At 71.3% G+C, this 115343-nt stretch carries 85 protein-coding genes (2 of these 85 running past the window's edge); 47 read left to right on the plus strand and 38 right to left on the minus strand.

Features of this window, described 5'->3' with window-relative positions; genetic code table 11:
- A protein-coding gene (locus AB0M36_RS06065; RefSeq protein WP_364153145.1) for a PQQ-binding-like beta-propeller repeat protein crosses the window boundary here: on the plus strand, positions 1–556 show its 3' end. The gene continues 1973 nt to the left of window position 1, outside the view; only the last 556 of its 2529 coding nucleotides appear in the window; its start codon lies beyond the left edge, outside the window; its stop codon occupies positions 554–556.
- On the opposite strand, the gene AB0M36_RS06070 is transcribed toward AB0M36_RS06065, so the two are convergent.
- Entirely contained in the window at positions 542–1423 is an 882-nt protein-coding gene (locus AB0M36_RS06070) for a glycosyl hydrolase (RefSeq protein ID WP_364153147.1), read from the minus strand. The genes AB0M36_RS06065 and AB0M36_RS06070 overlap by 15 nt on opposite strands.
- Before the next feature lie 118 nt (positions 1424–1541).
- Between AB0M36_RS06070 and AB0M36_RS06075 the strand changes: the two genes are divergently transcribed.
- Positions 1542–3575 carry an Hsp70 family protein gene (locus AB0M36_RS06075; protein WP_364153150.1) on the plus strand — a complete coding sequence of 678 codons (2034 nt, stop codon included), beginning with the start codon at positions 1542–1544 and terminating at the stop codon, positions 3573–3575.
- Positions 3576–3584: 9 nt separating this feature from the next.
- On the opposite strand, the gene AB0M36_RS06080 is transcribed toward AB0M36_RS06075, so the two are convergent.
- The 3 genes from AB0M36_RS06080 to AB0M36_RS06090 are packed head-to-tail and all read right to left on the minus strand — an operon-like array spanning position 3585 to position 6656.
- The gene (locus AB0M36_RS06080) at positions 3585–4157 is read right to left on the minus strand and encodes a DUF4255 domain-containing protein (RefSeq protein ID WP_364153152.1); all 573 of its coding nucleotides are present in this window, start codon (positions 4155–4157) and stop codon (positions 3585–3587) included.
- Positions 4138–6090, minus strand: coding sequence for an ATP-binding protein (locus tag AB0M36_RS06085; protein WP_364153155.1), 1953 nt, complete (start codon positions 6088–6090; stop codon positions 4138–4140). The genes AB0M36_RS06080 and AB0M36_RS06085 overlap by 20 nt, the downstream gene beginning before the upstream one ends.
- Positions 6091–6098: 8 nt before the next feature.
- Positions 6099–6656, minus strand: a complete 558-nt coding sequence (locus tag AB0M36_RS06090; protein WP_364153158.1) for a response regulator transcription factor — start codon at positions 6654–6656, stop codon at positions 6099–6101.
- 245 nt (positions 6657–6901) lie between these two features.
- Between AB0M36_RS06090 and AB0M36_RS06095 the strand changes: the two genes are divergently transcribed.
- Together AB0M36_RS06095 and AB0M36_RS06100 are read left to right on the plus strand one after the other, a co-directional pair.
- Positions 6902–8377, plus strand: a complete 1476-nt coding sequence (locus AB0M36_RS06095; protein WP_364153160.1) for an NlpC/P60 family protein — start codon at positions 6902–6904, stop codon at positions 8375–8377.
- A 19-nt stretch (positions 8378–8396) separates the two neighbouring features.
- Positions 8397–9476 carry a hypothetical protein gene (locus tag AB0M36_RS06100; RefSeq protein ID WP_364153162.1) on the plus strand — a complete coding sequence of 360 codons (1080 nt, stop codon included), beginning with the start codon at positions 8397–8399 and terminating at the stop codon, positions 9474–9476.
- Between the two features lie 20 nt (positions 9477–9496).
- Here AB0M36_RS06100 and AB0M36_RS06105 read toward each other — a convergent pair whose 3' ends face one another.
- From AB0M36_RS06105 to AB0M36_RS06115, 3 genes are read right to left on the minus strand one after another with little or no spacing between them, the layout of a single operon-like run.
- Complete coding sequence (locus AB0M36_RS06105) at positions 9497–10948, minus strand: dynamin family protein (RefSeq protein ID WP_364153164.1); 1452 nt, start codon at positions 10946–10948, stop codon at positions 9497–9499.
- Positions 10945–12735, minus strand: coding sequence for a dynamin family protein (locus tag AB0M36_RS06110; RefSeq protein WP_364153167.1), 1791 nt, complete (start codon positions 12733–12735; stop codon positions 10945–10947). The genes AB0M36_RS06105 and AB0M36_RS06110 overlap by 4 nt, the downstream gene beginning before the upstream one ends.
- A gap of 38 nt (positions 12736–12773) precedes the next feature.
- Positions 12774–16550, minus strand: coding sequence for a DUF4157 domain-containing protein (locus AB0M36_RS06115; RefSeq protein WP_364153169.1), 3777 nt, complete (start codon positions 16548–16550; stop codon positions 12774–12776).
- Between the two features lie 165 nt (positions 16551–16715).
- Between AB0M36_RS06115 and AB0M36_RS06120 the strand changes: the two genes are divergently transcribed.
- The 14 genes from AB0M36_RS06120 (at position 16716) to AB0M36_RS06185 (ending at position 28433) form a co-directional block, all read left to right on the plus strand.
- The gene (locus AB0M36_RS06120; RefSeq protein ID WP_364153172.1) at positions 16716–17048 is read left to right on the plus strand and encodes a hypothetical protein; all 333 of its coding nucleotides are present in this window, start codon (positions 16716–16718) and stop codon (positions 17046–17048) included.
- Positions 17049–17066: 18 nt separating this feature from the next.
- On the plus strand, positions 17067–18707 hold the full coding sequence (locus tag AB0M36_RS06125; RefSeq protein WP_364153174.1) for a phage tail sheath C-terminal domain-containing protein: 1641 nt from the start codon (positions 17067–17069) through the stop codon (positions 18705–18707).
- 48 nt (positions 18708–18755) lie between these two features.
- On the plus strand, positions 18756–19187 hold the full coding sequence (locus AB0M36_RS06130) for a phage tail protein (protein ID WP_364153177.1): 432 nt from the start codon (positions 18756–18758) through the stop codon (positions 19185–19187).
- On the plus strand, positions 19184–19540 hold the full coding sequence (locus AB0M36_RS06135) for a hypothetical protein (protein ID WP_364153180.1): 357 nt from the start codon (positions 19184–19186) through the stop codon (positions 19538–19540). The genes AB0M36_RS06130 and AB0M36_RS06135 overlap by 4 nt, the downstream gene beginning before the upstream one ends.
- The gene (locus tag AB0M36_RS06140) at positions 19522–19707 is read left to right on the plus strand and encodes a DUF6760 family protein (protein WP_364154272.1); all 186 of its coding nucleotides are present in this window, start codon (positions 19522–19524) and stop codon (positions 19705–19707) included. Before AB0M36_RS06135 ends, AB0M36_RS06140 begins: the two co-directional genes overlap by 19 nt.
- Positions 19700–20158, plus strand: a complete 459-nt coding sequence (locus tag AB0M36_RS06145; RefSeq protein WP_364153183.1) for a phage tail protein — start codon at positions 19700–19702, stop codon at positions 20156–20158. Before AB0M36_RS06140 ends, AB0M36_RS06145 begins: the two co-directional genes overlap by 8 nt.
- Before the next feature lie 904 nt (positions 20159–21062).
- Complete coding sequence (locus AB0M36_RS06150; protein ID WP_364153185.1) at positions 21063–22325, plus strand: DUF4157 domain-containing protein; 1263 nt, start codon at positions 21063–21065, stop codon at positions 22323–22325.
- Positions 22325–23002 (plus strand): peptidoglycan-binding protein, encoded by a 678-nt coding sequence (locus AB0M36_RS06155; RefSeq protein ID WP_364153187.1) that lies wholly within the window; start codon positions 22325–22327, stop codon positions 23000–23002. Before AB0M36_RS06150 ends, AB0M36_RS06155 begins: the two co-directional genes overlap by 1 nt.
- The gene (locus tag AB0M36_RS06160) at positions 22995–24644 is read left to right on the plus strand and encodes a VgrG-related protein (RefSeq protein WP_364153189.1); all 1650 of its coding nucleotides are present in this window, start codon (positions 22995–22997) and stop codon (positions 24642–24644) included. Before AB0M36_RS06155 ends, AB0M36_RS06160 begins: the two co-directional genes overlap by 8 nt.
- Positions 24645–24655: 11 nt before the next feature.
- Positions 24656–25054, plus strand: coding sequence for a PAAR domain-containing protein (locus AB0M36_RS06165; RefSeq protein ID WP_364153191.1), 399 nt, complete (start codon positions 24656–24658; stop codon positions 25052–25054).
- Positions 25051–25464 carry a GPW/gp25 family protein gene (locus AB0M36_RS06170; RefSeq protein WP_364153194.1) on the plus strand — a complete coding sequence of 138 codons (414 nt, stop codon included), beginning with the start codon at positions 25051–25053 and terminating at the stop codon, positions 25462–25464. The genes AB0M36_RS06165 and AB0M36_RS06170 overlap by 4 nt, the downstream gene beginning before the upstream one ends.
- A complete protein-coding gene (locus AB0M36_RS06175; protein WP_364153197.1) occupies positions 25461–27419 on the plus strand; it encodes a putative baseplate assembly protein in 1959 nt (652 codons plus the stop codon). Before AB0M36_RS06170 ends, AB0M36_RS06175 begins: the two co-directional genes overlap by 4 nt.
- Entirely contained in the window at positions 27416–27970 is a 555-nt protein-coding gene (locus tag AB0M36_RS06180; protein ID WP_364153200.1) for a phage tail protein, read from the plus strand. Before AB0M36_RS06175 ends, AB0M36_RS06180 begins: the two co-directional genes overlap by 4 nt.
- Entirely contained in the window at positions 27963–28433 is a 471-nt protein-coding gene (locus AB0M36_RS06185; protein WP_364153202.1) for a hypothetical protein, read from the plus strand. Before AB0M36_RS06180 ends, AB0M36_RS06185 begins: the two co-directional genes overlap by 8 nt.
- Before the next feature lie 33 nt (positions 28434–28466).
- Here AB0M36_RS06185 and AB0M36_RS06190 read toward each other — a convergent pair whose 3' ends face one another.
- The 5 genes from AB0M36_RS06190 to AB0M36_RS06210 all read right to left on the minus strand — a co-directional run bounded on the left by AB0M36_RS06190 (position 28467) and on the right by AB0M36_RS06210 (position 37599).
- The gene (locus AB0M36_RS06190; protein ID WP_364153205.1) at positions 28467–29885 is read right to left on the minus strand and encodes a hypothetical protein; all 1419 of its coding nucleotides are present in this window, start codon (positions 29883–29885) and stop codon (positions 28467–28469) included.
- Positions 29886–30014: 129 nt separating this feature from the next.
- On the minus strand, positions 30015–35222 hold the full coding sequence (locus AB0M36_RS06195; protein WP_364153208.1) for a diguanylate cyclase: 5208 nt from the start codon (positions 35220–35222) through the stop codon (positions 30015–30017).
- A gap of 208 nt (positions 35223–35430) precedes the next feature.
- On the minus strand, positions 35431–36036 hold the full coding sequence (locus AB0M36_RS06200; RefSeq protein ID WP_364153211.1) for a pyridoxamine 5'-phosphate oxidase family protein: 606 nt from the start codon (positions 36034–36036) through the stop codon (positions 35431–35433).
- Positions 36037–36127: 91 nt separating this feature from the next.
- The gene (locus AB0M36_RS06205; protein ID WP_364153214.1) at positions 36128–37303 is read right to left on the minus strand and encodes a hypothetical protein; all 1176 of its coding nucleotides are present in this window, start codon (positions 37301–37303) and stop codon (positions 36128–36130) included.
- A complete protein-coding gene (locus AB0M36_RS06210; protein WP_364153216.1) occupies positions 37300–37599 on the minus strand; it encodes a hypothetical protein in 300 nt (99 codons plus the stop codon). The genes AB0M36_RS06205 and AB0M36_RS06210 overlap by 4 nt, the downstream gene beginning before the upstream one ends.
- A 189-nt stretch (positions 37600–37788) precedes the next feature.
- On the opposite strand from AB0M36_RS06210, the gene AB0M36_RS06215 reads away from it, so the two are divergent.
- Positions 37789–38979 carry an acetyl-CoA C-acetyltransferase gene (locus tag AB0M36_RS06215; RefSeq protein WP_364153219.1) on the plus strand — a complete coding sequence of 397 codons (1191 nt, stop codon included), beginning with the start codon at positions 37789–37791 and terminating at the stop codon, positions 38977–38979.
- A gap of 70 nt (positions 38980–39049) precedes the next feature.
- Here AB0M36_RS06215 and AB0M36_RS06220 read toward each other — a convergent pair whose 3' ends face one another.
- Complete coding sequence (locus tag AB0M36_RS06220; RefSeq protein WP_364153222.1) at positions 39050–40489, minus strand: MFS transporter; 1440 nt, start codon at positions 40487–40489, stop codon at positions 39050–39052.
- Between the two features lie 550 nt (positions 40490–41039).
- On the opposite strand from AB0M36_RS06220, the gene AB0M36_RS06225 reads away from it, so the two are divergent.
- The 6 genes from AB0M36_RS06225 to AB0M36_RS06250 all read left to right on the plus strand — a co-directional run bounded on the left by AB0M36_RS06225 (position 41040) and on the right by AB0M36_RS06250 (position 58163).
- On the plus strand, positions 41040–53213 hold the full coding sequence (locus tag AB0M36_RS06225) for an amino acid adenylation domain-containing protein (RefSeq protein ID WP_364153224.1): 12174 nt from the start codon (positions 41040–41042) through the stop codon (positions 53211–53213).
- Between the two features lie 3 nt (positions 53214–53216).
- Positions 53217–54548, plus strand: a complete 1332-nt coding sequence (locus tag AB0M36_RS06230) for a hypothetical protein (RefSeq protein WP_364153227.1) — start codon at positions 53217–53219, stop codon at positions 54546–54548.
- Between the two features lie 16 nt (positions 54549–54564).
- On the plus strand, positions 54565–55356 hold the full coding sequence (locus AB0M36_RS06235; RefSeq protein WP_364153230.1) for an alpha/beta hydrolase: 792 nt from the start codon (positions 54565–54567) through the stop codon (positions 55354–55356).
- Positions 55357–55367: 11 nt separating this feature from the next.
- Positions 55368–56186, plus strand: a complete 819-nt coding sequence (locus AB0M36_RS06240) for an alpha/beta hydrolase (RefSeq protein WP_364153232.1) — start codon at positions 55368–55370, stop codon at positions 56184–56186.
- Positions 56183–57448, plus strand: a complete 1266-nt coding sequence (locus AB0M36_RS06245; RefSeq protein ID WP_364153235.1) for a cation:proton antiporter — start codon at positions 56183–56185, stop codon at positions 57446–57448. Before AB0M36_RS06240 ends, AB0M36_RS06245 begins: the two co-directional genes overlap by 4 nt.
- A 388-nt stretch (positions 57449–57836) precedes the next feature.
- Complete coding sequence (locus AB0M36_RS06250; RefSeq protein WP_364153238.1) at positions 57837–58163, plus strand: TraR/DksA C4-type zinc finger protein; 327 nt, start codon at positions 57837–57839, stop codon at positions 58161–58163.
- 290 nt (positions 58164–58453) lie between these two features.
- Here the strand turns inward: AB0M36_RS06250 and AB0M36_RS06255 are convergent, their stop codons facing one another.
- On the minus strand, positions 58454–59191 hold the full coding sequence (locus AB0M36_RS06255; RefSeq protein ID WP_364153241.1) for an ATP-binding protein: 738 nt from the start codon (positions 59189–59191) through the stop codon (positions 58454–58456).
- Positions 59192–59264: 73 nt separating this feature from the next.
- Positions 59265–59723 (minus strand): MarR family transcriptional regulator, encoded by a 459-nt coding sequence (locus tag AB0M36_RS06260; RefSeq protein ID WP_364153244.1) that lies wholly within the window; start codon positions 59721–59723, stop codon positions 59265–59267.
- 195 nt (positions 59724–59918) lie between these two features.
- On the opposite strand from AB0M36_RS06260, the gene AB0M36_RS06265 reads away from it, so the two are divergent.
- Together AB0M36_RS06265 and AB0M36_RS06270 are read left to right on the plus strand one after the other, a co-directional pair.
- Positions 59919–61364, plus strand: coding sequence for an MFS transporter (locus tag AB0M36_RS06265; protein ID WP_364153246.1), 1446 nt, complete (start codon positions 59919–59921; stop codon positions 61362–61364).
- Between the two features lie 59 nt (positions 61365–61423).
- Entirely contained in the window at positions 61424–62347 is a 924-nt protein-coding gene (locus AB0M36_RS06270) for an NADP-dependent oxidoreductase (RefSeq protein ID WP_364153249.1), read from the plus strand.
- Between the two features lie 68 nt (positions 62348–62415).
- On the opposite strand, the gene AB0M36_RS06275 is transcribed toward AB0M36_RS06270, so the two are convergent.
- The 8 genes from AB0M36_RS06275 to AB0M36_RS06310 all read right to left on the minus strand — a co-directional run bounded on the left by AB0M36_RS06275 (position 62416) and on the right by AB0M36_RS06310 (position 71993).
- Entirely contained in the window at positions 62416–63255 is an 840-nt protein-coding gene (locus tag AB0M36_RS06275) for a formate/nitrite transporter family protein (RefSeq protein ID WP_364153251.1), read from the minus strand.
- A gap of 68 nt (positions 63256–63323) precedes the next feature.
- A complete protein-coding gene (locus AB0M36_RS06280) occupies positions 63324–64553 on the minus strand; it encodes a cytochrome P450 (RefSeq protein ID WP_364153253.1) in 1230 nt (409 codons plus the stop codon).
- The gene (locus tag AB0M36_RS06285; protein ID WP_364153255.1) at positions 64544–65332 is read right to left on the minus strand and encodes an alpha/beta fold hydrolase; all 789 of its coding nucleotides are present in this window, start codon (positions 65330–65332) and stop codon (positions 64544–64546) included. The genes AB0M36_RS06280 and AB0M36_RS06285 overlap by 10 nt, the downstream gene beginning before the upstream one ends.
- A complete protein-coding gene (locus AB0M36_RS06290; protein WP_364153258.1) occupies positions 65329–67053 on the minus strand; it encodes a non-ribosomal peptide synthetase in 1725 nt (574 codons plus the stop codon). The genes AB0M36_RS06285 and AB0M36_RS06290 overlap by 4 nt, the downstream gene beginning before the upstream one ends.
- Complete coding sequence (locus tag AB0M36_RS06295) at positions 67050–67616, minus strand: flavin reductase family protein (protein ID WP_364153261.1); 567 nt, start codon at positions 67614–67616, stop codon at positions 67050–67052. Before AB0M36_RS06295 ends, AB0M36_RS06290 begins: the two co-directional genes overlap by 4 nt.
- Positions 67613–69202, minus strand: coding sequence for a tryptophan halogenase family protein (locus AB0M36_RS06300; RefSeq protein ID WP_364153264.1), 1590 nt, complete (start codon positions 69200–69202; stop codon positions 67613–67615). Before AB0M36_RS06300 ends, AB0M36_RS06295 begins: the two co-directional genes overlap by 4 nt.
- A 26-nt stretch (positions 69203–69228) precedes the next feature.
- A complete protein-coding gene (locus tag AB0M36_RS06305; protein WP_364153267.1) occupies positions 69229–70713 on the minus strand; it encodes an aldehyde dehydrogenase family protein in 1485 nt (494 codons plus the stop codon).
- Positions 70710–71993 carry a cytochrome P450 gene (locus AB0M36_RS06310; protein ID WP_364153269.1) on the minus strand — a complete coding sequence of 428 codons (1284 nt, stop codon included), beginning with the start codon at positions 71991–71993 and terminating at the stop codon, positions 70710–70712. The genes AB0M36_RS06305 and AB0M36_RS06310 overlap by 4 nt, the downstream gene beginning before the upstream one ends.
- A 232-nt stretch (positions 71994–72225) precedes the next feature.
- On the opposite strand from AB0M36_RS06310, the gene AB0M36_RS06315 reads away from it, so the two are divergent.
- The 11 genes from AB0M36_RS06315 (at position 72226) to AB0M36_RS06365 (ending at position 90676) form a co-directional block, all read left to right on the plus strand.
- Positions 72226–73542: an MFS transporter gene (locus tag AB0M36_RS06315; protein WP_364153272.1), complete on the plus strand. Its 1317-nt coding sequence runs from the start codon at positions 72226–72228 to the stop codon at positions 73540–73542.
- A 28-nt stretch (positions 73543–73570) separates the two neighbouring features.
- A complete protein-coding gene (locus AB0M36_RS06320; RefSeq protein ID WP_364153275.1) occupies positions 73571–74665 on the plus strand; it encodes an LLM class flavin-dependent oxidoreductase in 1095 nt (364 codons plus the stop codon).
- The gene (asnB, locus tag AB0M36_RS06325) at positions 74653–76494 is read left to right on the plus strand and encodes an asparagine synthase (glutamine-hydrolyzing) (RefSeq protein WP_364153278.1); all 1842 of its coding nucleotides are present in this window, start codon (positions 74653–74655) and stop codon (positions 76492–76494) included. The genes AB0M36_RS06320 and asnB overlap by 13 nt, the downstream gene beginning before the upstream one ends.
- Positions 76495–76734: 240 nt before the next feature.
- Positions 76735–77766, plus strand: coding sequence for an LLM class flavin-dependent oxidoreductase (locus AB0M36_RS06330; RefSeq protein ID WP_364153281.1), 1032 nt, complete (start codon positions 76735–76737; stop codon positions 77764–77766).
- 12 nt (positions 77767–77778) lie between these two features.
- Positions 77779–77970, plus strand: a complete 192-nt coding sequence (locus AB0M36_RS06335) for a tautomerase family protein (protein WP_364153284.1) — start codon at positions 77779–77781, stop codon at positions 77968–77970.
- A gap of 4 nt (positions 77971–77974) precedes the next feature.
- A complete protein-coding gene (locus AB0M36_RS06340) occupies positions 77975–84343 on the plus strand; it encodes an amino acid adenylation domain-containing protein (protein ID WP_364153286.1) in 6369 nt (2122 codons plus the stop codon).
- Positions 84340–86928 carry an AMP-binding protein gene (locus tag AB0M36_RS06345; protein WP_364153288.1) on the plus strand — a complete coding sequence of 863 codons (2589 nt, stop codon included), beginning with the start codon at positions 84340–84342 and terminating at the stop codon, positions 86926–86928. Before AB0M36_RS06340 ends, AB0M36_RS06345 begins: the two co-directional genes overlap by 4 nt.
- Positions 86925–87743, plus strand: coding sequence for an alpha/beta hydrolase (locus AB0M36_RS06350; protein ID WP_364153291.1), 819 nt, complete (start codon positions 86925–86927; stop codon positions 87741–87743). Before AB0M36_RS06345 ends, AB0M36_RS06350 begins: the two co-directional genes overlap by 4 nt.
- Before the next feature lie 11 nt (positions 87744–87754).
- On the plus strand, positions 87755–88150 hold the full coding sequence (locus AB0M36_RS06355) for a Rid family hydrolase (protein ID WP_364153293.1): 396 nt from the start codon (positions 87755–87757) through the stop codon (positions 88148–88150).
- A 19-nt stretch (positions 88151–88169) separates the two neighbouring features.
- Positions 88170–89609, plus strand: a complete 1440-nt coding sequence (locus tag AB0M36_RS06360; protein WP_364153296.1) for a SagB family peptide dehydrogenase — start codon at positions 88170–88172, stop codon at positions 89607–89609.
- A gap of 17 nt (positions 89610–89626) precedes the next feature.
- Entirely contained in the window at positions 89627–90676 is a 1050-nt protein-coding gene (locus tag AB0M36_RS06365; RefSeq protein ID WP_364153299.1) for a zinc-binding dehydrogenase, read from the plus strand.
- Positions 90677–90750: 74 nt separating this feature from the next.
- Here the strand turns inward: AB0M36_RS06365 and AB0M36_RS06370 are convergent, their stop codons facing one another.
- Genes AB0M36_RS06370 through AB0M36_RS06380 form a run of 3 tightly spaced genes read right to left on the minus strand, consistent with a single transcriptional unit; the run spans position 90751 to position 92377 of the window.
- Complete coding sequence (locus tag AB0M36_RS06370; protein ID WP_364153301.1) at positions 90751–91557, minus strand: class I SAM-dependent methyltransferase; 807 nt, start codon at positions 91555–91557, stop codon at positions 90751–90753.
- Entirely contained in the window at positions 91554–92186 is a 633-nt protein-coding gene (locus tag AB0M36_RS06375; protein ID WP_364153303.1) for a DUF2461 domain-containing protein, read from the minus strand. The genes AB0M36_RS06370 and AB0M36_RS06375 overlap by 4 nt, the downstream gene beginning before the upstream one ends.
- Before the next feature lie 8 nt (positions 92187–92194).
- Positions 92195–92377: an MbtH family NRPS accessory protein gene (locus AB0M36_RS06380; RefSeq protein ID WP_364153305.1), complete on the minus strand. Its 183-nt coding sequence runs from the start codon at positions 92375–92377 to the stop codon at positions 92195–92197.
- Positions 92378–92619: 242 nt separating this feature from the next.
- Between AB0M36_RS06380 and AB0M36_RS06385 the strand changes: the two genes are divergently transcribed.
- Positions 92620–94206 carry a DHA2 family efflux MFS transporter permease subunit gene (locus AB0M36_RS06385; RefSeq protein WP_364154274.1) on the plus strand — a complete coding sequence of 529 codons (1587 nt, stop codon included), beginning with the start codon at positions 92620–92622 and terminating at the stop codon, positions 94204–94206.
- Between the two features lie 328 nt (positions 94207–94534).
- Entirely contained in the window at positions 94535–95221 is a 687-nt protein-coding gene (locus tag AB0M36_RS06390) for an LmbU family transcriptional regulator (RefSeq protein WP_364153308.1), read from the plus strand.
- A gap of 6 nt (positions 95222–95227) precedes the next feature.
- Here the strand turns inward: AB0M36_RS06390 and AB0M36_RS06395 are convergent, their stop codons facing one another.
- The gene (locus tag AB0M36_RS06395) at positions 95228–96736 is read right to left on the minus strand and encodes a cation:proton antiporter (protein ID WP_364153310.1); all 1509 of its coding nucleotides are present in this window, start codon (positions 96734–96736) and stop codon (positions 95228–95230) included.
- A 204-nt stretch (positions 96737–96940) separates the two neighbouring features.
- On the opposite strand from AB0M36_RS06395, the gene AB0M36_RS06400 reads away from it, so the two are divergent.
- The 4 genes from AB0M36_RS06400 to AB0M36_RS06415 all read left to right on the plus strand — a co-directional run bounded on the left by AB0M36_RS06400 (position 96941) and on the right by AB0M36_RS06415 (position 100018).
- Positions 96941–97144, plus strand: a complete 204-nt coding sequence (locus tag AB0M36_RS06400) for a ferredoxin (RefSeq protein ID WP_364153312.1) — start codon at positions 96941–96943, stop codon at positions 97142–97144.
- 498 nt (positions 97145–97642) lie between these two features.
- A complete protein-coding gene (locus tag AB0M36_RS06405; RefSeq protein ID WP_364153315.1) occupies positions 97643–98584 on the plus strand; it encodes an NAD(P)-dependent oxidoreductase in 942 nt (313 codons plus the stop codon).
- 26 nt (positions 98585–98610) lie between these two features.
- Positions 98611–99222 carry a DUF1963 domain-containing protein gene (locus AB0M36_RS06410; protein WP_364153318.1) on the plus strand — a complete coding sequence of 204 codons (612 nt, stop codon included), beginning with the start codon at positions 98611–98613 and terminating at the stop codon, positions 99220–99222.
- Positions 99223–99262: 40 nt separating this feature from the next.
- The gene (locus AB0M36_RS06415; protein WP_364153320.1) at positions 99263–100018 is read left to right on the plus strand and encodes a DUF4232 domain-containing protein; all 756 of its coding nucleotides are present in this window, start codon (positions 99263–99265) and stop codon (positions 100016–100018) included.
- A gap of 16 nt (positions 100019–100034) precedes the next feature.
- Here AB0M36_RS06415 and AB0M36_RS06420 read toward each other — a convergent pair whose 3' ends face one another.
- Entirely contained in the window at positions 100035–100532 is a 498-nt protein-coding gene (locus tag AB0M36_RS06420; protein WP_364153322.1) for a DinB family protein, read from the minus strand.
- Positions 100533–100705: 173 nt separating this feature from the next.
- Between AB0M36_RS06420 and AB0M36_RS06425 the strand changes: the two genes are divergently transcribed.
- Positions 100706–101728: a LuxR C-terminal-related transcriptional regulator gene (locus AB0M36_RS06425; protein ID WP_364153325.1), complete on the plus strand. Its 1023-nt coding sequence runs from the start codon at positions 100706–100708 to the stop codon at positions 101726–101728.
- Between the two features lie 3 nt (positions 101729–101731).
- Here the strand turns inward: AB0M36_RS06425 and AB0M36_RS06430 are convergent, their stop codons facing one another.
- Both AB0M36_RS06430 and AB0M36_RS06435 read right to left on the minus strand, forming a co-directional pair.
- A complete protein-coding gene (locus AB0M36_RS06430) occupies positions 101732–102538 on the minus strand; it encodes a DUF4262 domain-containing protein (protein ID WP_364153328.1) in 807 nt (268 codons plus the stop codon).
- Positions 102539–102628: 90 nt separating this feature from the next.
- Positions 102629–105709: an ExeM/NucH family extracellular endonuclease gene (locus AB0M36_RS06435; protein ID WP_364153330.1), complete on the minus strand. Its 3081-nt coding sequence runs from the start codon at positions 105707–105709 to the stop codon at positions 102629–102631.
- A gap of 453 nt (positions 105710–106162) precedes the next feature.
- Here AB0M36_RS06435 and AB0M36_RS06440 point away from each other — a divergent pair, with 453 nt between their 5' ends.
- Positions 106163–106474 (plus strand): hypothetical protein, encoded by a 312-nt coding sequence (locus AB0M36_RS06440; protein WP_364153333.1) that lies wholly within the window; start codon positions 106163–106165, stop codon positions 106472–106474.
- Here the strand turns inward: AB0M36_RS06440 and AB0M36_RS06445 are convergent.
- The 4 genes from AB0M36_RS06445 to AB0M36_RS06460 are packed head-to-tail and all read right to left on the minus strand — an operon-like array spanning position 106471 to position 112218.
- Positions 106471–106680: a hypothetical protein gene (locus tag AB0M36_RS06445; RefSeq protein WP_364153336.1), complete on the minus strand. Its 210-nt coding sequence runs from the start codon at positions 106678–106680 to the stop codon at positions 106471–106473. The genes AB0M36_RS06440 and AB0M36_RS06445 overlap by 4 nt on opposite strands.
- Before the next feature lie 20 nt (positions 106681–106700).
- Positions 106701–107348 (minus strand): hypothetical protein, encoded by a 648-nt coding sequence (locus AB0M36_RS06450; protein ID WP_364153338.1) that lies wholly within the window; start codon positions 107346–107348, stop codon positions 106701–106703.
- Entirely contained in the window at positions 107348–110212 is a 2865-nt protein-coding gene (locus AB0M36_RS06455; RefSeq protein WP_364153340.1) for an ATP-binding protein, read from the minus strand. The genes AB0M36_RS06450 and AB0M36_RS06455 overlap by 1 nt, the downstream gene beginning before the upstream one ends.
- Positions 110209–112218 carry a hypothetical protein gene (locus AB0M36_RS06460; protein WP_364153343.1) on the minus strand — a complete coding sequence of 670 codons (2010 nt, stop codon included), beginning with the start codon at positions 112216–112218 and terminating at the stop codon, positions 110209–110211. The genes AB0M36_RS06455 and AB0M36_RS06460 overlap by 4 nt, the downstream gene beginning before the upstream one ends.
- A 185-nt stretch (positions 112219–112403) precedes the next feature.
- On the opposite strand from AB0M36_RS06460, the gene AB0M36_RS06465 reads away from it, so the two are divergent.
- Positions 112404–112706 (plus strand): hypothetical protein, encoded by a 303-nt coding sequence (locus tag AB0M36_RS06465; RefSeq protein ID WP_364153346.1) that lies wholly within the window; start codon positions 112404–112406, stop codon positions 112704–112706.
- Between the two features lie 4 nt (positions 112707–112710).
- Here AB0M36_RS06465 and AB0M36_RS06470 read toward each other — a convergent pair whose 3' ends face one another.
- From AB0M36_RS06470 to trpB, 4 genes are all read right to left on the minus strand, one after another.
- Positions 112711–113127, minus strand: coding sequence for a DUF6174 domain-containing protein (locus AB0M36_RS06470; protein WP_364153348.1), 417 nt, complete (start codon positions 113125–113127; stop codon positions 112711–112713).
- Positions 113128–113203: 76 nt separating this feature from the next.
- The gene (locus AB0M36_RS06475; RefSeq protein WP_364153350.1) at positions 113204–113962 is read right to left on the minus strand and encodes a GntR family transcriptional regulator; all 759 of its coding nucleotides are present in this window, start codon (positions 113960–113962) and stop codon (positions 113204–113206) included.
- On the minus strand, positions 113913–114782 hold the full coding sequence (gene trpA, locus AB0M36_RS06480) for a tryptophan synthase subunit alpha (protein WP_364153352.1): 870 nt from the start codon (positions 114780–114782) through the stop codon (positions 113913–113915). Before trpA ends, AB0M36_RS06475 begins: the two co-directional genes overlap by 50 nt.
- Positions 114779–115343: the 3' end of a tryptophan synthase subunit beta gene (gene trpB / locus AB0M36_RS06485; protein WP_364154277.1), read on the minus strand. It continues 596 nt past the right edge of the window; the window shows 565 of its 1161 coding nt (coding positions 597–1161); its start codon lies beyond the right edge, outside the window — the gene reads right to left on this strand; its stop codon occupies positions 114779–114781. The genes trpA and trpB overlap by 4 nt, the downstream gene beginning before the upstream one ends.

The following is a 115343-nucleotide window of genomic DNA, read 5'->3' on the forward strand; positions in this document are numbered from 1 at the left end:
CTACGTCGGCAGCGCCGACGGCAACATGTACGCGTTGGACACGAAGACGGGTGCGAAACGGTGGGCCACGCGGGTCGGCGATGTCCGCTCGTCACCGACCGTCGTGGACGGCACCGTCATCTTCGGCAGCGGCGACAAACACGTCTACGCCCTCGACGCCGGCAAGGGCACCGTGCGGTGGACCTTCGCGACCAACGGCTACGTCTCGTCCTCGCCCCTGGTGGCGGACGGGACGGTCTACGCCGCCGACTTCCAGGGCACGGTCTTCGCGATCGACATGCGGACCCACGGCGAGCGCTGGCGCTACACCGTACCCGGGGATCCTAAGCCGATCTTCTCGTCGCCGACGCTGGCCAACGGCATTTTGTATTTCGGCAGTCACGACAACCGCCTGTACGCGCTCGACGCCACCAGTGGCGCCCGCCTCTGGACCGCCGCCACCGGCGGTATCGTCGGCGCGTCGCCGCTGGTGTCCGATGGTTTCGTCTTCGTCGGCAGCGACGACGGCGTGATGCACTGCCTGGAGCTGTCCGGCCTGGGATCAGGGACGAAGTGAGCGGGCCACCGCCCGCGCGGCCGACGGCGGCGAGGCGAGCCGCCAGTCCTGCTCCTTGTCGACGTCGAACCAGACCACCGCGGCGCAGCGCGGGAACCGTCCGGGCGTGAGCAGGTCGGCCACCCACCTGGCCTTGTCGCCGCCCACCGGGCTGCAACCGACCTCGGCGAACCACATCGGCTGCGGACCCAACGCGGTCAGGCGGGCGTAGGCGTCGGCGAACAGGGTGCCGACGTCGCGCCAGCCGCCGTACTCCGGCACGTCCGCGCCCCAGTTGTAGCCGTCGAGTGCCAGGACGTCGACCGCGTCCGTACCCGGGTAGCTGAGCTCGAAGCGGTTGGTCGTCGGCACGTCGTCGCAGAGCGGCGACCACACCCACCGCACCCGGTCGGCGCCGGCGGCGGCGAAGATCTCTCGCAGGTGGTGCCAGGCCGCCACCACGTCGGCCGGTCGCGCACCGGGTGCGCCGGCCGCCCACGGGTACCAGTTGCCGTTCATCTCGTGCAGCGGTCGAAGATAGATCTCGAAGTCGAGGCCGGCCAGTGCCCGGGCCCAGGCCCGGATGTGCGGGTCATGATCGCCCGCGGCGATCCGGGCCGCCGTGTACGCGGCCTGGTGAATCCCACCGTCCAGGTGCCACGGCTCCCAGGTCAGCAGGATGGTGTGTCCGCTGTCGTGAGCGGGGCGCAGCCACTCCTCGTGGAAGTCGCTGACCGGGCTCGGCGCCCACGGCTGGAACAGGTGCACGATGTCGAGCGGGCCGGCGTCCCTCTCCAGTCGCCGCAACGCGCCCAGCCCCTCGTACGGCGACGGCGGCACGTGCGCGCCGAACAACAGTCGGCGGCCGGGAACGGGTGGCTGGGTCAAGGTCTTCCTCTCGAGGGGTATGGAAATCGTGCACCTTTGTTCGCCCGTTCAGCCGTGTCGTCAGGTTATCAACTCCTCTTCAATCCAGGATGGGCGATCCGGTGCTCGAGGAGGTTTGGTGGATTACGCGCTCGGCGTGGATCTCGGCACGACTTACACGGCCGCCGCCGTGCACGTGGACGGTCGCGCTCAGATCGTCCGGCTCGGCAGCCGCCGCGCGGAGATCCCCTCGCTCGTCTTCGTGCGAGAGGACGGCGTCGTGCTCGTCGGGGACGCGGCCGAGCGGCGCGGCGCGGAGGAGCCGGTGCGGTTGGCGCGGGAGTTCAAGCGGCGCCTCGGTGACCCGGTGCCGGTGCTGGTCGGCGGGGCACCGTACTCGGCGCACGCCCTCATGGCCCGGGTCCTGGAGCACGTCTATCAGACTGTCGTGCGGCAGCAGGAGGGGCCGCCGTCGGTCGTCTGCGTCACGCATCCGGCCAACTGGGGTCCGTACAAGCGGGAACTGCTGATGCAGGCCGTGCAGATCGCCGAGGTGCCGAACGTCGGGCTGCGGCCGGAGCCGGAGGCCGCCGCGGTGCGGTACGCGGCGCAGGAGCGGGTCCGGCCCGGTGAGATCGTCGCGGTGTACGACCTGGGCGGCGGCACGTTCGATACGGCGGTGCTGCGCAAGACCGAGACGGATTTCGAGGTTCTGGGCCAGCCGGTCGGCGTCGAGCAGCTCGGCGGCGTGGACTTCGACGAGGCCGTCGTCGCTCATGTCATGGCGGTGCTCGGGCCGCACGCCGACGCGCTCGACCCGCAGGAGCGGGCGGTGCGGGAGGCGCTCGTCAAGGTGCGGCGTGACTGTGTGGAGGCGAAGGAGGCGCTGTCGGAGGACACCGAGGCGGTGATCCCGGTGGCCCTGCCGAAACTGCACACGCGGATCCGGATCACCCGGGCCGAGTTCGAGGAGATGATCCGGCCCGCGCTGGCCGACACGGTTGGGGCCATGCGACGCGCGTTGCGGTCCGCCGAGGTTCGGCCGGAGCAGCTGCGGGCGATCCTGCTGTCGGGCGGTTCGTCGCGGATTCCGTTGGTGTCCCAGCTGCTGTCCACCACATTCGAGCGGCCGGTCGTGCTGGATCCGCATCCGGAGCACGGCATCGCGCTGGGTGCCGCCGAGATCTGCCGCGGCCGCGCGCCGGCGGCTCGGGTGGTGCCGGCTCAGCGGGTCGCGGCACAGCCCGTCAACCGGGTACCCGGACCCGACACGTCCGCTCCGCGGTCGTCCCCGCCGGCCCAAATCTCATCACCGCCAGCGGTGGCGGCGACCGGGCGTGTCAAGGCGTCCGCCGTCGCCTCACCACCGCCACTACCGCCACCGCCACCGACACCGCCGTCGGGGAAGCGCCGGAGCTGGCGCGTTCCCGCCGTGTTGGCGGCTGTCGCGGTCCTGGTGATCGCCGCCGGGGCGGCCTTTCTCATTCAGCGCCGCGATCCCGGCGCCGAACCGACGGCCGGGCCGCCGCCGCCGGCCACCACGACCGCCTCGGCCGCGTCGACCGCGCCGGTGTGCGGCTTCATCGACGACTTCGGTCGCCCTTCGGTGAACGCACTGTGGGAGCGGACCCGTCCCGACGCCAAGCTCAAGGTCGCCGACGGCACCGTGACCCTGGACGCTCCGGAAGGCTCGGACCTCTACGATGGCCACTACCAGGCGCCGATGCTGCTCCGGCGGTGGACCGGCGACTTCGTGCTGGAGACGGAGCTCACCGCCGAGCCCGATCGGTTCTACCAGGGCGCGGGCCTGGTCCTGTGGAATGGCCCACGTGGCTACGTACGCGTGGAACGCGCCTTCGGCGACGTCGGAGCCGTGATCTTCGAGTACCGGGACGGCGGCAAGCACATCGAGGTGCGCTCGCCGTGGCGGGCGGATGCCGACACCGTGCGGACGGACGTCAAGCGTGTGGTGCTCCAACTCGAACGCAAGGGCACCACTGTCAGCGCCCGTTGGCGGCCCTCCGACCGGACCGACTTCGAGGAACTCGGCGCCATCGACGTCGGGCTGCCCGAGACCGTGAAGGCCGGGGTGGCGGTGCTGAACCGTGCCCAGCGCGGGGCCGACCCCGCGCCGTTCAGCGCGGGCTTCGAACGGGTCTCTCTTACCTGCTGACCGCGGGCGTCACTCGCCGAGCCTGTTGGCGCGGACGGCGATCCCCTCGGTCGGCGGGCCCGCCGCGATCCGCGCCGCGGCGTCCAGGGTGACCGTCACGACGAGGTCCAGTCCCGGCTTGAGCTGGCCACCGAGCGCGGACCAGAAGTCGGAATTCTCGGTGCCGTCGCCGCTGCGCAGCCGCAGGCTCGGCAAGGGTCGGACCGACGCGAACACGCCCTGCAGGTGCTGCGCCTCGATCACCCGGTGCAGCAGCAGCGCCGAGAGCACGTCGCCGAGCAGCGAGTGCTCGTCGCGGACCTCGCTCGTCCACGCGGTCACCAGGTAGCGGCAGTCCACCCGGGGCAGCGGGTCGCGGCGGAAGCGCTTGCCGTCCGAGTCCTCGAGGATCACCTCGCCGTAGTCGCGCTCGGACAGGTTGGGCCGGACGTCCCACAGGAACAGATCGACGGTCGGGCGGGAGGACAACGCGGCCGCCCACTCGCCGTCCGGGGCCTCGAACGCCACGTCCACGTCGCGGGCCGGCAGCGGCACCACCGTGCGCAGGAACGCCTCCAGCGTCTCATCGAGCAGGTGCAGCATCGGGTCCCCTGTTCACCAGGTCGAAGTATCGCTCGAACTCCTTCTCGGTGCGCAGCCGCCCGAGTTTCTGGAACTCCCGCTTCACGCTCAGCACCGCGTGCCGCATGGTGATGGGGCTTTCCTCGGCCGCCGCCAGAAACGCCGCGCCGAGGGCCGCGTTGCTGATGACACCGCCGGTGATCTTGAACTGGCGGGCCAGGAAGTCGAGGTCCAGGTCGGCCACCGGCGCGGTCGTCGGGAAGGCCCTTTCCCAGATCGCGCGGCGTTCCGGCTCCTCGGGCGCGACGAAGTCGACGGCCACCGAGATGCGGCGCAGGAACGCCGGATCGATGTTGCGCTGCAGGTTCGTGGCGAGCACCACGAGGCCGTCGTACGTCTCCAGCCGCTGCAGGAGATAGGCGACCTCGATGTTGGCGTACCGGTCGTGGGCGTCGCTGACCTCGGAGCGCTTGCCGAACAGCGCGTCCGCCTCGTCGAAGAACAGCACCAGATCGCCCGCCGCCGCGGCGCCGAAGATCCGTTCCAGGTTCTTCTCGGTCTCGCCGATGTACTTGCTGACGACGGCGGAGAGATCCACCTTGTAGAGGTCCAGGCCGAGGTCGCCGGCGACCACTTCGGCGGCGAGCGTCTTGCCGGTGCCGGAGGGCCCGGCGAACAGGGCGACCACGCCGATCGAGGGCAGCGGGCTGAACTGCCATCGGCCGTACACCGTGTCGCGGCCGCGGTGCCGGGCGGAGAGCTCCCGCAGTTGGTCTGCCTCGTCGCGGGGGAGGATGAGGTCGTCCCAGGTGCGACGGGGACGGATCCGGACGGCGACGCCGTCGAGATGACCACCCGCGAGCCGGCGTACGGCGGGGGCCACCCGACCCGCGTCCGCGGCGGCCGCACCGGCCACCAGGCGCAACTGCTCGCGGCTCAGCCGGTACGCCGGATCCGGATCCTGTCCGAGCGCCCGCTGCCAGTCTTCGGCGTCCGCCTCTCCGTCGGCGACCCGCACCTCCCGCCAGGGCCGCTGCGGCACCGCTTCCAGCGGCTGCTCACCCGGCGAGGACAGCACCCAGTCGAGGTGGGTCGCCCGCGTCACGGCGTCGCGGCCCGCGGCAGGCAACGGCTCGGCGAGGTCGAGGACCACCACGAGGTTCCCGATGGTCGCTTCGCGCACCACGGCCTCCCACGCTTCCGCGGTGGCCGGTGGCACGCAGGTCAGCAGTCCGGCGCCGGGCCGGTGCCGGCGGATCGCGCGCAGGCGGCTCTCCCGGTCACCGCCGTTCACCAGCAGGAGCCCGCCAGGTCGCCGGGGGGAGCGGGCGGCGACGACCACCGTGCCGGGCGGCAGGTCCGGATCGGGCGACGCGTCGCCGCGCAGGTGCCAGATCAGCCGTGCGGCGGTCTCACCCACCAGCGTCGCCCACGGCCCGTCGCCGCCGAGACGGACGAGGCCGGCGCGGCGCAGTCCCGACCCGGCGGCGAGTGCGCGTTCCCCGAGATGGCCCGGCTCGATGAAGATCCGCGCCAGGGTGGCCAGGGTCAGCCGGGGGAGTTGCACCGAGTCCTGCACGTACGCGACGAGCCGCTGCCGTGCCGGCGACAGTTCGACCGCGACGAGCAGGGCGAGCACCTCGGCCTCGGCCACCGACAGGTGAGCCGTCCGGACCACCTCGGCGAACGGCGACCGTCCCTTCAGGGCGGCCGCGAACGCCTTGCGGGCGGCGGTGACCGACTCGGCCAGCCCGGTGCGGACGGCCGCCGCACGTTCGGCGTCCGGACCGTCCAGACCAGGCAATGAGTGCAGAACCCGTTGGACTTCCTCGTCGGCGACGTAGAGGCCGGCGAAGTCGCGCGGTGGGCGGCCCTCGGCCAGGCGACAGATCAGCGCCTCGCGTTGCAGCAGAGTGTCCGCCACAGTGGCCCAGGGCTCCGCGGGCGGGGTCATCCGCGGGCTCAAATCACGCCTTCGCGGGTCGCCACGGCAACCGCCTGCGCCCGCGTACGGCAGTTGAGTTTCGTCAGCACGTCGTGCACCACGTTCTTCACCGTGCGCTCGGAGAAGCAGAGGTCCTCGGCGATGCCACGGGTGTCCATGCCGTCCGCGAGCAGTCGCAGCACCGAGCGCTCGCGGGTGTTGAGACCGGCCGGGCCCAGGTGCGACGTCTGGGTGACGTGCAGCAGCAATCGGGCCAGCATGTCACCGGGCAGCGCGACCGTGCCGGCCACCACCGCGCGCAGGCTGGCGATCAGGGTGTCGGGGGTGAGGGTGGCGTGCGGCAGCACCGCACCGACGCCGGCGTCGACGAGCTCACGGACGGCCTGCTCGTTGACGTCTCGCACGGTGGCGACGAGCCGGGTCGGGCGTCCCTCGGCGAGTCGGACGGCGCGGCGCAGGTTCGGACCGGCGTACTCGAAGACCAGGATGTCCAGGCCCGTCACGACCGGCACGGGGGCCAGGGTCGCGCTCTCGCCCCGCACCACGAAGTCGGCCTGTTGCAGACATGCGGCCATGCCGCGCCGGACAATGGGACTGCTGTCATCGATCCAGACAGACGGCGGCCGTTGGATGAGCATGTGTTCCCCCAGGCTGACAGCTTTCCGGCACGACCACCAGGACATGATGCCCGGCGAAGTCGATCAATACAACAGCTCTTCGGACTATGTCGTTGATCTAACTCTGACGTCATTTTTCACAGCGATTTGTTCATCACAATTGATGCTATGCAGAGTGGTTCGAGGGTTCTACGCTCGGGTCCATGCCCAGGTACACCGCCGAACAGATCTACGGTTTCGCCCGTCGCGCCGGGTTCTCCCCGGACGAGGCGGCGACCATGACCGCGATCTCGTTGGCGGAGTCCGGGGGCAACAGCCGGGCGCACAACCCGCACGGAGAGGACTCGCGGGGACTGTGGCAGATCAACGGCCGCGCCCACCCCGATCTGCTGCGTAAGTACGACCTCTACGACCCGCTGGACAACGCGAAGGCGGCCTACGCGGTCTCCCGCCACGGTGCGGACATCTCACCGTGGACGGTGACCCACGGCGGTAACGGCGCTCGCTATCTCCGGTATCGCGGCGAGGCCCAGGCGGCGGCGGTCGCCTACGGCGACGGCGGCGGGCGAGGCGTCTGGACCGGCACGCCGGGCTACGGTCATCGGGTCGCGGCGTCCGGATCGGACGACGCCGGCGGTGGCCGGGCGGACCCGTCACCCGATGGTGGCGACAACGCGGCTCTCGAAACGTTTCTGAGAGTGGCCAAGGCGCAGATCGGCGACCCCTACGTATTCGGCGCGGAGGTCAGGCTCAAGGACACCGATCCGGACGTGTTCGACTGCTCGGAATTCACCCAGTGGGCGGCTCACCAGGCCGGCGTCAAGATTCCGGACGGCGCCACCGCGCAATATCTCGAGCTGAAGCAACGGGGTCTGCTGATCCCGGTCGACAAGGCCAAGGAAACACCCGGCGCCCTGCTGTTCTCCTTCGACCGTGAACCCCGACCCGGCGACGGCCGCACCCCCGGCGCGCACGTGGCGATCAGCCTCGGCGACGGCCGGACCGTGGAGGCGGCCAACCCGACCGACGGGGTGCTGGAGTCCACCGCCGGTCGCCGCTTCGAGTACGCGGCCGTGCTTCCCGGCATCTCCGACGGCACGGCCACCCCGATCGACCCGCCGACGCTCACCGCGCTGCCGCCGGTGGCTCCGGTGCCGGTGGCACCCCCGCCACCGCCCGAGCTGGGCGGCCCCGACGTCGACCTGGACGGCCTGAGCGACGCACTCGAGCGCCGCCTCGGCCTCGACCCGCGGCGCGCCGACACCGACGGCGACAACCTGAACGACGCGCAGGAGCTCGTCACCTACGGCACCGACGCGCGCAAGGCCGACACCGACGGCGACCAGCTCAACGACGCGTTCGAGCTGGCACAGGGCCTCAATCCGCTCTCGCCCGACAGCGACGCGGACGGACACATGGACGGCAGTCTGACACCGGTGCGGACCGACACCGACCGCGACGGCCTCGACGACGCGCTGGAGCGGGTGCTCGGCATGAAAGCGGAGGTCGGCGACTCGGACGCGGACGGGTTCAGCGACGCCCTGGAATACCGCTCGGGTTCGAACGCGCTCGACGCCCATGACACCCCGCTGACGCGCCTCGGCTCCGCCGATCAACCGATGGGGACGAGTCAACCGCCTGGTGGCGGAAGGCTCGACGACCCCACTCACCTGCCCTGATCGAGACGGTGCCGCCATCGTGAACGTGGAACTGACCCTGCCCACGGCGCCCGTGGCCCTGGCTCCCGGCTCCGCCACGCGGGTGCCCGTCGAGCTGCGCAATACCGGCGGCGCGTCCCGCACCGTGCGGGTGTCGATGGCCCGCGGCCGGGCCTCCGCCTGGGCGTCGGTCGAACCGCCGACCGCGACGATCGAGGCGGGCGCGACGACCACCGTCGACCTGCTGTTGCGGGTGCCCACCGACCAGCCGCCGAGCTCGTCGCTCGCGCCCTTCACCGTCCACGCCGAGGACGACGTGACCGGGGAGCCGGCCGGGTTCGCCACCGGGCTGCTCACCGTCGCCCTGCCCGTGCCGGTGACCGGGACGTTGACCCCGCGGGTCGGTGCGGCCGACGCCTTCGACCTGCGCCTGACGAACAACAGCGACGGTCCGGCGGCCGTGCGCATCGCCGCCACGCTGGATCCGCCCCTCGGCAGCGTCGACGCCCAGCCCGCCGCCGCGCGACTCGGCCCGGGCGAGACCCTGACGGCGTCCGTCCGTTCCCGACCCAAGCGACCCCTGATGGGTACGCCCAAGCCGTACGCCGTCGTGGTGTCGGTCCAGGACGCGCTCGACCCCGACCGGCCGGCTCTGGTCAAGGCCCTCGGCACCGGCAGCCGTAAGCCTCGGGTGACGTCATGGATGGCTGGCGCGGCGGCGATCGTGCTGGCTGTCGCGGCCACCGTGGCGGTAGCACTGTCCGACGTGCGCATACCGCTGCCCGGCCAGCGGGCCGCGACGCCGCCCCCCTCCGCGCTAACACCTTCCGCGCCGGCGCCCCTCGCACCGGTGTCCGTCAGTCTTCCGTACGCGTTGGTCGAGGTCTTTCCGCACCGCGGCGCCGACGGCGGCAAGGGGGTCGCCGAGGCCGCGCGGGCCCGGTTGGCCGGCGCCGGGATGCCGATCCGGCTCGTCGACAGCCTCACCTCCGACGTGCTGGCCGACGAGGGCTCCGGCTTCTGGGTGCTGCTGCAGGACGGGTTCGCCTCCGTCGACGCGGCGCAGTCCTACTGCACCCAATGGCGGCAGGTTGCCCCCCGGTGTGCCGTGACGGCCTGAGCGTCGGGCCCGCCCCGCGGTTACTTCCCGGCGGGCGTGGCCGCCCCCGCGGCCAGAATTCCCTCACAGCTGCGGGCCGCCGCGCGGGCCGCCGTCCTCAGCTCGCGGGCCGAGAACGGATGCTCCGCCAGGGTCTGCCAGCGGGCCAGGGCCGCCCGGGCCGCCGCGGCGATCCGGGACGGCGGCGCGTCGGCCGGCAGTCCGAGCCGGCTGTGCGCGGCCCCGCCCCCGCCGCCGAGCAGCAGGTCCATCTCGGCCAGTTGCTCCTGAGTGCCGGGCAACCGGCCGGAGCGCAGCAGATGCAGGAGGCGCAGTTCCACGAACTCGTGGGCGCTGGCCCGGATCTGTTCGGCGTCCGCGGCGAGGGCCGAGTTCGGGTCCAGGCATTCGTCCAGCACCGCCAGTGCCGATCGCGCCTTCAGCACCTCACTGCGGCCGACGAACTGGGCGGCGAAGACCTCGCGCAGGCGGTCGATGCCGCTGTGTTCGGTCAGTGCCCGGGCCAGGTCGGCGGAGTCGCCCACCGCGCCCTCGCGGATCAGCCGCACCGACAGCCGCACCCCGAACAGGCCGAGGCGGTCCAGGACCCGGCCCCGCCCCGCGCCCGAGGCGGCGAACCTGTCCGCGGTGAGCAGCACCTCGACCAGGTCGGTCATTGGTTCGCCGGCGACGTCGGCGAGCACCCGGAACTCGTCCTCGCGCAGCGTCGCACCGGCCGCGCCGAGCAGCCCCGCCACCGGTACGACCACCGGGCAGAGGTGGCGCAGCCGCTCGTCGCTGGCGTAGCGGTCGGCGACCCGGGACGCCGCCGTCATCGCGTCGAGCCGACAGCCGCCGATCTCGTCGGCGCGGGACAGCACTCCCACGGCGTTGACCGGAGTGCCGTTGGCGAGGCCGTCGCCGTGGAACGACTCGAGGAAGCGGACGTCGCTGCCGTGCATGTGGCGCAGCAGATAGATGACCGCGTCGGTCTGCGCGGCCCGCTCACCCTCGGCTTCGAGGAACGCCATCGTCCGCAGGGACACGTCGGTGGAGAGCGAGGCGATGCCCGGTGTGTCGATGAGCGTGTGCCGACGCAAGCGGGAGCTGGGTAGGCGTACCTCGAGGTGGTCGAACTGATCGGCGGGCCGGCCCAGGGAAATGTCGATGGCGCCGGACTTACGGTGGAACGGTCGCGGCTCGGTGGTGCCGTCGGTGAGGTGCGCGGTGACCGCATAGGTCGGGCCGTCGGCGTACCAGGTGACGATGCGGGTGCACTCGCCCGCGTCGGTGGGCGCCAGTTCCTCCCCGACCAGCGCGTTCAACAGCGTGGACTTGCCGGCCTTCACCTTTCCGGCGATGGCCACCCGCAGCGGCTCGTCCACCCGTCGGCGGGCCGCCGCGAGCATGGACCGGAACCTGGGGTCGCGGGTCTCGACGAGCGCGCGGTCGAGCAGCTTGCGCACCCGGTCGAGCAGGTCTCCGGAGCTCATGCGACCTCCAGCCGGTCGAGCTCGCGACGCTGCGCGGCCAGCTCGCGGGCCCGGGCGGCGCGGGCCTCGTCGGGCAGCGCGGCCGTGTTCCGGACCGCCGCGGCCGTCGCCGCCGCCGAGCGCTGCACCGCCTGCGCCCGTGCCGCGAAGTCGTCGCGCAGGAATCGCTGCGTCCGCCGCACCGCTTCGCGTGAGTCCCGGCCCACGTGGAACGAGACGTCGTCCACGTACCGGCGGAGCTCCGCCTTCGCCTGCAGCCGCCGCTGCTGCGCCTGGCGCTCGCGCTCCTGTTTGACCAGCCGCCGTCCGAGCGTCATGCCGGCCAGCAAGCCGAGCGGCGCGGCCAGCGCCACGTTGAAGAGGGCCCCGACCGCCCCCAACATGTAGAACCCTCCGTAGGTCACGCGCGCCGCGGTGAACGCGCCGAGGAACTGTTGCAGGCCGGACTTCTCGAAGCTGATGTCGAGGTCGGTGACCTTCCGCAGCGCCAACTCCGGCGACGGCAGGTCGACGTCGAGGCTGTCGTACTCGAAGTCGAAACGCTCGGCGACGTCTCGGGCGAGCTTCTCGGTGCGGGCGACCAGCAGCATCAGGTTGTCGACCGCGGCAGCGGTGGCCTCTCGCTCGGCCCAGGTCTGGAAGTCGCGCCAGATGTCGCGCGGGTCGCTCTCGTCGAGCAGCTCCTCCCCGTGGCGCACCATCAGCCGTAGTCGTTCATACAGGTCGTGGTCGACGTCGGCGGTGAGGTCCTGGATGCCGTCGCTGAGCACGGTCTGCCAGGAGCCGTCGCCCAGCATGGCGCCGCGCCGGCTCTTCTCCGTGTAACGCCGCACGAGCGCCGGGGCCGCCGCGGGCGCGGCCGCGGCCGCGTGTTCGGCATCGACGCGTTCGCGCAGCTGGGCGACGACGAAGGCGAGCTCGGCGCGGGCCGCGGTGAGGGCGAGGGCCTCCGCCGCACCGAGTACGTCCCGGCGCAGGAGATCGATCAGCCGCGGGAAGCCCGACTCGTCATTGAGCGACGTGCTGTCCCGTGCCTGCGCGCGCATCCGCAGGAACGAGGACACCGCGATGATCGGCACGTCGAGGCCGGCACGGGCCAGATGGCCCTGATTGATCTCGACGATGCGTCGCCACTCGCGGTACAGGTCGATCTTGGTCAGTACGCAGAAGACCCGGGGGCAGCGTTCCAGGACGCGGCCGAGAAACTCCACCTCGGGCGCGGTCAGCTCCTGAGCCGCGTCGGTGACGAACAGTGCCGCGCCGGCCGACGTCAGCGTCGCCAGCGTCATGTTCCCCTGGGCGGAGTCGAGGCCGCCGACGCCGGGGGTGTCGATGAAGGACAGCCCCGCGCCGAGCAGCCGGCGGTCCAGGTGCACCTCGACGCTGCGCGGCGCGGGCTGGTCGTCACCGACCGGGGCGCCCTCGGTGACGTGGCGCCGCAGCTGCTCGAACGGCATCGACACCGCCCGCAGCGCGCCGTCCGCGTCCGGCACCTGGAGGAAAACGGCCGGCGGGCGCCCGTAGCGCAGAACGGTCGGCAGCGCCGTGACCACGTCGGAGTCGACCGGGCAGATGTCGGTGCGCAGCAGCGCGTTGACGAGCGTGCTCTTGCCCTGCTTGAACTCGCCGACCACGGCCACGGCCACATCGTCGGCCCGCAGGCGGGCCGCGGCGTGCCCCAGCCGCTCGGCCAGGTCGGGTCGGTCCGCGCCCACGGCGAGCCGGCGCGCTTCGTCGAACTCGGCGAGCAGCCCCGCGACAGCACCGCCGCGCCGCGCCGTTGTCACCGCACCCAACCGCTTCCCCGATTCACCTTGCACCTACGTCAGACCTCGGCCGGGTCGGGAGCGGCGTCCGGGCTGCCACGGAACCGGCGCGCGACCGTCCAGATGGTGACCCTGAGTGACTCGTTGTTGCACGACCTGCACATTCCCTTGAGGTTGGACTCGTTGTTGTACCACTCCACCCGCTCGTCCTGGATCTGCTTCAATCCGTGCAGCTGGAAGTGCTGGACCACCGGGATGCTGTGATCCAGTGTCCAGAGGTTGACCGGGAAGCCAGGGACGCGACCACGGGACGAGAAGTAGTCGCCGCATTCGGTGCACCGGTAGAGGTCGAACTCGGCCGGAATCGTGGCGTTCGGGTTCAGCGAGCGCCAGTGCTCGAGTCCCTCGGCGAAGTCCGCCTTCTGGATCTTCTCCCGGACCCCGCTCGCCCAGCCGCCGTAGAACGTGTCCCGCCACAGCGGGTAGCCGCGGTAGGCGGGCGCGATCGAGTCGCCTTCGACGTACTGGGACCGGTGGCCCAGGTTCTCCAGATCCTTGAGGTGGTGCGCGGCACCGACCGCCTCCAGGAAGGTCTTCCATTCGGAGATCTTGTCGGTGATCTTCTGCCGGTACGCGGCCCGCGTCAGGTACTGGTTGTTGAAGAACTGCGACGCGAGTTCCGGGGTTCCGCTCTGGTACAACTTCTCCTGCTCGGTGATCTCGGCCTCGAGCGCACCCATTGACGTCGAGATCGCGCCCATCTGCTCCTTGCCCTCGGCGGGGAAGTTCGGGTCCTTCAAGGCGTTGTCGACGCGTCCCTTGAGCCAGCCGGGTGAGGACGCCATGAAGAGCTGGCGCTTGCCATTCACCATCTCGAACCACATGGTGTGCGACGCGCCGTCCATCGCGAAGGGTGTCCTGCCGGTGGGCACGACGGCTTCGCCGTCGGCCGCCGGGGCCGGAGCCGGCTCGGCGCCGCCACCGAGGCCGAGGGCGTTCAACGCCGCCCTGCCCAGTCGCATCGCCTGCTCGAAGAGCCAGTCCAGGGCCCTGTCCACCAGCTCCCGCAGCTGCCCGATCAGCTCCACCAGCTTCTCCGGCACGTTCCCGAGCCCGGCCTGGTTCGCCAGGAACCCGATCGCCACCGGGATCGCGTTCGCCAGGCCCCGTTCCACCTTCGCCGCGCCCGCCGAGATGTTGCCCGCGGCGATCGCGGCCAGCGTGCCGACGTAGTCGTCGACGATCGCCAGGATCTCGCGGACGTACTCGATGACCGACTGCACCGCGTTGAAGAACGCGATGCCGCTGTTGACCACGGCCATGATGCCGGTCGGGTCCAGCATCGACAGCAGCTTCGCGGTGGCCCTCTCGATGATCGTGGTGACGATCCAGTCCTTGGCCATGCCCAGCAGCGTGTCCCACAGGTTGCCGAGCTGGTTCTCGATGTGCTTCCAGACCGCGGCGACGCCGTTCTCCTGCACGTCCTTGACGAAGTCGAACGCTTCGCCGGCCATCGCGATCCCGGAACGGATCTTCTGCACCACGTCCGCGCCGATGTGCCTGCCCAGCTTTTCCCAGAGCTTGTCGGCGGTGACGTCGAGGACCTGCAGGACCAGCTCCAGGATCGACTTGAACGACAGGTCCGGCGGCTTCTGGATGCCCAGCGCGCCGAGCCCGCGGAACAGCCAGTCGGCCAGGCCGCTCAGCAGGTAGTCGAGCACCTTGTCGAGGAAGTTCATGAAGCCGCTCTTCAGCGCGGCGATCATGTTGAGCAGGAAGCCGACGGGGTCGCGCTTGATGTCCTCGATCGCGGCCATCGCGTTGCTGATGATGCTGCCGAGCAGTTCGCTCGGGAAGTTCATCAGCTTGAGGATCAGCGTGACGACGACCTTGATGACCTCGCCGACGAAGGCCACGATCCGGCCCAGCGGCTCGCCGAACTTGTCCAGCACCCGCATGAACGCGCCGATCGGGTTCAGCAGGTCCTCGAGGGTGAGGGAGTCCCACACCGCCTTGAAGGTGCCGACGATCATGTCGAGCGAGATGCCGAGCCGGCCGATGGCCGCCTCGATCTGTGCCCCGGCCTCGGCGATCACGCCGGCCTCGGCGAGTTTCTGGTACGTCTGTTCGCCACCCGGCAGCAGCGCGATGAAGCCGCCGATCAGGTTCTCCGCGGTCCGTGGCACCGCCCTGCCGGTGACCGGGTCCTGTCCCAGGATCACCGTCATCAGGCGGTAGCCGCGCATCCCCGCCGCCTCGCGGGACAGCCAGTCGAGCAGCGCGTCCTTGATGAGCTTGAGGACGGTGACGATGATGTCGCTCGCGAACGCGCCGACCCGCTGCACCAGACCGATCGCGTCGCGGGCCAGCTTGCTCAGGTTGTCCGCCAGGTTGGCGATGTTGGCCGGCTGGATCGCGTTCCACCCGGCCTCGAAGAGCGCGAACAACTCGCCGATCAGTCCGAGGAAGCGGGGGATCTGCAGGTCCAGCCAGTCGGCGGTCTTCTGCAGGGTTCCGCGCTCGGTCATCTGCGCGACCGTCTGCTCCTTGCCGATCAGCCGGAGGAAGTCGGCGAGGATCTCGACGGTCGGCGCGCTGACCGGGGTGCCGCGCAGCGGGTCGTGGTGCAGCACCTTCTTGGTCAGGTCCCAGACCGGGGTACCGACCAGGTAGGTCTCCGCCAGGCCCACCGCGACGTCGCGGATCAGCTGGATGATCTGGTCGATGATGCCGCGGACGAACGCGAGCGCGTCGTTGTAGAGGCTCTCGACGTGCCGGGCGATCACCGCGACGTTGCCGTCGATGCCCTTGTCGATGGAGATCTCGTCCCACGCCTGGTCGATCTCGCGCTGGATCCGCTCGAGGGTCAGGTTGTTCGCGGTGAGCCCGGCGTCGATCATCCGGAACGCGTCCTGCAGAATGCCCAGCTCGAGCAGCTTCGCGGCGACGATGTTGCCGAACGGCACCAGGCCCATGACCCCCCGGACCAGGTTCTCCGGGCTGCGGTCGACGGTGCGGTTGGCGATCGGGTCGTATCCCGCGACCACCGTCAGCATGTCGTAGCCCGGCACCGACCTCGCGAGGTCCTGGATCCCCTCCACGATGAAATCGGGAAGGTAGCTGTCGCTGTCGCGCTGCAACCGGTAGACCGACACGGACTGCTGCTGCACCACGTGCGTCGCCTCGTGCGCCATCAGTGCCAGGTCGCTCGCCGACTCGCCGGCGCCGAGGAAGATGTGCCTGCCCGAGGTGAACGCCCGCGCCCCGAGTTGTGCCGACGCGGCCTGCGCCTTGTCGCTGGAGTGCACCTGCACGTCGCTGAGGTCGAAGCCGAGGTGTGGCTCGATCCGCGAGCGGATGTCCGGCGGGATCGCGCTGCCCGGGCCGGGATCGGCGAGCAGCGCCTCCAGGCCCGGGGGACCGGAGGGGTCACCGGGCGCGGCCGACGGCGTCGCCAGCCGTGCGATCGCGGGCGCGGGCCCGGCGGGAGCCTCGCCCAGACCGACCCGCGCGGCGACGGCCTCGGCCTGCACCTCGAACCGGTCGCCCGGCTGACTCACCGTCAGCTTCGGCTGCACCGGCGCCGTCCGGGTGTGCAGCCGGTGCAGTGCCCCGCTGCCGCCCGCGGAGAGCAGGCCGAGGTTGGCCGGATGCGGCGCGGGCCCGGTCGCCAGACGTTGGATCGCGGCGTTGCCGCCGCCGACCGCCGGCATCGTGTGGGCGGGCGCGGAGGACCCCGGCGCACGCGGAGAGCGCGCGACGGCATGCGCCGGCTCGGATGCGTGCCCTTCCGCCTGCCCGTCGGTCCGCGGTTCCTGTCGCGTGCTCAACTTCACCCGGCCCGCTCCCTTCCCGGCTCCTAAGGATCGACTGGTTCCGGGGAAACCGGCAACCCCTCCCGGCGGCCTTGCACCTTCGGCTGCACTGCCGCACCTTCTGCCTCCGCGTGTGTGCGAGGCACGCTCGGCACCGGTGGAACGGCGTTCGTGGGAGGTGAGGCGATGACCCGGGTCCTGATGGGGGACTTCAGCGCCCTGCATCGCCTCGGCCTGGAGAACATCCTGCGGGTGGACGGCATCGAGCTGATGGATGTGAAAGGGCCGGACGTCCTCGCCCGGCTGGTCGAGGCACTGCCCGACGTCATCGTGCTGGATCTGGACAAGAGCGCGACCGACGACCTGGTGTGGGTGATCGTCCACCGGTTCCCCGCCGTCAAGGTGGTGGCCTGTTCGGCCAACCACCCGATGATGCGGGTCTTCCCGCCGCTGCACTACGGCGAGTTCTACGAAACCGATCTTGATCCCGCGCTGCTGGCCAGCGCGGTGCAGGCCTGAAGACGAAGGGTGTCACCCATGGCCGCGTCGTACGGAGCCCCGGGCGTCTACATCGAGGAGCAGCCGAGCGGCTCCATGCCCATCGAGGGGGTGGGGACCGCCGTGGCCGCGTTCGTGGGCTTCACCGAACGCTACGACCGCGAGGTGGGCGATCCGACCGACCCCGCCGGCGTGAAACCGCAGCTGGTCACGAGCTGGCCGCAGTACGAGCGGGTGTACGGCGGCTTCGTGCGGGGCGCGATGCTGCCACACGCCGTACGCGGCTTCTTCGAGAACGGCGGCAGCGCGGCCTACATCTGCCGCATCCCGACCACGGCCGACGGTGACGGCGCCGGAGACCTGCCGACGCTCACCCTGCCGGCGGCGGACGACCCGCAGACCCCGAGCATGCAGCTGTCCGCCGTGGACCGTGAGGCGCATCTGGAGGTCGAGGTCGTCCCGCCGCCCCCGCCGCCGCCGGTCGAGGGCGACGGAGCGGACAGCACCGCCCGCGCCAACGGTGCCGGCGACTACACCCTGCGGGTGTACGAGGGTGGTCAGCTCCGCGAGGAACTCGGCGGCATCCAGTTCAGCGGCCGCAGCGCCCGTGCCGTGGAGAGGACCGTCAACGAGCGGTCGAAGTTCGTCCGGATCGAGGTCAACCCGCTGCAGGGCGCGTCGCTGGCCGAGCGGATCCCGGCGGCCGGCCGTTACACGCTCGAGGCGCCGCCCGTGTCCGCCGTCTCGGTCACGCCGGCCGACCTCGTCGGCAACGAGGCCGAGCGCACCGGCTACCAGGGCCTCGCCATCGCCGAGAACGTCACCATGGTCGCCATTCCGGATCTGGTCACGGTCGCCACCAGGGACGACGGTACGGTCGACGAGGAGATGTTCCTCGGCGCGCAGAAGCAGCTCATCGACTTCTGCGAGGCGAGCCACAACAAGATGGCGATCCTCGACACGCCGCCCGGCCTCAACGCCACCCGCGCGCTCGAGTGGCGCTCCCGGTTGGCCCGCGACTCCGCCTTCGCCGCGCTGTACTACCCGAACGTGGTGGTCAGCAACCCGCTCGCCCGTCCCGGCGCCACCAACGGCGAGCTGTACCTGAGCGTGCCCACCGCCGGCCACGTCGCGGGTGTCTGGGCCCGTACCGACGGCGCCCGCGGGGTGTGGAAGGCGCCGGCCAACGAGGCGGTGCGGGGCATCGTCCGGCTCGAGAACGACGTGACGAACGGCGAGCAGGACCTGCTGAACCCCGAGGGCGTGAACTGCATCCGGTCGTTCGGCAGCTACGGCACCAAGATCTGGGGTGCCCGTACGCTCGCCAAGACCGATCCGAGCTGGCGCTACATCAACGTGCGGCGGCTGTTCAACTTCATCGAGGAGTCGATCCAGCGCGGGACGCAGTGGGCGGTGTTCGAGCCCAACGACTTCGACCTGTGGCAGCGCGTCAAGCGCAACATCGTCTCGTTCCTGCGCGGTCTCTGGATGCAGGGTGCCCTGGTCGGGGCGACCCCCGAGCAGGCGTTCTACGTGTTGTGCGACGAGAGCAACAACCCGGCGTCCTCGGTGGACGAGGGCAAGCTCATCGTCGAGATCGGCATCGCTCCGGTGAAGCCCGCCGAGTACGTGATCTTCCGGATCAGCCAATGGCAGGGCGGCGGCTCCACCTCCGAGTGAGCGTGACCCCAGCCACCGTAAGAGTCCGTAGACAGCAAGGAGGCGGCGATGCCCGACCTGATGACCACCTTCAACTTCGTCCTGGAGATCGGCGGAGTGGAGATGGCGAGCTTCCGCAAGTGCTCCGGGGTCGAGTCGGAGACCGAGACCATCGAGTACAAGGAGGCGACCAAGGACGGAAAGATGATCATCCGGAAGGTTCCGGGTGCGATGAAGTGGAGTGACATCACCCTGGAACGCCGGATCGACGAGTCCAAGGCGCTGTGGGAATGGCGCAAGCAGGTCGAGGACGGCGACGTCGACCAGGCCCGCCGCAACGGCTCGATCGTCATCAAGGACTCGATGAAGGCCGAGGTGGCCCGCTGGAACTTCGAGCGCGGATGGGTCTCCAAGTGGACCGGCGCGGAGCTCGACGCCGGCAGCAACGAGGTGGCGACCGAGAAGGTGGTCATCACCCACGAAGGGCTGCACCGCGCATGAGCCTTCAGACCGAGTTCCCCTTCACTCTGCCGAAGGGGTACGTGGACGAGCACGGCACGCTGCACCGCACCGGCATCATGCGCCTGGCGTGTGCCCGCGACGAGATCGAGCCGCTGCGCGACGGGCGCGTCAAGGAGAACGAGGCGTACGCGACGGTGATCGTGCTGGCCCGGGTCGTCACCGAACTCGGAACGGTCCAGCAGGTCACCACGAAGACGATCGAGTCACTGTTCATCAGCGACTTCGGTTACCTGCAGGATCTGTACCGCATCGTCAACTTCCAGGACCCGAGCATCCTCGAGGCGCTGGAGCCCGGCGCCCCTTTCCCGCGGACATCCGTGGAGGTGGGCTAGGGCATTACGCCCATGACGAACTGTGGCAGGAGATCGCCTTCCTGGCGTACCACCTGCACTGGGACCTCGACCGGCTGCTCGACCTGGAGCACGGGGACCGCATTCGGCTGCTCCAGGAGGTCGGCGGCCTGAACGAACGCGCATGGCAAGGAGTGCAGGGTGGCTGAGGCGTACACCGTCGACCCGCCATTCGTCGGCAAATTCAAGTTCGAGATCGACGATACGGTCATCGGTGCGTTCACCGAGGTGTCGGGACTGTCGGTGCAGCTCGACGTGGAAGAGCTCGCCGAGGGCGGTCAGAACGCCTACACGCACAAGCTGCTGGGCCGGATGAAGTGGCCGAACCTGGTCTTCAAGCGCGGACTCACCGACACCGACGCGCTGTTCGAGTGGGTCATGGAATGCTCCGGCGAGGGTTTCAGCAAGGCGGGCAACAAGGTCAAGCCCCGCAACGGCCGGATCAGCGTGCTCTCCGCCGCCGGAACGTCGATGCGCACCTGGTCCATCCTCGAGGCCAAGCCCGTGAAGTGGACCGGTCCGCGCCTGGCCGCGTCGTCGCGCGACCTCGCCATCGAGGAGCTGGAGGTGTGCCACAGTGGCTTCCGCTCCGGCAAGTGACGGCCGGCCCCGCACCCTGCGCCGCGTCGTCCGCCGTCTCGCCGCCCGGCTGCTGCCGATCCGCGGCCGGGCCATCGGGCTGCGCCGCCCCCCGGTCACCGGCCCGCCCGCCGTAGGGTTGCCCGTGTCGGCCGGGATAGCCAGCGCGCTGCCGGTTCGCGCGTCGTTGATGCTCATGCGCTGGTGGTGGCGCCTGCGCCAGGGCCGGCCACAGCCGCCTGTCGCGGGCAAGGCCGCGCCCGGGTCGACGCCGGCGCTCCGGCGCATCGGAGCGCCACCGGCGATGCTGCATCGCGGCCGCCGCCGGCTGCTGCAACGCTCCACGTCGACCTCGCCGGCGGGTCGGGCACCGCGCGATCCGCTCCTGCCGGTCGCCGCTCGAACGCAGGGTGCCGCTCGAACGCAGGGTGCCGCTCGCACGCAGGGTGCCGCTCGAACGCAGGGCGCCGCTCGAACACAGGGCGCCGCTCGAACACAGGGTGCCGCTCGAACACGGGGTGCCGCCGCGCCGCTGGTTGGCGGGTGGCTCGCGATGAGCGCGCCCGCCGGTGGACCGCTCACCTCGACTCCGCCGGCCGGTGCACCGCCGAGCGGCCCCGACTTCAGGCCCGGGCACGACCTCGTCATGGGGCCGGGCCCGGGATCCGTGGGTCGCGCCTTTGCGACCACCCGGCCCGGGGCACTGGAATCGGCCGCTCGCGGGCCTTCCTTGTCCGCCGCTACGCCCGGACAGCTCACGCGTGGACTTGCGGGGTCCGGGCGTGATCCGCTGACCTCGCGGGCGACGCGACGACCGGCAACGGCTCCGGCAATGGCGCCGGCAACGGCCGCGCGGGATGACGGATGGCACGCCGGGAGCGGTGTGCTGGACGGGCTGCCGCCGGCGCCTTTCGCTCGTTTCCCGGTGACCGCGCTGTCGGCCGCGCCCAGCACGGACATCTCCGCCCCGGTCGCCCGGTCTGACGGGCAGCCTTCGCACAGGACTTCGGCGGCCGCCGGTCTGGCCGAGGCGCTGCGAGACCGGACCAGCCGGACGGCCCGGACCGTGCGGACCGCGCGGTCGGCGCCCGCCAGCGCGACCGCGTCCACGGCGGCGGAGCGAGCGTCCGGGCTGCGCGGGCCGGTCCGCCCGGGCCCGGGGCCGTCCGTCCACCACCCCGGGCCGTCCGTCCATAACCCTCAGCCGGTCGGTCACCTGCGGGTGCTCGGGGCGGCGACGCTTCCGCCCGGCGCCGAGCCGGATCCGTCGGGTGCCGTCCACCTCGGCCCGGCGGCCGGGCAACGGCCCGGACCGGCCGCCGGCCGCCGCCGGACGATCGGTGACTTCGCTGTGCCCGTACCGGAAAGGTCTCCGCGGGAGCGGTGGGAGGCGGCCGTGGCCGCACGGCCGTTGGAAGCACCCAGGCCGCTGCCTTCCGCTTTTCACGCCATGGCCACGGCGATCACCGGGCGGTCCCGGCCGCCGCTGTTCACCACCGGCCCGGCGACGCGGCACGCGCTGAGCGCGGCGGGTGCCCTGGGCGCGACCACCGGGACGGTCGTGCACCTGCCCGCGCCGCCGACCAACGCCCCCGCGGTGTCGGCCGTCCTCGCACACGAGCTGGCGCACACCCGCAGCCCGGTGCGGCGGCCCCGGTTCCTGCTCGGGGGCGCGTCGGGTCTGCTCGACGACGACGAACGGCAGGCGCTCGCGGCGGGGCGTCAGCGGCTGGCCCAGGAGGCGCCGACCGCGGCCGGCATCGTGGATCAGCTTCCGGTCGGAGGCGGCATGGGAGCCGTCGGCGACGTCGCGACCCGCGCCGCGCGGGCCGCGGTGATGGAGGCCGCCGCCGGGCCGATGGCCGCCGCGTCCGGCTGGGCTTCCGGCACGCACGGCCCGGTGTCGAGCGTCATGGACGCGGCGTCCGGCGCCATGGACCTCCCGAACGGACTGGCGTCCGGTGCCATGGACGCGGCGGCCGGCGCCGCGAACGCCGTGGGCGGACTGGCCTCGCAGGCCGGGTCGGCGGCGTCCGGGGTGGCCGGTGGGCTCGCGTCCGGGGCTGTCGGTGGGCTCGCGTCCGCGGCCAGGGCCGCGATCGACCCGGACACGATCGTGGAGATCGTCGAGCAGCGGCTGCTGCGCGAGATCGAACGGCGCGGCGGACGATGGGCGGGTGTGTTCTGATGACGGCTCCGAGCGCGCCGGTGAAGGCGTTCCTGCGCACCGAACAGGGCGTGCAGATCAACTGCCTGTTCAATCCCGCCGAGCTGACCATCACCAAGTCGAACACCTGGCAGGCGTCGGAGAACAAGGGCGGCAACGCGCCCGAGTTGCGGTTCCAGGCCGGACAGTCGGGCACCCTGGCGCTCAGTCTGACGTTGGACACCACCGCCGACGGCGGGGACGTCACCGTGCACACCAACAAGCTGCTCGACCTGCTCAAGGTCGACCCGGGACTGGCCGGCTCGGACCGGCAGCGCAACAAGGCGCGGCCGCCGTGGGTCGAGTTCCACTGGGGCAAGCTGCACTCGTTCAAGGCGATAGTGGAGCGGTTGCAGGTCAAGTTCACCTACTTCGCCAGCGACGGCATGCCGCTGCGGGCCAAGGCCGACCTGACGCTCAAGCAGTACAAGGACGAGGCCGAACTGCCGCTGCAGAACCCGACCTCGCACACGCCCACGCTGGACACCGTGCACCGGCTGGGCCACGGCGAGACGCTGGACCGGGTCGCGGCCCGGTATTACGCCGACTCGACCCGGTGGCGGCTCATCGCCGCCGAGAACGACGTCGTCGACCCGCTCGCGCTCGAGCCGGGCGCCCTGCTGGTCATCCCCGAACTGCCGGTGCGCCGCCGTGGCTGAGGCGACCCGGCGCCTCGACGGCGTGGTGCTCACCGTGGACGGGCGGCCGCTCGCCCCGGAGCTCTATCCGCGCGTCGCGCTGGTCCGCGTCGAGGAGTCCGTGCACCTGCCCGACTTCTTCTCGGTGCACTTCGACGACCCGCACTTCGAGCTGTTCGACCGTGGCACGTTCACCATCGGCACCCGCATGGAGATCGCGTTCCGGGCGGAGGGCGACCCGGTCGTGGTGACCTCCGGCGAGATCACCGCCGTGGTGGTGGAGCCGGGCATGTCCGGACGGCACGAACTGGTGCTGACCGGCTTCGACCTGACCCACCGGCTGGCCCGGGAACCGAAGTCGCGCAGCTTCCAGCGGGTCACCGACGCCGACATCGCCGCCCGCATCGCCGGCGAGTACGGCCTCGACGCGGACGTCGACGGCACCGCGGGCGTTCACGACTACGTCCTGCAGGCCGGTGAGACCGACTACGCGTTCCTGCGCCGCCGGGCCTCCCGGATCGGCTACGACGTGTGGATCAGCGATCGTACGTTCTTCTTCAAGAAGGCGCCGCGTTCCAGCGCGGCCCCTCCCAAGCTCCGGTACGGGGAGAAGCTGTCCCGCTTCAGCGTGCGCTTCTCCGCCGCGGAGCGCTGCGACGAGGTGCAGATCCGCGGCTGGGACCAGCTCGGCAAGGAACCCGTCACGGGTCGCGCCACCCAGACCGATCCGGGCACCGACGCACCGGCCGCGCGGGAGCTGGCCGACGCGGCGCGCCGCGCGTTCGGCCAGGTGAAGCGCAACGCGGGCCAGTTCCCGGTGGTCGACCAGGCCGAGGCGGACGCGCTCGCGTCCTCGCTGCTGCTGCGCGCGTCCGGCGAGGAGGCGGTGCTGCGCGGCGAGGCGGCCGGCGACCCCATGATCGGCGCCGGAGCGAAGGTGCACATCGAGGGCGTCGGCTCCCGGATGACCGGCGACTGGCGGGTCACCAGCGTCGAGCACACGTACGGCGCCGGGAAGCCGTACGTCACCCGGTTCGTCTGCGGTGGCAAGGAACCGGCCGGCCTCGCCGACCTGACGTCGCCGGGCACCGGCGGCGGCCGGCAGGGCTGGAGCGGACTGGTCGTCGGCATCGTCACCAACAACGACGACCCGGAGAAGCTGGGCCGGGTGCGCGTGCAGTTCCCGACGCTGTCCTCCGACGACGAGAGCGCCTGGGCCCGGGTGACGGCACCCGGCGCGGGCAACCGCCGCGGCCTGCAATGGCTGCCCGAAGTGGACGACGAGGTGCTGGTCGGCTTCGAGCTGGGCGACCACTCCCGGCCCGTCGTGCTGGGCGGGTTGTGGAACCGCCGGGACAGCCCGCCGCGGCCCGAGGCCGCGTCGAACGGATCGATCACCCAACGCCTTCTGGTCAGCCGCGCGGACTCCCGGCTCACCCTCGACGACGACCAGCCCTCCGTCGCCCTCTCGCTCGGCGGCAGCCCCTGCATCGTGAAACTGGAGAAGTCCGAGTCGTCCCTGACCGGTGACCAGAAGCTCGTCCTGTCGGCCGCGCAGATCGAGATCAAGGCGACGCAGAAACTGACGCTGAGCGGCGCGCAGATCGAGATCACCTCGTCCGGGCCGCTGGCCGCCTCCGGCAAGCCGATCCGGCTCAACTGAGGAGAGAGGCCATGCCCCAGCCCGCCGCGCGGCAGAACGATCCGGTCACCGGCACCGACACGCACATCCTCATGGTGCCGTCGCCGGGCGGCCCGGTGCCCACGCCCACCCCGATGCCGTTCGCCGGCCAGCTGATGACCGGCCTCTCCACCGACGTGCTGATCAACAGCCTGCCCGCCGCCGTGCAGGGCAGCGTGGCGCAGAACATGCCGCCGCACATCGCCCCGCCGCCGGCCACGTTCAGCAAGCCGCCCACCAACCAGGGACGGGTGGTGCTCGGCTCGACCACCGTGCTGGTCAACGGTAAGCCGCTGGCGCGTGTCGGCGACCCCGTGGCCACCTGCAACGACCCCGCGGACCTGCCCGCCGGCACCATCGCCGCCGGATCCCCGGATGTGCTGGCGGGATGAACATGCGACGCGACGACTTCATCGGCAGCGGCTGGGCGTTCCCCGCCGCCATCTCGCGTACCGGCTCGGTGCGGCTGGTCAGCGGCGTGGAGGAGGTGGACGCGGCCATCCGGATGATCCTGTCGACGGTGCCGGGGGAGCGCGTCATGCGCCCGGAATTCGGCTGCGCCATGTGGGAGTCGCTCTTCGCCCCGATCACCGCCGGCACCCTCGGCCTCGTCGAGCAGGCCGTCCGCGAGGCACTCGAACGCTGGGAGCCGAGGATCACGGTGGAGTCCGTGCTCGCCACCGGCGAGCAGGCCACCGGCACGATCACCATCGTGATCGCGTACCGGATCCGGGCGACCAACGACGTGCACAACCTGGTGTTCCCGTTCTACACGATTCCCACCGAGGAGCCGGCGCCATGAGCCTCCCCGCCCCCGATCTCGACGACCGCCGCTTCCAGGACATCGTCGACGAGGCGAAACGGCGCATCAACCGGCTGTGCCCGGAATGGACCGACCACAACGTCTCCGATCCCGGCGTGGCGCTGATCGAACTGTTCGCCTGGATGACCGAGATGACGCTGTACCGGCTCAACCAGGTCCCGGACCGGCTGTACGTGAAGTTCCTGGAGCTCGTCGGCGTCGAACTGTTCTCCGCGGTGCCGGCGCGGGCCGACCTGCTGTTCCGGCTCACCGCGCCGCGCGACGAACCGGTCCGGGTGCCCAGTGGCACCCAGGTCAGCACCGAGCGTCGCGAGGACGAGGAGCCCGTGGTCTTCCTCACCGACTCGGAGTTGTCGATCACACCGCCGCAGCTGGTCGCGTGCCTGACCCACACCGACGAGCGATACGTCGACCACTGGGAGGACCTGCGCCGTGAGGCCTCCTCGGTGCGGCTGTTCCCCGGCCTGCGCCCGGACGAGGCGGTCTATCTCGGACTCGCCGACTCCGCCGCCGGCAACCTGCTGCGGCTCGACGTGACCACCGGTCCGGAAGGCGCCGGCGTCGACCCGCGCCGGCCGCCGCGGGTCTGGGAGGCGTGGGACGGCCAGCAGTGGGCCGACGTGCGCATCCTCGACGACACCAGCGCCGGCTTCAACAGTCCCGGACAGGTGACCCTGCTGCTGCCGGCCCGACACGAGGCGCTGGCGATCGGGTCGCGCCGGGCGCACTGGTTGCGGTGCCGACTGGTCCGGCCGGTCGAGGGTCAGCCCGAGTACGCCAACCCTCCCGAGTTGGAGTCGCTGTCGGCCGTGGCGCTCGGCGGTGCCGTGCCCGCGCACCACGCCGAGCCGGCCCCGGCCGAACTGCTCGGCGCCAGCAACGGCCGACCCGGCCAGACGTTCCAGGTCCGTCGGGTTCCCGTGCTGCCCCGCCGCCATGACGAGACCGTCCGGGTGGTGCTGCCCCGCCACGAGCGCACCGGCGAGCCGGAAGAGCAGGAGTGGACGGAGGTCGGCGACCTCGCCGACGCGACCGCCGACGACCGGGTCTACACCTGGTCCGGCGCCACCGGTGAGATCCGCTTCGGCCCGCGCGTGCTGGACGGCCAGGGGAAGGTCTGGCAGCACGGCGCCATCCCGCCGATCGACGCCCAGATCTACGTGACCGGCTACCGCTTCGGCGGCGGTCGGCGCGGCAACGTCGCCGCCGACCGGCTCACCGTGCTGCACACGTCGATCCCGTTCGTCGCCTCGGTGAGCAACCTCGACCCCAGCTCCGGTGGGGTCGACGCGGAGACCGTGGAGAACGCCAAGGTCCGCGGTCCGCTGCTGCTGCGCGGTGGGCGGCGCGCCGTCACCGCCGAGGACGTCGAACGGCTCACGTTGGAGGCGGCGCCCAGCGTCGCCCGGGCTCGCTGCCTGCCGCCGGCGTCTCCCGGCGAGCCCGCCCGGCTGCTGGTCGTGCCGCGCGTCGACGTGGCCGCCGAGAAGCTCACGCTGGACGACCTCGTCGTCTCCGACGAGGTCGAGGAGCAGATCAAGGCGTACCTCGAGCCGCGGCGGATGCTGACCATGCGGCTGCGCATCGAGGCCCCGCGCTACCAGGGCGTCAAGGTGGTCGCGGAGGTGCGGGCGGGTCCGGGGGTACGCACCGAGACGGTACGCGAGCGGGCCGAACGAGCCCTGTACGAGTACCTGAACCCGCTGACCGGCGGCCCGGGCGGGCAGGGCTGGCCGTTCGACATCGACCTGCGCCTCGGCGACGTGTACGGCGTCCTGCACGGCTCGTTCGGGGTCCAGGGCGTCGAGGCCGTGCACTTCTTCTCCGCCGACCTGCGCCGCCGGCGAACCCTCGACCAGGTGCAGCAGCGACTGCGGCTGATGCCCGAGGCCCTGTTCATGTCCTACGAGCACCGGGTGGTGGTGCAGCAATGACGGTCACGACGGGCTGGCTGGTGGGCCAGCTGCCGCGGACCATGGCGGCGGACCCGGTGCTGCGCAACTTCGTGACCGCGTTCGAGGAGGTCGCCGATACCGTCCGCGAACGCATCGACAGCGTCGAGCACCAGATGGACACGGGCCTGGCCAGCCCGGAGATGCTGCAGTTCCTCGGCGTCTGGCTCGGCGTCGAGCTGGAACCGACCGACCCTGCGGAGTACCGCCGCTCGATGGTCCGGGAGGTCGGTCGCCTGCTCGGCTGGCGTGGCACCCGCTACGGCGTGGAGGCGCTGCTGGAAGCGGCCACCGGCGCCCGGGTCACGGTGACCGACGTCGGCGGCGTGTACGGCCGCGACGACCCGGTCCCGCCGGAGAACCCGGCGGTGATCGTGCGGATGGACCACACCGGCCACCTCACCGAGCGGCAGGTGCTCGGCTTTCTCCAGAGTGAGCTGCCCCTCGGCGCCAAGGTGCAGCTCGAGGTCCGTTTCCCGCCGCAGGTGGCGCGCGGCCGCGCCCGACCGGTCAGCGGCGACTCCGATGCCTGAGCGTCCCGACGCCGTCCGGCAACTGCCCTGTCCGGACTGTGGTTCCCCGGTCCACCCGGACCGGGAGCAGCTCTGCCCGGGCTGCGGCTATCCGCTGATGTTCCTGCGCCAGCCCGCCGAGGACGACGCCCGCGCCATTCCGCGGGCCCCCGGCGAACGCAACGACGCCACGGGCGTGATGTCGGTCCCCGAGCAGCGTTCGGCGCGCGTTCCGCCGTCCCCGGCCGTCGGCTACGGCCAGGCGCGGTGTCCGCAGTGTGGCTACGGCAACGATCCGGTCCGGATCCGCTGCGAGCGGTGCGGGTTCGAACTTCGTCAGGCCCGTCCGCAGGCGGTGTCTCTGGGGCCACCGGCGCCGCAGGAGGCGCCGCGCCGCTGGGGTTGGCTCATCGTCCTGATCGTCCTCGCTGTGCTTTCCCTGCTGATCCTGATGTTCGTGCTGCTGCGGGAAACCGTGACCTGAGCGCGGGCTCGGCGGCCCGATCCGACGACCCGGTCAGCCGCCCAGCGCGGCGATGCGGATCGCCTTCAGCGCCACCGGGGCGGTGGCGGCGCCGTCCGCCGAGCGGGGGCGGATCAGGATGAAGTCGATCCCGAGGTGGGCTTTGGCCTTCGCCGCCGTCACCGCCAGGGTCGGTTCGGTGCTGCGCGTCATGTCGAGATAGACGACATCCATCTCCAGGGCGTCCGGGTCCACCGGCGTTACCTTGATCGCGCCGGCGGGCGCGTCGACGAAGAAGTCGAGCATCAGCGGGACCGTGTGGCACTTGGTCGGATCGTCGGCCGTGGACGAGGTGAGGAACCGGACGCCGTCCGGGTCGGTGACCACCGCGGCGCCGCTCGCACCCTCGCAACCGGACACCGCGACCGCACCGGGATCCGCGCTGACGAGGAAGCCCTGGGCGCGGAAAGCGTCGTCGGGTATCACGCCGTCCTTCGGCGCGGTCAGGTCGACATCCCGGGCGGTCGTGCCGCCGTTCGCCGGGGCGGGGGTCGGCGCTGTGGACGCGCCGGCGGAGGCCGCGGGCGGGAGAGCGGCCACGGAGGCCGGTGCGCTCGGCGGCGCGGAGGGTCCGGCAGCCGATGGCGGCGCGGCAGCCGGCGGGGTGGGCACGACGACAGCCGCCGTGCTCCCGGGGGCGGGAGCGGGATCTTTCTCCTTGGCGCGGCTGGCCAGTAACGTCGGCACCGCCACCGCGGCGGCCAGGATCAGCACGGCGGCGCCGATCCCCGCCACCTTGGCGAACTTCGACGCGAACCTCGGCTTCTGCACGAACGACGCGGTGCCGCTGCCGGCCGCGGCGCCGGGCAGGTCGGGCGTCGCCGTGATGGAAAGCTGACGCTGTTTCTCCCGGTTCCACGGCAGTGGCGCCTGCACGGTGAGCAGAGCCCGCGCGGCCGTGCCGGGCGGCAGATCCACACTCGGCGGTTCGAAGGTGGCGGTGACCCGGCGCTCGGGGTCGGTGGCGGCGAGGTAGAGCCGCACGGGCGCGTTGCCGCCGTTGGCGACCTCGATGGTGTACTGACCCGCGCGGCCGCCGGTGACCACCTCGGGCGTGGCCTGCACGGTGATCCGCTCGACCGCCGCCAGATCGACGGGCACCTCGACGCAGCGGGACACGTCGTGGCGATACTTGGAGCGGACGAGCGCGCCGACGACATAGGTGCCCGCCGGTGCTGGCGGGTGGACGGGGAGAGTCACCCGTACCGTCAGGGTCCCCGCCTCGGTCGGTCGCAGCTTGGCCACGTCGGGTTCGGTTCGGACGGTCGCGCCGTCTGGCAGGCCGAGGAGTTCCACGCCGTAGTGCTCGACGATGTCGCTGGCGTTGCGCACGGACACGTCGAAGGTCAGATTGTCGCCAGGCGCCGCGTCGGCCCGCTCCGGGGCAACCGTCACCCGCAAGGGCAGAGTCATGCCGCGCCTCCATGCTTCCCCTACGGACGGTACGAACTGACATGCTCGCAGACCGCACCGTGGACGAACAATGGTGCGGGCGTCCGATAAGAGACAGGCAAAGGGCGTCGATGCGCGACGTGACGAGAGTCAGGCCAGGGCGATCCGGTTCCGGCCGGTCTCCTTGGCCCGGTACAGCGCGTGGTCCGCGCGGGCGAGCAGGGTGTCCAGGCCGTCGTCGCCCGCGTCGAGCCGGGCCATTCCGAGGCTGATCGTCACCGAGACGGGCCCGACCCGGGTGGCGATCGGCTCGCCCGCGATCATGGTCCGCATCCGCTCGGCGACCGCTTCCTCCGCGCCCTCGTAGTCGGGTAGCACGACCGCGAACTCCTCGCCGCCGTAGCGGCCGAGGACGTCGCACTGGCGGATGCTGAGTCCGAGCCGGTGGGCGACCTCCCGGATGACGTCGTCCCCGGCACCGTGCCCGTGCGTGTCGTTGACCTTCTTGAAGTGGTCGATGTCCAGCATGATCGCGGCGAGCTGCCGGTCGCCGCGGCGGGCGGCGTTGACCAACGTCTCGGCCAGGTCGTGGAAGTGCCGGCGGTTCGCGACGCCGGTCAGGCCGTCGGTGGTGGCGAGTTCCTGCACGCGGCTGAAGAGGCGGGCGTTGTCGTAGGCGCTGCCGCCCTGCTGGGCCAGCGCGGACGCGACCTCCCGGGAGGCGGCGTCGACGGTGGCGTCGAGCAGGAGCGCGACGGCGATGAGCCGGTCGCGGGCGGTGATGGGAATGGCGAGCGCCGTCGAATCGGCGGTCAGCGGCCCGGTCAGCTCCCGGGGTGCCGGCCCGAGCGTAGGCTCGCCGGTGTCCACTCGCGCGGCCAGCTCCGGTGCGGCGGCCAGGTCCAGCTGGGTGCCGAGCCGTCCTTCGTCGACGCTGCCCTGCGCGGCGACGACGGTCAGCAGGGTGTCGTCGGCCCGCAGCAGGCAGCCGCCGGTCGCACCGGACCAGTCGAGCAGGGTGGCGAACAGTCGGTCCAGGACCGCGCCCGGCTCGTGCAGCTCACCCAGTTCGGCGAGGCTGGTGCGCAGCAGCTCGGCCACCTCCTGCTGGCGGCGGGCGGTGCGGACGTCGGCGTCCAGCTGGGCGGCGCGGGCGGTCTCCAGGGCGACCGCGACGTGGCTGACGATGGCGGTGAGCACGTCCGCGTCGGCCTCGGTGAAGATGCCACGGGCCAGCCGACTGTCGAGATAGACGACGCCGATCAGCCGGCCGTTGAGCAGCACCGGCGCGACGATGATGCTGCGCAGCCCGTGCGCCACCACGCTGTGCGAACCCAGCGCGGCGCCGTGCTCGGTGCCGGTCACCACCACCGCCTGGCCGGACTCGCGTACCCGTTCCAGCAGGGTCGAGCCATAGTCGGTGACCGAGTCCAGATCGGTGCCGGCGGCGTCGCGTCCGGCGAAGCGTCGCAACCCGCCGTCGTCGTCGCAGATGAACAACAGGGCGCGTTCGGCCCCGAGGATGCGCAGCGTCTCGTCGAGCGCGACCCGGGCGAGTTCGGTGGGGTCCAGCACCGTGGCCGCGGCCACGCTGATCTGTTGCAGCGCTTCCAGACGCCGGTTGCGGTGCGAGTCGGCGGTGCCGGTCTGAGCGTACGAGTGGCGTTCCCCCTGCTGCGTCGTGGTCACCGCGAACTCCGCGCGAACCTGGCGGGCGCGGGGTTCCCAGCCCTGGGCCTGGGCGAGAGTGAGTGCGTGCTGGGCCTGCCGATCGGCGGCGCCGGCGTGGCCGAGCTGGCGCAGCGCGCGGGCCCGGACGCGGGCCGCGTCGAACTCCAGCAGCGGGGCGTCCAGCACCCAGGTGCGACGTTCGGTGCGGGCCACCGCGGCGAGCGCCTCGGCCGGCTTGCCGGACTGCTCCAGCAGTGACGCCTCGGTCAGCCCGTGCACCGCCTTCGACAACGGCGCTACGGCGACCCGACCCAGCTCGCGGATCGCCCGCCGGGCGGCAAGCAACCGGGCCGGCCGGTCCTCCGGGGCGGCCAGCCGGCACTGGGCCAGCCGACCGACCGCGACGAGAACATAGAACCAGTGGTGGATGACCGACATGTCGGCGCGGCGCAGCCCGAGCGCCCGAAACTCGGCGACGGCGGCCTCGAACGGCTCGCCGAACTCGCCCTGCTCGACCACGACGCACAGCTGGGCGACCGCGATGTTGCCCCGCTCGCCGCTGGTGGCGTCGCTCGGCACGGCCTCGCGGATGGCGGCCAGCGCCCGGGCGGCCTTGGCGGGCCGTCCCTGTATCGCCGGGCCCAGGACCCCGAGCAGCGAGAAGTAGTCGGCGCCGAGGCGGGTGCTGCCCGGCGGCAGCAGGGCCAGGCCGCGCTCGTGCGCCGCCCGGGACTGCTCGACGTGACCGGCCAACAGTTTGCGCAGGCCGATGAAGCTGTAGCTGAACAGGAACTGCGGCGCGTCCAGCCAGCGGGCATCGCGGTGGATCATCCGCTCCCATTCGGCGCCGCTGTCGGCGCCGGTGACGTAGCCGTGCATGCCGCGTAGCCAGTTCACGTAGGCGATCAGTGCCGGGTCGCCCACCAGCTCGGCGGCCCGCATGCCGCGTTCCAGGCAGCGTCCGCCGGAGCGATGGAGTTTGGCCAGCCCCAGCACGTAGCCGAGGACCGCGTACACCCGGGCGTAGGCAGCCCCCGGACCCAGCCGGTTGACCGGGTACAGCGCCCGCAGGAGGAACAGGATCGACGGGACGATCTGTTGAACGGTGGCGGCGCCGTAGGCGGCGCCGTGCAGCAGCAGCGCCCGCCGTTCCAGGTCGGCGCGGCGCTCGGCGCGCGCCGTACCGGCGCCCAGCCCGGTGCGGCGGACCAGGGCACCGGCGGCGGCGCTGCCCAGCGCTGACAGCAGGTTGGCCAGGGGGTGGCGGGGCACCGGGTGGCCCAGTTCCGCCAGCGCCGAGGTGGTCGCCGCCACCGCGGCGGCGCCCGCGAACAGGTCGTTCTCCACGTCGGCGAGCGTGGCCCACAGCCGGGCCCGCGCGATGGGGTCGGTCTCGTCGTCGAGCGTCGCGCGGAGCAACTGCCGGGCCGCTTCGAACCGGGCGGTACGCAGATAGGCCAGGGCCAGCTCGTGGGCGACCTCGGTCGGCAGCGGCCGGCTCGCCCGCGCGGCGGCGTCGCGGGCCCGTTCGAGGTGGTCGACGGCCTCGCCCGGGGCGCGGTCGGCCAGCGCCTGCCGTCCGGCGGCGACCGCGCTGCGGTACAGCGCCTCCTGATCGGTCTCGGCGCCGGCGCGGGCGTGGTGGTAGGCCACGGCGTACACGTACGCGGCGTCCCGCGGATCCCGGGCCGACTGTTCGAGCGCCTCGGCGATGCGGTGGTGCAGCCGTTGGACCTCGCCCGGTTCCAGGTCGGCCAGGAGCGCCTCGGGCAGGGCGGGATGGACGAACGCGTACCGTCCGTCAGCGCTCAGCTCGACCAGTCGCCGAGCGGTGGCGGCGCTGACCGCGTCGGCGACCAACTCCGCCGGCGGCCCGCTGGCGGCGACCACGACGTCGAACCCGAACCGCACACCCACCGCCGCGGCGACCTGAAGGACCGGCCGGTGCCGGGGGTCGAGGTCGGCCAGTCGTGCCACGACCAGTTCCTGGCCGCCGCTGGCCGCCACCTTGTGCAGCTCATCGGCGTCGAAAGCCCACTCGCCCCAGTGCGGGACCAGCAGTCCACGGTCGGTCAGATCCCGCAGGTACTCCACCGCGGCCAGCGGCAGTCCACCGCTGCGGGCGGCGACATGAGCGGCCAGCTCCTCGGGAACGGCGGCGCCCGGCAGCCGGTGCCTCACCAGCGTGGCGACGTCGGTCGAGGCGAGCGGCCGCAACATGACCGTGGTGTCCAGGGCGGCGCCGCACGCCTCTCGCAGGGCGGCGAGGTCGGCGTCGTCGGGCGCGGTCAGCACCACCAGCAGCGGCGTCTGAGCCAGCCCGGCCGCGAGCGCGGCCAGGACCCGCTGACTGGCGGCGTCGAGCCGGTGTGCGTCATCGAGGAGCAGGACCGCGTCGCCGTGCTGGCGCGCCAGTTCGGCGAGGAAGGTCGCCACGGCGGCGGCGAGGCGTTCGTCGCGCCCGTCGGAAGCCCCGGCGGGGACGTCGGCGAGCAACGCTCCCAGGGCGGGCGAGATCGTACGGATCAGCGCGGCGCCGGCGGTCTCCGCGGCCTGACGCAGGCAGGTGTGAGCGGCCGATGGGTCGGGCGTGAGCCGTTCCAGGTGCAGCAGGTACCCGTCGATCGCGGTGCGCAGGGCGGCCATGGGCACGTCGACGTCCGGTGAGCAGCGCGCGTGCAAGGTCGGCCCTTCGTCACCGGTGCTCGGGACGCATAGCCGTTCCATCACGGCGCTGCGGCCGGCACCGGCCGGGCCGTGCACCATCGCGATCCCACCGGTACCGGCGCGGGCGGTCCGCCGGCGGGTGGCGAGGACCGCCAGCTCGTGGTCGCGACCGACCAGGGGATCGACCACCGTTTCGGGGCCGGCGTCCCCGGCGCACCGCCGCAGGGCGGCCAGCAGGTCGGTCGCGTCGGAGTAACGATCGTCCGGATCCTTGGCGAGCAGCCGCGCGACGACGCCGGCGAGCTCGGCACCGACCTGCGGTCGCAGCGTGCGTACGTCCGGAGCCTGGGCGACAGTGTGCAGTCGCAGCAGCTCGCCGACGCTGGACGCCGAGAAGGGCGGCTGCCCGGTCAGGCACTCGAACAGCACCACGCCCAGGGAGTACAGGTCGGACCGGCCGTCCACCGGCCGCTTCAACATGCCGGTCTGCTCGGGCGCCGAGTAGCTGAAGGTGCCGACCGCGGTGTGCTCGGCATCCGACTCACCGTCGCGCGCCGCCAACCCGAAGTCGATCAGCACCGCCGGACCGTCGGCGGGCACGATGATGTTCTGCGGCTTGATGTCGCGGTGCACCAGGCCGGTGCGGTGGGCCGCGCGCAGCGCGCCGGCCAGCTCCATGCCCAGCCGCGTCGTGCGGTCCTCCGACAGTGGGCCATCGGCCAGCAGCTCGGCCAGCGGGCGGCCGTCGACCAACTCCGTGACGAGGGCGGCGCGGCCCTCGAACAGGCCGGCGGCGCGGGCGCGCGCCACCCCGGGATGGTCGACGCGGGCCAGCAGCGCCGCCTCCCGCCGGAACTCCAGCAGGGCGGCGGTCTCGTCCGCGGCGTTGCGCTCCTGCTTGACGGCGTACCGCCGGTCGCCCCGACGCACGGCCTTCACCACGGTGTGGGCGCCGTGGCCGAGCAGACCCTCCGCCACCAGGCCGGTCAGCTCGACCATGGCCGCCCCTGAGTTCGGCATGCCGTTCCCCGCCACCCAGACACCTCTCGCGTTCTCCGGAGCCTCATTGCCTCATCGGCCGATTTGACGGGTACGTGAGCAGCAAGCGTCCGGAGTGCCCGAATCGTGGCGACCAGCCTCGCGCCGGTCCGGCTCACCGGGCGGGGATGACAACGGATCTCCGCGAATGCTCCCGGTGACCGCCCCCTCCCACCTAGAATGCCGTGGGCTACTTGCTCCGCCTCTGGCCGACGGGGGCCGGCGGCTGGGGGCCGGTCCGGCTCGCCGGTTCGGGGATGAAGTAGTCGCTCTTCTTCGGTTGTTCCACCGGGGATTGGCGCCCGCGCTGCCGCGGGATCTCCACCATTCGCGGGATGTTCTTCGCGCAGTGGATGTAGGCCTCCTGCACCCTGGCGACGATCCAGAGCCGGGCGCGTTGTCCCGGCGGGGTGTTCGCCTGGTCGCCGGGATCCTGGATGATCTCCGCCGTGCCGTTGACGTGCAGGCCGATGACCTCGCCGAAGTCGATGAAGAGGAGGCCGACCTGGGGGTTCTCGGCGATGTTGCCGAGGCTCGCCATGACGCCGTTGCCGCGGTATTCCGGCCAGCTCAGGTGTCGCTCGTCGAGCACCCGGACGAATCCGGGCGGTCCGGCCCGGAACGTGTTGTCACAGCTGCCGCTCTGGTCGGCCGTGGCCAGGAACATCACCGTCTGTCGTCCGATGAAGGACCGCATCCTGTCGTTGAGGTAGTCGAGGGTCTGGCGCGCGTGGAAGGCGTCGGCTTGCTGCCGAGTGCCGAGGGTGTCCTGCAGTTGTCGCTCGCCGCGGTTCATGAGGAGCCTTCCTGCTGGCGGTTGCTTCGTCCCCCGTAGCGCCAGTGTCATACCGTAGCCATCTTGTTGCACCATGTTGCAACTTGCATGATCAGCAAACGAGCGCCGCGACGATGACCAGTGCGATGCTCAGCATCGCCAGAATGGCGACGTGGTTTCGTTGGCGGCGGAAATAGTCGCGGTCCCGTGCGGTGTGCACTGCCGCACGACATAGGAGGCGAAAATCCGTCGCTTCCCGCCGAACGCCGGCCACCAAGCCCGGAGAGCGATGGAGTATTCGAGACATCGCCGGGCCGGCGTACAGAAAAAATGTCAGCACTGCGTCGATCCAGGGCCACGCGGATAGGGAAGGCGGCCGCTGACGGCAGGTCGGATAGCTCGGCTCGGCGGCGCCGGGGCTCGGTCCGGCGGCGCCGGCGAGAAGCGCGGATCTCCACAACCGAGGGAGCGCGTCCAGCACCGCCTGCCGCTGTGCGGGAGGCGCGATCGCGGACAGGTGCATCATCAGCATGACGGCCGCCCGGAACCGTAGGCGGCGCAGGTACCAGGCGATGGCGGACGGTTTCAGCTCGGCCACCATGCGGGCAGTGCGGGGGGAGTCCGACATCACCAGGTGCCCGAGCAGAGTTTCCATGGCCGAGGCGGCTGCGGCCGTCGCCCGGTTCCACGGAAGCAACCGCTCCAACAAGGCGGCGCCGATGCGGGGCGGAAGGGTCAGCAGGAATGCGGGACCCTCGGGCATCAGGTCGATGGCGCCGTCCAAGCCTGTGCGGGCCGCCGCACTCGGTGGGAAGCCACTGACTTGGACCAACAATCTGGCAGCGACGGCGGGGGCGAACGCCGCCCATTCGGCTAGGTGTGCGCGAGCATCCGAAATGCTGCGTTGGGACGCCAGACTGCGTGCGATCCGATCCAGGATCATGCTTTGCGGGCCTGCCTGAAGTCCGCGGACCAGAAAGTGGATGCGTCTCGCTTGCAGGTATGACAGCAGCCGGACGCTGCTGTCGAGCCCCTGTCGCTCATGGAAGCGCCGGAACATTTCGGGTGCATTGTCCGAGCCGGCGAGAAGTTGCACCTTCCGACGATCCGACCTACTGGCAAATAGCTCATAAGCGGCGGGTGTGCTGAAGTCGGCCAGGTCGCGAAGGTCGTCCGCCAAGGGAACCTCGGCCGCGAAATTGTTGATCTGCATGTTGCCGGGTGCCTGGTTCAGCTGCAGGCCCTGGAGGTTCCGGCCGAAGGGTGGCTCGGCGAAGCGGTCGGTCACCGAGGTGCCGGGAAGCTGTTGTGCTGTGTGTTACCCCCGGACTGGTTTATCTGCACCCCGGAGCTGTGTCGTATGTCGATCATTTCCGCGGTCTGCTGTCCTGTGTGATCCGATGGGCGCAGCAGCCCGGTCGCGGCCAGCGTCGCCAGCGCTGACAGCCCGCCGATGACACTCGCGATCTTGTCGGCCTGGTCCAGTCCGACCTCGACCAGGTAACCGACCAGCCCGCCGACCACGAGGGCCGCGAGGACACGTCCACACCAGGTCCGTGCTCTACCGCGCTGTGGCTCTCGCATCAGGCACCCCCACCATCGGGTACGGCGACGGTACGACAGCGAGGCCGGGCGTCGCGCCGTCTGTTGGTGCGGTGCCGGTCGGTCGGCTGTGCGGTCGCCCACATCGCCGAAGTCCGTATTTTCTTTTCCCGGCCCGTCGGTAGTGTAACGCCGTTGTAGATATAGCTTTCTATATCCAAGGAGGACGTTGTGTCCGGATCCGTCATCCTGGCCGGGGCTCGTACCCCCTCTGGTCGCTTGCTCGGGGCCCTGAAGGACTTCTCCGGAGCCCAGCTCGGAGGCATCGCGATCAAGGCGGCCCTGCGGAAGGCGGGGGTGGCGCCCGAGCAGGTGGAATACACGATCATGGGGCAGGTGCTGACCGCGGGCGCGGGCCAGATTCCGGCCCGCCAGGCCGCGGTGGCCGCCGGCATCCCGATGAGCGTCCCGGCGCTGACCGTCAACAAGGTGTGCCTCTCCGGGATCGACGCGATCGCGCTGGCCGACCAGCTGATCAGGGCCGGTGAGTTCGACCTGGTCGTGGCCGGCGGTCAGGAGTCGATGACGCAGGCGCCGCACGTGCTTCCCCGGTCGCGGGCGGGCTTCAAGTCCGGCGACGTGTCGCTGATCGACCACATGGTCCACGACGGCCTGTTCTGCCCCTTCGACCAGCTGGGCATGGGCGTCTCGACCGAGAAGTACAACAGCCGCTATGCCGGGCTGACCCGGGAGAAGCAGGATGCCTTCGCCGCGGCCTCGCACCAGCGGGCCGCCGCCGCGGCGGCCGCCGGGCGGTTCGCGGAGGAGATCGCGCCGGTGACGATCCCGCAGCGCAAGGGCGATCCGGTGGTGTGCGACGCCGACGAGGGCGTGCGTCCCGACACCACGGCGGAGATCCTCGCGAAGCTGCGTCCCGTGTACGGCGCCGACGGCACGATCACGGCGGGGACGGCCTCGCAGATCTCGGACGGTGCCGCGGCCGTGGTGGTGGCGAGCAGGGCCAAGGCCGAGGAGCTGGGCCTGCCCTGGATCGCCGAGATCGGCGCACACGGCGTCGTGGCCGGGCCGGACGGAAGCCTGCACGAGCAGCCGTCGAACGCGATCCGGGCGGCGCTGACCAAGGCCAAGCTGGAGCCGTCCGACCTGGACCTGGTGGAGATCAACGAGGCGTTCGCCGCCGTCGGCATCGTCTCCACCGAGCAGCTGGGCATCAGCCCCGACATCGTGAACGTCGACGGCGGAGCCATCGCGCTCGGTCACCCGATCGGCGCCTCCGGCGCCCGGCTCATCGTCCACCTGGCCTATGAGCTGCGCCGGCGCGGTGGCGGCCTCGGTGCGGCGGCACTGTGCGGTGGCGGCGGGCAGGGTGACGCACTGCTGATCCGCGTACCGTCCGTCTGACGGTCGGAGCCGGAGGAACGACCCCGGTCCCTGGGCGCGGCACCTTATGGCCGTGCCCAGGGACCCTCCGTTACTGGGCGGTCGTGACCTGGCCCTCGGGCTCGGGTGAGGGCGCCTCGGGCGCGGTTTTCGGTCGCAGCACGGCGAGCATCGTGCACACCACGGCCGCGCACAGGATGTTGACGGCCATCGCGGCGACATAGACGTGGTGGAAGGATGAGATGCCGCCGGGGACGGCGCCTGACGCCATGATCGAGGCGAATCCGGCGATCCCGACCGCGCCGCCGACCTGACGCACCGTCAGGGTCATGCCGAGGCCGCCCGCGAACTTGAGCGGAGGCACCGCCCCGGCCGCCAGCGACGACAGGCAGGTGATGGCGAGGCCGAGGCCGCCGCCGCCGAGGACCGCGGCCGGCAGCCAGCCGCCCAGGAAGTTGGGCGTGGGTCCGAAGAGGCTGGACGCCCAGATGGCGTTGCTGCCCGCGAAGGACAGCGCGCCCAGGGCCGCCACCTTCACCTGGGTCGCTGGTCGGGCGAGGCGGCCGGCCGTCAGGGAGCCGATCATCGAGGAGACGGCTCCCACGCTCAGGGCGCCGGCCGTCTCCAGGACCGACCAGTGCCAGATGGTGGCGGCGAACAGCGGGGCCGCCACCATCCACGCGAACATCGTCAGGTTGAGCAGGCCGAGTCCCAGGTTGGCGATCCTGAAGACGGGGCTGCGCCACACCGTCATCTCCAGGGCCGGCGCCGGGTGCGCGCGCGAACGCAGCACGGTCACGGCGATGAGCGCCAGCCCGGCCAGCCCGAGTCCGATGGTGCGGACATCCGTCCAGCCCCAGGTGTCGCTCTCGGTGAGCGCGCACACCACCCCGCCGATGCCCAGGGCGAGCGCGATGCTGCCCACCGCGTCCGGCAGCCGGTCCCTGATCGCTCGCGACGACTGCTTTGGCAGGATCACCACGGCGGCGACCAGCATCGCGCCGCACAGCGGAAGGTTGATGTAGAACACCGAGCGCCAGCCGAAGGCGTCCAGCAGCAGGCCGCCCGCGGCTGGTCCGATGACGGCGGAGAAGCCCGCCACCGCGGACCAGGTGCCGACCGCTCTGGCGATGCGCTCCCGCGGGGTCGTGGCGAGGATCAGGCCGAGAGCGGCGGGGATCATGCCGCCGGCCGCCGCGCCCTGGACGAACCGTGCCGCGATGAGCCACCAGATGGACGGCGCCACGGCGCAGACCAGCGAGGCGGCGGTGAAGGCTGCCAGGGACCAGAGGAAGACGGTGCGTCGGCCGACGCTGTCGGCGATCCTTCCGGCGGGCGTAAGCACGGCCGCCAGCAGGATCGTGTAGCCGCTGAGGACCCACGTCATGGTGTTGAGCGACGTGCCCGGGAAGTCATCCAGAATGTCCGGGAAGGCGATGCTGATGATGGAGAGATCGAGGAAGGCCATGAAGCTCGCGCCGCTGCAGAGCGCCAGGACGCGGGCGGGATTGGCCTCGGTCTCGTCGGGCATGCGGGTCCCCTCGGCTCGTGCGTCGTCGAACTCGCCCGCGGTCCATGGTGGAGCCCGCGAAGGGTAGTTATAGCAAGGAAATCGACGCCCGTCGTGCCCGTTCGTCGGCCGCAGCAGGTCGACCGTACCTGTGATAACGATCACTGTCCATTAGTTGCCAGGTCTTGCCGTCATGCCTTGCGGCCGCTCTGGGCGTGGGCCAATGATGGTCGGGCGTCCGGGAGGAACCGGCGCACCGGTGGGGCCGTTTCGGCCCCTTCTCACGTCCGCACGTCTGTTGTTCGGCACTCGGCAGTTCAGCACTTCGGCGCACTTGCACTTCACCTGACAGCGCGAACGACTCACCGCAGTGGGCTTGCACGACTGCCCGTGAGGCGGACGCCGCTCGATCCGGGGGGATCGGCACGGGTGCACGGGGGGCCAACCCGCGCACGCTTGGATCAGAGAACCTGGAGGCTCCTCGCGGGGCCCCTCGGGTTCCGCTGCCCCCTGCCCCGGGACGGGCGGCGCGCACCGGACGCGCCGCGGGTGATTACGGGGAGGCATGGCGATGACTTCTTTGACGTCCGTCCTGATCGGTAGCGGGAGCGTGCTCGCTCGCTGCGGCGAGGTACTCGTGGCGAAAGGGCACCGGATCGCGGCCGTGGTGACCGGTGACGCCACCGCCCGGTCCTGGGCGGTCAAGGCGGGAATTCCGCACCACGACCTCGCCGAGGCTGTGGCGCTCGCACCACAGTGGTCCTGCGACCTCCTGCTGAGTGTCGGTAACTACGCGGTGGTGCCCGACACGCTGCTGAGCTGCGCGACCCGGGCCGCCGTCAACTACCACTACGGCCCGCTACCCGAATATTCGGGACTGCACACGCCCTCCTGGGCCATCGTGGACGGCGCGCGGGAGTACGGCATCACCTGGCACCGCATGGCCGAGGTGGTCGACGGCGGCGAGGTGCTCGGCCGGGTTCCGGTCGCGATCGAGCCCGAGGACACCGCGCTGTCGCTGGGCCTGAAGTGCGACGACGCGGCCGTCGCCAGCCTGGCCGAGCTGATCGACCAGATCGCGGAAGGCCGCGAGACCGCGACCCCCCAGGACTCCGCGACGCGCCGCTACTTCTCGCGGCACACCCAGTTCGCCGCCGAGGGGCTGATCGACTGGAGCCTTCCGGCCGAACGGATCGCCGCCATGGTCCGGGCCACCGACTACGGCCCGTTCGCGAGCCCGTTGGTGTGGCCCAAGATCAACCTCGACGGGCACTTCTACGCCGTCCGGGAAGCCAGCGTCCGGGCCACCGCGGATGATGCCGCCGCCGCGCCCGCCACGGTCCTCTCCTGCGACGACGGGTCGGGCCTGCGGGTGGCCACGGGCGCCGGAATCGTCACCCTGACCCGGATGTGCACCCTCGAGGGCGAGGAGCGGTCCGCCGGCGCCATCGCGGCGACCCACGGAATCCGCCCCGGCGCGATCCTGAAGGTCCCCGACGAGGACGCGAGCGCGCGCCTGACCGAGGCGGGCGTCAGAGCCTCCAAGGCCGCCGACCTCTGGCGTGAGCGCCTGGTCTCCAGCGGCGACCACCCCTACCGCCTGCCCTACCCGCGGCCCCGAGCGGGGAGCGGACCGCAGGCGGATCCCATCCTCGTACGCTGCCACGTCCCGCTCCAGGACGGCGAAGGCAGGGAAGCATCCGCCGCCTACCTGGCCGGTGCGCTGGGCATCTTCCTGAGCCGGGCGAGCGGCCGGCGGGAAATCCACCTCGCGATGGCGGCCCCGCGCGAGGACGTCGACGCCGCCCACCGGGACCTCTTCTCCGCCTGGCTGCCGTTGCTGTGCCAGGTGGACGCCGACGCGACGATCTCGGAGAACCTGCGGGCGGTGCGGCGGGAGTTCGCCCTCGGCCAGGAGCGGGGATGGCTCCGTCGTGACGCCGTCGGCCGGGACAAGACGCTTCGCGAACGCTGGACCAGCGGCGCGTCGACGGCGGACGTGCTGATTTCGTGGGGCACCCGCGACACCGCCGACCACGGCTCCGACGGCCAGGGCGGCCACCGTCAGAGACTGGAACTCCACGTCCAGCAGGACGGCGCCGAGGACGGTGCGCTCGTCACCTTCCACTACGACGCCACGCGCCTCGCGGCCCGGGACGTCGCCCGGTTGGCCGACCAGTTCACCGCGTGGTGCAGCCGTCTTCCCGCCGACGCGGAGCGGCTTCCGGCCGACGCGGACCTGCTCACCGCGGCTGAGCGCGCTGTCCTCATCGAGGAGTTCAACGACACGGCCGGCAGCGCCGCCGATCTTCCCGAGCAGGGCCTGCACCGGCTCTTCGAGCAGGCCGCGCGCGGCCACGCCGAGAACACCGCGCTGGTCTGCGCGGACACCACCCTGACCTACGCGGAGCTCAACGCCCGTGCCAATCGGCTCGCCCACGCGCTGACCGAGCGGGGCGTGGACCGTGGCGACCTGGTCGGCGTGGCCCTGGACCGCTCGATCGACCTGGTCGTGGCCCTGCTGGCGATCATGAAGACGGGCGCCGCCTATGTGCCCGTCGACCCGAGGTTCCCGGCGGACCGCATCCGCCAGATGATCGAGGACGCCGATCCCAAGCTCATCGTCACCCCCGCCGCCGCGCCCACCGGCCTCGCCGCCTGGGACACCCGCTGCGTGAATGTCGAGCTCGGCGCCGAGTCGGACGCCGACGGGGACCTCGCGGTCGAGGTGGGCGCCGGCGACCTGGCCTACGTCATCTACACCTCGGGCTCGACCGGCCGACCGAAGGGCGTCGAGATCACCCACGGGGCACTGGGCAACTTCCTGGCCGCCATGCGCGCACGGCCGGGGTGCGCCGCCACCGACCGGCTGCTGGCCGTCACCACCGTGTCCTTCGACATCTCCGTGCTCGAGCTGTTCCTGCCCCTGCTCTGCGGCGCGACCACGGTCATCGCCCAGGCCCAGGAGACCATGGACGCCAAGGCCCTCGGCGCTCTGCTGGAGCGCCACGCGATCACCATGATGCAGGGCACCCCCGCCACCTGGCAGCTGCTGCTGGACGGAGGCTGGCAGGGCACCCCCACCCTGAGGAAGATCCTCTGCGGCGGTGAGGCGCTGCCGCGCGACCTGGCGGACCGGCTGCTCGCCGCCGGATCCCCGGCCTCTGTCTGGAACATGTACGGCCCCACCGAGACCACCGTGTGGTCCACGGTCTGGGAGGTGGCGGCCCGGGCCGAGGAAGACGGCATCTTCATCGGCACTCCCATCGACCGCACCCAGGTCTACGTCCTCGACGAGAACCTGTCGCCGGTGCCGCTCGGCTTCCCGGGAGAATTGTGCATCGGCGGCGCCGGAGTGGCCCGCGGTTACCGCAACGACCCCGAGCAGACCCGGCTCCGCTTCGCGGACAACCCGTTGCACCCCGGCACCCTCTATCGCACCGGCGACCTGGCCCGCTTCGTCGCACCCGGCAGCCTGACGCTGCTGGGACGCAACGACCGGCAGGTCAAACTGCGCGGCCACCGCATCGAGTTGGCCGACGTCGAGGCGGCCGTCAGCCGCCACGAGTCGGTTCGCCGTGCCGTGGTGGTCGGCCGCGACGAGCAGCTCGTCGCCTACTGCGTCCGCGACGAGGTTCCCACCGGTGAGCCGGTCCGCACCCCGGCGGACCAGAGCACCGCCCTGGCCGAGTGGGCGGCCGCCTGGGACCGCGCCTACGAAGCCGGCACCGACACCGATTCCGTCACCGCCGACGCCACGTTCAACCTGGCGGGCTGGCGCAACAGCTACGACGGCCTCCCGTTCTCCAACGGGGAGATGCGCGACTGGCAGCGGAGCTCCGTCCGGCGCGTCCTGTCCCACGCACCGGAGAACGTCTTCGAGATCGGCTCCGGCAGCGGCCTGATGCTGTTCAGTCTGGCGCCGCACTGCCGCACCTACCACGCGGTGGACGCCTCCGCCGCGGCCGTCGAGATGACCCGGCGGCACCTGGCCTCCCTGCCGCACGTGACCTGCGAGCAGCGGGCCGCCCACGCGCTCCCCGAGGTGGCGGAGGGCGCCTTCGACACCGTGATCATCAACTCGGTGGCGCAGTACTTCCCCAGCGTCGACTACCTGACCTCGGTGCTGGAGTGGGCGACCAGGGCGGTCACCAGGGGACGGGTGTTCCTCGGCGACGTACGCGACCTGTCGCTGCTGGACGTCTTCCACGCCGACGTGGCGAACTTCCGCGCGGACGGGGAGGCCGGCGGAATCTCCGCCGAGGAACTGGCCCGCCGTGCCGAGCGCGGAATGCGCGCGGAGCGCGAACTGGTGCTCAGCCGCGACTACTTCGCCAACCTGCCGCACCTGTTCCCGCAGATCACCCGCGTCGACATCACCCTGCGCGACGGCCGGTACGTCAACGAGATGACGCGCTACCGCTACGACGTCACCCTGCACGTCGGCGAGGATGCCCCACCCGCCACCCCGGCGGCGGAGCAGGACTGGCTGGCCGACGAATTCGACCTGGCCGCGCTCCGCGCCGAGCTCGGTTCCGTCGCCGACCGCCCGCTGCGGCTCAACGGCATTCCCAACGGCCGGCTGGGAGAAGTGTCCGGCCGGGTCGCCGCGGCCCTGGAGAGCATGGGTGCGAGCGCCTCCGAGGTGCCCACGTCCTGGATCGACCCCGTCGACCTCGCCGGCCTCGCCCATGACGCAGGCCTGGAACTGGCCCTGCTGCCCAGCCGTACCGGCGGCACCTGGCGGTGCGACGCCCTGTTCTGGCGTCCTGGCCAGACGCCCGACCTCAGCCAGCACCCCGCCGAAACGCTGGAGCGCGGCGCCCTCACCCAGTACGCCAACACGCCCGCGGTCGGCGAACCGGCCAGAACCCCGCTGCACCGCGTGCTGCGCCCCTGGCTGGCCGAGCGGCTGCCGGAGTACATGGTGCCGGCGTTCATCGTGGAGCTGGACGAGCTTCCGCTGACCCCGAACGGCAAGATCGACGAGAACGCGCTGCCGGACCCCGTGATCGAAGTCGACGCCACCGCCAAGCCCGCCACCGAGCTGGAGCGGGACATCATCGCCATCTGGTCGGACGTGCTCGGCCACGACCGGATCGGCGTCAACGAGAACTTCTTCGAGATCGGCGGCAACTCGCTGCGGGTCGTCCGGGTCCAGACGCGGCTGGAGGAACTGCTCGGACGCCCCGTGTTCGGGGCCAAACTCTTCGAGCACTTCACCGTCAAGACCCTGGCCGCCTACCTGGCCGGCGACACCAGGACCAGCCGGGAGGTCGTGCCCGACCGCCGCCGCGCCGTCCACGACGAGCCCATCGCCATCATCGGCATGGCCTGCCGCCTGCCCGGCGACGTCAACACCCCCGAGGAGTACTGGGAGCTGCTGGAACGCGGCGGCGACGGGATCATCGAGGTGCCGAAGGACCGCTGGGACGCCGAGGCCCTCTACAACCCCGACCCGGAGGTGCCCGGCACCTCGTACTGCAACAGCGGCGGATTCGTCACTCCCATCGACCTCTTCGACGCACCCTTCTTCGGCATCTCCCCGCGCGAGGCCCGCTCGCTCGAACCGATGCAGCGCATGGTGCTGGAGACCACCTGGGAGGCGTTCGAACGCGCCGGCTACACCCTGGACCAGCTGCGCGGCAGCCAGACCGGCGCGTTCATCGGCGTCGGCAAGAGCTCGGCCTACCACGAGTACGGCCTCACCATGGCCGGCGGGCTGACCGACCTCGACGGCTACGTGGGCCCGGGTTCCGCGGGCGGCACCATGTCCGGCCGGGTGTCGTACGTGTTCGGTCTGGAGGGCCCGACCCTCACCCTGGACACGGCGTGCTCGTCCTCCCTGGTCACCACCCACCTGGCCTGCAACGCGCTGCGCAACGGCGAATGTGACCTCGCGGTGTCGGCCGGCGTGAGCCTGATGCTGACCCCCGAACTGCACGTCGAGTTCAGCCGCCTGCGCGGCATGTCGGCGGACGGCCGCTGCCGGTCGTTCTCCTCCGACACCGACGGCACGGGCTGGAGCGAGGGCTCGGCCGCGGTGGTCCTCAAACGGCTGTCCGACGCCCAGCGCGACGGCGACCCGATCCTGGCCGTGCTGCGCGGCACCGCCGTCAACCACGACGGCCACAGCGCCAGCCTGACCACGCCCAGCGGCCCCGCCCAGCAGCGGGTCATCCGCGCCGCCCTGGCCGCGTCCGGACTCCAGCCGGACAACATCGACTACCTGGAGGCGCACGGCACCGGCACCAAGCTGGGCGACCCCATCGAGGGCACCGCGCTCGCGGAGGTCTTCGGCGGCAGCCACTCGGACGAGGTGCCGCTGTGGGTCGGTTCGGCCAAGTCGAACCTCGGCCACACCCAGGCCGCCGCCGGCTTGGCCGGCGTGATGAAGGTCGTGCTGGCCATGCGCCACGACGCGCTTCCCAGGACCCTGCACGTCGCCGAGCCCACGCCCGCCGTGGACTGGCAGGGCGCCGGCATGGCGCTGGTCCGGGAGCAGCGCCCATGGCCGGCGAAGGACGTGCCGCGCCGCGCGGGCGTCAGCTCGTTCGGCATCGGCGGCACCAACGCCCACGTGATCGTCGAGGAGCCGCCGCGGCGCGTCGAGCAGGACGCGTCCGCGCCGCTGCCGCCCACGGTCCCGTTCGTGGTGTCCGGCTACACCGACGCCGCCCTGCGCCAGCAGGTGGAGAACCTGCACCTGCACATGGGCATGAACATCCAGGACCGCCTGGGTGACGTGGCCCGCTCCCTGGCGACCGCCCGTACCCACTTCCGTCGCCGGCTGGTGCTCTCCGTCAAGGACAAGGCCGAACTCCTCGACAAGCTGGCCTCCTTCGCCCGCACCGGAGAACTGCCCGCGGAGTCGGTGCGCACCGGGAACCACCTCGAGGAACCCCGGCTGGCCCTGCTGTTCACCGGCCAGGGCAGCCAGCTTCCGGGCATGGGCAAGGACGTCTACGACGTCTACCCCGTCTTCCGCGACGCACTGGACGAGATCGCCGCCGGCTTCACCGGGTTGGAGAAGCCTCTCCTGGAGGTGATGTGGGCCGAGCAGGGCAGCGAGGACGCGGCCCTGCTGCACCGCACCGACTTCACCCAGCCCGCCCTGTTCGCCCTCGAGGTGGCGCTGTGGCGGCTGTGGGAGAGCTGGGGTGTGCGGCCGGAACTGCTGCTCGGCCACAGCATCGGCGAACTCGCCGCCGCCCACGTGGCGGGGATGTTCGACCTGGACGACGCCTGCCGGCTGGTCGCGGCCCGTGGCCGGCTGATGCAGGCCCTGCCCGCCCGGGGCGCCATGGTGTCGCTGGAGGCCGACGCCCAGGAGGCGGAAGCCGCCATCGACGCCCTCGGGCTGCGCGGCAAGCTGGACGTCGCCGGAGTCAACACGCCCACCCAGACGGTGTTGTCCGGTGACACCGACGCCGTCGAGGCGATCGCCGCCCACTTCACGGAGCAGGGCCGCAAGGCCAAGCGGCTGACGGTGTCCCACGCGTTCCACTCACACCACATGGACGGCATGCTCGCCGAGTTCCGGGCCGTGGCGGAGACCGTCCGCTTCCGTCCTCCGGCGATCGCTCTCGTCAGCAGCCTCACCGGCGACCTCGCCGCGCCGGGCGAACTCGAGCAGCCCGACTACTGGGTCCGCCAGGTGCGCCACGCGGTCCGCTTCAGCGACGGCATGAGCAGCCTGCGCCGAGCGGGCGCGAACACCTTCCTGGAGCTCGGCCCGCAGCCCGTGCTCTCCGGCATGGGAGCCTCCTGCCTGGCCGACGAGGGACCGCTGTCCTGGGTGCCGTCCTGCTCCCCGGGCAAGAACGGCGCCTCGGTCATCCAGCGCAGCCTGGCCGAGCTGCACGTTCGGGGCGTCGCGGTCGACTGGGACGGCTACTTCGCGCCCTTCGGCGGCGGCCGGGTGGACCTGCCGACGTACGCCTTCCAGCGGGAGCGGTTCTGGTTCGAGCCGCCGCTCTCCCGCGAGGTCGGGGCCGGTCTGAACCCCACCGGTCACGCGCTCCTCGGCGGCGGTGTGGAGATCGCCGGCACCGACCTGTCGCTGTTCACCAACGTGGTGGCGGCGGACCAGCCGGTGTGGGTGCAGGAGCACCGGGTGATGGACGCCGTCCTGATGCCGGGAACGGCCTTCTTCGAGGCGATGCGGGCGGCGGGCGACGCGGCCCACGAGGGCGAGTGGGACCTGTCCGACGTGGTCATCGCCTCGCCGCTGGTGCTCGCCTCCGGGGTGCCGGTGCGGATGCAGGTGACCGTGGGTCCGGCGATCGGTGAGAACCGGCCCGTCCAGGTCTACAGCGCGCCTGAGGGTGAGGACGGCGCCTGGCAGCTGCACGCCGAGGGCCGGATCACGCCCGCGGAAGCGGCTGGCACCGGCGCCGCGGTGACGGTGCCGCCCCGGGGCGCCGAGCCCCTCGACGCGTCCGCCCTCTACCGCGACCTGGACGCCCTCGGCTACGGCTACGGGCCGACCTTCCAGGGCATCCAGGAGGCCTGGCACGTGGGCGGGGAGGTGTGGGCCAGGGCAGCGCTGCCCGAGAGCGCGGAGCAGTCCGCCGCCGGATACGTCCTGCACCCGGCCCTGCTGGACTCGGCCATGCACTCGCTGCTGCTGACCCAGCGGCTGCAGAACCGGACCGGCGACGACCTCTTCGTGCCGTTCGAGGCCGAGCGGCTGTCGCTGCGGGTGAAGGGCCTGGCGGAGATCTGGGTCCGGGTCGCCGACTTCGAGCTGGGCGACGGCGAGTTCTGGGCCTCGCTCGACATCCACGACAGCCACGGCGCCCAGGTCGGCCGGCTGCACCGCCTGCACGCGCGGCGGGTGGACCGGGCGGTGCTGCGCCGCCTGGCCGCGGCCGGGGTGGACCGCTTCCAGTTCGACGTCAACTGGCGCCAGGTCGACACCGAGAATGTCGAACTGGGCGGCTCCTGGGGCCTGATGACCCCGGCCGGGGACGTGCCGTGGGCGAGGGAGGTCAAGACCCTCCTGGCACGGGCCGGCATTCAGGTGATCAAGGTTCGGGAGCTGGAGGACGCCGAGGACCTGGACGGCCTGGTCTGCCTGTGGGACTCCGACGCGGAGGTGCCGGCCCAGGCCCATGCGTTCGCCGCCAAGGCACTGGAGCAGCTCCAGGAAGTGGTCGGCAGCGAGTTCCGTACCCCGCTGGTCTGGGTCACCCGCCACGCGGTGGGCACCGGCGCCGACGACCTGGTCTCGGGGCTGGGCGCCGGCCCGCTGTGGGGCCTGATGCGGACCGCCCGCAACGAGCACCCCGAACTGAGCCTGCGCCTGATCGACCTCGGCGAGGAGGAGGCGGGCCGCAAGGCACTCCCCGCCGCGCTGATGCTCGAGGCCGAACCGGAGTGCGCCCTGCGTCACGGCGAGGTGCTGGTGCCGCAGCTGCTGCGGGTGGGCTCGGCCCGGGATCTGGAGATCCCGGCCGAGGGCCGCTGGCAGCTGGAGATCGCCGCCAAGGGCCGCCTGGACGAGCCGCTGACGGTCAAGACCTCGCCGGAACGGTCCCTCGCGCCGGGCGAGATCCGCGCCGAGGTGAGGGCCGCCGGTGTGAACTTCCTCGACGTGCTCAACGCCCTCGGCATGGTGGAGATCCCCGCGTTCGGCCTGGAGTTCGCCGGTGTGATCACCGAGGTCGGCGGCAGCGTCGACCAACTGAAGGTGGGCGACGCCGTGCTGGGTCTGGCCCGCGGCTCCTTCGCTTCCGAGGTCGTCACGGACGCGCGCCAGGTGGTGCGCATGCCGGAGCGCCTCAGCTTCACCGAGGCCGCCACCATCCCGATGACCTTCCTCACCGCCTGGTACGGCCTGCACGAACTGGGCGCCCTGCGATCGGGCGAGCGGGTGCTGATCCACGCCGCAGCCGGTGGCGTGGGCATGGCGGCCGTGCAGCTGGCGCGGTTGCACGGCGCCGAGGTCTACGGCACCGCCAGCGAGCCCAAGTGGCCCGCGCTGCGCGAGCTCGGGCTGGACGACGCCCATATCGCGTCCTCTCGCGACCTGGGCTTCGTCGAGTCCTTCGGCAAGGGCGCTCCGGGTGCGAGCTTCGACGTGGTGCTGAACTCCCTGGCCACCGAGTTCATCGACGCCAGCCTGGGCATGCTGGGCGGCGGCGGGCGGTTCCTGGAGATGGGCAAGATCGATGTACGGGAGCAGGCCGCCATCGACCAGAGCCACCCGGGCGTGACCTACACCGTCTACAACCTGCCCGAGGCGGGGCCGGACCTCATCCAGAGGATGCTGGTCTCCATCGCGGAGCTGTTCACGCAGGGCAAGCTGGCGCCGCTTCCGCTGCGGACCTTCCCGATGACCCACACCTCCGACGGCCTGCGCTTCATCGCCCAGGCGCGGCACGTGGGCAAGGTGGTGCTGGTCCCGGCCCAGCAGCGGGCGTTCGTCCGACCGGACGGCGCGGTGCTCGTCTCCGGTGGCGCCGGCGATCTCGGCCGGCGGGTGGCCAGGTGGCTGGCCGGCACCCACGGCGTCCGAGACCTGGTGCTGACCTCCCGCCGCGGGATGGAGACTCCCGGCGCGCAGTCCCTGGTGGACGAGCTGTCCGAGCTGGGCGCCACGGCGACCGTCATGGCCTGCGACGCGGCCGATCGCGACGACGTGGCCGCGGTGATGGCTCTGTTCGGCGACGAGCGTCCGCTGCGTGGCGTGGTCCACGCGGCGGGTGTGCTCGACGACGGCGCCCTGACGGCCCTGACGCCGGAGCGGTTCGACGCGGTCTTCCTGCCCAAGGTGGACGGCCTGTGGCATCTCCACGAGCTGACCCAGGACCTGGAGCTGGACTTCTTCATGATGTTCTCCTCCATCGCGAGCGTCATGGGAGCACCCGGCCAGGGCAACTACGCCGCCGCCAACGCCTTCCTGGACGCGCTCGCCCACCTGCGCCGGGCCAAGGGCCTGCCGGCTACCTCGGTGGCCTTCGGCCCCTGGGAGGGCGACGGCATGGCCGCCGGCCTCAGCGAGTTCGACCGGGCCCGATTCGCCCAGCTCGGCCTGGACCGGCTGGCACCGGACGAGGGCCTGGAGCTCTTCGAGCTCGCTGTGCGGAGCGGCCGCGCGCTGACCATGGCCGCCGCGCTGGACCTGAACCGCGTGCAGCACTACTTCGAGAACCGTGGCGGCATACCGCCGCTGTTCCGCGCGTTGCTCAGCGGCAACGCCGGCGGGCGCTCCCGGGCCGGCGGCGGCACCGACCTGCGAAAGCTGCTGGGCGAGGCCGCGCCGGAGGACTATCCGGCCGTGGTGCTCGGCGTGGTCCGCGAGGAGGTGGCGAAGACCCTGGGCTTCGCCTCGCCGGAGGCCGTGGACGTCGACGTGCCGCTCCAGAACATCGGCATCGACTCGCTGACGGCGGTGCTGATGCGCAACCAGCTCGCGGACCTGACGGGGCTCGCCCTGCCCGCGAAGATCGCCTTCGACCACCCCAACCTCATCTCGCTGGCCGACTTCCTGCTGGCGAAGCTGCTGGAGGCGGGGCTGGACGCGGCGCCCTGGACCGCCTCCGGCACGGCGGCCACCGAGGCGGTCGAGCTGGCCGATGCCGGGGGCACGGATGTGTCCACGGCCCGCAAGGGTTGCCTGCACCCCGACCTCCGCTTCGACAACGCCAGCGCGGCGCCGGTGCGCCCGGAGGCGGTCTTCGTCACCGGCGCCACCGGATTCGTCGGTGCCTACCTGCTGCACGAGCTGCTCGCCGCCGAGGTGGTCGCCTACTGCCTGGTGCGGGCGGACGACGCCCGCCAGGCCATGGATCGCCTGGTCGGCGCCCTCGACGGCTACGGCCTCTGGAAGCAGGAGTTCGCGCCGCTGCTGAACCCGGTGGTGGGCGATCTCACCAAGCCGCTGTTCGGTCTGGACGAGGAGGGCTTCGACGAACTGGCCGACCAGGTGGACGCCATCTGCCACTCCGGTGCCCTGGTGGACTGGATGCGGCCGCTGGAGGACTACATCGGCCCCAACGTGGTCGGCACCCACGAGGCGCTGCGCCTGGCCTCGCGCGGTCGCGGCAAGGCGTTCCACTTCGTCTCCACCTTCGCCACGCTGCCCAAGTACCTGGGCTACGAGGTCACCGAGGACGATCGGGAGTACGGCTACCTGACCTCCAAGTGGCAGGCCGAGCAGATGGTGGCCGCCGCCCGCTGGCGCGGCGCGAAGGCGTCGACATACCGGCTGCCGTTCGTGGGCGCGTCGACCGGCACCGGGCGCTTCCGGCTCGACCGCGGCGACTTCCTGCACAACCTGATCACCGGCAGCCTCGAGCTGGGCAGCTTCCCGTCGCTCGACGCCGACCTCACGGCGGTGCTGCCGGTCGACTACCTGTGCCGGACGATCGCCGAGGCCATGACCAACGACCTGGCCCGGATCGGCAGGGACTACGACTTCGTCAACTCCGAGGCCCCGGCCTTCGACCGCTTCTTCGAGCTGGTCGGTGCCGCCGGGGGCGGTGCGGAGATCGTGCCCTTCGACGAATGGCGGCAGCGGGCGCTGGCCTTCGCCGTCGGGCATCCGGCGAGCCCACTGGCCCGGATCGCCGCCCTGGTGGACGGCCTGACGGCGAAGGGCCTGGCGGACATGTTCGCCGCGCTCCCCGTCGGAGGCGCCGTCTTCGGCGCGGAGGACTACCCGTCCCCGCCCATCGACGAGGAATTCGTCCGCACCTATGTGGACCGCATCATCACTTCGGACCGAGCGGAGAACTAAGTCATGAGCGACGCGACCCAGCCGGTGGACGACGACGCCACGGTCACCGGCACTTACCAGAAGACCGGCACCTTCCTGCACTCCTCCGCGGCGGTACACGCCGAGCAGCTGTCCCCGGTGCTGGACAAGTACCAGGTGGACAAGGGGGAGATGGAGTCCAAGCTGCCTCCTCACCGGACGCTGAACACGAGCCGTTTCCTGCCCGAATCGCACCCCACCCACGTCGTCCAGATGAACCTGGACGACGACCTGGCGGACAACCTGGCACGCCAGCTGCGCTGCCAGGCGGTGATCCAGGAGAGCTTCGCCGCCGCCTCGATCGGCAGCTACTTCCCGATCTCCACGATGTTCGAGAACTGTGTGCTGTTCGTGCCGTCGGCGAAGCGCTTCTACGACCTCAACCAGGACCTCGTCCGGGAGCACTTCCCCGAGGTCGAGACCGCGGTGGTGAACGCCTTCATCGTGCCGGCCAAGAAGCGGCCGTACGGCACCCACGCGGCCAGCTCGATCGGCCTGCAGGTCCCGTCGCTGGTGAAGAAGCAGCTCGGGTTTCCCACCGAGTACCGCAGCTTCCACACCGCGCTGACCCCGACGCCGCTGAGCCGGCAGCCTTTCGTGATCTTCGAGGAGGCCGAACTCGAGGCCCCGAACCTCCCGTACGTCTACGAGAAGATGCTGGAGTACGGCCTGAAGGGTGAGGAGAAGGACGCCGTCGACAAGGCGCTGTACCTCTTCCTCGAGGGGAAGCTGTCCGAGATCGACCTGCCCTCGGTCCGGGACTTCCTGATGGCGATGTACTGGGCGAAGACGTACGCCGACAAGCCGTCTCCCGGCTATTTCTGCGACAGCCGGGTGGGCGATGCGCTGGTCTTCGACAACTACCGGGCTCACGCCGACAGCACCCTGCCCCGGACCACCAAGGACCGCCTCACCATCGACCTGCGCTGCTTCAACAAGGTGCACTACCCGAAGGGCATGACCAGCGGCCTGGACTTCATCGTCGATCCGGACGAGCGCGCCTACCAGACCAAGCGCAAGTGGGCGTCGATCGAGTTCCTGCTCGCCACGCTCGGCTACGAGAGCGTCGACGAGTTCCTGCGCCTGGTGTTCGGCGGAACGCGGACCGCGTCGGACATCGACCCGTTCGGCCTGATGACCGACCTTCAGTTCGGCATCTACAACAAGTCCGAGTACCACCTGCTGGACCAGAACCTCGACGCTCACTACGAGCGGGTCGAGGCCCTCTACGACCGCATCGCGAAGGAGGGGGAGTACGTCCTGCCGGAGCGGGCCAAGCAGTGCCTCGCGGGGCTGAGCGAGCAGCCCGGCAACTGAGATCGAGGAATGCGCTGTGAACCGAACCGAGTCCGTGGACGACCTTGTGGAGCGCTTCTACACGGTCGTGAAGCTGCCGCACGATCCGTTCGCGAAGGCGTTCCTCAACCGGTGTCGTTCGCACACCGTCAAGGCGAATGGCCGCTTCTACAAGTACTTCCAGAGCGGCAGCGGCCCAACCGTCCTGCTTGTCCACGGCCTGAACACCAATCTGGGCAGCATGGTGACCATCGCCGAGGAACTCCTCGCGCAGGGCTACCGGGTGGTGCTCTTCGACGTGCCGCCGCACGGTGAGGCACTGGGCATCACGGGTGATCCGACCGAGATCCGCGCCCTGCTGCGCGCCCTGTACGACAGGCTCACCGGGCTCCACGCGGTGGTCTGCCACTCCATGGGCGGCCTGTGGGCCCTCACCGCGTGGCACGCCGGGGTGCCCGCCCGGACCGTTGTCTCCATCTCCTCGCCGCCCGCCAAGATGTTTCTGGTCGAGAGGTTCGCCGAGATGAACGCCCTCGACGGCGCCGGGGCCCGGGCGGTGGTGGAGGAGATCGAGAGAAGGTTCGGCGCGACGGTGTGGGACGAGTACTCGGCGCTGGAGGCCGTCCGGGCGATCGACGTGCCAGGGCTGGTCATCCACGGCGCCGCCGATGACTACGTGCCGCCGGTGTACGCCGGGGAACTGCACGCGAACTGGCGGAACTCCAGGGTGGAACTCGTCGAGGGCGCCGGCCACTTCGACATCGTGGACTCACCGGAGGTCCGGAAAATCATCTCCGCGCACCTGCGGAGCGTGGAAGACACAAGGTAAGGGGCGATCTCATGGACACCGACATCACGGAAAAGCTGCGCCGGCTGGCCTTCACGCCGACGCGGACGCAGCCTCCGAACGCCACCCTGCCGATCCTGGAACAGGCCGCCAGAGAGGTCGAGGTCGTCGACGGCGGCAAGGTCGTCCATTACCTCTGGGGCGAGGGCGAGCGGCGGATCCTGCTGGTCCACGGCTGGGCCGGCAACGCCGGGCACCTGACCTTCCTGGCGGACGCACTCGCCCGAGCGGGCTGCGCCGTGGTCGTCATGGATTTCCCCGGCCACGGCGAGTCGGAGGGAGCGGAATCCTCCGCCATCCATTTCGCCAAGGCGATCGAGGCGGCGGACAAGCGGTTCGGCCCCTTCCACGCCGTCGTCGCCCACTCGCTGGGCGCCGCGGCGACGACCTACGCCATGTCGCGCGGGGTCACGCTGGAGCGGGCCGTGTTCGTCAACCCCATCAGCAACTACACCAGCCTCTGGCGCCGCTCCGGCGAGGTGATGCGGGTGTCCCCGGAGGCCATCGGGCTGGTCCGCTCGCGGGCGCAGGAATGGCTCGGCATCTCCTTCGACGCCATCGAGCCGGCTGTCGCGGCACGGGACTTCACCAACGGGTTGCTCGTCGTCCACGACGAGAACGACCCGGAGTCGCCGATCGTCGACAGTGAGGCGCTGGTCGCGGCCTGGGGATCGGCCGAGCTGATGCGGGTGCGGGACCTGGGCCACACCAAGGTGCTGCGCGACGAGTCCGTGGTCCGCCGGGTCGTCGCCTTCCTGACGGCCGATGGCACGGTGGCCGGGTCGGGTGGCGACGGAGCAGCCGCCCCGTGACGCTCGCGTTGATCGCGCATGTGACCGCCGCACTCGGCGCGTTTCTGATCGTCGGATTCCTGGGACGCCAGCTCGCCCTCCGGATCGGGCAGCCCGGCGTCGTCGGCGAGATCGCGTTCGGCATGCTGCTCGGCCCGGCGGTGCTCGGCTGGGCCTGGCCGCAGGCGCAGTCCGTCCTCCTACCGGCTCCCGTGCTGGAACAGTTGCGCGATCTCGGGCACGCCGGACTGGTGCTGTTCCTCGTGGGCGTCGCCCACGAACTGCGGTTGGACGGTGCCCGCCTGCGGGACCGGGCCATCGGCTGGACGGCGCTGGGCACCCTCGTGCCCTCCCTGCTGGTCGGCGCGGCGTTCGGCGGATGGCTCGTCTGGTACGACAGTCCCGACTTGCGGGGAACCGCACCCACCCTGGCCTTCGTGCTGCTGCTGGCGACCACCATGGCGGTATCGGCGGTGCCCGTGCTCGCCAGGATTCTCGCCGACCGCGGCCTGACCACCACCCGCGCCGGGCGGCTCTCGATAACCTCGGCGGCGCTCATCGACGCCGTCGCCTGGCTGCTGCTGGCCGTGGCGATCGGCATCGCCAAGCCCGGCTCGGGCGGCGTCTCGACCGCGGCCACCATGCTGGTGGCCGGAGTGCTGGCGGCCACCCTGGGCCGGCGCCTGCTGAAGTCCTCCGCGGCCGAGCGCCTCTGCGCCCGATGGCCCTGGCTGGTGGCCGTCGTCCTGGGCGTCTGTGTGCTCCAGGCCGCGAACGTGGCGGAGTCCTGGGGGCTCACCGCGATCTTCGGCGCGTTCGTGGTGGGGCTGATGGTCCCGCCCGACTCGCCGCACTGGGACGCACCGGTCCGCTGGGTGTCCACGCTGGGCCTGTGGCTGGTGCCGGTCTTCTTCGTCGCCACCGGGCTGAAGATCTGGACGGGCTCGGGCGGCATCCCCTGGCTGGTGGCGATCCTGGCGACGGTCCTGGCCGTACTGTCCAAGATCGGCGGCGGCTACGTGTTCTGCCGCCTGGGTGGTGAGGGGCCCACCCAGGCGCTTCGCGTGGGTGTCCTGCTCAACACCCGGGGACTCACCGAGATCGTTCTGCTCCAGGCCGGTTACAGCGCCGGCTTGCTCACCTCCGGCCTGTATCTGGCGCTGCTGGTGATGGCGGTGGTCACCACCTCGATGACCGGCCCGCTCCTGTCGCTGATCGACCGCCGCCAGAAGGCGGATGCGCCGCCGGCGCTCCTGGAGGACGGGCGGGTCGCGCCGGGATAGCGGCGAAGAACACCGGCTACCTCGTCGCCGCCGGCCGCCGACTCCGGATCCGCCGCGCCGCCCGAGACGACGGCGACACCGTCTCCTGCGCCGCGCGGCCGAGGCGACGGCGACGCTGGGCTTGCGGGCGCGGCCGAGGCGACGGCGACGCTGGGCTTGCGGGCGCGACCGAGGCGACGGCGACGCTGTCTCCTGCGCTGCGCGGCCGAGGCGACGGCGACGCTGGGCTTGGGGGCGCGGCCGAGGCGACGGCGACGCTGGGCTTGCGGGCGCGACCGAGGCGACGGCGACGCTGTCTCCTGCGCTGCGCGGCCGAGGTGCACCGATCGGCCGGGCTGGCGGTGTCTGTGGCCCGTTCGCGCCCGCCGGAGGTCGTTAAGCTGCGGAGATGGTTCGAGAGGAGCTGCTGCGGCTGCGAGCGAGCGCGGAGGCCGAGGCGGCGACACTGGCCCAGAACCTGGAGGCGCTGTTCGCGGCGTCGCGGGATTCGAACGCCGACGACGAACACGACCCGGAGGGTGCCACCGTCGGCTTCGAACGCGCCCAGCTGACCGCGCTGTTGGCCACCGCGCGGGGGCGGATCGCTGAGGTCGACGACGCGCTGCGCCGGGTGGATACGGCGACCTACGGCGTCTGCGAACGGTGCGGGCAGCCGATCGCCGAGGAACGGCTCGCCGCGCGGCCCTTCGCCCGCCGCTGCATGGCATGCGCATGAAACGCGATCCCAAAACTCCAGACTCGCCGAGCGGTCGTCGCCGGTCAGCCGGCCGACAGACCGTCGGTTAGCGGGCCGGCGGGCCGCCGTCGGGGCGGGAGGAGTTGGCGGGCTGGGGAAGGAGTCACCGGGCTGGCGGGAGGAGTTGGTGGGCTGGGGGAGGAGTCAGCGGGCTGGCAGGAGGAGTTGGCGGGCTGGCAGGAGGAGTTAGCGGGCTGGCGGGAGGAGTTGGCGGGCTGGGGGAGGAGTCAGCGGGCTGGCGGGAGGAGTCAGCGGGCTGGCAGGAGGAGTTAGCGGGCTGGCGGGAGGAGATAGCGCAGCAGCACGCTGGTGCCGGCCGGGCCGGTGTTGACTGACACCTCGGCGCACACCTCACGCGCCAGCGACAGTCCCAGGCCGGACTGGCGACCGGGTCCGGGTCCGCCGTTACCCGGCTGGATGCCCGGCCCCTGGTCGCTGATCTGGGCCAGCAGCGCGTCGCCGGCGTGCCAGATCCTCAGCCGCCCATAGCCGCCGCCGTGGTGGACCGCGTTGGTCATCATCTCGCTGACGGCCAGCACGAACCGGTACTGGTCGAGCTCGTCGGCGAGGTGGGCGGCGGTGCAGCCGCGGATCCGCTGGCGGACCTGCGCCAGACAGTCGCCGTCGAAGGGCGTCGCCAGCAGCTCGGTCGCTCCGGCGGGCACCTCGGGCGGGAGGTACGCCGCGGCGGCGAGGTGGGGGTGCGGGTCGGTCAGCCCGGCGGCCCGCAGCTTGCGGCGGATCGCCGGGTCGGCGGCCACGATGTCGAGGTGCACCCCGACGCGGCGGGCCACCCGCTCGGCCTCCGCCAGGGCGCTGACGCCCGCGGCTCCCAGCGACGTGACCCCGTCCAGGTCGACGAACACCACCGCCATCAGGGCGTGCATCACCGTGCGGACGAGGATGGTGAGGATCCGCCGGGCGAGGTGGGGTCCCACCGCCCCGCGGACCACCACGCGTGCCGTGTCCGCGGAGACCATGTCGCACCGCACCGGCTCCTGCTCCACGACACCCTTCCGCTCTCGGGCTGATTCCTTGAGCGTAGGCGCGCGGGAAGATCGTGGGTACCCCCGCGGGCCGTCAGGCGCGCTGGTCCAGGGAGGCCCGCAGGCGCTGCAACAGGTCGGCCAGGACGATGCGGTCGGCGTCGGCGAGGCCGGCGAGCGCCTGGTGGGTGGCCCGCATCTCGTCGCGTACCCGAAGAATGGCGTCGGTGCCCGCTTCGGTGCACACGACGTTCTTGACCCGTCGGTCGTCGGGCCTCATCTCGCGGCGGACCAGGCCGCGGGCCTCGAGGCGGTCGACGATGCCGGTGATGTTCGAGGCGTCGCAGGCCAGCCGCTCGGCCAGTTCGCGCATGGAGAGCGGCTGGCGTAGCAGGCTGAGCAGTTTCGCCTGCATCGAGGTGAGGCCCTGGTTGGCGGCGACCGCGGTGAAGTCGTGGAAGTAGGCCGTGCTGGCCAGCGCGAACAGCTCCATGAGCTCGGCGGTGGTCGGTGGGACTGGTGTGGCCGGCGCTGCGGCGGAGGAGTGGCTCACGTCGCAAGAGTAGCGGGAAAGCTTGACCACCTCAACCATCGAGGTTACGGTTCATTTCCTTGAGGCCATCAAGCTTCAAACTCATCAAGTATTCGTCGACGGGCTATTCAGGCTGGTCAGACGCGCCATGTGAAGGGAAACGGTGTAGTGGGACTGCGCTCCTCCGAGGTCCGGTCGCGACGCGGCGGTGACACCGTGTTGATCCTTGCTCTCGGCCTCGCCACCATGATCGTGTCTGTGATGCAGACTCTTGTCGTGCCGATCCTCGGCCTGATCCAGGAGAGGCTGCACACCAGCGCCGGTAGCGTCAGCTGGGTGACCACGGCGACGCTGCTGTCCGCGGCCGTCTTCACCCCGCTGCTCGGGCGCCTCGGCGACCAGTACGGCAAGAAGCCCACCCTGGTCGCCGTCATGGTCGTCATGGTGGCGGGAAGTGTCCTGGCCGCCATGACCGACTCGCTGGGCTGGTTGATCGTCGCCCGGACGCTACAGGGAGCGGCCACGGCGATCTTCCCGCTCGCCCTGTCCGTGCTGCGGGAGCAGGTGCGCCACGAGCGGCTGCCCGCGGCGATGGGTCTGGTCAGCGGCACCCTGGCCTTCGGCAGCGGCCTGGCCCTGGTGCTGACCGGCCTGATGACCCGCGGGGCGAACGCGGACTACCACGGGGTGTTCTGGCTCGCCACGGCGCTTGCCCTGGTCGCCCTCGCCGCGGTGGTCTTCCTGGTGCCGGCCACGGGCTCCCGGACCGGCGGCCGCGTGGACGTGCTGGGCGCGGTGACCCTCGCCGCCGTTCTCGTTCTGCTCCTGCTGCCGATCTCCCAGGGGCAGTCGTGGGGTTGGACGAGCGTGTGGACGCTCGGCAGCTTCGCCGGCTCGGCGCTGATGGCCGTCGTGTGGGTCCTGGTCGAGCGCAGGGTCCGCGAACCCCTCGTCGACCTGGCGATGTTCGTCTACCGCCCGGTGCTGTTCACCAACCTGGCCGGCCTGTTCGTGGGCTTCGGCATGTTCGCCCAGTTCATCGGCGTGTCCTACCTGGTGCAGATGCCGCCGGCGCTCACCGGCTACGGTTTCGGCGCCTCGGTGCTGCGTGCCTCGGTGGAATACCTCCTGCCCGCGACGATCGTCTCGCTGTTCGCCGCGCAGTTCGCCGGCGCGCTCGTGCGCCGCATCGGCGCCCGGTCCACCCTGACCCTCGGCGCGGTGATCGGCGCCGGCGGCTTCGCCGTCCTGACGGTCGCGCACGACACCTCGGCCGCGGTCATCGGCACGGGCATGGCGATCGGCGTCGGCATCAGCCTCGGGTACGCCGCGATGCCGGCGCTCATCATGGCGAGCGTCCCGCTGCGGCAGAGCGGCATCGCCAACGGAATCAACTCCATCTCCCGTTCGGCAGGCAGCGCGATCGGCAGCGCCGTCGTGACCTCGTTGCTCGCCGCGAACACCATCGCGAACCTGCCGGCCGGCGTGCCCGCCCTGCCCGCCGAGCGACAGTTCACCATCAGCTTCGCCATCGCCGGCGTCGCCTTCGGCCTGGTCGCTCTGATCAGCCTGTACGGCCTCCGTACCAAATCGGCACCGGCGACCCAGATCAAGGCCGACGCCGCCGCTGCCGACCTCGAGCCGGTCGCTGCCGGCGTCTGACCCGCGGGCCGACGGCCCGCATGACGACTCACTCACCCCACATCAAGAGGAGAACCACAATGAAGGCCATCATCTACCGCACGTACGGCGGCCCGGAGACCCTGGAGTACGCCGAGGTCCCGACGCCGAAGGTGGGCCCGGACTCCGTCCTGGTCCGCGTGAAGGCAGCCTCCGTCAACCCGGTCGACTGGAAGATCCAGGCGGGATACCTGGACGGCTTCCTGGACGCCGTCTTCCCCGTCATCCCCGGCTGGGACGTCGCGGGCGTGGTCGAGCACGTCGGCGTCGGCGTCACCGAGTTCGCCCCGGGCGACGAAGTGATCGGCTACGTCCGTGAGGACTTCGTCTCCCGCGGCACCTTCGCCGAGTACGTGGCCGCCCCGGTCCGCACGCTCGCCCGCAAGCCGGCGAACCTCACGTTCGAAGAGGCCGCCGGCCTTCCGCTGGCCGGTCTGACCGCCTACCAGGCACTGACCCGGACCCTGCGGGTCCGCGAGGGCGCCACCGTGCTGGTGCACGCGGCGGCCGGCGGCGTCGGCTCCCTGGCCGTACAGATCGCCAGGTCGCTCGGCGCCCGGGTGATCGGCACCGCGAGCGAACGCAACCACGACTACCTGCGCGAGCTCGGCGCCGAACCCGTCGCGTACGGCGAGGGTCTCGCCGACCGCGTCCGGAGCCTCGCACCCCAGGGCGTCGACGCCGTGCTCGACCTCGTCGGCGGAGACGCCCTGAAGGCCTCGCCCGAACTGCTCGCCCCGGGCGGCGGCCTGGCCTCGATCGCGGACGCCGCCGTGCTGGGACTCGGCGGCAAGTACGTCTTCGTGCGACCCGACACCCAGGACCTGGCGGCGCTCACCGACCTCGCGGAGCGCGGGAAGCTGCGGGTGGAGGTGGCGGCCACGCTGCCGCTCGAGCGGACGGCCGACGCTCAGCGACTCAACCAAGAAGGCCACACCCGCGGCAAGATCATCGTCGTTCCCTGAGAAGTCGATGACCGGGCACGCAACGGTCGCCGACGGCTGCGTCGGCGACCGTTGCGCCGTTAGTGGACCTATCGCCGCGGCTGGAGCCGTTCCTTTCCGATCGCTACCGGCGAGCCGTTCGCCTGGGACGGAAGCGAGGGGGTGAGGGGCGTCTTGGTGCGGACATGGGTCGCGTAGACCGTCAGGCCCACGAAGGCCAGGCCGCCCACAAGGTTGCCGACGACGGTCGGGATCTCGTTCCAGAGGAAGTAGTCCCCGATGGAGAAGTCGCCGCCGAGCATCAGGCCGGACGGGAACAGGTACATGTTCACGACCGAGTGTTCGAAGCCCATGTAGAAGAAGACCAGGATGGGCATCCACATGGCGATCACCTTGCCCGGGACGCTGTTGGACATCATGGCGCCGACGACGCCGGTGGAGACCATCCAGTTGCAGAGGACGCCGCGGATGAACAGGGTGAGCATTCCCGCGGCGCCGTGCTCGGCGTACCCGACGGTTCGGCTTTCGCCGATGGCGCCGATGGCCTTGCCGACGTCGTTGGGGTCGGTGGTGAAGGCGAAGGTGAAGGTGATGGCCATCATCAGGGCGACGGTGAGCGCTCCGGCGAAGTTGCCGAAGAAGACGAGAGTCCAGTTCCGCAGGACCGAGCGGAGGCGCACGCCCGGTCGCTTGTCTATCAGGGCCAGGGGCGCGAGGGTGAAGACGCCGGTGAGGAGGTCGAATCCGAGCAGGTACAACATGCAGAATCCGACGGGGAAGAGGATGGCTCCGATGACCGGCTCGCCGGTCCGCACGCTGACGGTGACGGCGAACGCGGCGGCCAGGGAGAGGATCGCTCCGGCCATATATGAGCGGATCAACGTGTCCCGGGCGGACATGAACACCTTCGCCTCGCCGGCGTTGATCATTTTGACTGCGAGATCGTGTGGTTCTACATACGACATGAGGTCATTCCCTCGCGTTGATCACTTCGCCGTCAAGCGCTGCTCAGAGACGGGTCCGCGACACTGTGCTTGCGGGCGTGCAGGCGCACCGGCAACCGGCGCAGCCCCCAGGTGAAGTTGGAGGCGTTGTACACCGGATCGCCGACGAGTTCGATGCGGCCGACCTGCTCGCGCAGCTCGTCGAGAAACACCGCCAGTTCCAGCCGGGCGAGCCGGGCGCCCAGGCACAGGTGCCGGCCGCTGCCGAAGGTGATGTGCCGGTTCGGGGAGCGGTCCACCAGGAAACGGTCCGGCTGGTCGAAGATGGCTTCGTCCCGGTTGGCCGAGATGTTCCAGAGCGTGACCCGGTCGCCCACGTCGAAACGGACACCGCCGAACCGGGTGGCCCGCATCACCGTACGCAGCGCGTGGACGCCAGGGGTCGTCCACCGCAGAATCTCCTCGACGGCGGTCGACGTGACCTGGTCGCCGCCGTCGACGAGCCGGTCCCACTGGTCGGGGTGCTCGACGAGGGCCAGGATCGCCCCGGACGCGGAGTAGCGCGTCGTCTCGTTGGCGCCGGCCAGCACCCCGTTGCAGTTGAAGATGATCTCCTCGTCGCTGAGCGGTCGTTCCTCGCCGGGCAGGTCCCCGCCCCGCTTGTCGTGCGCCACCCGGCTGATGAAGTCGTCGCCGGGACGCTTGCGCCGACCGGCCAGGATCTCGATGAAGTAGAGGAAGATGTCGCCGTGCGCGGCGCTGCGGGTCTCCTCGTCGGCTCCCTCGAAGGCCTGCGTGGTGATCTCCCCGATCCACTCCCAGTCGTCGCGGGGCAGATCCATGAGCGCGCACACCACGTAGTTCGGGATGCGTTTGGCGGCGTCGAGGAAATCGAGCTCCTCCCGCTCGACGGCGTCACGGATCACGTCGCGCACCGACTGCCGCACGAGGTGCTCGATCCGGGGCATCTCGGTGGGGCCGAACGACTTCGACAGCACCCGCTTGAGCTGGGTGTGGTCGGGTGGGTCGGAGACGATGAGCATCCGCTGCGAGACCGCCGTGACGGCGGCGGCGTTGCTGTCCAGCCGCATGCCGTACCGGGAGCTGAAGGTCTCGTGGTCCGCGTAGACCTTGAGGATGTCCTCGTGTCGGGTCAGCGCCCAGAAGCCGGGACCGTCGGGCTCGGGATGCCGGTGCACCGGGTCGTGCTCGCGCAGCCAGGCCAGGACCGGCCAGAAGGCGTTGCCGGCGAACAGGCTCGCGTCTTTGAGGTTCACCACCATGTCAGGCTCTCCTCCAGGGGCTCGGAATGCGACGCCGGCACGGACGCCATCAGCTCCGCGAGGCTGCGGCCGACGGCCTGGTCCGGCTGGGAGCAGAAGTGGTGTCCGCCGGGGAACTGCCGCCTGCTGAAGCTGTGACCGGCGTACGCCTGCCAGCCGTCGAGGTGTTCGCTGGTGACCACCGGGTCGTCGGCGCCGCCCCACGCGTGCACCGGGCAGGCCAGGGTTTCGTGTGAGGACCCGGCGTAGGTCAGCGACAGTCGGGTGTCCTGGCGGAGCACGTCGAGCATCTCCGCCAAGGTCTCGGCGTCCACCTCGTGGCCCAGGTCGCCGAGGTTGAGCAGGCTCATCAGCTCGTCCTCGTCGTCGGCCAGGCCGCGACCGGCCCCCACCCACATCGACGGGGGTCGGCACGCGGCCACCGCCAGAGCCGCCGGCCGGCGCCCGGGCGTCCCGCTGAGCTGTCGGGCGATCTCATATCCGATGAGGCCGCCGAAGCTTTCGCCGAAGACGACCACCGGCAGCTCCGGTGGTGTCAGCTCGCCGAGCTCCCGGGTCACCGCGTCCACGACGTCGGCCAGTGTGGACGCGGGCGGCTCGGACCATCGCCGTTCCCGCCCGGGCAGGGCCACGCCCAGGACACCGATGCCCGGCGGCATCAGTGGCTGCCACTGTGCGTACCGTCCGCAGCCGCCGCCCGCCGGCGGCACGCACAGCAGCACGGCGGCGCCGGCGGGTCGCGGGGGCCATGCGGTCAGCCAGCGGCCCGGGCGGCTCATCGGGCCGGCTCCATCTCGTCGAGGGTGCACGCCAGCTCGGCCGCCGTCGGCGCGGCGAGCAGATGGCGTACCGAAATGGCCAGCCCGGTGCGGGCGCGCAGCTCCGCGATCGACCGGGCCGCCAGCAGGGAGTGGCCTCCGACTTCGTAGAAGTTGGCCTCGACATCGGTGAACGGCCGTTCCAGCAGCTCGCCCCACACCAGGCAGACGAGCCGCTCGGTGTCGGTCGCGGGTCCGCGTCCGTGGGTGGGTTGGCACGCGTCGGCCATCGCGGCCAGGGCCGCCCGGTCGACCTTGCCGGTGTTGGTGGTGGGAATGCTCTCCACGGCGATCACCTGGGCGGGTGTCATGTGCTCGGGCAGCTTCGCCGCGCAGTGGTCGCGGACGAGGGTGAGCACCGCCGGCACGTCGGCCCTCGGGGCCGGCACCACCGCCAGCCCGAGAACGTCGCCGCGGACGAACGCGGCGGCGCCGCGGATGTCGGTGGCCGCCGCGGCGACCTGTTCCACCTCGAGCGGCTCGATCCGGAAGCCGCGCAGCTTGATCTGGTCGTCGGTGCGCCCGTGGTAGACCAACTGCCCGTCGGGTCGTCTCCGCACGAGGTCGCCGGTGCGGTACATGCGTTGCCCGCCGCCGATCCAGGGATCCGGGACGAACCGGGCCGCGGTCAGCGCCGGCCGGCCCCGGTACCCCGTCGCGACGGCGGGCCCGGTCACGTACAGTTCGCCGACCTCGCCGTCGCCGACCGGAAGGCCGGCGGGGTCGAGGACGTACACGGTGTAGCCGGGCAGCGGACGGCCGATGGTCATCACGTCGTCGCCCGCGGCGCTGTCGGCCCAGGTGGCCGCGATGGTGGTCTCGGTCGGTCCATAGACGTTGAGCATCCGTCGGCCCGGTGCCAGCCGGTCCGCCAGCGCCGCCGGCAGGGGCTCGCCGGCGACCACCAGCATCTCGGCCGTGTCGACGGCGTCGACGCAGTTCTGCAGCAGTGACGGGGTCAGGCACACCACGCGCGGTGCGACCTCCCGGATCTGACCGGCGAGATCGCTGGCTCCGTCCCGGCCGCCCCCCGCGGCGTCCAACAACGCCATGCTCTGCCCGTGCAGCAGGTAGAGCAGGGCACACCAGAGCCAGCCGTCGAACGTGGGCGACACCGCGTTGACGCCGTTGCCGCCGGTCGGCATGCCGAGCCGGCCCAGGGCGGTGAGGAAGGTCGCCAGCGCGCCGTAGCTGACATCGACACCCTTGGGCCAACCGGTCGTTCCGGAGGTGTAGATGACATAGGCGCAGGAGCGGTCGTGCACGGTGGTGACCGGTGGCCCGTGGCCGGTGTCCGACCCCACGGGCGGCGGGACCAGCCGCACGGCCCGGGGCATGGCACCGTTCGGCGGCCGGTGCGCGAGCAGGATCGTCGCCCGGGAATCGCCGAGAATGAAGCCGGTGCGGTCGGCGGGGTCGCGGACCGAGATGGGCACGGCGGTCGCGCCGAGCCACCAGGTGGCCAGCAGCCCGGGCAACGCGAGCCGGGACCGCTCCAGCCCGAGCGCCACGACAACGCCCGGAGCGGCCCCGGCCTCCGCGAGAGCACCACAGAACCCCAAGGTGGCCTCGTGCAGCTCGGCGAAGGTCAGGCTGCCGTCGGCCGCCTGTACGGCGGTCGCGTCGGGAGTCTCGGTGCTCCAGCGACGCACGGTGTCGAGCAGTGGCGGTTGCTCGTTCATCGGTTCTCCTCTCGGTGCCGGCTGGTGGCGGGCTTCACGGCCGGGGGCTCCCAGGGCTGGAAACGGCGCATTCCGAACAGCAACGGGTTGTGGCTCAACTGGACCGTGCGTTCGACCCGGCCGAACACGACGGAGTGGTCGCCGGCCACCACCGTCCTGGCGACCGCGCATTCGGCGAGCGCCGTCGCGTCGTCTGGGAGCCAGGGCAGGCCGGCCGGGGACAGCTCCCAGGACACCTCCGAGAAGCGATCGCCCAGGGGTGCGGCGAACAGTTGGGCCGTCCGCTGGGCGCCGGCGTGCAGCAGGTTGATCGCGAAGGCGCCGCGGTCGCGGACCGCCGTGGCGGTGCGGCTGCCCAACCGCAGGCAGACCAGCAGGGTGGGCGGGTCGAGCGTCACGCTGGTCAATGACGAGCACGTCATGCCGCACGGGTTGCCGTCGACGTCGAGCCCGGTCACGACGGCGACACCGGTGGGGAAGCCGCTCATGAGGTCGCGGTACTCCTCGCGGCTGATCGCGACCTCCCTGTCCGGCCCTCGCGTGGACACCGGCCGGCGCGTCATCGGCCGTGCAGCCTGCGGAGGAACTCGTAGTTGGTCGGAAGGGTGGCCACCAACTCGGCCTGCTGCTGCTTGACCCGCTCCAGCAGTCGGTCACCGTTCTGCACCGAGGCGGGCTTGTGTGCCAGCGACGGCAACGGCTGATCGGGCAGCAGTCCCATCCCGGCGAAGATGCAGTAGTAGCTGCCGTTGGTCCAGAAGTTGCGGAACTCGTCCTCGAAGGTGCCGTAGTAGGTCTCCTCGGTGGACGTCGGCGCGTTGATCGGCAGCCCGGCGCGATACATCGCGATCTTCTCCCGGATGCCGTCGGCCAGCTCCAGGTGCTTGTTCGCCTCCCAGAACGGGGTGTCCGTGCGAGGCGACAGATAGAAATGTGCCTGCAGGAAGTCGCGGGTGCTGTCGAACATGGTGGCGATCTCGTTGTTGAACTGCTCGATCAGCACCGGGTTGAAGGTGCGGTCGGGGAAGTGCTTGGCCAGCTGGTAGATCGCGGCGTAGATGAAGTAGATGCCCGTGGACTCCAGGGGTTCCAGGAAGCACGACGACAGGCCGATGCCCACACAGTTCTTGACCCAGGATCGGCGGTTGCGGCCGACCCGGAACTTGATCTGGTTGAAGCTCGTCTTCTCCGGGTCCAGGCCCCACAGCCGGGCGAACTCGAGCGTGGCGTCGTCGCGCTCGACGAACTTGCTGGAGAAGACGTAGCCGCTGCCGAAGCGCGACAGCATGGGTATCCGCCAGGACCAGCCGTGCTTCATCGCGATGGCCGAGGTGAACGGCTCGACACCGTTCTTCTCGTCGTCGTGCGGAATCGAGGTCGCGACCGCGCTGTCGCACAGCAGGTGGTCGCTCATGTCGAGGAACGGCTCCTCCATCGCCTTGTTCATCAGCAGGCTGCGGAACCCGGAGCAGTCGATGAACAGGTCACCCTCGATGACGCGCCCGGTCTTGGTGTGCAACGCGGTGATGAATCCCCGCTCGTCGTGGTCCACCGAGGTCATCTCGTCCTCGATGTGGGTCGCGCCCTGCTTGGTGACGGCGAAGCGGCGCAGGAAGTCGGCGACCAGGGCGGCGTCGAAGTGCCAGGCGTAGTTGGTCGCCGGGCGCCCGTCGGGGAAGCGGGGTGCCCGCAGCGCGTCCATGATCGGTGGCTCTTTGAAACAGGCGTAGTCGAACGGCTCGTCGGTCTCGCCGGCCAGCCTGCGGGCCGCCCAGTAGTGCGACAGCGGGACGTTGTCCTCCGATGGCAGCAGGCCGAAGGGGTGGAAGAACTGGTCCGGCCGGTCACCGAGGGGCTGCGGCGTGGCGTGGCTCTCGCCAGGGGTACGCCAGTTGATGAACTTGACGGCGATCTTGAAGCTCGCGTTGCACTCCCGCATCCAGTCGTCCTCGGCGATGCCGAGGTAGGCGAAGAAGGCGCGGTGCAGGTTGGGCACCGTGGCCTCGCCGACCCCGATCCGGGGAATGGTGGGCGCTTCCAGGACTGTGATCTTCACGCTGCCCTGCAGTGCCCTGCCGAGGTAGGAAGCCGCCATCCAGCCGGCGGTCCCACCGCCCACCACGACAATGTTTCTGATGCGTTGGTCCACGATGTCTCCTTCCGTCGTGTTGAGGATCAATCGGTGCCACGCAGGCGCGGGCCGATCGGCCCGGTGTCTGCGGTCGGTAGCTGTACGGACTTGATCTCGCAGAATCCGTCCAGGCCCTCCTCGCCGCACTCGCGGCCGAGCCCGGACTGCTTGAACCCGCCGAACGGGGCGAGGATGTTGAAGGAGCCGCCGTTGATGTCCACCTGGCCGGTGCGCAGGCGCGCCGCCACGGCCAGGGCCCGGTCAGGATCGGCGGAGAAGACGGCGCCGTGCAGGCCGTAGCGGGTGCTGTTGGCGATCCGGACGGCGTCGTCCTCGTCCCGGTAACCCATGACGGCCAGTACCGGGCCGAAGATCTCCTCCTGGGCGACGGTCATCGACTCGTCGACCCGGGCGAAGACGGTCGGCCGGACGTACCAGCCGCGGGTCAGGCCCTCGGGGCGGCCCGGCCCGCCGCAGGCGAGGGTGGCGCCCTCGGCGATGCCCGTCTCGATGAAGTCGTTGACCCGCTGGAAGGCGGCCTCGGAGACCAGCGGTCCCAGGTCGGTCGACGGGTCGGCCGGATCGCCGATGTGGTAGCGACCGATCTGCTCGACGGCCAGGGCGACCGCCTCGTCGTGCCGCTCGGCCGGGACCAGCAGCCGGCTCCATTGCAGACATGCCTGGCCGGTGTTGAAGCACACCTGGTCCACCACCGCGCGTACGGCCGCGGCAAGGTCCGCGTCGGGCAGCGCGATAGCGGCGTTCTTGCCGCCGAGCTCCAGGTGCAGCCGCTTGATCGTCGCGGACGCCAGCTCGGCGACCTGCCGACCGGCCCGGGTCGAGCCGGTCAGCGACACCAGGTCCACGTCGGGATGGCCGACCAGTACCGCGCCGACCGTGGTGCCGCGGCCGACCACCACGTTGAGTACGCCGGGCGGCAGACCGGCCTCGCCGGCGACCTCGGCGAGGGCGAGAGCGTGCAGCGGGGTGATCTCCGAAGGCTTGTGCACCACCGTGCAGCCCGCCAGCAGCGCCGGGATGATCTTCTGCAGGGTCAGCAGCAGCGGCACGTTCCACGGGGTGATGGTGACCACCACCCCGGCCGGCTCGCGCACCACGAGGGAATTGCCGACCCGGCGTTCGAAGGCGAACCCCTCCGCGATCGGTAGGAACGAGCGGGCCATGGCGATCGCCAGCCCGACCTGTGCGCGGCGCGCCGTGGTCAGGGGCGTGCCGACCTCGTTCATGATCGTCATGGCGATCTCGTCGGCACGGCGCTCGAGCCCGTCGATGAACCGGCTCACCAGGTCGATCCGTTCCTTCAGCGGCCTGGTCGACCATGGGCCGAACGCCTCGCGGGCGCTGTCCACGGCTCGGTGCGCGTCCTGCGGGGTGCCGTCCGCGACGGACGCCAGGACCTCCCCGTCGGCGGGGTTGACCACGTCCAGGCGAGCTTGCGTCGTGGTCGGCTGCCACCCGCCGTGGATCCAGTGGGCGGCGTGCGTCGGGGGCCTGCGCGGGCCGCTCATATCCGGGAAGGCGCGTCGGCGATGGCGGGCAGGTGGTTGAGGCCGCGGAACTGCGGGGTGTCCGCCTTCCAGCTGTGCGGGCGTTCCGGGTCCAGGTGCAGGTTCGGCACGCGGCTGGCGAGCTGGGAGTACGCGCAGGCGGTGACCATCTGGGCCAGTGAGGCGCCCAGACACCGGTGGATCCCGACGCCGAAGCCGACGTGCTTGGGGTCCGCGCGGGTGATGTCGATGCGGTCGGGATCGGACCAGCGTCGCGGGTCGCGGTTGGCGGCCCCGCGGACGAGGTAGACGAGCTCGCCGGCCGCGATCGGGGTGCCGGCGATCTCGATGTCGCGGGTCACGAGCCGGTGGGTGAGCTGCACCGAGGCGTCGAAGCGCAGCACCTCCTCGACCGCGTCGAAGGTCAGGTCGGGTTTGGCCTTGAGCAACTCCCACTGGTCGCGCTGCCGCATGAGTCCGAGCAGGCCGTTGGTGATCAGGTCCATGGTGGTGCCGAACGAGGCCAGGGGCAGCAGCATCAGGTGCGCGAACATCTCCGCGTCGTCGAGATTCGCCTCGCCGCCGTCCTCCGTCCGGCGGGCGAAGCTGATGATCTTGGTGACGAGGTCGTCCTGCGGTGCCCGCTCCCGGTCCTCGACGAGCTGCCTGAGATAGGGGATCAGCTGGTTGAACGCCTCGGCCACCGGGCTGCCGGTGGGTGCCACCGTCGCCGGGTCGGCGCCCAGGAACACCCGCTGCATGTTGCGGATCTCGTACCACCAGTCGGTGAGCGTCAGTCCGTCGCTGAGCGGCAGGCCGTACTGGGCGGCGAGGACCTGCCCGGGCAGCTTGTAGCCGAAGTCCTCCACCAGGTCGAACGACTGGCGAGCGAGCAGGTCGTCGATCAGGTCCGACACGATGCCGTCGATGCGGTCCCGCATCGCTCGCACGCTCTGCGGCCGGAACTCGCTCATCAGCTCCCGACGGATGCGCGTGTGGTCCGGCGGGTCCCGGAAGAGCATCCACTCCGGGGCAATGTCCATGAAATGCCGCATCTCGTCGGACGCCTCGGGGCCCACCCGGTTGGACACCATCGCGCCGAGGCGGTGCGAGGAGTAGGTCTCCGGGTCGAGGTGGGCGGCGTAGACGTCGGCGTGCCGGGTGATCACCCAGCCGTTCAGCTTGTCGTCCCAGTGCACGGGCTCCTGCTCACGCAGGAGCCGGTACGTCGGGTAGGGATCGACCAGGAAGTCGTGACTGAAGAGATTCGCCTCCACCTTGCTGGGTGTATGACTCGGCATCGTCTGTCCCTTTCGAGGGGAGATACGTCAGGAAGGAAAACGGCGTGTCTACGTCGGGCATTAGCGCCCGGTGCACATCCGGTCCTCTTGCAAAGTAGGCGAGTTCCCACAAGCTTGACAAGGGCCGAACTCGTGCTTATCCCATTTACGTCGCCGTATGCAAGACCGTGATTTACGGAATTTCTCAAGTACGGTGGCGAAGGATTACTCGTGCTTTCCAGGAGTGACGGTCATGCAACCAGAAATCGCTGAGAAATCACCGGACATCGCCGCGGCGAGCGCGGATAGGCGCCGCGGCTTCAAAGCCACGGCCGCGTCCATCGCCGGCTTTACTCTCGACTTTTACGATCTGTATGTCGTCGTGTTCGTGGCACCGGTGATCGCCAGTGCCTTCTTCCCGGCCGACCAGCGGACATTGTCACTGGCCGGCGCCTACGCGACGCTGGCGGTCACCCTCGTCATGCGGCCCATCGGCGCGGCCGTCCTCGGGGCGGTCGCGGACCGGCACGGACGCCGGCGGGCGATGGTGATCGGCCTGGCAGGGGTGGGTCTGGTGACCGCCTCGATGGGTGCCCTGCCCACCGCCGCGCAGGCCGGTGTGCTGGCCCCGATTCTACTGTTGACCCTGCGAATGGCGCAGGGCTTGTTCGTCGGTGGGGTGTTCGCCTCCACCCTGACGCTCGGCGCCGAGAGCGTGTCTCCGCGCTGGCGCGGTGTGGTGTCCGGGCTGGTCGGAGGGGGTGGCACGGCCGCCGGCAGCGTTCTCGCCTCCCTGGCGCTGGTGGCCTCCACGAGAGTCTTCGAGGGTGACGCGTTCAGCGTGTGGGGCTGGCGCGTGATGTTCTTCGCCGGCGCGCTGCCGGTGCTGCTCAGCCTCATCGTCGCCCGCTACGTCGACGAGTCGCCGCTGTGGCGGCCCCAGCGGGCCGACCGTCGCCCGCTGCGCGAGCTCTGGACCCCGCCCAACCGGCGGGCCCTGCTGCAGAACGTCGCCGTCGTCTTCGGTGTGGGCACCCACTTCCTGCTCACCCTCGGCTTCCTGCCCACCTACCTGCAGGAGGTCAACGGGCTGTCCGCGGCCCAGGTCGGGCCGCTGCTGGTCGCCGTCAACCTGGCCGCGATCCTGTTCGCCCCGCTCGCGGGCCACTGGAGCCAACGTGCCGGCCGGCGCGCCGTGCTGCTGACGATGGCCGCGGTGAACGTGGTGGTGCTGCCCTTGGCCTACTGGTGGCTGAGCGCTCTGGGGCCCGGCTCGCTGCCGTTGATCGCCGTCGGGGCACTGGTGGTCTCCTGCCTCACCGTCGCCTGCTTCGGTCCGCTGCCGATCTTTCTCGCCGAGCGGTTCACGACGCCGGTCCGCGGTTCCGGCACGGCCCTGTCGATCAATCTGGGCTTCGCCCTGGCCGGGCTCGTTCCCGCCGCCGTCAACGCGCTGAGCAGCGATGTCGGGGCGTTGACCGGATACGTCGTCACGGGCCTGGTGCTGGCCGGAGTCGTGGCCGTGACCGTCCTGTCGCGCATCCCCGAACCCACCCGCAGCCTCGACTGAGGTCGCGCCGAGCATGAGGGAGCCAACCGTGAAACCACCGTTGGGCGTGCAGATCGCGCCCTGGACACCCGCCCGCACGGTCTACGAGACGGCGCCGCTGCTGGCCAGAGCCTTCGACATGGTGTGGGTGCCGGACCAGCTGCTGGCGCGCAACGCTCAGGTCCTGCTCGCCGCGTTGGCCGCCGGAGGGCGCATCGGGGTCGCCAGCGGCATCGCCGTGCCGCTCGGACGCAACCCGGTCGACCTGGCCTCCGGTATGGCCACCATCGCCGAGCTGCTGCCGCCCGACCGGCCCATGGTGGTCGGGATGGGCGCCGGAGGCTCGCTCGTCTCCGGCCTGTTCACCAAGGCCGGCGCCACCGACCTGCTGCGCGAGTGCGTCGCGCTCTTCCGCCGGCTCTGGTCGGGTGAGGCGGTCAGCATCGCGGACTACCCGAACGTCGCCCGGCAGGTGCGCTGGCGCGACGGCGCCACCGCCCGGCTCACCTATCCGGTCCGGCGTCCGCTGCCGATCTTCGCCGCCGTCGGCGGCCCGCGGACCATGGAGCTGGTCGAGGAGGTCGCCGACGGCCTGATCTGCACCACGACGTATCCCGCCCTGTCCTACGCGGCGCTGGGCCAGGGCCGACTTCCCGCCGGCATCGCCGCCGTCGCCCAGGCACGGGCGAGCGCCGGCCGTCCGCTGCGGATGGTGTACGGGCTGAACATCTGCGTCTCGGCGGACCGGTCCGCCGCCCGCGCCGCCACCCGGCGCCAGGTCGCGCTGATCGTCGGCAACCCGGCGCTGCGCTCGGAACTGGCGGCGGCGGGCCTTGACGACGAATCCCTGACCGCCGTCCGCCGAGCCTTCGCCGAGGGCGCCGGCGTGGTGGACGCGGCACGCCAGGTCTCCGACGACCTCATCGACGCGTTCGTGGTGTCCGGCACCCCGGACGAGTGCGTCGAGCGGCTCGGCCACATCGTGCCGGCCGCCCGGGCCGCCGGCTTCGGCGAGTTCTATCTCGGCGCGCCGCTGGGCCCCGACCTGCCCGAGGCGGCCGAACTGCTGGTCAACGCCGTCGTGCCGGAGATCTGGTCGACAACCCACTCCCGTGGAACAACGGAGGCGACATGTGCGGCATAACCGGTTGGATTTCGTTCGACCGCGACCTCACCACCGAGCAGGACACGCTGGCCGCCATGACGCGCACGATGGAGTGCCGCGGCCCCGACAGCTGCGGAACCCACGTGGAGCCGCGGGCCCTGCTGGGCCACCGGCGGCTGGCGGTGATCGACCTGGTCGGTGGCCAGCAGCCGATGTCGGTCACCGAGGAGGCCGGCACCGTGTCGCTGGTGTTCAGCGGCGAGATCTACAACTTCAAGGAGCTGCGCGCCGAGCTGACCGCTCGCGGTGAGCGGTTCCGGACCGCCAGCGACACCGAGGTGGTGCTGCGCGGCTATCTGCGCTGGGGCGATCAGGTCTGCGAACGGCTCAACGGCATGTTCGCCTTCGCCGTCTGGGACGGCCGCACGTCGCGTCTCGTGCTGGTCCGCGACCGGATCGGAGTCAAACCGCTGTTCCTCGCCCGTACCCCGGACGGTGTGGTCTTCGGGTCGGAGCAGAAGGCGGTGCTGGCCAACCCGGCGGTCCGGCGGGTGGTCGACACCGCTGGCCTGCGCGAGTGGCTGGCGTTCGTGATGACCCCCGGGCACGCCATCTGGCGTGGCATCGAGCAGGTCGAGCCCGGAACGGTGGTCACGGTGGACAGCCGGGGGGTGCGGGAACGCACGTACTGGCGGCTGGAGGCCCGCCCGCACACCGACAGTCTCGACGACACCGTGAGCGGGGTCCGGGAGATCCTCCAGGACACCGTCACGCGGCAGCTGGTGGCCGACGTGCCGCAATGTGTCCTGCTCTCCGGCGGTCTGGACTCCAGCGCGCTGACCGCCTTGTCCGCCGCAGCGCTGGGCGACCGGCCGGTACGGACGTTCTCGGTCGACTTCGTCGGTCGCTCGGACACCTTCCGCCCCGACGACCTGCGCAGCACACCCGACGCGCCCTACGTGCGCGCGGTCACCGAGCACGTCCGCACCGACCATGCCGACATCGTTCTCGACTCCGCCGCGCTGGCGGATCCCGCGGTGCGCCGCGCCGCCCTGATCGCGCGTGACGTGCCGGTCGGCTTCGGCGAGATGGACTTCTCCCTCTATCTGCTCTTCCAGGCCATCCGTGAGCGCTCGACCGTCGCCCTGTCCGGCGAGGTCGCCGACGAACTGTTCGCCGGCTACCGCCAGTTCCACGACCCGGAGATCGTCGACGCGCCGGAGTTCGGTTGGATCGCCGTCAACGCGGGCCCGCTGGACAAGGACGGCACCGGCCTGCGCGCCGACCTGCTCAAGCGGCTCGACCTCGACGGCTACCGAAGGGACAGCTACGCCTCGGCCGCCGCGAGCGTGCCGCGACTCGGCGGCGATTCCGACGCCGAGCACCGGATGCGGGTCATGAGCCACCTGCACCTCACGCGCTTCGTGCGCTTCCTGCTCGAACGCAAGGACCGGCTGAGCATGGCGGTCGGGCTGGAGGTGCGGGTGCCCTTCGGAGACCACCGGCTCATCGAGTACGTGTACAACGCGCCGTGGGCGATGAAGAGCCACGACGGGCGGGAGAAGAGCCTCCTGCGTGCCGCCGTCCGTACGCTGCTGCCCGAGGCCGTGTTGGACCGTCCCAAAGCCGCCTACCCGTCCACCCAGGACCCCTCCTACGCGATCGCGCTGCAGCGTCAGGCGTCGCGGCTGCTCGGCGATCCGGGGCACGGGGTGTTCGCGCTGGTCGACCAGCTGTGGTTGGCCGACGTGGTACGCCGCGACGCCGCCGGCGTGGACAAGCTGACCCGGCTCGGACTCGAGCGGACGCTGGATCTGGCGATCTGGATCGACGAGTACCGCCCGACCCTCGACGTCGATGCCGACTGATGTCCCGCCGGCGGGACAAAACCTCCGACGGCGACGGCGTCCGTACGTTTCCGATCGGTCCGCCCGGTTGGTGCCGGCGCCCGAACGCAAATATGGTGAAGGCACCAGCTGAGCCCACATTGAGAGCTCGGTCCGGCAGTGCGCCGGCCGCGCGGATGCCGCGCGCTATTCGTCTGTCCACGAATTGCGGACCGCCTCCCGCTATTCGTCGAATCATCGGCCACCATTTCGGAGAAGCGCATGAGATTCGGTATTGGAATCGGTCGCACATTGGACGCCGCGGGCGCCGCCCGGTTGGCGCAACACGCGGACGAACTCGGATATGACCACTGCACGTTCATCGAGTCCCAGAACCTCTGCCGTGACTCCACGATCATGATGGCCCTGGCCGCGGCGCGGACCAGCCGGATCCGCCTCGGGCACGCGGTCACCAACCCGTACACCCGGCATGCCGCCGTGCTGGCCAACACCATCGCCACCATCGACGAGCTGGCGCCGGGGCGGGTCTTTCTGGGCATCGGAGCCGGCGGCAGCGCGGTGGCGATGGTGGGGCGCAACCCGCGCCCGCTGACCGAGCTGGGGGACTACGTCGAGTTCTTCCGCGACTTCACCGCCGGCAAGGAGGCCACCTGGCAGGGCCTGAAGATGCGGTCCGAGTGGGCTCGACGCGACATCCCGGTCCTGCTCGGCACGCACGGCTCCCGCAGCTGCCGGCTGGCCGGGCAGGTCGCCGACGGCGTGTTCCTGCCGGGGTTCGCCCCCGAGATCGTGAAGTGGAAGCGGGAACAGGTCGCCGCCGGCGCCGCGGCCGCGGGACGTGGCCCGGGGAGCCTGGAGCTGTGGAGCCGGGGTGCGGTCTTCGTGCACGAGGACGCCGACCACGCCCGCGAGTACGTGCGCTCCTATGCGGCCACCTCGGCGTACTTCCTGTGGAAGTCGGCACTGGTGCGGCAGTCGACGCAGAGCCAGGCGCTGCGCGAGGCGATGCCGGAGCCGCTGCTGGCCGAGATGGCGCGACTCGCCGTGGAGTACGCGTGGGACCAGCACGAGGTTGTCGGCGCACCGCACGCGGCCGCGCTCTCCGCCGAGCTCATCGACTGTTTCGCGATCTACGGTCCACAGTCGCGGTGCCTGGAGCGACTGCACGAGCTGGAGAGCCTGGGCGTCGACCGCGCCTCCTTCGTGCTCTACGGCGTGCCCGATCAACAAGCCATGATCAGCCGCTTCGCCGAGAGCGTGGCGCAGCGGTTCCGGTCGGATGTCACGGCCTGACGAGGAGGACAAATGCCATTCATCACCGTGCTCGCCATCCGCGGCAGCAGCGTCGAGCAACGCCGTGAGTTCGCCGCGAAGGTCACCGAGCTCGCGGTCAGCTGCCTGAACGCGAAGCCGCAGGAGGTCCGGGTCCACTTCACCGAGATGGACCGCAGCGAGTTCGCCCGGGCCGGCCGACTGATGTCCGACGACAAGGGGTAGCCCGATGTACACGCTGTCAGCCGAACAAAGGCGTATCGCCGTCCTGCGGGAGACGCAGCCGGGCAACCCGGTCCTCGTGCTCTCCGAGTTGGTGACAGTCGCGGGTCCGATGAATCGGGAGGCCCTCACCGCGGCGCTGTCGGCCTTGACCGCCCGGCACGAGGCGCTGCGCACCGTCTTTCCCGCCAGCGACGGCAAGACTCACGCGACGGTCCAGGACCGCGTCGAACCCTCGATCAGCCACCTGCCCGCCGACGGCCGTGACCTACTCGACTGGGCACGTGACGAGTCCCGCAAGCCGTTCGACCCGCGCAGCGGACCGCCGTGGCGGCTGCTCATCCGCTCGTCCGGCCCGGTCGAGCACGCCCTGCTGCTGTGCGCCGACCGGATCGTCGCCGACCGCGCCTCGCTGCGGCTGATGCTGCACGAACTCGGCGCCTTCTACGCGGCCGAGGTGAGCGGCATGCCGCAGGAGGTGCGGCCCGCCATCGGATACAGCAGTCTGGTCACGGCCGAGCAGGACCGGCTCGCCGACCCCGGCACGCTCGCCGCCCTCGAGGCGCAAGCGCGGGATCTGTCCGCCGTGCCCGCGGGTCTCGACCTGCCCGTCGACCGGCTTCGGGCGCCGACGTTGACGTTCACCGGCGAACAGGTTCGGATCACGCTGCCCAGGCAGACCGCCCGTCAGGCCACCAAGCTGGCACAGCGGACCGACCTCACCCTCGAGGACGTCCTGCTCGCCAACCTGGCGCTGCTGCTGTACCGCTGCTGCGGCACCGAGGACGTCGTGATCGGGTTGCCGCGCCGGCAGTCGAGCGCCGTCGTCGGCCCCGTCAGCGACCTGCGCCCGCTGCACCTGCGCATCTCCGGTGACCTGAGCTTCCGCGACCTGCTGGGCGAGCTGCGCGACTGGGGGCGGTCCGCCGTCGAGCACGACGACGTCCCCTTCGGTGTCCTCGCGGAGCGGCTGGATCCCACCTGGGACCAGAGCCGCCGGCCCATCTGTCCGGTGGCCTTCGAGACCCGCCCGCCGGCCGAGCTGGTCCTGCCGGACGCCCGGACCGTCGCGGTGCCGTTCAGCACCGGCACCAGCACGCACGACCTCAGCCTCATCGTCGAGCCCGGCGCCGAGAAGACGTCCCTGTGCTTCGAGTACGACACCGACCTGTTCGACCCGGCGACGATCCGCGGCCTGGCCGAGAGCTTCCTGGTCCTGCTCGCCGACGCGTGCGCCGACCCGTCGGCCGCGCTGGCCGGACTGCGGCTGCTCGACGCCGCGCGGCTGCGGCAGGTCCTCGCCGTCTCCGCCGGACCCGAGGTGTCGGTCACTCCGAGCGGCGCTGTCCACGAACTGGTCACCGGGCAGGCGGCACGCCGGCCCAACGCCACCGCGCTGGTCGCCGGCGGCGAGCGGGTCAGCTACGCCGAACTGGTCCGACGCGCCAACCAGCTGGCCAACCACCTTCGCGAGCTGGGCGTCACCCGGGGCTCCCGGGTCGGCGTCTGCCTCAACCGGTCGGTGGACATGGTCGTGGCGGCCCTCGGAGTGCTCAAGGCGGGCGGCGCCACCGTTCTGCTGGACCCCGTCCAGCCGACCCGGCGACTGGCCGCGATGCTGGACGACGCGCAACCCGTGGTGCTGCTGACCGCCGCCGACATCCTGCCCAACGTGCCCGGCGACTACGCCGGCACCATCCGCTGCGTCGACCGGGACCGCCAGCTGATCGCCGGCGGCGGCGACACCGAGCCGCCGCGATGGTCGCATCCGGCCGCCGCCTGCCAGATCGCCTACACCTCGGGTTCCAGCGGTGATCCGAAGGGCGTGGTGTTCCGCCACGACGCCATCCGGCGGGTCGCGCACGCCACCCAGCTCACGTACTCGCTGACCGCCGCCGACCAGGGCAGCTGGATCTCCGCGCCCGGGTTCGGCATCTCCTTCGCCAACGAGCTGTGGCCCTTCCTGACCATCGGCGCCACCGTCCACATCGCCGAGCAGCACGTCGTGGACTCCCCGTTTCGGCTGCGGGACTGGCTCGTCGACAGCGGCGTGACCGTCACCGTGCTGGCCAAGGCGCTCGCTGAGCGGGTCTGCGCCACCGACTGGCCGGACGAGACAGCCCTGCGCGTGCTCATGGTCTCCGGGGAACGGTCCGGCTGGCTGCCGTCCACCGTGCCGTTCGAGGTGGTCGTCATCTACGGCTCGACGGAGACCACCAACGCCACGACGTGCCTCGACGAGTCGTCCGGCTGGCGGGTCACGCCGCGCAGCGTGCCACCACGCCAGCGACGCGGCTCCACCGCCCCGGTCGGGCGTCCGGTTCCGCACGCCCGTGTCTACATCCTCGACGAGCGCCTGCAGATCGTTCCGGACAACGTGATCGGCCAGCTGCACGTCGGCGGCGACCTCGTGCAGGACAGTTACCTGCACCGCCCCGGCAACACGGCCACGAAGTGGCTGCCCGACCCGCACGCCGGCCGCCCCGGCGCCCGGATGGTGGCCACCGGCGACCAGGCGCGGCGACGGCCCGACGGCACCATCGAGATCCTCGGACGCACCGACGAACAGATCAGCCTCAACGGCTACCGGATCGAGCTCGGCGAGATCACCTCCCGGCTGTCCGCCCACCCGGCGGTCAAGCAGGCGACGGTGCAGGTCATCGAGCCCGAGCCCGGCAAGAAACAGCTGGTCGCGTACGTCGTGCCGGAGCCCAACCGCCGGCCGACCTCGGCCGACCTGCGCGAGACGCTGCGCGAGGAACTGCCCGCGTACATGGTGCCCAGCGTCGTCATGTCGCTCGAGGCGCTGCCGATGCTGCCCAATGGCAAGGTGAACCGGCGCGCGCTGCCGGTGCCCGGCGCCGGCCGGGAGGTGGAGGCCCGCTACCTCGCTCCGCGCGATGACATCGAGGAACAGCTGGTCCGGTTGTGGTCGGACGTCCTGCGCCACGAGCGGGTCGGCGTGCGTGACGACTACTTCGAGCTCGGCGGCGACTCGTTGACCGGCATGGAGCTCATGGCGGCCGTCTCGTCCGCCTTCGGCGTCACCCTGCCGCTGCGGAGCCTGTTCGAGACCTCCACGGTGGAGCAGATGGCCGTCCTGGTCGCGAGGGCGGTCGACGACCCGCGCGGCGGCGAGGACGACCGCGCGCTCACGACCATCACGGTGGACGAGGAGAACAGGTACGAGCCGTTCCCGCTCACCGACATCCAGCACGCCTACTGGGTCGGCCGGATCGGCGGCCTCGAACTCGGCGACGTCGGCTGCCACGGATACCAGGAATGGGATGTGGAAGGGCTGGACGTCGCCCGGCTGACCACCGCGATCGACCGGCTGGTGCGCCGACACGACATGCTGCGCGCCGTCATCGGCCGCGACGGCCGTCAGCGCGTGCTGCCGGAGGTGCGGCCGTACGAGGTCCCGGTCGTCGACCTTCGGCGCGCCGAGCCCGAGCAGCGGCGGCTTCGGCTGGCGGAGCAGCGCGAACAGCTGTCCCACGAGGTCATGCAACCCGACGTCTGGCCGTTGTTCCAGGTGCGCGTCACCCGGATCAGCGACGCGGTCAGCCGGGTGCATGTCAGCTTCGACCTGCTGATCTTCGATGCCCGCAGCGCCCGCGTCTTCACTCAGGAACTCGCCGGCTTCTACCGCGACCCGGACCTGCGCCTGCCGCCGCTGGAGTTGTCCTTCCGCGACTATGTTCTGGCGGAACGCGCCGAGCAGCAGGCCTCGCCCGCCCACGCCGCCGCCGTCGACTATTGGCACGACCGGATCGACGAGCTGCCTCCCGCCCCGGAGCTGCCCTATCTGCGGGGCCTCACCACGGTCGCCGATCCCCGGTTCGTCCGGCACGCCGGCTCGCTGGAGCCGGACAAGTGGCGGCGGCTGCGCCAGACGGCCGCCCGCTACGGGATCACCCCGTCCGCGCTGCTGCTGGCGGTCTACGCCGAGGTGCTGGCCACCTGGTCGACCGGGCGGCGCTTCACCATCAACCTGACGCTGTTCAACCGGCCTCCGCTGCACGCCCAGCTCAACGACATCCTCGGTGACTTCACCTCGGGTCTGCTGCTTGCCGTCGACGGTGCGAGCGACACGTTCGCCGACCGGGCCCGCGCGGTGCAGGAGCAGCTGTGGCGGGACCTGGAGCACCGCTCGGTCAGCAGCGTGCAGGTGATGCGTGAGCTGAACCGGCGCCACGGTGCCGAGGCGCCGCGGGCGGCCATGCCTGTCGTCTTCTCCAGCCTGGTCGGCGTGCCACGGATGGAGTGGGGCAACCTCGGCGAGTACGAGTACGGCGTCACCCAGACGCCCCAGGTCGCCCTCGACCACCAGGTGATGGAGGTCGACGGACGACTCGACTACGCCTGGGACGCGGTCACCGAGTTGTTCCCGGAGAACCTGGTCGGCGAGATGGCCGACGCCGGCGGTCGGCTGCTGCACCGGCTCGCCACCGACGACGGCGCCTGGCAGCAGCGGCGGCCGGTCGCCCTGCCGCGGGCCCAGGAGGAGGCACGACGGCGGGCGAACAGCGTCAGCGCTCCCGAGCCGGCCGGGCTGCTGCACGAGCCGGTTCTGCACCAGTTCGCCGCGGACCCGGACGCCGCCGCGGTGATCACGGGTGAGGGCGCCGACGCGGTGGTCGTCACTCGGGGAGTGCTCGACCGCACCTCCGCCGCGGTGGCGCGGCTGCTGGCCGACGAAGGCCTGGCCGAGTCGAACCGGCTCACCGCCGTGCTCATGCGCAAAGGCTGGGAGCAGGTGGCCGCGGTGCTCGCGGTGATGCGTGCCGGCGGCGCCTATCTGCCGATCGACCCGGACCTGCCGGCCGAGCGGATCCGGTACCTGACCGCCAACGCGCAGGTGCGAGCCGTGCTGGTGCAGCCGGGCGCCGACACCTCGGCACTCCCGGACGATGTACGGGTCATCGCCGTCCACGAGGACCTGCCCGCGCCGGCGAGCCCCCTGCCGCCGTGCCCGGCGAAGCCCGACGACCTCGCCTACGTCATCTACACCTCCGGGTCGACCGGGGAGCCCAAGGGCGTCATGATCGAGCATCGCGCCGCCCTCAACACGGTGGTGGACATCAACGAGCGGCTCGCCGTCCAACCCTCCGACCGGGTCCTGGCGGTCAGCGCGCTCGGCTTCGACCTGTCCGTGTGGGACATCTTCGGCGCGCTCGGCGCCGGTGCCGCCCTCGTGATGCCGCCCGCGGCGGACAATCCCGAGCCGGGGCAGTGGCTACGGCTGCTCGCCGCGCACCGGGTCAGCGTGTGGAACTCGGCACCGGCCCTGCTGCAGATCCTCGTCGAGTACGCGCGAGGCCGCGGCGAGCGACTGCCGGACAGCTTGCGGTGGGTGCTGCTCAGCGGCGACTGGATCCCGCTGAGCATGCACGATCAGCTGGGCGAGCTCGCCCCCGGGGCGAAGCCGGTGAGCCTGGGCGGCGCCACCGAGGCGTCCATCTGGTCGATCTGGCACGACGTCGGCCCCGCCACACCCGACTGGGTGAGCGTTCCGTACGGCCGCCCGCTCACCAACCAGCGCTGGCACGTCCTCGACGACGACCTGGAGCCGCGGCCCGACTGGGTCACCGGTGCGCTGTTCATCGCCGGCACCGGACTGGCCCGCGGCTACTGGCGAGACCCTCGCAAGACCGGTGAGCGATTCATCGTGCATCCGCGCACCGGTGAGCGCCTGTACCGCACCGGCGACCTCGGCCGCTACCGCCCGGGAGCGGTGCTGGAGATCCTCGGCCGCGAGGACTTCCAGGTGAAGATCCTCGGGCAACGCGTCGAACTGGGTGAGATCGACACGGCGCTGGAGAGCCATCCCGGCGTCGCGGCGGCCTGCGTCGTCGCGGTCGGTGAGAAACGGTCCTCGCTGCGGCTCGTGGCTCATGTCGTCCCGGCCACGGATCCGTCGCCGACCGCCGCCGAACTGCGCGAATACCTCGCCGGCAAGCTGCACGCCAACATCATCCCGGCCCGCTACCAGTCGCTGTCCGCGCTGCCGCTGACCTCGAACGGCAAGGTGGACCGGGCGGCGCTCACCGCCCTCGGGGACGGTCCGGCCGCGGTCGACGACCCCGGCGCGGGGCAGCAGGAACCACGGACCGAGACCGAGGCGCTGCTGCGCGGGCTGGCCGCGGACGTCCTCGGCGGGGTGCCGGTCGGCCCCGACGACAACTTCTTCAGCCTCGGCGGCGATTCGCTGCGGGCGATCGTCCTGATCAACGCCGCGGCCGAGGCCGGGGTGGACGTGCCGGTCGAGCTGTTCTTCCAACACCCGCGGATGCGGGCGCTGGCCGGCCACCTGGCCGAGTCCGCCACCGATACCGACCCTGACGTTGTCGACCTGAGAGGTGCATCATCGTGACCGGCCCGATCGACGCTTCGTCCGCCGCCGGGCGCCCCGGCGGCGGACCGGGCGAGGAACTCGTGCACGAACTGATCGCGGCGCGGGCGGCCCGTCACCCGCAGCGGCCGGCGGTGGTGTCGCCGGAGGGCACACTGACCTACGGCGAACTGGACCGACGTGCCACGCTCCTCGCCGCCGACCTGCGGGCGCGGGTGGACGCGGGGCCGGAGAGGCTGATCGGCACCTGCCTGCGGCGCGGGCCCCACGCGGTGGTCGCGCTGCTGGGAATCCTCAAGTCGGGCGCCGCCCCGGTGCTCACCGACCCCGCGTCGCCGGTGGACCGGATCACCGGCCTGCTGCGACAGTCCGGGGTCGTCGCGGTGGTCACCGCCTCCGGTCAGCGTGGCGCGCCGGCCGACCAGCGCGCCGCGCTGGAGGCGCTCGGCGTGTCGGTCGTCGAGGTCGACCAGGAGTGGTCCGGCGACGCGGCCCAGCCGTTTCCCCGTGCCGCGCTGGAGGCGACCGCGCACGTCGTGCAGACCTCCGGCTCCAGCGACGGGCCGAAGGGCGTCGTCGCCCGGCACGTGTCGGTGCTGCAGTGCGTCGCCTGGGCGCGGGAGGCTTTGAGCCTGTCCGAGCGGGACCGCACCACCTGGATGTCCGGCCCCGGCTACGGGGTGTCGCTGGTGAACGAGCTGTGGCCGGCGCTGTCGGTCGGTGCCACCGTTCACCTGCCCAGCGACGAGACCCTGCTGTTCGCCGACCGGCTGCGGGACTGGGTGATCGCCAACCGGATCACGGTGCTGCAGTTGACCCGTACGCTCGCGGAGCCTCTCTGGCGCGCGCCATGGCCCACCGAGACGGACCTGCGGTTGCTCATGGTGACCGGAGAGCGGCTTGACGACTGGCCGCCGGACGACCTGCCGTTCCAGGTGGCGTGCACCTACGGATCGACCGAGACGACACACATCACCTCCTGGGTCGACGAGGCCGTCGGGCAGCCACTCGACCGGCGGCCGGGGGTTCCGCACGTCGGGCGCCCGGTGCGCGACACCGTGGTGCGTCTGCTCGATCCGCGGGGCCTGCCGGTGCCGGCCGGTGAGGTGGGGGAGGTGCACGTCGCCGGCCCTGGAGTCGCCCGCGGCTATCTCGACGCGCCCGCCCTCACCGCTGCCCGCTGGCGGCCGGACCCCTATTCCGGGCTTCCCGGCGCCCGCATGTACCGCACCGGGGACCTCGGGCGGCTGAGTCCGGACGGCGACCTGGAACTGGCCGGGCGCGCCGACCGGCAGGTCAAGGTGCGCGGGCAGCGCGTCAATCTCGACGAGGTCGAGGCGGCGGTGCGGGCGTTGCCCGACATCCGGGAAACGGCGGTCGTCGCCCGGGGGGACGCCGCCTCACCGAGCCTCGTCGCCTACCTCGTCGGTGTCGAACCCGCTCAGGTCGCGCCGGTCCGGGCGGCGCTGACGCAACGGCTGCCCGCGGCGGCCGTGCCAGGAAAGTTCGTGCTGCTCGACGGGCTGCCGCGCGGGGCCACCGGCAAGGTGGACCGGCTTGCGCTGCCCGCGCCCACCCCGGACCGCGATTCCCCGGGTACGGCGGCGCGCACGTCCGACGACGTCGAGGCGGATCTGACGGCGCTGTGGCAGCGCCTGCTCGAGCAACCCCGGCCGGGCCCCGACGACAACTTCTTCGAGCTGGGCGGGCACAGCATGATCGCCGTCCATGCCGTCACCCACATCGAGGAACGCTGGGGCGTGCAGCTCGATCTGCCCACGTTCTACCGTGGTCCGACGATCACCGAGGTCGCGGCGGCCATCCGCGTCGCCCGCTCGACCGTGGGCTGGCTGGTGCGGCCGGCGGACGAACCGGCGCCGGCGGCCCCGTCCGTCCGGCTGCTGTGCTTCCCGTACGCCGGCGGCACCGCCGCCACCTACGCGGGCTGGCGCGACCTGCTGCCCGACGGCGTCGACGTGCTCGCCGTCCAGCCGCCGGGCCGGGCGGAACGACTGTCCGAGCCGGCGCTGCGTGACCTCGACGCGCTGGTGCTGGCGGTCGGGCACGCCGTCATCTCCGACGAGCTGACCGAGGTGCCGACCGTGTTCTTCGGGCACAGCCTCGGCGCGACCGTCGCCTTCGAGGTGGCCCGCTGGTTGCAACGCACCGGCCATCCACCGGTGGCGCGGCTGATCGTCTCCGGCGCCAGCGCACCGCAGGTTCCCGTCACCGCCAGGGTCCACCGCCTCGCCGAGGACGAGATGTGGGCGCACGTCGAGGCCCTCGGCGGCACGCCGGCGCAGTTGTCCGCCGATCCCCAGCTGCGGGCGGTGCTCGGTCCGACGTTGCGCGCCGACTTCGCCGCGCACGAGACCTACCGGTATCGCGACGACTCGCCGCTGGAATGCCCCATCACCGCTCTGGCCGGCGAGCAGGACGCCGAGGCGCCCGTGGCGGACGTGGACCGGTGGGCGGAGCAGACGGTCGGGCCCTTCGACCGTCACGTCCTGCCCGGTGGCCACTTCTTCGTACGGACGGCCCGCGACGCACTGCTCGATCGGGTACGGCGGACGCTCGACCCGATGCTGACGGCGGTGTCGTCATGACGCCGCGTACGGTCGTGGAGTCGCCCGACGGCGTACCGCTCGCGCTGTTCTCCGGGGGCAGTGGCCCGTCAGTGCTGCTCGTGCACGGCACCGGCGAGGACCACCAGCGGTGGCGGGTGACGACGACCGCCCTGGCCGACGAGTTCACCGTTCACGCGCTCGACCGTCGCGGGCGCGGCGCGAGCGGCGACGCGCCGGCGTACGGATGGCGGGCGGAAGCCGCCGACCTCGTCGCGGTGATGCGGCACCTCGGCGACCGGACCGTCCTGATCGCTCACTCGTACGGCGCCATCTGCGCGCTGGAAGCGGCAGCCCAGCTGCCGTCGCTGGGTGGACTGGTGCTGTACGAGCCGCCGATCCCGGTGACAACCGCGCCTGCCGCCAGCGAGGTGGCGGCCCGGATCGGTGCCGCGGTCGCCGCCGGAGACCCGGAAGAGGGCCTCTGCCTGTTCCTCACCGACGTCATCGGGCTTCCGCCGGCCCAGGTCAACCTGCTACGCCGGGTGCCGGGCTTTCGGGAACGGGCCGAGGTCGCGCGCACCATCCCGCGCGAGATCGAACAGACCGCGAACTACGTGCTGGACGCCGGGCACCTCGCCGCTATCCAGGCCCCCACGCTGGTGATCTCGGGGGAGTGCAGCCCCGAGGACCTGCGGCGGGCCGCCCAGCGGGTGGCCTCCGCCGTGCCCGGCGCCCACCTGCGGTCGCTGCCCGGCCAGGCGCACCTGGGCATGGACACCGCGCCACAACTGTTCGCCGACGTCGTGCGCACCTTCCTGCACGGCGTCGTGAGCCAGTCATCGCCGAATCGCTGAAGGAGAGAGACGTGCGACGCACCGCTATCAACCCCTGGCCGTGGACGCAGAAGTTCGGGTTCAACTCGGCCGAGGTGGTCGACGAGCCCACCCGGCTGCTGATGTGCGCCGGCCAGACCTCACTGGACGCCGAGGGGGAGGTGCTCCATCCCGGAGACATGGCCGCCCAGATCGGCGTGTGCATGGACAACGTCGAGGCCCTGCTGCGTGACGCGGACATGACGTGGGAGAACGTCGTGCGGCTCAACATGTACACCGTCGACGTGCCGCTGTTCCTGGAGAACTTCGGCGCCATGGGTGAGCGGCTCGCGGCCGCGAACGTCGCACCCCCGGGCTCGCTGCTGGGTGTGGCCGCACTGGCCTTCCCGGAGCTGATGGTCGAACTCGAAGTCACCGCGGCGGCCTGACCTGAGGAGGGAGAACATCGTGCGGGTACGGCTGCGGCTACGGCCTGACTGTTTCCCGGTGCGGACGGCCGACGGCGCGACCTGGTTGGTGGCGATGTCCGCACGCGACGAGCTGACGCCGACCGTGGCCGGCCGGCTGACCGCGGGCCAGGACTCCGTGACCCAACGGCGGGACGCGTACGCCCGAGGCGAAGCCGACGACGATCTCGTGCTCGGGACCGCCGACGGCGACCGGTTGGGGCCGCCGGTGGCGCATCAACTCGGCGAGCTGACACCGGAGAACCGGCGCGCCCTTCTCGCGCTCTGCGAGAAGCCGGGGCTGGCGGTCGACGACGGCGAAGGAGCCGACGCGCTCGTGGCCGACCTGCTCGCGGGCGGCTGGCTGGAGACCCGGGTCGCCGACGCGCGGCCGGCGTACCTGATGCGTCCCGTGGCCCCGCCGCCGGCGCGTCCGGCCCCGGTGCCCGAGGATCCGGTGCTCTCCCGTTTCGCCGTGGTCCGCCGGTGCGGCCAGGCGCTGGTCGTGGAGTCGCCGCTGGCCTGGTGCGAGATCCACCTGTCGGACCCGGCCCTGTTGTCGGTCGTCTCCGGTGCCGGCGCACCACCCGGCGACGAGGTGGCGCATCGGCTGCTGAGTGATCTCGCGGCGGCGGGCCTCGTCGTGCAACGGGCGGCGCAAGAGCCCGCCGACCGGTGGGCACCGCACGAGCTGTGGTTCCACGCCCGGACTCGGAGCAACCCCATGCGTTGCGAGCCGTTCGGCCCGGCTCAGGCGCTCTCGGAGCCGTTGCCGGCCCGGCATGTTCCCTTCGCCGGGCCGGCCGAGCCACTGCACCGGCCGTCGGCGAGTCCGCTCGGCACGGTGCTGGAGCGGCGCCGATCGCTGCGCCGCCACGACGACGACACGCCCGTCACCACCGAGCAGCTCGGCGAGTTCCTCTTCCGCTGCGCCCGCAACCGCTGGCTGGTGGAGAAGGACGGGGTCGAGCACATCAGCCGGCCCTACCCGTCCGCGTCATCCGGATACGAGCTGGAGATCTATCCGGTGGTGCGGCTGGTGGGCGGCCTGGAACCGGGGCTCTACCACTACGACGCCCAGGAGCATCAGCTGCGCCGCGGCGTCGCCGGTATCGACGCGCCGACCCGCCGGCTGCTGCGGTTGGCCGCCACGATGGCCGGCATGCCGCGCCAGCCGCAGGTGCTGCTGGTCATGACGGCCCGGTTCGCTCGGCTGATGAGAAATTACGACGCGATCTCGTACGCGCTGATCGCCAAGCACGTCGGTGTCGTGCAGCAGGTCATGTACCTCGTGGCGACGGAGCTGGGCCTGGCGCCCTGCGCTCTGGGCACCGGCGACTCCGCGGCGTTCAGCGCCGCCACCGGCCTCGACGCGCTGCGCGAGGCGTCGGTCGGCGAGTTCATCCTCGGCAGCCGGCCCTCCGCCGTCGGCTCGCCATGACGAGAAAGGGAAGCCAGATGGCAGTGCCTTTGACTCTCAGCCAGGGACGGTGCGCGGTGTGGGAGGAGCCTCTGGGCCCGTCGGGCGTACGGATGCGCCGCCGCCCGGTCGTCGACCCTCCTGCCGGGCACGTCCGGGTCCGGCTCCAGGCCGCCGCGCTGAACCATCTCGACCTGTGGGTGGCCAGCGGCACCCAACGGGTCACCCCGCCGCGGGTCATCGCGGCCGACGGGGCGGGAGTCGTCGAGGCGAGCGGCTCGCCGGAATGGGCTCCCGGTGACCAGGTGGTGGTCTATCCGGTCGCCGCGTGCTGGCGGTGCGCCCCGTGCCGGCGCGGCGAGCAGGCGCACTGCACCGAGTTCGCCGTCCTGGGCGAGCACGCTGACGGCACCGCCTGTGAACGCATCCAGGTGCAGGCGCACAGCCTGCACCGCCGGCCGGCCGGCCTGAGCTGGGCGGAGACGGCGGCGCTGCCGCTGGCGTACCTGACCGCGTGGCGGATGCTGGTGACCCGGGCGCGGCTCAGCGCGGGGGAGACGCTGCTGGTGATCGGCGGCAGCGGCGCGGTGGGCACGGCGGCGATCCTGATCGGCCGTTATCTCGGGGCCCGGGTGCTGACCACCAGCCGCTCGGACGCGAAGGCGGAACAGCTGCGCGCGCTGGGCGCCGAGCACGTCTTCTCCTCGGCGAGCGGCTTCGCCCGGTCGGTCCTCGACGTCACCGACGGTGCCGCCGCCGATGTGGTTCTCGATCACGTCGGCGGCGCCACCTTCGACGAGGCGTTGCGGGCGGCCGCGATCGGTGGCCGCATCGTCACCTGCGGGGCGACCGCCGGAGCCGCCGCCCAGTTGAACCTGCCCCGGGTGTTCGTCCGCCACCTGACCATTCTCGGGTCGACCACCGGTCACAGCGCGGAGTTCGCCGACCTCATCAAGGCGGCCGGCAACGGCCTGCGGCCGCGGGTGGACAAGGAGTTCCCCCTTTCGGAGGCGCCGCTCGCGTTGGCCCATCTGGAAGGCTCCGACCGGGTGGGCAAGGTGGTGCTCGACTGCGCCGACGAAGCATGACGCGTCCCTGAGGCAAGCGCACGACGAGAGCCGTTGATCCGGCCAGCGCGGATCAACGGCTCTCGTCGTACCCGTCAGCGGCTCTTGGTGAGCACCGCCTCGAGGTACCGCACCGGCGCGACCAGCCGGCCGTCCGTCGCCCGGTTGTATTCGTCCCACATCGCGACCAGGTCCCGCTCCAACCGGACGGCGAGCCGTTGCGGAAGGGCCGACAGGGTCATCCGGGTCGGTCCGAAGTGCTCCCGGAAATGCGTCATCCAGTGCTCCGGCGAGTGATACCGGAAGATGAAGTCCCGGTCACTCCACCGGATGTGCTCGACACCTTCGCCGAACAGCGACCGTAGCTGCTCGACATCGCCCCAGGCGGTCGGCGTCGGCACGCCGGGCGTGGGCGGAAGGTAGCGGGCGGCGATGTCGAACAGCCGTCCCAGCGCTCCTCGCGGGCTCCAGCACGCCAGGCCGATCCGTCCGCCCGGTTTGCAGACCCGCAGCAGCTCCGCGGCGGTGCGCCGCTGGTCCGGCGCGAACATGGCGCCGAACGCGGACAGGACGACGTCGAAGTGCTCGTCCGGGAAGGGCAGCCGCTCGACGTCGCCCTCGACGAGTTCGGCCACGCCGCCCTCGGTGTCCAGCCTGCGGCGCGCCTCGGCGAGCATCGTGGGGGAGAAGTCCAGGCCGACCACGTCGGCGAAGCGGCGTACCGCGGCCAGGGTGGCGTTGCCGCTGCCGCACGCCGCGTCCAGGACCCGTTCGCCCGGCAGCACGTCGACCGCTTCGAGCAGCAGCTCGGCGGCGATCACCGTCGAACCGGCGACCACGTTGTAGTCGCCCGCCGACCAGGCGGCCTTCTGATATTCCTTCAGGGAGTTGCTGGCGGTCATCGGTCTCCGATCCGGATCTGGGTACGTAGCCACCGGGCGAGGCCGGCCGCCTCGTCGAAGGTCCGCGCGATCAGGTCGAGCGCGGCGGGGGTGCCGAGCCAGTGCCGCGGTGGCCATCGGCGGGTGGCCGTGATGGCCCTGTACCGCAGGAGGTCGGCGCGCGGGTGGTCGGCGGTGAACCCGCGTGGCGTGGTTTTCAGGCTCGAGCCGTCGATGTCGAAGCCGCCCTCGGCGAGGCCCGCCAGAACGTCCTGAAGCGACTTCCCGGCCGGGCCGGCGACCGCCGCGCGGAACTGCCGCACCCACTCGTCGTCCGGACGCGTACGCCCGAACGAGGTCACCAACTCGGTGGCGCTGACGGAAAGGTAGTAGTGCACGGCGGTCGCGTCGAACTGCACGCCCAGCGCGGTTCGGTACGGCGGCTGCCCCGCCGCGAAGCGGGCGTCACGGCGCAGTCGGAAGATGTGGGGTTCTCCGTAGCGGGGAGCCAGCTCGGCCGCGAGCGCCTCGGTGGGTGCCATGACCGCCCGGGTGAACATGTCCCGGTGCCGCTCGAACCAGGTCTTGTCGTTGTGCAGTCGCAGGCCCTCGAAGAACTCGGCCAGTTCGGCGTGCCACCCCGGGAACATCGCGATGGTTACCCCTCGGTCATGGCCAGGCGCAGGCTTCGGGGCCGCATGTCGGTCCACACCTCGTCGATGTGCGCCAGGCACTCCTGTTCCGTGCCGGAGAACCCGGTCGCCTCCCAGCCGTCGGGCAACGGCTGGTCACCAGGCCAGATGGAGTACTGATCCTCGTGGTTACGGACGACTTTGATCATTGTGGAGTCCATCTCGCTCCCCCTCGATGCAACGGTTGGAATCTCGCGTCAGATTCTTTAACAATCAGTGACGGTCCGGCATCCTGCATGATCATTTAATGGCGCCGGACGGATGAACGGCATGGCGCCGATTTGAGCGCGTTCCTAATGACGCTGTAAGTTGTCCCTGTTCAGTCCGATTAATGCTCGTCCGGTGGCAAGAAGGGTAAGGCATGGCGACGGAAGGCACGACTCGGAACAGGATGCTGGCAAATCCCTGGATAGCACTCACCGTGGTGGCGCTAGGCTACTTCATGAATGTGCTCGATAGTACCGCGGTCAATGTCGCGGTGCCGAATATCGCCGCCAGTCTCGACGCCTCCGCGGGCGAGATCCTATGGGTGCTCAACGGCTACATCTTTCCCTTCGCAATGCTGTTGTTGCTGGGTGGCCGCCTCGGCGACCTGCTGGGACATCGCAACGTCTTCTTCGCGGGTCTTCTCGTCTTCACCGTGACCTCGCTGATGTGCGCGCTCGCCGACTCACCCGAGGCGCTGATCGTCGCCCGGGTCCTGCAGGGCATCGGCGCGGCCCTCGCCGCACCGCAGGCACTGGCGATCACCGCGGCCGTCTTCCCGCCCGAACGCAGGGCGATGGCGTTCGGAGTGCTCGCGTCGGTCATCGGTTCCGCCGCCGCGGCCGCTCCCATCCTCGGTGGCGTGCTGATCGACCTCTTCGGCTGGCGGTCGATCTTCTACCTCAACCTGCCCATCGGCGTCCTCGGCCTGCTGGCCACCTTCGCCGTGCTGCCCGCCACCCGGGATCGTCAGGCCCGAGGGGTCTCCCTGGGCGCCACCCTGCTGGTGTCGGCGGGCCTGTTCGCGGCGCTCTACGCCCTCATCGAGGGCCAGCGTTACGACTGGGGCGCCGTCTGGGGGCCGATCGGCATCCCGCAGCTGCTCGTGCTCGGCGTCGTGCTGCTCGGCGTCTTCTTCTTCGTGGAGCGCTCCAGGCAGGGCGGCCTGCTACCCCGGGCGACCTTCACCAGCCGCAACTACGCGCTGATGCTGTGGGCCTCCATCGCCACCTACTTCGGCATCTTCGGCACACAGCTCGTCATGACGATCTACCTGCAGGCCGCGCTGGGCGTCGGACCGCTGCAGGCCGGTCTCGTCCTGTGTCCGATGTGGGTGGCTGCCTCCCTGGTCGCACCCGTGGCGGGCCGGCTCGCCGGCCGGCTCTCCGGACGGTCCCTGCTGGCCACCGGTTTCACGGTCTTCGCGTTCGGCGCCGCGCTGACCGGGCTGCTGGCCTGGCTCGAGACTCCGTGGTGGAGCTTCATGCTGCCGCTGATCGTCGCCGGCGCCGGTGCCGGACTCACCTTCGCCCCGGTCAGCATGGTGGCCATGCAGGAGATCACCCCCGACGCCTTCGGCCGTGCGTCCGGACTGATCGAGGTGGTGCGCCAGGTAGGAGCGGCGGTGTGCATCGCCGTGGTCGGCGCCGTGATGCAGGCGGTCTGGCTCGCCTCGCTGCGCGACGGGGCCGCGTCCGCCAGCCAGGACCTGAGCCCGGCGGGCGCGGCCGCCGTATCCGAAGGCGTGGAGCGGCTGGCTGACCAGGGCCTCAACGCCGGATCGGCGGCGGTCGTGGACACCGGATCCCCGGCCGCAGACAGTGTTCTCTCGCAGGTGTCGGTGGACAGCCTGGTGGCCGCGGCCGGTCCCGCCCTGCTCATCACCGCGTTCATGATCCTGACCGCGGTCGCGGCGTCGTTGCTGGTCCGCGGAACCGAGCCGCGTCCCGCGGAGGCGGCGGTCCCGAGTACCGCCGCGTCGACCGCGGATTGATACGCCGGTGTGACAAGTGTGGCCTGTCCCGCTGGCGGGACAGGCCACAATTCGTTACCCAGAGCGACTGGCGGGAGCGCGGCCCGTCGATCTACTGTGGATGGTTGGCCACTCGGCCATGACCAGTTCATGATCATCAATGCCGGAAGCGCCCGGTCATTGCGCGGGAATGGAATCGTAAACGGTCCTCAGAGTGGGCGACGCCGACGTTCCTTGTAAAGATCAAATTGCACGACGCATAGATGTGTGTAGCCTTCATGGGTGTTAAGGTCAACAAGAACTATTGCGCCGCAGCACAGATCTCAGTTACTACGGGGGAGGCTGAACTTTGCGCCGCGTATCAGCGAGTTCGCAAGCCATATCCACAGACGACACTGGCTCGACGGCGTCCCAGCTCGGACGGCGGGTCGCCGCAGTCGATCATCGAGGGTCCCGGCAGCTCAGCCAGATCCTCACCACCCGGGTAGGGCTCGAGATCCCGGAGAACCTGCCCTTCGAGTTGTGGGAGCGGGCCGGCCCGAAGCTGATCCGCATCGCCGACACCTCCGCGTGGTGCCTCGGTGACTGGCTGGTGCACGGTCAAGACCATTACCGGGACCGTTATCAGCACGCCATCGAGACCGCCGGCCTCGACTATCAGACACTTCGCAACTACGCGTGGGTCGCCCGCAAATTCCACATTTCGCGCCGGCATGAGGAACTGAGCTTCCAGCACCACGCCGACGTCGCGTCCCTGGATCCCGAGGAGCAGGGCAAGTGGCTCCGACTCGCGGCGCAAGAGAAGTGGTCCAGGAACGAACTCCGCCGCAGGCTCAAGGGAATCGGCGGCGGAAAACGCAAGTCCAGCAAAGGCGCCCTCGTCTCCCGCCTGGGAGTCGCCGAGGAATACGTGCGGCGCTGGCGGGAAGCCGCGGAGCGGGAGAGCGTTCCGCTGGAGGACTGGCTCATCTCGACCCTCAACGACGCGGCCGCCCAGGCGCTCTCGGAATCAGGCGCCGACTACCCCGCCCGGTAGCGCCGGTCATCGCGCGCGAGCCGGCCGGTCGGCGAACTGGTCGTCCATGGACCGCTCGTGCGCGGGCTGCTCGTGCGCGGCCCGCACTCGCGCGGCCCGCACTCGCGCGGGCCGCACTCGCGCGGGCCGCTCGCGACGAAGCAGATCGAGCAGGGGCGAGGTCGCGGCCGTCGTCAGCAACGCCATCAGCACCAGGATGGTGAACAGATCGTCGCCGATCACGCCCAGGCCTAGGCCGATGTTCAGTACCACCAGCTCGGTCAACCCGCGGCAGTTCATCAACGCGCCGAGCGACAACGCGTCACGCCAGGTTTCCCCGGCGAGCCGAGCCGCGGCAGCGCCCCCACCCCACTTGGACAGCACCGCCACCGCGAGCACCGCGGCGAGCCACAGCCACTGCAGGGGATCGGCCACCAGCAGAAAGATGTCGGTCTTGAGGCCCGTCGTCACAAAGAACAGCGGCAACAGCAGCGGAACCGTCACCGCCCTCAGCCGGGCCGCCTGACGATCGATCGCCGGCGTGCCGCGCGGGGTCACGGTGCCGAACAGGAACGCCCCGAACAGGGCATGCACGCCGATCTGCTCGGTGGCCAGCGCGGACAGGCACAGCCCGCTGAACAGCACGACGAGCACCACGCTGTCGGTGTGCCGGCGTTCGGCGCGGGCGGCCCAACGGGCGAACAGCGGCCGCGTCGCATAGCGCATGAGCAGAGCGAAGCCGATCGTGAGCACGGCGGTGGCCACCGCCTCGACCGGCGATCCGCTGCTGGCGACCGCCACCACCACGACCAACAGGCACCACGCCATGACGTCGTCGACGGCGGCGCAGGTCATCGCCAGGGCCCCCACCGGCGTTTTGTACATGCCTCGATCGGTGAGGATCCGGGCCAGCACCGGAAACGCGGTGATGCTCATCGACACCGCTATGAAAAGAACGAAGGGGAGGACGTCCACGTTCTCGGGCGCGAAGAACCCGTACATGCCGACCCCGAGCAGCGAGCCCATCAGCAGCGCCAAGGCGATGCTGGACAGGCTCAGCGCCACTGCCGTCCTGCCGTGGCGGCGTACCACGCCCAGATCGAGCTCGAGCCCGACGAAGAACATGAAGGCCAGCAGGCCCAGATTGCCCAGGGCCGTGAGGTAGGGCAGCACCGCGTCGGGCAGCAGCCAGTCCTGGCCCTGAGGCCACAGCCAGCCCAGCAGGGAGGGGCCGAGAAGGATGCCGGCCGCGATCTCACCCACCACGGGAGGCTGGCCCAGCCGGCGCATGAGCTGCGCCCCGACCTTGCAGGTGAGAATCACCAACGGTACGGCCAACAGCAGATGGGGGAGCGGATCGAATGCCGTGTTGGTTGCCATCGATGCTCCTGTCGGTAAAAGAGGATGGGTCGACAGACGGCCCGACCGGCCGAAATGGTGGCGGAACCCATCCCACAGAACGGACGAATGGGGGAGCGAATGCTTCTGCCCCGTCGATCCCCGCTTTGTGCGGTTACCCCGCAGAAGCGCGACCAATACGAAAGTGTCGCACCTCAATGGATATAGCACAGCGCAACGCGATCCGGCTACAGAGTCCACGTTGGTGCATCGGCGCGTAGAATCGGATTCGATCGGCGTGCCGCGGGTATGTCCCGAGGTCTGACCGGGCCGGTGTTTCCGCCCGACCCGCCGTCTCGCGAGAGGCCAATCCCAATTATCGTCCGTTCACGGAGGAATCCGATGTCGCTGCGAGTGGAGATCCAGGAGCAACGGTGCGTCGCCGCGGGCCAGTGCGTGATGGTCGCCCCCGACGTGTTCGACCAGCGCGACGACGACGGTGTCGCGGTCGTGCTCCACGCCGAGCCGGACCAGCAACACCATGACGCTGTCCACGAGGCGGCGTCCATGTGCCCCTCGACAGCGATTCTCCTGGTGGAAGGCTGAACCCAGCCACCTAGGCTGGCGCTGTGTTCGACTCGCCCGACCACATTCAGTTACCGAATGTTTCGACCTGCATCTGGTGCTCTACGTGGCCGGGGACGTGGACATGCGGACGCGCTCCGACGGGAAACCGGTGCGGGCCGGGCAAGCGTCCGCGACTCCGTCGGCGCGGTCCGCGCGTTCCGCACCGGGCGGATCGTGACCGGAGAACGGCTGACCGGACTGGTCGAGGAGAAGCAACTGGCCTACGAGGACGCCTTGCAACCCGACCATCCGCAACTACCGGGCGGTCGTCGACCTCGCACCCTCGCCCGAGGGCGGCCCCACGATCCACTGGCACGGCACCTGCGACGCCCGCTGGGGCCTGGGCTGGCTGATGAAACGCGTCATGCCACGGGTCATGCGACAGATGGCCGACGGTCTCGCCTCCCACGCGGCGACAGGCGAGTAATGGCGCCACCAACCCGGCTCCGCGCCGGTCCAGATATGGTGTTAGCTGCTATGAAGCTCCTGTTGCCCGACAGCATCGACCTGGATCTGAGCCTGCCCGACGACGTACGCGAGGTCCGCTACGCGATCTCGGAGCCGATCCCGCACGCCCACCTCGACGCCGAGGCCCTGGTGGTCTGGGGCAACGAGTTACCGCAGGTGCGGGACGCCGCGCGGCGGCTGACCCGGCTGCGTTGGGTGCAGACGCTCGCGGCCGGCCCGGACGTGGTGCTGCGGGCGGGCTTCGCGCCGCAGGTCGTCGTGACCGGCGGGCGCGGCCTGCACGACCAGACGGTCGCCGAGCACACCCTGGCCCTCACCCTCGCCGCCGCACGGCGCGTCAACCTGCTGGTACGGGCCCAGATCGGGCATCGCTGGGCCGGGGAGTGGGGCGGCCTGCAGCCGGTCCGCGAGCCGGACAGCTTCCGTACCCTGCGCGACGCCCGGGTCGTGATCTGGGGCTTCGGCGGCATCGCGGCCACCCTGGCGCCGCTGCTCGCCGCGCTGGGCGCCCAGGTCACCGGGGTGGCACGCACCGCGGGGCGGCGACACGGGTTCGACGTCGTCGCGGCCACCGACCTGCCCGCGCTGCTGCCGCGCACCGACGTCCTGATCATGATCTTGCCAGCCACACCGGAGACCGCGCGGGTGCTCGACGCGGCCCTCCTCGCGGCGCTGCCCGCCCACGCCTGGCTGGTGAACGTCGGGCGCGGGAGCACCGTGGACGCCGACGCGGTCCTCGCGGCCATCCGGGCCGGCCGCCTCGGCGGGGCGGCGCTGGACGTTTTCGACGCCGAACCGCTGCCGCCCGACTCGGAGCTGTGGGACGAACCGAACGTCATCATCTCGCCGCACGCGGCGGGCGGGCGACCGGTCGGCGCCGCGCGGCGCGTGGCCGACAACCTGGCCGCCCTCCGAGCGGGACGCCCAATGAGCGACGTGGTGACACCCTGACGGGCACAGCAACTTATCCTGCTCGCGTGGTGAAGCTGATGACCTACGCCGGGCCGGTGGCCGACGACGCTCCCGGGACCCGCACGGGCGGGGTCCCCCACACGTCGCGCGAGTTTGAGTGGCCTCGCTGCCGGCAGTGCGCGGGACCCATGCAGTTCCTGGCGCAAGTCAGCCTCGCGGACATCGAACCAGGCGGCGTCGGCCTGCTCTCCCTCTTCATGTGCCAGAACGATCCCGGCCTGTGCGGCGAGTGGGATCCCACCGCGGGAGGCAATCGGGCGTTCCTCTTCGAATCCGACACCGCCCACACTCCTGTCCCACCCGATGACGGCGAGACCCTGCTGGGCGGGGCGTCAGCGGTCGCGTGTGCGGAGCTCGACGGCGAGGACTATCCCGAGGCCGGGGAGCGCTGGCACCAGCGCAGCGACCGGGAGGTGCTGGGTCAGCTCGGCGGCCGACCAGCATGGGTGCAGGACGACGAGACGCCCACCTGCGGCACGTGCGGTCGACCGATGGCGTTCGTCGTCCAGCTCGAGGAAGGCCACGATCGTCGGACCGCCGCGAACTTCGGGGGCGGTTGCGGGTACGCCTTCTGCTGCCGGCCGTGCACCACCGCCGCGTTCCTCTTTCAGTGCTGAGCGGGCACTCGCGGCACAACCTGATTGGTCGGTGATAGACATGCGGGCCTACCGCCGCGCTGCCCTGCTCACCGTCGCGGCGCTGCTCGCCGGCTGTGCCGCGCCGGGGACCTCGACCGGGTCGGGGCTGTCCGGGTCGGGGCCGCCCGGGTCGGGGCTGTCCGGGTCGGGGCCGCCCGGGTCGGGGCTGTCCGGGTCGGGGCCGCCCGGGTTTCCTTCGGAGCCCCCGCCCGCCCGGTTCGGGCAGCCCCGCCCGTCGACCACCGCCGAGACGTGCCCGACCGAGGGTGTCCGGTTCGAGGTGGGCGAGGTGGACGCCGCGATGGGGCTGCGGGTGCGCGGCATCACGCTGGTCAACTGCGGGTCGCGGACCTACCGGCTGAACGGCTATCCGGCCGTACGGCCCCTCGACGAGGACCGCGCGGCGCTGAAGGTCCGGGTCCTGCACGGGGTCAAGGAGATCGTCGGCTCCGGCCTGCCGTGGGACGGCCCGCCGAAGCCCGTGGTTCTGCGGCCGGGACAGCGGGCCGGCTCGGGCGTGGCCTGGCGCAACACCTACGACGACACCCGGGAGCCACCGGTGACGGTGAAGTTCCTCGACATCGCCCCGCTGGCCGACCGCCCGTACCGACTCGTGGACCTGGGCGGCGGCCTCGACCTGGGCAGCACCGGCCGGATCGCGGTCAGCGCGTGGAGCCTCCTGCCGGACGCCGACGCCCCGGCGTTCCCGACCGGCCGACCGGTCCCGGGGGCCTCCGCCTCGGAACCGGTGGAGACCGGCGGCCCGCTGCCGTGATCGGTACGATCGGTCGCTATGGGTTGACGATTTGCTCGCGGAGGATGTCCGCGTGCCCGCAGTGCTGCGCGAGCTCACGCAGCACGTGGAGGTAGACCCACCGCAGCGGGAGCGGGCCCCGCCGATTGCCGTGGACCGTCTCGTCCAACGTCAAGGATGAGGTTGCCCGACGCGACGCCTCGCATGCTTCCCGGTGCGCTCGCTGGATCGTGGCGATGGTGTCGTTCTCGTCGAGGATGAACGACTCGTCCGGCGTGGCGGGAATGCCGATCTCGGCGCGTGACCGGCACGTGATGGCCTCGTCGAACCAGACCTTCTCGACAAAGACCGCATGCTTGACGAGCCCGAGCAGGGTGGTCCGGGAGGGGACAAGCGACCGGCGTGCCTGCTCCTCGGTCAGCCCGTCCAAGCATCGGCGGAGCGCCTCGCGGTGTTCGTCGACAAAGGCCTCGAACTGCTCGCGGAGCGGCTGGTCGGTGACATCCTCGGCCGATGTCGTGGGAAGGGGAGGCATGCCCGCAGCATCCCAGAGCCCCACTCCAAGAACAACTCGCCCGCTGGTGAATCGACGTCGATCGACCTGCCTAGGGCTGGATCGGCGTCGAGGTGCAGAATGGGTGGACGAACGCCGCCGATGTGGTCTCGGGATGGTGTGGCATGGTGGAGTTACCTGCCAGAACGTCGCAGATGGTGGCTGAGATCGCCGGGATAGCGGCGATCCCGGGAACCATCACCGACCGGGCACGGGCGCTTCTGGAGCCGCTGCGACGCATCACTCACTACGACGGCGCGTTCATCACCCTGTTCGACGCCGAGCAGCGCCGGCACGTGCCGTTGGCCCGTCAAGGCTTCGACGCGGCGCAGTCGTATCTGGACAGCCCCGCGCTGGTCACCGACCTGGAACGGCTGGACCTGCATGGCAGCCGGCGGCCGCTGCGGGTCAGCGACCTGGCCCCGCTTCCGAACGAGCTCCCATTGTGGGCCGACTACCTGTACCCGGCGGGTTTTCGCGAGGGACTGGGCAGTGGCCTGTTCACCGCCGACGGTCGCTTCCTCGGCCTCTTCACGGTCAACACCGCCGATCCCCGTCCGGCCAGTGAGGACACCTGCGCCCTGCTGCACCTGGTCATGCCGCTGATCGCCCACGCGGTCGACCCGCTGCGCAACCTGACTGTCCTCGCGTCGCTGGTGACCGACGCGATCGCGGGGGTGGTCGTGAGCCACGGTGGCGGCACCACCGTGCTCCCCGGCCTGCCGGAACATGCTCTGTTGGCGCCCGGGCGGCCCGTGGTCCTCGCCGCCCTCGTGCGGCTGGCCAACCGGCAGGTCCGCACCGCGTTCCTGTGCCGAAACGACGACTCGGACCCGTCCGCTCCGCCGCTGCTGCGGGTCACGGCCCTCGCCTGTCCGCCGCAGCCGGCCAACCGCCTGCGGATGGTCGTACTCCTGTCGCCACCACCGTCGCTGAACGGTCTGACCACGCGCGAGTTGCAGGTGCTCGGCCTGCTCGTCGAGGGCCGCTCCAACGCGCACATCGCCGCGACGCTCCACGTCACGACCCGTACGGCCGTCGGCCACATCGATCACATCATGGTGAAACTGGAAACGTCGTCGCGGGCCGTCGCCGCGATGCGCGCGCAGCGCCAGGGCCTGTTCATCCCCGCCGAACTCGGCCCGTCGACCCCGAGCACGGCAAACACCCGCTGGTGAGCTCTATCGGCGCCAGGTGCCGTCCTGGTCGCGGCCGGCCCGCTCACCGGGCCGCAGGTCGGCGACCGTCACCACGTCCGGGTGCGTGTCGGCGACCTGCCGCAACGTGACCTGCTCGGTAGCGTCGCGGTCAGCGTCCGCCTCCAGGAACCACCACGTTCCGTCATCCTCGCGCAGCACCGTGCTGATCGCCGCGGTGCCGGACGCGACGCCAGCCGAGGCATGCGCCATGGAGTACGGCAGGCTGGTGCGGAACGGCCAACCCGCATAGGGGTCGTGCTCCGCCCACCTGCCCGGCGGATGGTCTTCCGGCCGCAGCCACAGGCTGGGCTGCGATTGGCGGCACTGGCCGTCCACGTCCGGGTCCCAGGGGAAACGGCGATCCCGATCGGGCCAGATGATCTGCACCATCGGCATAGGCGGCCGCTGGTAGAAGTCGATGCCCGCTCCGAAGAACTGGCCGTACCAGCGTGGCTCAACCGCGCGTAACACCACGTCATATCCGTTGAGCACGTCATCGCGCCGCTGGCCGTCGCGCACCCGCTCGCCCTCCCGGAGCAACTCGCCCACGACGTTGACGATGTTCATCGCGGTCTGCGCCGGCAGCCCGAACACGCACACCTCAGGACTTCGCAGGGTGTGCCAGATTCCGATGGAGTACGCCCAGTCCGGCGTCGACCCGCCCGACACGCCGTTGACGTTCCACCCGAACCGCCGGATGTTGTCGGCGATGCCCCGGTCCCGCTGGTCCCAGCTCTCCTCGGCGAGCGGGACCTGGCACAGCAGGCAGTGACATGGTTGATCATCCACCGGTGGAGGTTATCGTCCCTGCTCCCGCCGTCGACAGCGAACGGGCCGCCCTCGGCTGAGCGAGGGCGGCCCGAACGGCTATCGGCGGTGTCAGGCGGCCGGCTTCCAGGGGCTCCAGGAGCCGGTGGTCGTCGGCTTCACGTTGCGGTTCCACCACTTGGCGACGTACTTCTTGCCCTCGTAGACGGCGGTGTCACCGGTCACGAAGACCCGCGAGGGCGTCCAGAGCGCGGTGCCGTTCGAGGTGACCGCGATCTCTTCCCAGGCGCCGTAGGGGGAGCCGGGCGGGAGGAGGGCCGTCCACCAGAGGGCGCGCCACGTCGAGCCGTGGTAGCTGACGAGGTCGCCGGTGGTGTAGATCTTCTTGGCGTTCCACTCCGGGGTCGACGGCATGTTCAGGCCGACGATCTCCGGGTTGTGGTCGGACGCGTGGAACGGGTCGTTGCCGTTGAACAGCAGCGTCGCGTTGTAGTTGTAGCGGCTGTACGCGTACGCCACCGCCTCGTGGGCGTTGATCTGCCAGATGTCCGCGCCGGTGACCATGGCCTTGGCGGCCGGGCTGGCGAGGATGTGGTCGAGCGAGCCCGCGAGGCCGTTGTACATGTACGTGTGGTCGTGCGGGTCGAAGGCGCTGCCGAGGTCGGTGTAGCCGGCCGCGTACAGCTTCTCCATCGGGTCCTCGTGCGTGTAGGCGTTGAAGTCGCCGAGCAGGAAGATCCGGTCGGTGCGCAGGGTGTCCGCCGTCTGCGCGGCGAACGTGATCACGGCCTCGGCCTCGCGCACCCGGGTCGCGTTGAAGGCGCCCTGGTTGGCCGCCGGCGACGACTTGTCCTCCTCGTCACCGGGGTACAGCGGGGTGCCGGGGCTCTTCGACTTCCAGTGGTTGGCGACGACGAGGAAGGCGTCCCCGTCGGCGGCCCCTGCCTTCTTGAAGCCCTGGGCCAGCGGCTGGCGGGCGATCGAGAACGGCTCGCCGGGGTCCGACTCGGTGGTCAGGACGACCGACGGGCCGACCGGCGCGACCTCCGCCTTCTTGTAGATGAACGCGGTGCGGATGACGTCCTGCTGGTTCAGCGAGGGCAGCTGGTCGGCGGCCGGCGACGGCACGTACGACCACACGGTCGAGCCGGCGGCCGCGTTGAGGGCGTCGACCAGGCCGGCGAGCGCGGTGTCGCGGGGCTCGCCGAACTTGACCGAGTTCTCGACCTCTTCCAGCGAGACGATGCTCGCGCCGAGCCGGTTGATGCCCGTGACGATCTTCGACTGCTGGCGGGCGAAGCTGGCCGCGTCCGCCGCGCCGCGCGGGCCGGCGCTGCCGTCCGTACCCTTGCAGGTGTTCACGCCGATGTGGTTGCCCGCCCGGTCGTTGTAGTAGGTGCACGTGCCGAGGCCGGCGGCGACGTACCGTTCGCCGGTCATCGGGAAGTAGTTCTCGACGTTGAACGTGGCCAGGCGTCCGTTGCCCGGCAGCGCGACCGGGTTCTGGTTGGCCGTACGCGTGTCGCTGAACGTCGCCACGGCCTTGCCGTCGCCGGTGACCTGCGCGGTCGGCTGGAAGTTCCACTGCGAGAACCGGTAATCGAGCACGACCGGCTGGTGGAAGGTGACCTTCGAGCCGACGCTGACCGGGTTGTCGGGAGTGAGCCACGGAAGCGGGCGGCCGTTGTTGGCGCTCGTGCTGTAGTTCAGGGTCGACGCGTCGTCGAGGGTGATCGCGCGCGCGGCGTTGTCCGCGACGGCGGCCTGTGCCTCGGCGCTGCCGGCCCGACCGGCGTCGGTCGGCTGGCGCAGCGGCTCGTCGCCGGCGGCCAGCGTGAACGAGCCGTAGAAGTTGGAGTCGTAGTTGTCGGTCACGGTGAAGGTGCCGTGCGGCGCGACCAGTTCACCCTCGTGGGCCTCCTTCTGCGCGTCCGTCGTGAGCTGCGTCCACGGGAGCGCGGCCGCCTGCGCGGCCGGCAGCGGGGTGTCGAGCTTCGTCACGACCGGGCCGGTGATCTCGGTCAGGCCCTGGAACTCGGTGACCTTGCCGGTCACCCGCACCGAGTCGCCGACGGTGACCTGCGCGGCCGACTGCGTGCCGAACACGAACACCGCGTCCGAGGCGCCCGGCGTGGCGTCGTCGCCGCCCGCTCCGCCGGTCTGCAGGAAGAAGCCGTTGAGGCCGCCGGTCGGGTAGGCGGCGGTCACGACGCCCTCGGTGGTGACGGCCTGGCCCGCGTACGGGGAGGTGTCGGTGTTGGTGCCCTGGAGGGCGGCGATCGTCACGACCGCGGCGGGCGCGCTCACCTGGAAGTCGAACGTCGCCGAACCGCTGACCCCGGCCGCGTCCGTCGCTGTCACGGTCACCTTCGAGGTGCCCGCCGTGGTCGGGGTTCCCGAGACGACACCCGCGTCCGAGATCGCCAGGCCGGCGGGAAGATCAACCGCTGTCCACGTGTACGGCGTGGTCCCGCCCGCCGCCTTCAGCGTGAGCGGCGTGATCGCGGCGCCGGTCGTCGCGTTCTGCGTGCCGGGGTTGGTCACCGTCACGGCCGTCGGCGGGGTCGTGCCCCCGTCCGACGAGGCGTTCTGCGGCGTGGGCGCGGCCGTGGTGAAGTCGGCGGCGTTGTTGTCGGTGTCCGCGCCGGACGCGGCGCGCTGGTAGCTCAGGACGAGCGAGTTGCCGGTCGACGCCGTGCCCTCCGGCGCGTTGCTGGTGCCCCAGCCGATCCGGTCGATGACCGTGGTGTCGGTGGGCGGCACGCCCGTGGCGCTCGCGGCCAGGTAGAGGGTGCCGCCGGCGCCACCCGGGTTGACGCCGGCGGTGGTGGCCAGGTCGGGCGTGGGCAGCGCCGCGCCCGGGTTCGTGCTCGCGCCGTTACCCGGCAGCTGGACGAGGAAGTGGCCGTGCGCGGCCACCGACCCCGTCAGCGCGAACACCTGCGTGCCGCTCGGCGTGCCGGTGCTCGTCGCGGACCGGTACTGCAGGGTGTCGCCGGCCAGCGAGATCGCGTTCGCGGTGGGGTTGAAGAGCTCGACGAACTTGTTGCTGTACGCGGCTCCGGAAGAGCCGCCGTTGACGTAGACCTCACTGATGACCAGGCCGGTCCCGGCCGTGTCGGCGAGCGCCGGAGCGGCGGTCCCGAGCACGGACAACGACAGTGCAACGGTCCCGATGATTGAACGCCTCATGAGCGCAGGGGACAACGGACCCGACCTCCAATATGCATGACGCGACTCCCGCGAGTGTCAGCCGGCTTACAGACGGTAAGTGGCCGGTCCCGCTCGAGGGAAGACAGACTTCGAATAGGTGATGACACGCTAGAGCACCGTCATCGATATGACGAGATCGACCTCGGTTAACGCGGGCGTGTCACCCCTGATGGCGGGCATTCGGCGGCTTTGGCGAGGACCTGGTCGGCCTTGGCCGATATCAGTGCGTTGGTGGGGATAGCGAGCGGGTCCTCGAGCTGCACCGGGCGGAGTCTCTCGACGTGACGCTCGACGGCTCGACCATCTCGCCGGCGTACGTGCCAGCTTCGACCAGCTCGATCTCAAGGCGCCGATCACGCTGAGTGTGACCGCGGACCCGGCATGGAGAGCTGCCACCCTCGGACGTGTCGGCCGCGCTCGAGGTGGGCGGCGATGACCGAGGACCCCGACGTTTCCGTACGCCGCTTCAAAGCGCTGGCCGCCGGGCTCTGGTCGGTGTCACAACGGGAGCTCGTCGCGCCGTACGTCGCCGCCTACGTCGCGCGAGCCCCGTCGCTGGCCAGGCGCGGATCGGCGTTCGCCGCCGCGGTCGGCCGGGCGTTTCCCGCCCTTCCGCTGACGTCCGAGGAGCTGCGACTGGTACGTGACGCGCTGCGCGACACGGTGCCCACTGTGCTCAGGCGGCATTGGGAAGACGAACTGGACGACCGCACGGCGCGAGCCTGGCCGCGCATGGGTGGCTAGGCTCCGGGGACCTGGCGGGCCTGGTGCATGGCGATGACGGCTGCCATGATCGGTCGCGGGTCGCCGTAGTCACCCGACATGAACGGGTCCGGCTTCACGCTCACGCCGGGAACCACACCGGACATGTTCACCGTGCAGAGCACCGTCGACGGTTCGACGGTTCCGTCGAACACGACCTCGTACGTGTCGTCGCCGACTGCGGTCACTTGTGTCATCCGCGATGGGCTCACCGGAACACCCCTCCTGATACGTATTTCTCGACCCAGGCGCCGTCGACGTCGTATGAACTGCCCTCATTGGGGTCACGGACCGTGAACGAGCCGTTTTCGCCCGGTTCGAGGATAACCATGTGTGCGCGCCCGAACGGCGCCTGCACCTGTGCCGCCATCGGGCCCTCGGACGCCTGGCGTAGGGCCTCGCCGCCGTCCTGGAAGTAGTGACCGGTCCAGGTGCCCTCGCCGTCGTGTTTGTTCAGCTCGTCACGCAGTGCGGACAGGTTCGACCAGTCGCCGAGTTCGGACAGCAGCTCCGCCTGGGTGACCCGCCCGTCGGTGAGCATCTCCCCGGACGCCGACACGCACGATCCGTCGGTCGTCTGCTGGACCGCGCCGCCGTCGCGATGGTTGGTGCCCTCGTCGAACCACGGACCCGAGCCGGCGCCCACTCCGGTCTCACCAGCTGTCAGGTCGCGCTCGGTCTTGGCGGCCGTGTGTTCGGACCGGGCCGCGTTGCGGATGTCCTGCCACGCCGACTGCCGCGACTCGTTCGGATCAGCGAGATTCTCCGAGCGGTTCGACCGCTCGGTCGGCTTCGGCACCTCCGGCGGTTTCGGCGGCGGCTCGGGCGGCCTGGTCTCCTGGACGTTCTCGGCCATCAGCGCACCGCCGACCCGTCGGTCGCCTCGACCGGCACCAGGAAGCGGGTCGGCCAGTGGCAGTTGACGAATTCCTCGCTCAGGACGGTCTCGACCCGTTCAGTCCAGTCCCGCGCCTCGAACGTCGACCCGACCGCCCGCTCCAACGCCCCAGGCGTCCGCACGCCCAGTGCCACGTTCCGGCGTACCGTCGCGTCCGAGGTGTCGGATTCCAGCCACCGGCGCACCGCCGCGGCCTGCATGCCGACCGTTTCGCCGGGGATCTCGCGTCCGTATGCCGAAGCCCATGCGGCGGAGCGCGGATGCCGCGGCCCCGCGTCGTCGACCTTCGCGGCCGCGTCCAGGATGTCGGCGAGCCGCGCCCACCTGTACGGCCGGGCCAGGAACGCCAGTTCCTCGTCCGCGCAGTCGAAGACCCCGTCCAGGTATCCGGTCATCGCGGCGAGCACGTGCTCGGCGACCGACGCCGGGTCGGAGTGCGTGGACAGCACCGACGAGCGCGCCGCCACCGCCTCGTCCACCGCGTGGGACATCGCGCACTCCCGGGACCGGGGCGGCAGGTCGAGGAGTTGCCGGATCCGGTGCGCCCGCAACGCCGGGGTGGGCCAGCCCGTCAGGTGACCGAGCACTGCCAGTTCCGCCCATACCGCCAGCCACGGCTCGTCCTGCAGGTACCGCTGGGCCGTACGCATGTCGCGCAGCGTGCATGCCGAAGCCAGGCAGGACGCCCCGCACGTCCGGCTCCGGCGGCCGATGATCGCGTCGGCGGGGGCGGTCGGGGTGTGCCCACCTCGTTCGCGGGGTGTGCCGTCGGGCATGCGTACCAGAACGGGTTGGTCCATGCCGTCGGCGAACACCGCCGCGACGCCCGGCGGGAGGGTGACCAGGAACTGGGATTGGCGGTCGGTGAGGTTGACGGTGGCGCCGACCGCCTCGCGGTCGTCGGCGGCCGGCAGGCGGTGCATGATCTTGATCGCGGTGTTCTTGATGACGTCCGGGACGAGCTTGCTGGGAATCTGCTCGGCGATGATCAATCCTTCACCGTACGCCCGGATCTCGGCCAGCAGCGCCGCGAACAGCTCCACCGCGTGGGACGCCGGGCCCGCCTTCTCGGTGCGGCGCAACAGCCTGTGCGCCTCCTCGAACACGCTCAAGTGGCGCAAGCCCAGCGCGGCGACCGGATCTCGACGCGTCCGCACGCGCAGGTGTTCGGTGAGCTGGATCAGCAGGCCACCCATCAGGAACGCCTTGTCGCTGTCGTCGCCGACGTCCTCGATCTCGAAGACCACGTTGTGCCGCGTCAGCTCGGTGAGGTCCAGCGGATGGCCGCCCTCGAAGAACCGGCCGGTGGTGCCGAGCCGCAGGCTGGAGAGCCGGACCCTGATGAACCCGCGGACGTTGTCGGTGATCTCCTTGCCGTACCCGATCTGGTCGACCACGAGTTCGGCGGTGCGCTGCAGGTCGCCCAGGGTCGGATAGCGCGGGTGGTGGCCGGGCACCCGGGCCTCGCTGAGCGCCAGATCCCAGCCCAGTTCCTCGTAACAGCGGGTCAGCGCGGCACTGAGGACCTGCGGGAACGGCTCGTCGGCCTCGAACGCGGCGAGGAACAGCGACCTGGTCAGGTCCAGGTGGGTCTGTAACGGGAAGCCGTCGGCCGGGCGCAGCGGGTTGAAGCCGGCCGGTGCCGCCCGCGTGTCTCCGGGCCGGACAGTGATCACCCGCTGGGCGCCGATCCGGTCGGCCATCTGCCGGTACTCGGCCTTGGCCGGCTCGACCACCAGCCACGGCAGGCGCTCGGCGGTGGCGCCCTCGAGGAGGTGCCGGACGGTCTGCGACTTGCCGGCGCCGGTCGCCCCGCAGACGAATGTGTGCCGGTTCAGGCTGGCGCGGGGAATCTCCAGGGGACCGACCGGTGTCTCGGTGCGGTCCAGCACCGTACCCACGGACAGCGCGCCGGGGTCGCGGCCGGCGGTCTCGGGGGTGACGTCGAACTCGGAGCGCATCGCGAACCGCAGGCCGGGCACTTCCTCGACCGGCGTCACCGCGAGCGACGCGAGCAGCGGGGAGCCGGCCAGGACCGGCGAGTCGGGCACCTCCTGGTGGAGGATCTTGTCCAGGTCGCCGGTCAGCCCGGTCGGTGCCAGCGCGTACGGCTGGCGGTCCAGGTCGGCGGACGCGCACAGCAGCCCGGCGACGGCGGCGGCCCCGGCGGGGGAGTCGCCGCCGACCAGCAGATGCACCCGCCACATGCCGGTGGACCGGCCCTGCTGCAGTTCCCGGTGCCGGCGCTGCAGGCGGGCGGCCGCCACCGCCTGCTCCGGCGACTGCGACTTGGACTGCGCCTGGCGTTCCTCGAGCGCGACCTGCCGGGCGATGGTGACGATCTCGTCCGCCGGCACCGGCTCGGCCAGGACGAACCAGGCGAACCCCGCATGCCACACGTGCAGCAGGCACTCGTCGAGGGTGGGCCGCACATCCTCGTCCGCCGGCGCGGAGTCGTCGACCAGCAGCCCGTCGGTCAGCCCGGCCACCCTCGTCCAGCAGGGCACCGCGCGCAGTGTCCCGAGCAGATCCGGGCCGGGATACGGGCGGCCGAGCCCTCCGGGCGGCAGGGAGAGCGGCGTCAGCCCGCGGAGGTCCGGCTCACCGCTGATCCCACCCGCCGCGAAGACCTCGACCGGCCCGGCGGCGGCCCGCCGGTGCCAGCCGAGCAGCAGGGTCGTGCCCGCGTGGTAGGCCGACACGATCGCGGCGAGCCGCTGCCTGCGGCCCACGTCCGTTCCGGGACCCTCGCGCGTGGACGGGGGCCGGCGCGGCAGCTCGAGGACCCGGCTGACCGGGAGCCCCTCGAGCGGCCCGCTCACTGAGGCCCACCCCACGGTCCCTGGTACGGCTGCTGTCGGTACTCGGGCTGGGGCTGGTTGGTCGGCGCGGCGCCCCAGCCCTGGAGGACCGGACCGGCGGCCTGGTGCGCGGTGACCTCGTGGGCGGCCAGCGGTTGCGGCTGGGACACGGTGACCTGGCTGGGCTGCCGGGTCGCCGGGATGACCGCCTCCGTCGGATCGGGCAACGGTTGCAGGTCGACCGGCGTCATCGACACCCGGGGGAGCGTGACGATGCCCGGGTCGACCTCGACGGCCTGCACGACCGAGCCGCGGCCCTCGCCCTTGACCAGGATCATCGCGTACTCGGGAAGATCCTGGAGCACCCGCGGCTCGAGGGCGTACTCGTACACCCGCTGTGCCGACTGGGCGTCGCTCCAGTTCGTACCCTTCGCGACGGACTCGGTCTGGCTCCAGTTCCGGGTCTTGCTCCAGTTGGTGCCACTCTGGCTGGTGAAGTCCAGGCCGCTGCGGCTGGTGCCGGAGGAACCACCCTGGGTCTGCGATTCACCGTACGTGTCGGCGAGCGTGTGCGTGTCGTTGCCGCCCAGCGTGCGGGTGAGCTGGCTGAGCACGAACTTGTGGCCCTTGCCGATGAAGTCCGCCGCCTGCGTCGCCTCCTGGTGGTTGCCGAGCCGCATCAGCGCCACCTCGCCGCCGCCGATGGTGTGCAGCGACTCCTCGCGCAGATGGCCGAAGAGCAGCACCAGCCGGATGCCGCGACGTTCACAGAGAGTGCTGAGCTTCTCGATGGAACGGTGGTGCACCTCGTCCGCGCCGAGGATCACCAGGGAGCCCATTGGCGTGGCCTCGCGCCGCACCTGCCGCGCCAGCCACTGCACCAGCAGGTCCTTGAGTAGCTCGTTCTGGGCGTTGCGGCCGTCGCTGTCGGCGATCAGGCAGGTCAGGTCGGCGCTGCCGGCGCTCGGCTCGGTGCCCATCGCCTCCAGCGGATGCAGGAACGCCTCGATCCGGCGCAGGTGCTGGTGCATCTGCCGGCGGCTCTCGTCCGGTTGCAGGTCGAGCAGCCGGTCACACTCGTCCGGGGTGAGCGCGGCCTGCACCGGGCGGTCGGTGAGCACCCGCAGGGAGGCCACCAGCCGGGCCATGCTGAGGTTGGGCGCGAGCACCCCGCAGACCTCGCGTAGCAGCATCGAGTCCTGGGACCGCTCCGCGCGGCTGGCGCCCTGCGCGTCGCCGTACATCGCCTCCACCAGGCAGTCGACCAGCTCGTTCGGTTCCAGCGCGCCGACCAGGTCGAGCTGGGCGAGCTGCGACGGCAGGCGGCGTTCCCGCACCGTACGGTTGGTCGCGACGGCCAGCTGCATGAGCTCGCCGCAGAGCGCCTCACCGGTGAAGTCGACCAGGGTCATCGGGCCACGGGTGGCGAGCAGCGATCCACCGAAGACGGTCAGCACCGCCTCCCAGCCGTACGTCGTGCCGCCGATGATGTCGATCCGCCGGGTGCCCCCGGTGGGTGCGGCCGCGGACCATTCGCACATGGCGTCGACGATCTGCTGTTGCTGCTGGTCGTGCCACTGACGTCGGCTGTCCCACGCGGCGTACGCCTGGGCGTACTCGTGCTGGGCCTGCCCCTGGGCGTTCTCGATCGCCTTGCGCGCCATCGAGGGCGCCACCCCGGCCAGCACCGCGCCGCCGACACCCGCGAGGAACGCGACGAAGGCCAGGAAGCTGAACACCGCCCCCGCGCCGCTGCCGGAGTCGCCCATGCTCGCGGCGCCCCCGCAGCAGCTGATCAGCACGGCCAGGCCGAGGCCCACGCCGAGCGAGATCAGGATCCGCTTGGCCATGCCACTCTGGGCCCGCATCAGGCGCTCGTGCAGGTGGGTCGGCACCTGGCTGGGCTGTGGCGGCGGCTCCAGATATCGACGCCGGTATAGATTGCGGTCGTTGAAGATCCACCCGAGGCGTTCACCGGGTGTGGCGAGCTGCGGCAGCGGGCTCGGGTACGGGACGACGTCGGTCATCGCTGCGAATTCTGCCTTTCGGCGCGGGGTACTGACTAGGGGAGAAGTCAACCAACGACCGAACAGATTGGAAAGAGCATGTACGGCTAGAGTGCACCAATCTGGACGGTTGGCGGCTATCGCCTCACCAAACGGTTACGCCGAGGGGGCGTGGGTTCGGCCGCTCCAGCGGGAGGATGGGTCCTATGGAGTGGCTTCTGCTCGTGATCCTGGTCGTCGTGGTGCTGGTGCTCGGTGTGCTCGCGCTGGTGTTCAACGTGGCCAGCGGCACTTGGCGGGTGGCCCGCTCCATCGCCCGGCGGGGACGCGACAAGGAACCCGGGATGCGCCTACCCGCCCCCCGCTGCCTGCGGTGTCGCGGCACCGGCTGGTTGAACCGGGACCCGGAGCGGACCTTCACCTTCACCGGGGACGGCTTCGAGGACAGACACACCCCGGCGACCATGTGCCAGGATTGTGGGGGCACCGGCCTGGCTCGGCAGCGCTGAGCCGCTACCGTGGGGTGAACCCGACGATGTCGGAACAGGACTCGTCATCGACGGACTCCTTGCGGTAGTCCAGTCGAATCCTCGTCGGATGACCGTCTTCGGGATCGACGCTGACCTTCGCCACATCCGCTCCGGCGCTCCTGGCCCGCTGGAAATCCTCGAACAGATCGCCCAGGGTCGGAAAGTGCTCGGGCTTCATTTTCCTGACCGTCATGACGTTCTCGCTGAAAGCGTCGGCACCCCTGGCCTTCTCGACCCTGCCGTTGGCCACCGTCAGCGTGTAACGCCCAGGGGGAAACGCCATGTCGCAGCGAAATTCCACCGTGTACTCGTAGGCCGGCGGCTCATTCCACGCGGCGGGACTCCGGGCCGGGATGGCCCAGGCGGCCAGCGCCAGGAGGCATGCCCCGCCCGCGATCATGAATCGCGAGCGATTCCTCTTCATCACGGGAGGTTCGACGGGCGGCACGCCGCCGCCGTTCCGGCCGTTACCTGGCTCAGCGCTCCGGGCGGCTCCAGCGCATCGACAGGCCGGCGGCCGCCCGCTCGGTGCGGATCTCCATCACCGTGCCGAGCATCGTCGCGCGGTCGAACACGATCGCGGCGTCGTCGAGGCCCCGCGTCACCCGGTCGGACACGAAGACCGGGGTTCCAGGGGGCTGCCGCAGCAGTGCCGCGGTCGCCTTGTCGAGCTGTCCGGGCCGGAGCGTCTCGGTGGCCCGGTGCACCACCACGCCGACCGCCGCGAGGGCGGCGTACAGCGAGCCGGCGCTGACGTCCGCGGCACGCAGCTGGTGCGCGGCCGGCTCCCGGATCCAGGACACCTGGTGCACGGCGGGCCGGCCGGCGACGAGCCGGGTGCGCTCCAGGCGCAGTGCCCGCTCGCCGGCCTCCGCGTCGAGGTGCACGGCCACCCAGGCCGGCAGCCGGCGCTGGGCCTGCCCGAGGATCTCGGTGCTCACCGTCTGACCCTGCGCGCGCAGATCCTCGGCGAACCCTCGCAGGGAGCCGAGCAGGTAGGCCGCCTTCGGCTCGGCGACGAACGTGCCGCGCCCGGGCTGCTGCGACAGCAGCCCGTCGCCCTCCAGCACCTGCAGGGCCTGCCGCAGCGTGGCCAGCGTGACCCCGTATGTCGCGCTGAGCTCCCGTTGCGGCGGCAGCGCGGCGCCCGGCGGGTAGTCCCCGCTGCGGATCTTGGCACTCAGGTCAGCCGCGATCGTGCGGTACTTCGATTCCTGTCGCTGGTTCGTCGCCATCCCGCTCCCGATCAAGTTCCCGGCGTACCGCCGCCAGGTCCCGGCCGACCTCGGCCGGCGTGGCCCCGTCCAGCACCTTACGCATGAGGCTCGACGCCATGACGGCGCCGTCGGCCATCCGCGCCGCCTGGACGGCGTGGGCCGCCGAGGAGACGCCGAACCCGATCAGCACCGGCCGGTCGCTGACCGCGCGTACGGCGGCGGCGAGGGCGGCCGCCGTGTCGGCCAGCGTGTCGCGTTCGCCGGTGGTTCCCATGACGCTGACGGCGTAGACGAACCCCCGGCTACGGTCGCAGATCTCGCGCAGCCGTCCCGGCTCGGTGGACGGCGCCACCAGCAGGATCATCTCGACCCCGGCGGCCTCGGCGGCCTGCGCGAACTCGCCGAGTTCGTCCACCGGGACGTCGGGCACGATCAGCCCACGGATTCCGGCGCCGGCCAGCAGCTCGCAGAAGGCCCGGGCGCCCGCCCGGACCACCAGATTGGCGTACGTCATGGCGATCAGCGGCACCCGGACCCGACCCCGGACGGCGGCGAGGTCGGCGAGGATGCCGGCGACCGTCGTACCGCGCGCCAGCGCCTGGTCGGACGCGCGCTGGATGGTCGCGCCGTCCAGCATCGGGTCGGAGAACGGCAGGCCGATCTCGATCGCGTCGGCGCCGGCTTCCTGGTACGCCAGCAGGTAGTCGGTCCAGTCGGCGGTGACGCCTCCGGTCACGTACGGAACAAGAATGGCCCTTCCATGGTCGCGCGCCGCGCGCAGCGTCGTCTCCACCGGCAGCGCGTCCACGGTTGCGAGAGTCGCCGGGTTGATCGTCATCGGTCCCGCTCCATCAGGGTCGGCATGTCCTTGTCACCACGGCCGGACAGGGTGACCAGCACCCGGGATCCGCGCGGGAGGTCGCCCTCCTCGACGGCCCGGAAGACCCAGGCCAGCGCGTGCGCCGACTCCAGGGCGCACAGAATTCCCTCGGTGCGGGCCAGCCGGTACAGCGCGGCGAGCACCTCGTCGTCGCCGACCTGGACGTATCGGGCCCGCCCCGTCTCACCGAGGTGCGCGTGCTCCGGACCGACACCGGGGTAGTCCAGCCCGGCGGAGATGGAGTGCGCCTCGGCGATCTGCCCGTACTCGTCCTGCAGCACCCGGGAGCGATATCCGTGGACGACGCCGAGCTCGCCGGACGTCATGGCCGCACCGCCGGCGGCCTCCACCCCCACGAGGCGGGCACCGGTGTCGACGAAGCCGGCGAACGTCCCCGCGGCGTTGGAGCCACCGCCGACGCAGGCGACGACGTAGTCCGGGACCGAGGTGTTCAACTCGACGGCGCACTGCGCGCGCGCCTCGTCGCCGATGACCCGCTGAAATTCCCGGACCATCCAC

The organism is Actinoplanes sp. NPDC051346 (assembly GCF_040682215.1).
Classification (GTDB): Bacteria; Actinomycetota; Actinomycetes; order Mycobacteriales; family Micromonosporaceae; genus Actinoplanes.

Coding starts and splice junctions, on each gene's coding strand:
- AB0M36_RS06095 (WP_364153160.1), top strand. CDS start 6,902: ATGCCCAGGTACACCGCCGAACAGATCTACGGTTTCGCCCGTCGCGCC.
- AB0M36_RS06280 (WP_364153253.1), bottom strand. CDS start 64,553: ATGGTGGTGAACCTCAAAGACGCGAGCCTGTTCGCCGGCAACGCCTTC.
- AB0M36_RS06475 (WP_364153350.1), bottom strand. CDS start 113,962: ATGGCGACGAACCAGCGACAGGAATCGAAGTACCGCACGATCGCGGCT.
- AB0M36_RS06285 (WP_364153255.1), bottom strand. CDS start 65,332: ATGAGCCGCCCGGGCCGCTGGCTGACCGCATGGCCCCCGCGACCCGCC.
- AB0M36_RS06310 (WP_364153269.1), bottom strand. CDS start 71,993: ATGCCGAGTCATACACCCAGCAAGGTGGAGGCGAATCTCTTCAGTCAC.
- AB0M36_RS06250 (WP_364153238.1), top strand. CDS start 57,837: ATGGTTCGAGAGGAGCTGCTGCGGCTGCGAGCGAGCGCGGAGGCCGAG.
- AB0M36_RS06225 (WP_364153224.1), top strand. CDS start 41,040: ATGACTTCTTTGACGTCCGTCCTGATCGGTAGCGGGAGCGTGCTCGCT.
- AB0M36_RS06335 (WP_364153284.1), top strand. CDS start 77,779: ATGCCATTCATCACCGTGCTCGCCATCCGCGGCAGCAGCGTCGAGCAA.
- AB0M36_RS06165 (WP_364153191.1), top strand. CDS start 24,656: ATGCCCCAGCCCGCCGCGCGGCAGAACGATCCGGTCACCGGCACCGAC.
- AB0M36_RS06405 (WP_364153315.1), top strand. CDS start 97,643: ATGAAGCTCCTGTTGCCCGACAGCATCGACCTGGATCTGAGCCTGCCC.
- AB0M36_RS06105 (WP_364153164.1), bottom strand. CDS start 10,948: ATGAGCTCCGGAGACCTGCTCGACCGGGTGCGCAAGCTGCTCGACCGC.
- AB0M36_RS06200 (WP_364153211.1), bottom strand. CDS start 36,036: ATGAACCGCGGCGAGCGACAACTGCAGGACACCCTCGGCACTCGGCAG.
- AB0M36_RS06170 (WP_364153194.1), top strand. CDS start 25,051: ATGAACATGCGACGCGACGACTTCATCGGCAGCGGCTGGGCGTTCCCC.
- AB0M36_RS06460 (WP_364153343.1), bottom strand. CDS start 112,218: ATGACCGACGTCGTCCCGTACCCGAGCCCGCTGCCGCAGCTCGCCACA.
- AB0M36_RS06175 (WP_364153197.1), top strand. CDS start 25,461: ATGAGCCTCCCCGCCCCCGATCTCGACGACCGCCGCTTCCAGGACATC.
- asnB (WP_364153278.1), top strand. CDS start 74,653: ATGTGCGGCATAACCGGTTGGATTTCGTTCGACCGCGACCTCACCACC.
- AB0M36_RS06425 (WP_364153325.1), top strand. CDS start 100,706: ATGGTGGCTGAGATCGCCGGGATAGCGGCGATCCCGGGAACCATCACC.
- AB0M36_RS06270 (WP_364153249.1), top strand. CDS start 61,424: ATGAAGGCCATCATCTACCGCACGTACGGCGGCCCGGAGACCCTGGAG.
- AB0M36_RS06415 (WP_364153320.1), top strand. CDS start 99,263: ATGCGGGCCTACCGCCGCGCTGCCCTGCTCACCGTCGCGGCGCTGCTC.
- AB0M36_RS06080 (WP_364153152.1), bottom strand. CDS start 4,157: ATGCTGCACCTGCTCGATGAGACGCTGGAGGCGTTCCTGCGCACGGTG.
- AB0M36_RS06340 (WP_364153286.1), top strand. CDS start 77,975: ATGTACACGCTGTCAGCCGAACAAAGGCGTATCGCCGTCCTGCGGGAG.
- AB0M36_RS06420 (WP_364153322.1), bottom strand. CDS start 100,532: ATGCCTCCCCTTCCCACGACATCGGCCGAGGATGTCACCGACCAGCCG.
- AB0M36_RS06370 (WP_364153301.1), bottom strand. CDS start 91,557: ATGACCGCCAGCAACTCCCTGAAGGAATATCAGAAGGCCGCCTGGTCG.
- AB0M36_RS06465 (WP_364153346.1), top strand. CDS start 112,404: ATGGAGTGGCTTCTGCTCGTGATCCTGGTCGTCGTGGTGCTGGTGCTC.
- AB0M36_RS06330 (WP_364153281.1), top strand. CDS start 76,735: ATGAGATTCGGTATTGGAATCGGTCGCACATTGGACGCCGCGGGCGCC.
- AB0M36_RS06440 (WP_364153333.1), top strand. CDS start 106,163: ATGACCGAGGACCCCGACGTTTCCGTACGCCGCTTCAAAGCGCTGGCC.
- AB0M36_RS06450 (WP_364153338.1), bottom strand. CDS start 107,348: ATGGCCGAGAACGTCCAGGAGACCAGGCCGCCCGAGCCGCCGCCGAAA.
- AB0M36_RS06125 (WP_364153174.1), top strand. CDS start 17,067: ATGGCCGCGTCGTACGGAGCCCCGGGCGTCTACATCGAGGAGCAGCCG.
- AB0M36_RS06155 (WP_364153187.1), top strand. CDS start 22,325: ATGACGGCTCCGAGCGCGCCGGTGAAGGCGTTCCTGCGCACCGAACAG.
- AB0M36_RS06210 (WP_364153216.1), bottom strand. CDS start 37,599: ATGCGAGAGCCACAGCGCGGTAGAGCACGGACCTGGTGTGGACGTGTC.
- AB0M36_RS06220 (WP_364153222.1), bottom strand. CDS start 40,489: ATGCCCGACGAGACCGAGGCCAATCCCGCCCGCGTCCTGGCGCTCTGC.
- AB0M36_RS06315 (WP_364153272.1), top strand. CDS start 72,226: ATGCAACCAGAAATCGCTGAGAAATCACCGGACATCGCCGCGGCGAGC.
- AB0M36_RS06090 (WP_364153158.1), bottom strand. CDS start 6,656: ATGGCCGCATGTCTGCAACAGGCCGACTTCGTGGTGCGGGGCGAGAGC.
- AB0M36_RS06240 (WP_364153232.1), top strand. CDS start 55,368: ATGGACACCGACATCACGGAAAAGCTGCGCCGGCTGGCCTTCACGCCG.
- AB0M36_RS06375 (WP_364153303.1), bottom strand. CDS start 92,186: ATGTTCCCGGGGTGGCACGCCGAACTGGCCGAGTTCTTCGAGGGCCTG.
- AB0M36_RS06195 (WP_364153208.1), bottom strand. CDS start 35,222: ATGCCGAACTCAGGGGCGGCCATGGTCGAGCTGACCGGCCTGGTGGCG.
- AB0M36_RS06400 (WP_364153312.1), top strand. CDS start 96,941: ATGTCGCTGCGAGTGGAGATCCAGGAGCAACGGTGCGTCGCCGCGGGC.
- AB0M36_RS06085 (WP_364153155.1), bottom strand. CDS start 6,090: ATGACCCCGCCCGCGGAGCCCTGGGCCACTGTGGCGGACACTCTGCTG.
- AB0M36_RS06290 (WP_364153258.1), bottom strand. CDS start 67,053: ATGAACGAGCAACCGCCACTGCTCGACACCGTGCGTCGCTGGAGCACC.
- AB0M36_RS06380 (WP_364153305.1), bottom strand. CDS start 92,377: ATGATCAAAGTCGTCCGTAACCACGAGGATCAGTACTCCATCTGGCCT.
- AB0M36_RS06295 (WP_364153261.1), bottom strand. CDS start 67,616: ATGACGCGCCGGCCGGTGTCCACGCGAGGGCCGGACAGGGAGGTCGCG.
- AB0M36_RS06305 (WP_364153267.1), bottom strand. CDS start 70,713: ATGAGCGGCCCGCGCAGGCCCCCGACGCACGCCGCCCACTGGATCCAC.
- AB0M36_RS06470 (WP_364153348.1), bottom strand. CDS start 113,127: ATGATCGCGGGCGGGGCATGCCTCCTGGCGCTGGCCGCCTGGGCCATC.
- AB0M36_RS06275 (WP_364153251.1), bottom strand. CDS start 63,255: ATGATCAACGCCGGCGAGGCGAAGGTGTTCATGTCCGCCCGGGACACG.
- AB0M36_RS06350 (WP_364153291.1), top strand. CDS start 86,925: ATGACGCCGCGTACGGTCGTGGAGTCGCCCGACGGCGTACCGCTCGCG.
- AB0M36_RS06190 (WP_364153205.1), bottom strand. CDS start 29,885: ATGACTCTGCCCTTGCGGGTGACGGTTGCCCCGGAGCGGGCCGACGCG.
- AB0M36_RS06230 (WP_364153227.1), top strand. CDS start 53,217: ATGAGCGACGCGACCCAGCCGGTGGACGACGACGCCACGGTCACCGGC.
- AB0M36_RS06185 (WP_364153202.1), top strand. CDS start 27,963: ATGCCTGAGCGTCCCGACGCCGTCCGGCAACTGCCCTGTCCGGACTGT.
- AB0M36_RS06435 (WP_364153330.1), bottom strand. CDS start 105,709: ATGAGGCGTTCAATCATCGGGACCGTTGCACTGTCGTTGTCCGTGCTC.
- AB0M36_RS06120 (WP_364153172.1), top strand. CDS start 16,716: ATGACCCGGGTCCTGATGGGGGACTTCAGCGCCCTGCATCGCCTCGGC.
- AB0M36_RS06135 (WP_364153180.1), top strand. CDS start 19,184: ATGAGCCTTCAGACCGAGTTCCCCTTCACTCTGCCGAAGGGGTACGTG.
- AB0M36_RS06365 (WP_364153299.1), top strand. CDS start 89,627: ATGGCAGTGCCTTTGACTCTCAGCCAGGGACGGTGCGCGGTGTGGGAG.
- AB0M36_RS06385 (WP_364154274.1), top strand. CDS start 92,620: ATGCTGGCAAATCCCTGGATAGCACTCACCGTGGTGGCGCTAGGCTAC.
- AB0M36_RS06130 (WP_364153177.1), top strand. CDS start 18,756: ATGCCCGACCTGATGACCACCTTCAACTTCGTCCTGGAGATCGGCGGA.
- AB0M36_RS06180 (WP_364153200.1), top strand. CDS start 27,416: ATGACGGTCACGACGGGCTGGCTGGTGGGCCAGCTGCCGCGGACCATG.
- trpA (WP_364153352.1), bottom strand. CDS start 114,782: ATGACGATCAACCCGGCGACTCTCGCAACCGTGGACGCGCTGCCGGTG.